Raw genomic sequence first — 110040 nt, 5'->3', positions numbered from 1 at the left:
TGCTTGCCCGTGCGGACGAAATCGTGGCCAGACCGAATGTCGGACGCGAGTCCGAGACTTACCTTCACCACATGAGAACGCGTGCGACGGACGATCGCTATTTCACCGTGTTTTCGCAAGGCGACCCGATTACCCATAGCCCAGATTTCATTGACATCTTGAGAAACTGGCGCAGATGGGATGATGTGCAGCCACTGTCGTGGCAGTGGCTGGCAGACCGGAATATCCCACCATCGGCACAACTCGACCGTTACAATGAATATTTCCCGCTGCATCTTCGCGTTCGGCCTGAGACATTTTCCCTTTTCGATTGGGTCGCACTCGAATTCACCGATGTCGGCGCCTGGAACATGGGCCTCGTCTACAAAACGATCCAGGGTATCTCACCCAACACCAGCAATATCGCCGCGCATGCCTTGCGCGCCTGGAAGCTGGATGCGCTGGCGGATGAAGCCGACCGTCACAGCGCCGGTGTCTTTTCCTACGGCGCCATCTTTGCCGTCCGCAACGCGCATGTTGCGGGACTGCCAGAGGTGTCCAAGGATGCGATGTACGACTTTTCGGTGGGAACAGCCGCATGCAACGGCTATATTCTCGAGCGCATGTGGCTGCACATTTTCGGTACCGGCTTTTACCGCCGCGTCCCGTTCATGGACCAGCATGCCAGCGCGCTGAATTTGCCCGGAGCCGATGACGAATCCCGCGCCGGGATCGCCAATCTCGTGCTGAACCTTGTGGACCACGGCATGTCCATGGGCGACGTTGCACACTTCGTGCAGGACGCCATGCGCGAGCGGCTGGAGACGCTGAAATCAGGTCATGACCAGAGCGTAGACTAAGTCGCGATCATCACGGTCAATGATTATTCACCATAATTGCTGTTGCAGGTTCATGCATCAGCGTTTGATTAAAATTTGATGACGTGAGTGCACTGATTTTTGGGGGGCGGTGATTTAGCTGAGTGGCCAATATCAATTTTGGCGCACTCCCATGTTAGAAGCACTCTTCCCACCCAGAACGACGCCGGCAACGGGCAGCACCGGCGGGCAATCGTCAGGCACGACAACGAGCAGCGGTTCGGCGTCCTCCGGCCCGGCGAGCCAGACCACGACCCAGCCTGCTGCCAGCACGCCCACCACGGCTGAAGACAAGGATACCGACGACGGCACCTATTCGCCGGCGCCGACGCAGCCAGCGACAAGCGAGAGTCAGCCTGTCGATGGTCAGCCGACAACGGACGAAACCGCGTCTGCGCAATCTCCATCAGCTTCCGCCGGGGACGCAGACGACCAACCCGTAGCATCAGCACCGATTGAAGACACCGGGCCTGAACCGACCAACGCACCCGAGAAGTCGCAACCCACTGATTCCGAGCCTGTTGCAGACGAGCCGACAGCAAGCAATGACAATGATGCTGAAGCTGGCAAATCCATGCCGGTTGAGAACGGCACCGCCGGTTCGTCCGCGCCCATTCAGGGCACCAATGGTTCTGTGCCTCAGACCGCCTCTCCGTCGACACCTGTTGCATCCGCACCCGTGGCGGTACGGCGGCCGGTATCGTCAGATGGTCCGGTTCGCACCGAGAGACCCTTTCAATTCGACGCTGTAGAGACCCGATCCTCGCTGCGCCGCCTCGCCGATGAAGAACAGGCCGCAGCAGACGCTGCCCGTAACCATGCTGCCGAGGTACAAAAGAACCGCATTCTGCGCGGACTGCTCGATGCCATCGCCAACACGGACCCGGCTGTTACCAAGAGCACGCTACTCGCCGACACCGACACACAAGAGCCCAAGCCAAGCCTGGTCGAGACGTATTACGCGCAGGCCTGATCGAAGCATCCGATTCGAATGGCAATCGAAACCTCTTCGGGATAAACTCCGGGGAGGTTTTTTCCTATCGAGGCACATCATGCAGATACTCCGGATTTCCCTGACCATAATCGGCGCGTTGGTGGCCCTGATCGGCCTCATCTGGATTGGGCAGGGCAGCGGCTACTTCCCCTACCCCGCCTCCAGCTTCATGATCAATCAAAGTCCATGGCTGTTGCGCGGCGCGCTGGTTCTCGTCGCGGGCATCGTGGTGATCTGGGCATCGCGACGCTTTATTCGCTGACGCTTACTTTACCAGTTTCGGCAGGTCAGCGATCAGCGCGTCACGCGTGGCAAAGCTGATCGGCTCCGCGCTTTTCCAGTCCTGTATGTTCAGCTTGGCAAAGACCACTTGCCTGTCGCCCTTCTGTGCCCAACCGACGAACCAACCGAGCCAGGAATCGCCATCATACCGGCCTGCCTTGGTGCGCATACGGCCGGAACCCGTCTTGCCCTGCACCTTCCAGCCATCGGCGGCGGTGAATGCAGGGATGATCGCCATGGTCTTTTCGGACGCAGCCCTGGAAACGGGCAGCTTGCCCAAGCGGAAACGGCGCAGGAAATTCACCTGCTGGTCGCCGGATATCGCCAGAGATGACATCAACCACGCCTCGGTCAACCCATCCGAGCGCCCCTTCACGCCGCGCACATCCGCATTGCCATAATCGAAGCGGCGGGCATAATCGGCGAATTTCTGCTCGCCCAAACGCCGGGTGATTTCCTGCGAGTACCAGACGATGGAATCACGTTCCCAAATGGTTGGATCGACGGACTTCTGCTGCCGCTTGGGCTTTTTCCACTCGGCCTTGTAATCCCAACGTGGTGTCGTCTCGTCCTTCAAAATACCCGCATCGTAGCCCATGATGGCCAAAGGCAGCTTGAAGGTGGATTGGGGCGCGAAAGCCCTGTCGCACGTGCCTTGCCGGTGTAGCGCCTCACCCGTCGTGACGTCCAGAATGACCGTGCATTGCACCGTCTCGGCGGCTCGGGCACTGAAGGAACCCAAACAACCGATTGTAAATACGGAATAAAAAATGAGGCCGATGTGCGGCTTTGTCGTCATGGATACTCTCCATTTGCTTGTGGTGCCGCTGTTTTAGTCCAGCCTGTCATGGCGCGACAAATGATGATATCTGGTTTCAGGCATGAATTTTAATTGGTCTTATCGATGGTCCGCCCGCATCTTCCCCTCAACGCACTGCGCGCTTTCGAAGCCGCAGCACGACATCTCAGCTTCACGCGCGCGGCGATTGAACTGTGCGTCACGCAAACTGCAATCAGCCACCAGGTCAAGCTTCTGGAACAGAAACTCGGCGTCGAACTGTTCCGGCGTTTGCCGCGCGGTTTGATGATTACCGAAGACGGGCTTGCGCTTTTGCCGACGCTGCGCGCTTCGTTCGACAGCATGGCCGATATGCTGCAACGCTTCGAGGAAGGCCATCTGCGCGATGTGCTGACGCTGGGTGCGGTCGGGACCTTCGCTGTCGGCTGGCTTTTGCCGCGCCTGGGTGGGTTTCAGACGCGCTATCCCTTCATCGAAATCAGGCTTTCCACCAACAACAATCGCGTCGATATCGCCGCGGAGGGCCTGGACTACGCCATTCGTTTCGGCAACGGCGCATGGCATGACACCGATGCCGACGAGCTGTTCGAAGCGCCGCATTCGATGCTGTGCATCCCCGCAATCGCGCAGCAGCTCGCCTCGCCGCATGATGTCGCAACCCAACCACTCCTGCGTTCCTACCGTGTGGACGAATGGCCGGACTGGTTTGAGGCGGCCGGTGTCTCCGCTCCGAAAATTCGTGGCATCGTGTTCGATTCGTCCGTGTCGATGATCGAAGCGGCCTTGCAGGGTGCGGGCGTTGCGCTTGCCCCGCCATTGATGTTCGGTCGACACCTGTCGTCAGGCGCGCTGGAGCAGCCGTTTCCGGTCTATGTCTCTAAAGGCTGCTACTGGCTGACGCGGCTGAAATCGCGGCCGGTGACACCTGCTATGGCCACGTTCTCGGCATGGCTGATGGAAGAATCCAAGCTTACCCGGGCAGCCCAAGCGTCAAAAAATTGACCTGTTCGGGTTGCCATGCGCCAGCCAGCATGCAATGACCCGCCCTTCTCAAACATCACCGATGCCATGGGCATCCTGACTGACGGGCATGAGCATGCCTCGGCCCATTTCGACCTGTCTAAAGAACCAAGGAATTTCGCCATGACACGGACACTCGGCCTCGATTTCGGCACGACCAACACGGTCATGGCACTTTCCGACAGCGGTAAAGACAGCCATTCGATGCGCTTTACCAGCAGCGCCGGAACCGCAGACAGCATGCGAACGGCCCTGTCCTTCATGAAGGACCGGACCATGGGGGCGGCTGCGCTTCACGTCGAGGCGGGTCATGCCGCCATTCAGCAGTTCATCGACAATCCGGGCGACTGTCGCTTTCTGCAATCCATCAAGACCTTTGCTGCATCCTCGCTGTTTCAGGGCACGCTGGTCTTTGCCAAGCGCCAGAGCTTCGAGGATTTGATGGAAGTCTTTCTGCGCAAGCTGAAGTCCTATGCGGGCGATGAGTGGCCCAGCGACATATCGAGCGTCATTGCCGGTCGGCCTGTGCGTTTTGCAGGTGCCAATCCCGATGAAGCGCTGGCGCTGGCCCGCTACAACGACGCGCTGACCCGCGCCGGTTTTCCGGAAATCCACTATGTCTATGAGCCCGTTGCTGCGGCCTATTATTTCGCTCAGAGCCTGAAGAAGGACGCCAATGTTCTCGTTGCCGATTTCGGCGGCGGCACCACCGACTATTCGCTTATCCGGTTCGAAACCCATGGCGGCAAGCTCTCCGCCACCCCTATCGGCCACTCGGGCGTCGGCGTCGCCGGAGACCACTTCGACTTCCGCATGATCGACAATCTGGTCTCGCCGGAAATCGGCAAGGGCAGCAAGTTCAAGAGTTTCGACAAGGTGCTGGACGTTCCGGGCGGCTACTATGTCAACTTCGGGCGCTGGAACCAGCTCTCCATCTTCAAGACCACCAAGGAGTTTGCCGACCTGAAATCTCTGGTCCGCTCCGCGCTGGAGCCGGAGAAGCTGGAAATGTTCGTGGAGCTTGTCGAACATGACGAAGGCTATCCACTCTATCAGGCCATTTCCGCCACCAAGATGGCGCTGTCGTCGCAGGAAGAAGCGGAGTTCAATTTCTCGCCGCTGGGCAAGGCGGGTCGCAAGACCGTCAAGCGCTCGGATTTCGACCACTGGATCAGCGACGATCTGGCCAAGATCGAAGGCGCGCTGGATGAGGTGCTGGAGAAAACACAAACCGCACCTGACGCCATCGACAAGGTGTTTTTGACCGGCGGTACCTCGTTTGTGCCTGCCGTGCGCCAGCTCTTCACGCGCCGTTTCGATGCCGACAAGATCGAAACAGGCGGCGAGTTGCTGTCGATTGCCCATGGTCTGGCGATGATTGGCGAAAGCGGCGACATTGAGCGCTGGACAGCGTGATGACGGGGTTTCGCCAGTCGGACAGATAGGGTAGCGTCAAGCCATGATCTCGGTGCAGGACCTTTCCACGGCAGAACTGGCGGCGCTTTTGCATTTTCATGCGGATGCGGGCGTGGAGTGGCTGTTGGAAGACGGCCCGCTGGATCGTTTCGCGGAGTTTGCGGCCAGCCGCCAGAACCGCCCCGCTCACCGTGAGACGCAGTCTCAGCCACAGCAGAATGAAGCACCGCCGCGCACCGCACCATCCAAACCGTCATCGCGTGCCGCTGCACCGCCACCTGCGCCCGCCATTCAAACCAATGTCGCCATGCCGGACGATCAGGCCATTGCCGCCGCTCGTTTCGCGGCTGAGGCAGCCCGCTCGTTACCGGAGCTCAAGACAGCGCTGGAAAGCTTCAACGGCTGCAATCTGAAAAACAGCGCCCGCAACACGATTTTCGCCGAGGGCGACCCGTCTTCCGGCATCATGGTCATCGGTCCCATGCCGGATGCGGATGACGACCGCGAGGGCCTGTTGTATGTCGGCAAGACCGGCTTGCTTCTCGACCGAATGCTTGCGGCCATCGGGCTTCATCGCGCCCAGCTTCTGCTGACCAACGTTGTTCCATGGCGCCCGCCGGGCAACCGCTCTCCCTCCCATGCCGAAATGGAGATCTGCCGCCCCTTCATCGAGAGACAGGTGGCATTGGCGGAGCCCAAAGTACTGTTGCTTTTGGGCAACTTCACCGCCCGTTTTTTCTTTGGCGGCGCGGGAACGATCCATACCTTGCGCGGACAGTGGCGTGATGTCGCATCCGGCCACGGTATCGTGCCTGCCATCGCAACTCTCCACCCTCAGGAACTTTTGAATGCACCCGCCAGTAAGCCATTGGCCTGGCAGGATTTATTGGCATTTCAGGCGCGTATTCGCGAGATGTGAACGCTTCCTTTTTGAGCAGTGTGAATCAATTATGAAGAAAGCCATGCAAATGGCGCATAACAGCGGCGCAGTTCCGTTTCTTGCCGAATCTCTACCGCACTGCAATAAGTCATCTTGTCTTGGGAGGAAAAGGTTTAAGGAACCAAGGCAATGACCACTCGCTTCCGTCCGGTTCACTCCGGCTTTGAAACACTCAGGCTCGCAGGCCTTGGCCCGCGCTCCAGCAATGGCTACCACCGCTTTGGTGGAACCAACGAACAGCTGACCGCTCGCGCATCGGCCCAGCAGGTTCGTACAACCCGTCCATCGGCTGTCTTCGCGGATTTCCGCGAGCGCTGAGACGACAGTCTCAGGGCTGGACCTCGTAGACTTTATGATCCGACGCTTCGCAGCGCCTTTCCGACGGAGAGGCGCTTTTGCGTTTTTGGCTGACCTTGTCCCGTGCCGCAGCACTCGCCTTGATTTTTCAACACCCGGCTTGTACTCAGCTCCGCTGATACGAGTTTTAAAACAGTGTTCCTTGTTGAAAGATGGCGCGCATGACATTCGACATGAGCCTGCATGAAAGCGGTCCGATCAAGAAGAAAAGACATTCTTGGTACTGGAGAGGCGTGATCTTCCACTCCGCCCTTCTTTCGTCCATTTCAAAAACGTTCAACAACGATGCTCTTGAACGATACAAAGCATCTATCGATCTCGATTTTCAACAGGACATCAGTGGTCAGGATGTCATTCTCGTGGCCTGTGACGAGGCTTATTTCTGGCGATATGCCGTCTCCTTTATTCAATCTCTGTCGATGATAAAGGACAGGTTTTACGTCCATCTTCATCTCATCCGACCCAACCGCGATGTGCTTGACCAGATCGAACGCCTGCGCAATGAGTTGCCGACCGTTATCTTGAGCGTCAGTGCAGATCCGCTGACGGGGCTGACTTTACCGAGACGGGTGAACATCTACTATAATAGTGCACGCTTTGTTGTTGCAGACCAACTGCTCGATCAAGGCGTGGCGCGATTGCTGATCCTGGATGTCGATACGATTGCAAAGACATCGCCCTGGCGGAAAATCGGAAACCTGAAAAGCGAAGGTGCCTTCAGCTTCCGGCCGCATACACGCAAGCCGTGGCACAAAATCCTCGCGAACGCGGTCTATTATGGAAATTCCGACGCTGTACGCCGGTTTTCCAGACGCTTTTCAACAACGCTTCTTGCGGTCCTCGCGAAAAATCCCTCCTACCACATCGATCAGATCATACCGCATTACCTTTTGAAGATCGGGGCTCGCCAGTTCGGACAGGTTTTTGGCGATATTCCGGCTGACCTCATAAGCCTCGATTACAATCCTAAGGCCAGTCTTTGGACAGCGAAGGGATCGGACAAGTCCTCATCCAAATTTCTGCATGAGAAGAGCAAAGTGGACGCAGCCTTTTCGTCTGACGTCACCTGAGGCCTCAACCAGAATGACAGAACCAAACTATTCGGGCAACATCACCGGCGACGCGTCGCGTGCGGCCAGAAACGCGTCGTTCACGTAGACGAACTTGATGGCCTGCCAGTTACAATATTCATCGAGGAATTCGCGTGAAAACCACATGCCGCTGCGCAGGCTGTCATCATGCCAGCCCATCGTGCCCTGCTCGGCAGCCTTGTTGAGCAGGCGCTGGAGATGGGTGCGCGACATCATGAACTCGCCCGCCATGGCGCGCGCGTCGACAAAGCCGATGTCAATGCGGTCGGTTTCGCGGTCGGCGTCTTCGATACGGCTGATGAATTCGTCCATCACCAGTGCGCCTGCTTCGGTCCAGAGGAACAGGCCAACACGCGCTGGTGGCTCTACCCAATCCTTGTGGAGTATGCAATTGCGCGCGGCCTGCGGCTGCGCCAGCGCCAGAAGTTCAGGCTGGGCCATCATCGTCGCGGCTCGGGTTCCGCCATCCATCCCATCCAGTGCCGCGAGGTTTGCGACATACCACATCAGCATGGTCTGCTCGCTAATCTGCGACGCCCTGTAGCGGCGAGGACGCACCGTTGCGGGGCCGACCTTTTCGACATAGCGATATATTTCAAGCTGATCGAGATAGTTCTGGACGGTGTTGCGGCTGGCAATCCCGTTCTCCGTCACCAGTTCGCGCAGTTGCGCCACCGTGAAACCGCGCGGCGTCGTCTCCAGACTGAGTGCCATGCCAGCTTGGGTCATCAACCATTTCTGGTGCGCAGACAAAAGCCGGGCGATCCTCGGATTGTCGTTGTAGGCAGCGCGAAGGTTGCGCGCGAGCCCTCGTATCGCCCCGAGCAATTTCGGATGCGCGACAAGTTCGGCGTGGGAATACCTCATGGCTCCCCCTGCGACAAAGCTGGTGTTACCTCATCAGACTGGCAAACAATCACCACTCTGTTGTCTTCCTGATCCGCGTATACGCCATTTCTGGCGGTCTGAAACGCGCAAACAGGCCTTCCGCGTTTTACCCCAAACACGATACGCCACCCCAAATTGACCCTTACCGAAACGCTGGATATCACATTCGCGCCCAAATTGAACAAAGGTTTAGTAAAAAACTAGCATTTCAGCATGTTGTCATAATAGGAAACACATTAATGCTCACGGCGCTCAACCCTGCGGTGTGGATGCCTTTTTCGCGGCCTTGCGGGCCAGACCCAATTGGTGCTCACGGAAAATGATGAAGATCCCTGCGCATACCACAATTGCGGTGCCGACCAACATGCTGGCAGTGGGAATGTCGCCGAACAGGATATATGACACAGCGATACCGAACAGGATCGAACTGTATTCGAACGGCGCTATGGTAGACACCTCCGCGTGGCGATAGCTTTCGGTAAGCAAAATCTGGGCAATACCGCCTGCGATGCCGCAGGAGATCAACAATATCGCCTGCTTCAGATCGAGCCCTTCCCAATCGAACGGCAGGCTGAGAGCCGACAGAAACGCGCCAGTGAGCGAGAAATAGAGCACGATGGTTGCTGTCTTTTCGGTCACGACCAGTTGGCGCACCTGCACCATGGCCAGTCCGCCGAGGACCGCACCCGCCAACACCGCCAAGGCACCGATCCCCTCACCTGCCGCAAAACCGCCCTGTTGCAACAGCGTCAGCTTCGGCCACAAAATGATGACCACGCCCGTCATCCCGATCACGACCGCAGACCAGCGATAGACACGCACCTGTTCTCCCAACAGCAGGGACGCAAAGACAACCGCCATAAGGGGCGAGGCATAGCCGATGGCGATGAACTCGGGCAAAGGTAGCAAGGTCAGCCCGTAAAAGCCGCATGCCATGGAGAGAACGCCAAGGCATCCGCGTTTGAAATGGCCGGATATATTCTTCGTGTAAAGTGCGCTTGAAAGACTGCGCAGCCAGGCGAGATAGATGACGATGGGAACGATGGCGAAGGCGGAGCGGAAAAAGCTGATCTGTCCCGCAGGGATATCCGGCCCGGCCGCCTTGATGCATGTCTGCATGACCAGAAAGAACGCAACGGAAATCAATTTGAAGCTTATGCCCCGGATGGGGTTATAGGCGGCGGCACTCATTGGAAACTGACACTCGTGGGCCCACGCGGGCGTGAGCCGGTTTCATCTCACAGGGCCACGAACTGACTCTGCACTGCAAGAACATGGCTATCAGATATTTCCGCCGATTCTGACAGAAACTCAAGATTGAGCATTTATTCCTTCGCTTTTCATCCGACCGGTTGCCCAAAAGCCAACAGGCGACATGAAAAATGCTTTAAATATATGCAAATGATGTATTGAGCAGCAGATAATAAACGGCCACCCCTCTACTTATGACAACTTGAAGAAACCGAATATTAACCAGACTATATTCTAAATGAGCACAATCGAGCCCGCAGTTTTCGATCCGGACGGTGAGAGAACGACACCCTGTCAACCTTCATGTAGAACAGACGATACGCTCATGAAACCAGCCTTGAAGACACTGGGAAAAGACGCGTTGCCACCAGCAACGCCCCGCAGCATGCGTATCGTGACAGATGGAATGTCGAACGATCTGCGGCAGTTCAGTACGGATAACACCCATATCGTCAAGCAGATCCGGCTACTGGCCATCAACGCTCTTATCGAAGCGGCACGGGCGGGTGAAGCGGGCAAAGGTTTCTCCGTGGTCGCAAATGAGGTGCAGCGTCTGGCACAGATCGCATCGGACATTTCCTCGACCTTCGAACAGAATGTCTTGAGCCGCATCGGCCTCAGCCGCGATATGGCTGAGGCGCTGGTGGAGGAAATGGAGGGCGTGCGCCTGATGGACATGGCCCAGACACTGGTCCAGCTCATCGTGCGCAACCTGTTTGAACGCACCGCCGACGTGCGATGGTGGGCAACCGATACGGCTCTCTGGCAGGCACTGCAGAGCACCGAAAAGGCAGATGCCGCCTTCGCATCAGAGCGCCTCGGCGTTATTTCGCGCTTCTATACGGTTTACATCGATCTGGTGATGACCGACCGTCGCGGCATGGTGATCGCGTCTGCCAATCCTCGCTACAAATCCGGCCTGATCGGCCGCAACATGACGCTGGAACCCTGGTTCATCGCCGCGTCGCAGTGCCGCAGCGGTGACGAATACATCGTTGATCAGGTCAAAAGCAGCCCTTTGCATGATGACCGGGATGTTCTCGTCTATGCCACCGGCATTCGAGAAGGCGGAAAGAATGATGGCGCCTTGCTTGGAACACTCGGCGTCTACTTCGACTGGCAGGAACAAGGTCGCGCCATTGTCGAAAAGGAGGCAAATCTGCCACCGCCGGTGGCCGCGCGCACCGTGGTCCTTTTGCTGGATGGTGATATGCGCGTCATTGCCAGCAGCGATCCCGCTCTGCGCTTTACCAGCTATCCCCTTAAAAACATCGGAAATGCCATGCGTGGAAGCTACTATGCGGGGGGTGCAATCGTCGCCTTTGCCAAGACCTTCGGCTACGAGGACTACGACGGTCTGGGCTGGTACGGTGTCGTCATCCAGCAAACGGAAAGCGAAGAGGCAATTCGCGCGAGCCTTGGACTAAAGACGTAAAAGCGTTTGGTCGCAGGATCAGAACGTCGACGGCGTAACGGAATTGCTAACCAATCGACGATTTTATCGTAATATAATTCTGAAGCGGCCATAATTTCAGTAATCGTTCAACATTTAATGGAATGATGTGCCAATGCGAGACACAGTCATCGGTGACAATCGAACCGTCCGTCTGGTAAAAAATACGCGGGACATCATGTTTTGCGAGTTGCACATGAACGTGACCGACTTCAATTCGACTTTCAGGTGGCATGCGGCATGAAACCTGAGATGTGGCAGACAAGGTTCATTCAGGAATAGTCATGCGAACAGACACGGGCCAGATCGTTCACCTGGCGGATTATCGCCCCACAGATTTCGTTCTCGAACGAGTTGACCTCACCTTCGAACTCGACCCTGAAAATACCAAGGTCGAAGCGCGACTGATTTTCCATCGGCGCGAAGGTGCCGACAAATCAGCACCGATCATCCTGGATGGCGATGAGTTGACACTCTCTGGCCTTTTGCTGGACCAGATCGATATTCCCGCTGCGCAATATGACGTGACGCCGGACAGTCTGACGATCCGCGATCTGCCGGAGGAAATTCCCTTCGAAATCTGCGTAACGAACTACATCAACCCGGAAACCAACACAAAGTTGATGGGGCTTTACCGTACAAACGGTGTCTATTGCACCCAGTGCGAAGCCGAAGGCTTCCGCCGGATTACCTATTTCCCTGATCGCCCCGACGTTCTGGCGCCCTACACGATCACCATCATCGCGGCCAAGGAAGGTAATACGTTCCTGCTGTCGAACGGCAATTTCCTCGGCGGCGGCAATTACGACGAAGGCCGCCATTTCGCTGCCTGGTTCGATCCGCACCCCAAACCCAGCTATCTGTTTGCGCTGGTCGCGGGCGATCTGGGTCTCATCGAAGACACCTTCACCACCATGTCCGGTCGTGACGTCGCGTTGAAAATCTATGTCGAACACGGCAAGGAGCCGCGCGCAGCCTATGCAATGGATGCGCTCAAGCGCTCCATGAAATGGGACGAAGAGCGCTTCGGTCGCGAATACGATCTGGATATCTTCATGATCGTCGCCGTCTCGGATTTCAACATGGGCGCGATGGAGAACAAAGGCCTCAACGTCTTCAACGACAAATATGTTCTGGCCGATCCCGACACCGCCACCGATGCCGATTATGCCAATATCGAGCGCATCATCGCACATGAATATTTTCACAACTGGACCGGCAATCGCATCACCTGCCGCGACTGGTTCCAGCTATGCCTCAAGGAAGGCCTGACGGTTTATCGCGATCAGGAGTTTTCCTCCGACATGCGTTCGCGCGCCGTCAAGCGCATTGCCGATGTGCGCCATCTGAAATCGGAACAGTTCCCGGAAGACGGCGGTCCGCTGGCGCATCCACCGCGCCCCGACAAGTACCGCGAAATCAACAACTTCTACACGACGACCGTCTATGAGAAGGGCGCCGAGATCACCGGCATGATCGCCACCATCTTGGGTGCCGACGATTTTCGCAAGGGCATGGACCTCTACTTCGAACGTCACGATGGCGATGCATCGACTGTCGAGGATTTCATCACGTGCTTCGAAGAGGCGAGCGGGCGCGATCTCAGCCAGTTCTTCCGTTGGTACATTCAGGCTGGTACACCGCTTGTCAGCGCTTCTACGGCCTATGACGTGGCGTCTTCGACCTTCACACTGTCGCTGGAGCAGACCGTTCCGGCAACACCCGGCCAGACCAACAAGCAAACCCTCCACATTCCATTGTCCATCGCGCTTATCCTCGACAATGGCCAGATTGCCGAACCATCGACGGTCGAAGGCGGCGAGTATCGGGATGGCGTCCTGCATTTGACCGAACGGAGCCAGACATTTACGTTCGCGGGCATTTCATCGCGCCCGGTGCTTTCGATCAATCGTGGATTCTCAGCACCCATCAACCTGCATCTCGAGCAGTCCACGGACGACATGGTGCAGATTGCCCGTCACGATACGGATATGTTCTCGCGCTGGCAGGCCCTGGCAACACTCGCCATGCCAAACCTCATCAAAGCGACACAGGCCGTTTTGAACGGCACCGAGCCGCAGTTCGACGACGCTTTCATCGCGGCCCTGATCGACATTGCTGGCGATGACAGTCTTGAACCGGCATTCCGCGCTCAGGCACTCGGGCTGCCAAGCGAGGCGGACGTCGCCCGTGAAATCGGTCGCAACAATGACCCAGACGCCATCCACACGGCGCGCAACGCCGCGATGGCGGCGATTTCCAGGGCCGGCATCGAGACCTTCAAGTCGTTGTTCACGGCTTTCGAGAACAAGGGGGCCTATTCTCCCGATGCCGAAAGCGCCGGTCGCCGGTCCCTTCGCAACATCGCCATGGGCTATCTGTCTTTTGCCGAGCCGACACCCGAGCGCGCCTCGACGGCATTCTCCGCAGCCACCAACATGACGGATCTTGCCCATGCGCTCAGCGTTTTGACGCAACGCTTCCCGGACACGACAGAGACCGCGCAGGCCCTTGCGACATTCGAAAGCCGCTTTGCCGACAACGCGCTGGTGCTCGACAAGTGGCTGTCCATTCAGGCGGCCATGCCGGGTGAAGGAGCGCTGGGCCGCATCCAGTCGCTAACGAGCTCGAGGCACTTCATCGCGACCAATCCGAACCGCGTCCGATCCCTCATCGGGACGTTTGCCTTCGGAAACCCGACCGGCTTCAACCGGGCCGATGGCGAAGCGTACAGGTTCCTTGCGCAACAGATCGTCAGCATCGACAAGCGCAACCCGCAGCTTGCCGCGCGCATCCTCACCTCCATGCGCTCATGGCGGTCTCTGGAGCCTGTAAGAGCCGACCACGCACGCGCGGCACTCACCACGATCGAACGCACGCCGGCGCTCTCTACGGACGTCCGCGATATCGTGGAACGCGTGCTAAAGGCTTGACATTGCGTCAGTCTGGCGACTTGCAGCGAGTCGCCAGATCCGTCCCGAAAAAATACGGAGTCGGTTCAAGGGGTTAAAATTCTTTTAACCACAAGCTCTGGACAAGCCGAATCAGCTTTGATTCACTGGTGTCAGATTCGAGCGGCGGCGCTTCGAATGACACGAGGGACATCAAGGCGGGACAATGACGAACGTGCGGCGGGCGACTGCGGGCGATGATAGCTCGTATGCCAGAATAAGCGATGTAGCTGCATGGGGAGAAAAGTTTTCTGGTCTTATGGTGGGAATTGCCACCTGGCCAAAGAGCGGACTTCAGTTGCCCCAACTGGAAATGCTGCTTAAGCGGCTGATACCTGTTCTCATTCTGGCGTTTCTGATCGTTGTGGCAGCTTCGCGCATGCTGGGCATCATGGCGGAATCAGAGCGTATGGAAGGCTCTGCGCGGCAAGCGACGGCGCTTTCGGCCCTCGCTGCGCGGGCATCGCTCATCAGCGACGCGACACTCTTTGCCACGCAGAATCGGGTTGCAACGGAAGCGCGGCTGAACAGGGCATTCCCGGCGGGCAGCCTGAGCCAGGAGACCCTAATTCTGGTCGCGGGCAACAATGGTATTATCTTCGCTGGCGCTGGTGGCAAGACCCAAGGTTATCTTGGAACATCGCTCACCGGCCTTTTGCCGGAAATCGCCATCGTGAGGCGCTTTTCAGATGCGCCCGGCACCGTCGAAACCGATATCGAGGGTACGCCGCATTATGCGACCATGCTGCCACTCGGCGGCGATGGCGGCATGATCATCGCAGCGCGTTCGCTGGAGCCAATCCGCTCCTTTTGGCGTAGCGAAGTGGCCATGAACGTGACGCTGTTCACCGGTATTTCTGCCATTCTGCTCGTCATTCTCTATGCCTATTACATGCAGGTTAAACGGGCACGCACAGCGGACGACATCTTTCTGGAGTCCAACCTGCGCGTCGAAACCGCGCTGTCACGCGGGCGTTGCGGCCTTTGGGATTTCGATCTCTCGACACGTCGCATGTTCTGGTCCACGTCTCTGTATGAAATTCTCGGACTTCCGGCCAGAACAGAACCGCTATCGTTCAGCGATGCGGCGCGCATGATGCACTCGGAAGAGGGTAATCTTTACGAACTGGCCCGTGCCGTCGGCTGCGGGGAATTGCGCCAGATCGATCAGATTTTCCGCATGCGCCATGCTCATGGACACTATGTCTGGCTGCGGGCTCGTGCCCAGGTCATTCATACGTCAGCAGGCCTTCGCGTCATCGGCATCGCCATGGACATCACCGAGCAACATCGTCTGGCCCAGCGTTACGCCGAGGCCGACCAGCGCTTGGCTGACGCGATCGAAAGCACATCGGAAGCTTTTGTGCTGTGGGACAAAAATGACCGACTGGTCATGTGCAATGCCCACTTCCAGCAAGCCTACGGCCTGCCGGACAGCGTCTTGGTTGCAGGCACGGAACGCTCCGTGGTCAACGCGGCCGCCTGCCGCCCCGTGGTGGAGCGCCGCGTCGCGGATCCGGATCAGTCCGGCCTGTCACGCACCACGGAAGTGCAGCTCGCCGATGCGCGCTGGCTGCAGATCAACGAACGCCGCACCCGCGATGGTGGCCTGGTATCTGTGGGTACCAACATCACCCTTCTCAAGCGCCACGAAGAGCGCCTGCGCGATTCCGAAAAACGCTTGATGGCAACGATTGGGGACCTCTCATCCTCGCGCCACAAGCTTGAGCGACAGAAAACCGAACTCTCCGACGCCAATGCGCTCTACCAGGCGGAAAAAGAACGCGCCGAGGCGGCCAATATCGCCAAGTCCGAATTCCTCGCCAATATGAGCCATGAGCTACGCACGCCGCTCAACGCCATTCTCGGCTTCTCCGAGATTCTGCTCAACGAAATGTTCGGCCCCGTAGGGTCGCCGAAATATTCGGAATATGCTCGTGATATTCACGATAGCGGCAAGCATCTGCTCCACGTTATCAACGACATCCTCGACATGTCGAAGATCGAAGCGGGTCATATGCAGATCAATTGCGAGAAGGTCGATCTTGCACCTTTGGTCGAAGAGACGCTTCGCCTCACAGCCATTCAGGCGGCGCAGAAGAATATCTCCATCCAGCAGCGCGTCTGTGAGGACATGCACATGGCTGTCGATCGTCGCGCCATGAAGCAGATCATGCTCAACCTTCTGTCCAACGCGGTGAAATTTACCGGCGAAGGCGGACGGGTGGAGCTTCGCACCCACGTGCATCGGAACGGCCTGATGCTGACCATCGCAGATACCGGCATCGGCATCCCCGGCACGGCCATTAACAAGATCGGTCAGCCTTTCGAACAGGTTCAGAGCCAGTACGCAAAGAGCCAGGGCGGCTCGGGCCTGGGTCTTGCCATTTCTCGCTCACTGGTCAAACTACATGGCGGCACAATGAAAATCCGCTCCTGTGTGGGCAAGGGCACCGTCGTCGCATTGATGATACCGCATGCCGAAACCGTACAGCCGCTCGCGCCCGCTGCCGCCGGCTGACAACAAAAAAGGCGGGTCTTATCCACAGAGGGAGGACCCGCCTTTTCCATCACGGATCACAGGAGCATCAGGGTGCGGGGCGAAGCGTAAAACGGGTCAGTTCCGATGGGACACCCAAACGCAGCGCGAAGCCGGGCCACAGCGCCGTCCCATTGTTGACGTAGAGTTGCATGCCATCCACCTGATAGAAACCAGACACGAACCCGTTGTTTGCCCGCGCAACGATGCTGTGGAGCCCAAACACCATGCCGCCATGCGTATGGCCGGAAAGCTGCAACGCCACACCCATTTTGGCGTTACGCGCCGCTTCTTTTGGCTGGTGATCGAGGAGAATGATCGGCGCATTCTCCGGCGCTCCGTAAAGCGCCGCGGCAAGATCGGGCACCGGGAATGCCGTTCTGGCGGATGACAGATCAGTCACGCCTGCAATCACGATTTTTTCGCCGTTCCGCTCGATCACCGTATGTCCGTTGGCGAGCGTCGTCATGTTGAGACCCGAATAGTATTTCATCCACGCATTGTAGTCGAAGAAATATTCATGGTTTCCCGGAATGGTGAAAACACCGTCGCGCGCTTTCAGATTTGCCAGTGGCGCAATATCGGCACTGCGGGATTGAACGCTGCCATCGATCAGATCGCCGGTGATGACAATGAGATCGGGGTTCAACGCATTCGTTTTCTCCACCACGGATTTTGTCCACTCGGTCGAGAACAGTCGGCTGATGTGGAGATCTGTCAGTTGCACCATCTGGTAGCCATCGAAGGCAGGTGGCAAACCGGGAATGGCAACCTCGATATCCTTCAGCGGTGGAACGCGAATGGCTTGGCTCACGGCAAACGCGGAAAGCCCGAGCGCAACCAGTCCCATCGCATAGCGCACGCCAGGCGGGATCGCCGGGAAGTGGCCTTTAAACGGTAGCAGGATGATCGAGATGATATCGAGCGCAATCTGCATGAAGGCCAGCAACAGCAGAACGCCCACGAGGAAGTTGAATGCGATGACAAGCGGCCGAAAAAATTCAGGAGAAAAGACCGATCCCGACGACAGACGATTGAACAAGAGGTATTGGGAGCCGATCAGAAGGATCAATGCAAGACTGGCTTTGACAGACCACAACCATGGCAGCGGCTGGAGAAATCTGACGACAACCAGCAGCCACGGAATTCCGAAAATCAGATGAAACATGAATATGCCTTTGTGTTTGGTCTTGTCTACGCATGACGGACGCAAACGGATCAATCCATGATAGGGACGGATTGATCCGTGCTCTCACGCCGAAATCTGAACCAAAGGTGGGGTGTGAAACGCGATACGCAACGCGTTCAGCCGTTCTTCCTCACGTCGTAGCAAACAAAAGCAATCTTGTTGCCATCAGGGTCACGCGCATAGGCCGCATAGAAGCCTTCGCCATAATCGGGGCGCAAGCCCGGCGCGCCCTCGTCCGTTCCGCCATTCGCCATGGCGAGGGCGTGCAACCGGTCGATCATGTCCGATCCCGTTGTCAGAAACGCCGTCATGGCGCCATTGCCAATGCCTGCCTTGCCGCCATCGAATGGATAGCCCGTCGCAAAACGTGGCGCGTTCACATCCGTCTTGTCGCCCCAGAATACTGTCTGGTCATCCCTGTAGCACTGCTTCATGCCCATCTCGGTAAACACCGGATCGTGAAACCGCACGGCGCGGTCGAGGTCCGTCGTGCCGACCATGGTGTATCCAATCATCTTCAAGTCTCCAGTGAAGTTGGCAGATCCTATAAGTTAGACCTTGCCCACCACAACTGCCGAAAATGCCTTCCGCACAATTTTCGAGAGGCGTTTCACTTCGCCCTCCAGCGTGCCAATGTCGGGGCAGTCACCCGCCCGGCAGACAAGGTCGATCAACCCGGCTGGCGCTTGTTTCGGCTCGAAATCGCTGTCGATGCACAGGCGAATGATCTGGGAGAGTTCCGTAAAGAGGCCGAGCGCCACCATGCAATCGTCGTAGACGTGAGGCTCCATCGCCCGTTCCGCCACCCGTTTCCAGACGTCCGCCGTGCTCTCGCCCGCCACATGCGCTGGCAGACCTTCTCGAGGCGCGACCAAAGTCAGGTATTGCGCAACGAACTCCAGATCGACCAGACCACCGGGAATAAGCTTGAAATCCCAGTTATTGGCCGGCGGCTTTTCCGCGCCGATCAGCTTGCGCATTTCAGTGACGTCGGCAGATATCTGCGCTATGTCGCGCTTGTGGGAAAGAATGGACGCGATGATCCGTTCGGCATCCGCAATCAAGGACTTGTCTCCGCAGATCAGCCGCGCTCGTGAGAGGGCCATATGCTCCCAAGTCCAGGCCTCTTCGCGCTGGTATTTCTCGAACGTAGATATACGTGTCGCCACCGGCCCCTTGTTACCGGAGGGACGCAGTCGCATGTCCACCTCGTACAGCACGCCTTCTGCAGTCGGTGCAGACAGCGCCGCGATCAGTCGTTGCGTTATACGGGTGAAATATCTGACGGCATCGAGCGGCTTTGCTCCGTCGGATTGGGACGCGGCACCGTTGTAATCGTAAAGCAGGATCAGATCGACATCGGAGCCCGCCGTCAGTTCGAACGAGCCAAGCTTGCCCATGCCGACAACCGCCACGCGGCCGCCAGGATACGACCCATGAGCGGCCTCTATTTCGACCATCACCGCCATCAACGCCGCCTCGATAACAAGGTTGGCAAGATCGGTAAAGGCACGGCCCGCGACCTCCCCCCTGATGGCGCCAGTCAACAGTCTGACACCGATCAAAAAGCGCTGTTCGGCGGCGAAGATGCGCAACCGGTCGAGAATATCCTCATAGTGCCGCGCAGGCGCCAGAAAGCCCTGCATGCGCTGCCCGAGATAGTCGCGGGTCGGAATGTCCGTCATCAACCCGGGGTCCAGCATGCCATCGAACACGTGCGGGCGTGCCGCAATGATTTCCGCCAGACGCGGTGCAGATGCCATAATCGTCACCAGCAGCGACAAAAGGGCCGGATTGTTGCCCAGAAGCGAGAAGAGCTGAATGCCGGCAGGCAGGCCCGAGAGAAAATTGTCGAACCGCGACAGCGCCTCGTCGGCCCGCTTGCTTTTGCCGAAGGCCTGCAACAATTCCGGTGTCAGTTCCGTCAGTCGCTCGCGTGCCTCGACCGATTGTGTCGCCCGGTAACGCCCATTGTGCCAGGTACGGATGACGCGCGACATATCCTGCGGCCGTTCGAAACCCAGCCGTGCCAGCGTCTTCAGCGTATCGGGGTCATCTCTTTGCCCGGTAAAAACCAGATTGCCGCTTTCCCCTGACAGCCTGGTTTCCTGCTCGAACAGGGCCGAATATTTCCGCTCGACGAGCCGCAAAACACCTTCCAGCTTGTCGGAGAAAGCCTTTGTATCGCCAAAGCCCAGCATGAAGGCGATACGCTTCAACTCCACTTCGGTGTCCGGCAAGATATGGGTCTGCTCGTCGCGCACCATCTGAATGCGGTGCTCCACCTCGCGTAAAAACCAATAGGCATCCGTCAGCTTGTCGCGTGTCCCCGCGTCGATCCACTTCGCCTCCGTCAGCGCCGAAAGGGCCTCCTGCGTCGAGCGCACCCGCAGCGGTGCCATCCGCCCGCCCGCGATCAGTTGCTGTGTCTGCGCAAAGAACTCGATCTCGCGAATACCGCCACGCCCGAGCTTGACGTTGTGACCCTTCACCGCAATCGCGCCGTGACCCTTGTGCGCATGAATTTGCCGTTTGATGGAGTGGATATCGGCAATCGCCGCATAGTCGAGATATTTCCGAAACACGAAGGGCGTCAGTTCCCGCATGAAACCCTCCCCAGCCTTGATGTCTCCCGCCACCGGCCGCGCCTTGATATAGGCCGCCCGCTCCCAGTTCTGGCCCCTGCCCTCGTAATAGGTCAGCGCCGCCTCGACCGGTATGGCAAGCGGTGTCGATCCGGGGTCCGGGCGCAGCCGTAGATCCGTGCGAAACACATAGCCGTCTGCCGTACGCTCCTGCATGATGCGGATCAGCCGACGCATCATCCGTCCAAAAATTTCCAGCGCATCCAGCGGATCCGGCACGATGCCAGCCGACGGTTCGAAGAACACGACAGCATCGATATCGGACGAATAGTTCAGCTCCTGCGAGCCCAGCTTTCCCATGCCCAACACGATGAGGCCAGACCCCTCGCTGGGTGCGTCGGCATTTTTAAGTTCCAATTTTCCGCTTTGGTGGTTGGAAAGCAGCAAATGGTCGATGGCTGCGGCTAGGCTCGCATCTGCCATGTCGCTCAGCCACCGCGTGGTGTCTTGTGCCACGAAGATGCGCCCCAAGTCGGCAAGTGCAGCGATGAAGGAAAGCCGTCGTTTGGCAACGCGCAGCCGTGTCATGACCTCCGCCTCACTGGGAACGACACCGTCACCATCCGGTCGCCAGCAAGCGCGGGCATCGTCAACCAGACGCGCGAGTGTCGTATCAAGCGGTCCTGATATCGCCAGCGTCAGCAATCCCTCGTCCGACACCGCCGCATCGCGTAGATAGGGCGACAGGGAAAGCGCCTGAGCCACGAAATCCTTGAGCGGCCTGTCGCTTGCCAGAAGCGCTGCAACGTCGGGTTCGCTCTTGCCGATATCCTTTAATGTGGAGAGAACGGACTTCAGCTCGGCCTGCGTATGCGCGCGAATGACGTCGGACTGCACATCGTCCAGCCGTTTTCCGTTGATTGCCATCTGAGACATGGTCTCTCTCCCTACCCGCTGAATACCAATCCTTTTTGGAATCGGCCGCTTTGTTTTTAGGGACGACCTTAAGGTGTAGAGACAGGAAAAACCATCGAAACAGTCAGGCCCGGGGCTTGGCCGTTGTCGGGATCGGTGTCTGAGAGCCGCAGTGAACCGCCATGCAGCTCCATCACGGCCTCGACCAGCGAAAGCCCAAGACCAGTGCCTGGCTTGGAGCGGCTTTCGTCCAGCCGCACGAAACGCTTGATGACTTCGTCGCGCTTGTCAGCGGGCACACCAGGTCCGTTATCGGCAACAGAGAGCACGATGTCATCATCCTGCCTCACCAGACGCACGGAAAGACCCTTTTTGCCGTCATGTCCACCAGCATATTTGATGGCGTTGTCGATGAGATTGGTCAGCGCCTGACCGATCAGTTCGCGGTTTCCCTGCACGATCAGTCCGGGCGTGATGTCAGCGGTGAGCGTCAAGCCTTCCTCGTCGGCTACCGGTTCGTAAAGCTCGGCGCTATCCTCGGCGATGGCTGATATGTCGACATCGCTCATTTCGGCGGCAATAGAGCCAGCTTCGACACGAGAAATCATCAGAAGCGCATTGAAGGTGCGGATCAACTGGTCGGATTCGGCAATGATGCCTTCCAGTGCCGCCCGGCGCTTTCCGTCATCGCGGTCCTCAAGTGCCTCAGTTGCCTTGTTGCGCAAACGTGTGAGCGGCGTTTTAAGGTCATGGGCGATGTTGTCGGAGACCTGCCGCAGGCCTTCGTTGAGCTTTTCAATGCGGCCCAGCATCGCGTTGAGCGAACCAGAGAGCCGGTCGAATTCGTCGCCGGAGCGTCCCTGCGGCAGGCGCTGCGAGAGATCGCCCGCCATGATCTTCTTCGTCGCAGCCGACATGCGGTTGATGCGTTTCAGCGCATTGCGCCCGATCGCAAACCAGATCAGAACCGCGCCGCCACCCATGATAGCCAGCGCCACCATCAGAGCGTTGCGCACCAGCAATCGGAATTTCGTCGGCTCACCCAGATCGCGACCCACCAGAATGCGCAGGCCGTTATCGAGGCGGAAGATATTGGCGGTGGCCAGATGCTTCACGGCACCGCCGCTTTCGGAATAGCGCTCGTAACCGAACGGAAACTCCGTCCAGCCTTCCTTGTCGAAAACACCGGGCTGTACCGACGCAACGTTGCCTGCCAGAATTTCACCGTTTGGCCCTGCAATCACGTAAAGGCTCGCACCCGGCTGGCGCGCACGCCGCTCCATCATCCGCAAGAGCGGGTTGATGCCACCGCGATTATAGACACGCTGGACGTCGTTGACTTCCTGCTGCACGGCGTCACGCGTCTGCTGGTTCAGCAACCCCTCGGACAGCGCCGTTACATAGAAAACAAGGAAGGCGGCACAAAGGGCAAAAAGCAGGATATAAAGCGCAGACAGGCGCACCGCCGTCGAGCTGAACAGAAGACGAAGACGGGCCATGAACGGGCGTTACCCCTCATCCTTCATCATATAGCCAGCGCCGCGAATGGTTTTCAGCAGCGGTTTGTCGAAGTCCTTCTCGATTTTCGAGCGAAGGCGCGACACATGCACGTCGATGACGTTCGTCTGCGGATCGAAGTGGTAGTCCCAGACATTTTCCAGAAGCATCGTGCGGGTCACCACTTGGCCAGCGTTTTTCATCAGATATTCCAGCAGACGAAATTCGCGCGGCTGCAGCAAGATTTCCTTGCCGCCCCGGCGCACGTCATGAGAGAGACGGTCCAGCTCCAGATCACCGACCCGGTAGACCATATCCTGCTCCGGTTTGCCCTTGCGACGACCCAACACCTCGATTCGCGCCAGAAGCTCACTGAACGCATAGGGTTTCGGAAGGTAGTCGTCGCCACCGGCGCGAAGGCCCGTCACACGGTCATCCACCTGCCCTAGAGCAGACAGGATCAGCACCGGCGTTTCGATCCCGCGACGACGCAACTCGCTGATGACGGAGAGCCCGTCCCGGCGTGGCAGCATGCGGTCGATAACCATCACGTCGTAGGCGTTCTCGACACCCATAAACAGGCCGCTCTCACCATCGCTGGCGTGATCGGCGACAATACCAGCTTCCCGAAAGGCCTTGGTCATATAGGCCGCAGCTTCCAGATCATCTTCGATAACGAGAATCTTCATGTGGGGGACAATAGCGTCCTCCGCCTTCCCCGCACAACCGGAAACAGAGGGCTTACGGTCGTCTTGAGCATGACTTTCCATATTCTGCGCTCCTGATCGATGGTGCGGCCCGTAAAATGAAAGGCGGAAAGGGAAAACCCTTCCCGCCGCGTGTGTTTATCAACCCTGGTCGATATCCAGCGCGATGAAGCGGCTGCCTTCATCGGTTTGTATCTGGAAGAGAGCCTTGGAACGGCCGTCCTTCTTGGCCTGCGACAGAATCTTCTCGACATCGCCAGCAGAAGCGACCTGCTGATTGTTGACCGAGGTGATCTTCTCGCCGCTCTTCAGGCCACGGGCCGCCGCGTCGGAGTCAGGATCGACATCGGTGATGGCAAGACCCGCTCCGTCATCGGACGGTGCAACCGTCAGACCAAGGCTGGACAGCGCCTTTTCGCTGGAAGGCTGGCCGCCTTTGTCGTCACTCTGGCTGGTCGGTGCCTTGGAGGCATCGTCGCTGGCAAGATCGCCCAGCGTCACGGTCACGGGCTGCGATTTACCGCTGCGCCACAGAGAGAGCTCCACCTTGGTGTTCGGCTCCATCGCACCGATGCGGCGTGAAAGATCGCGGGCGTCCTTCACCGTATCGCCATTGAGCGCGGTGATGATATCGCCCTGCTTGATCCCTGCCTTGTCACCCGGAGAACCCGCCTGCGGCGCAACCACAAGCGCACCGCTCGCCTCTGCAAGACCCAGCGATTCAGCGATATCCTTGCTCACGGGCTGAATTTGCACACCCAGCCAGCCGCGCGCGACCTTACCGTCCTTGATCAGGTCCTGAATGACGTCCCTGGCGACGGAGGCCGGAATAGCGAAGGCAATACCGACGTTGCCCCCCGACGGAGAGAAGATCGCGGTGTTGATACCGATGACTTCACCGTTGAGGTTGAAGGCAGGTCCACCGGAGTTGCCGCGGTTCACAGCTGCGTCGATCTGGAGGTAATCGTCATAGGGACCAGAACCGATATCGCGACCACGTGCCGAGATGATACCTGATGTCACCGTGCCGCCGAGACCGAACGGATTGCCCACGGCAACCACCCAGTCACCGACGCGAATTTTGCTGTCGTCGGCAAACTGCACATAGGTAAACTTGCGGTTCACGTCTACTTTCAGCACGGCCAGATCGGTGCGGCTATCGCGACCGACCAGTTTGGCGTCGAGTTCGGTGCCGTCATTCATAACGATCGTGTAGGCAGAACCATCATCGACAACGTGGTTGTTGGTAACGATATAGCCATCTTCAGAAATGAAGAAGCCAGATCCCTGTGCCGTCGGGCGCAAGGGGCCCTTACCGTCGCGCTGGCCTTTTGGACCACGGTCGGCGCGCTTGTCACCTTCACCGGCACCCGGTCCGCCGAACTCCTTGAAGAAACGCTTCAGCGGATGATCGTCGGGAAGCTGATCGAGGCCACGGCCGCCGAAATTGAACGAATAACCATTGCTGTCGTCGGATGCAGGCTGCACATTGGATTGAACGCGCACCGAGACAACTGCGGGAGAAACCGCGTCGACGACGTTTGCAAAGCTTGGCACCTGCGGCGCCGTCACTTCAACGGGTACTGCGAAAGAATGAGCGATTGGCCCGGCGACGCCGGTCGTCAGCATCAGAGCCGCCAGACCGCCGACAGCGGAAGACTTGAGAATCGTCTTCAATGAGGGACGTCCGTTTTTAGACTGCAACATGGAACTTACCTTCTTTCTTCATTCTGACTGGAGCCCCGGTGGATCGGGGAAGCGGTGGATGACAAAAGATATAGGTACCCGCACCTTACAGCGAAGTGTCTGGCGCGTGAAAAATTCGTAATGTTGGGAGGTTTGCGGAAGAGAGGGCTATGAGTGGATCACAAAACGTTGAAATATCATGTTTTTTATCTCTGTCGTCAGCCCCACAATATAGGGCGGTGCGCTCGGCTTATCCCCCTCTGCCCTCCAACAAATCGCTGATCCGAGCCTCTTCATCCACCGTCAGCTTCTGCCCCTCGGAAACAGCCGCACGACGCCGGGCAAAAACGAAAATCGAGGTTACGCCGACCAGGATCAGTGCAATGGGCGCACCCCAAAGGGCAATGGTACGGGCGCTGACGCGCGGCTTCAGCAGCACGAATTCGCCATATCGGGACACGACATAATCGATCACCGCCTCGTCGCTATCACCTTTCGTCAACCGCTCGCGCACCAGCACCCGCAGATCACGCGCCAGCTCGGCATTGCTGTCATCGATGGACTGGTTTTGGCACACCATGCAGCGCAGTTGAACGGTCAATGCCCGCGCCCGCGCCTCAAGCGCAGGGTCAGCCAGGACTTCGTCGGGATTGAAGGCGAAGGCCGGGAGTGCCGTCAGGAAAAGTGTGAGAAAAACGACGAACTTTGCAGAAAAAACTCTCATTCCGCCGCACCCAGCACGACATCGTTCACAGCAGCCTTCGCCTTGCGCCGGGGCGCACCGACACGCAACCGTCGGTCCGACAGTGAAACCAGCCCGCCGATCATCATGAAGATCGTACCGCCCCAGATGCACAGAATGAACGGCTTCCACCAGATACGCACCACCATGCCGCCATCGGCCATCGGGTCTCCCAGCGAAACGTAAAGCTGCGAAAGGCCAAAGGTCATGATGCCGGCTTCGGTCGTGGGCATACGCCGCGCCGTATAGAGCCGTTTGGAAGACCAGACATCCGCCGCTTCGATGCCGCCCTTGCGGGCCGTGAAATGGCCGCGATCCTCGGTGTAATTCGGGCCGACATGGCTGCGAATGCCGTCGAAGGTCAGACTGTAGCCACCCGCATCCACCGCCATGCCCTGTTTCATTTCGACGACGGTTTCCGTTTCGAACGTGGTCACGATCACGATACCGAGCACCGTCACGCCCAGACCCATATGCGCCAACGTCGTGCCGAATGTCGAACGCGGCAATCCTTTCAGACGTCGCAACGCGATGCCGAAATTGAGCTTGCCGAAATTGGCCCGGTACCACAGATCGGCCAGCGCCCCAAAGATCAGCCAGAAACCGGCGACCATGCCGAGCACGGCCATGATAGGCCCGCCATGTTCGATGTACCACATCGTCAGGCCTGCAACCCCGGCCAATGCCGCTGCCACATACAGCCGCTGGAATGCACCCAGCAGATCACCGCGTTTCCATGCCATCATCGGCCCGAACGGCGTCACGATCAGAATGGGGATCATCAACAGGCCGAATGTCAGGTTGAAGAATGGCGCACCGACGGAAATCTTGCTCCCGGTCAACGTTTCCAAAGCCAGCGGGTACAACGTGCCGATCAGCACAGTGGCAGTCGATACGGTCAGGATCAGGTTGTTGAGAACCAGCGCACCCTCACGCGAAACCGGCGCGAATAGCCCGCCTGCTTTCAGCACCGGTGCGCGCCAGGCAAACAGCGAAAACGCGCCGCCAATGAAGATCATCAGAATGCACAGAATGAAAATACCACGGCTGGGGTCGGTGGCGAAGGCATGCACCGATGTCAGCACGCCGGATCGCACGAGGAACGTGCCCAGCAGCGACAGCGAAAAGGTCATGATCGCCAGCAGCACGGTCCAGATTTTCAGCGCCTCGCGCTTTTCCATCACCAGCGCGGAATGCAGCAGAGCCGTTCCCGCCAGCCACGGCATGAAGGACGCATTTTCCACCGGGTCCCAGAACCACCAGCCACCCCAACCGAGTTCGTAATAGGCCCAGTAGGAGCCCATCGAAATACCCGCTGTCAGGAAGGTCCATGCCGCCAGCGTCCAGGGCCGCACCCATCGCGCCCAGGCGGCATCGATGCGCCCTTCCATCAGGGCCGCGACCGCGAAGGAAAAACACACGGAGAAGCCGACATAGCCGAGATAGAGCAAGGGCGGGTGGATCGCCAGACCGAAATCCTGAAGGACCGGATTGAGGTCCTGGCCCTCCGCAGGCACCGGCGAAAGTCGTGCGAACGGATTGGAGGTGAGCAGAATGAACAGCAGAAACGCTGTCGTCACCCATGCCTGCACCGCCAGCACATTGGCCCGCAGGGTATCGGGCAGATTGCGGCCATAGACGGCCACCATCGCGCTGAACAATACGAGGATCAAAAGCCACAACAGCATCGATCCCTCATGGTTGCCCCACACACCGGTCAGCTTGTAGAGCATCGGCATCAGCGAATGGGAATTCTCATAGACGTTTTTGAGGGAGAAATCCGACACCGCATAAGCGTGTGTCAGTGCCGCAAACGCAATGCCCACCAGCAGAAACAAAAGAACCGAACCAATGGGGGCAATGTCCATCAGCGCCTTGTCGTTGCGGCGCGCGCCAAACACCGGCAGCGTGGAGACGACAAGCGCCACACCCAGCGCCAGCACCAGAGCATAATGGCCGATTTCGGTGATCATCGCGTTGCTCCGGTTTTGGCGGTTCCGTCCGGTGCCTGCTGCCAGAGACCCTTGTCCTTCAGGCGGTCGGCGACTTCCTTGGGCATATAGTTTTCGTCATGCTTGGCCAGCACGCTGTCGGCTACGAACGCATGGCTGGCAGCGTCGAACGTGCCCTCTGTCACCACGCCCTGCCCCTCGCGAAACAGGTCCGGCAGAATGCCGGTATAGCTCACCGGCACGCTCGCCCCACCATCCGTCACTGCAAAGCTTACCGTGCGGCCCTTGCCACGCTTGACCGATCCTTCAGCCACCAGCCCGCCAAGTCGAATGCGCGTTCCCGGCCCGATGGTCGTCTTCTCCAGATCGCCAGGCATATAGAAATAGGCAATGGATTGCCCGAAAGCGAACATCACCAGAAACGCAGCAATCGTGATGAAGCTGACACCGCCGCCGATAATGGCAAGTCTTTTCTGTTTGCGGGTCATTGCGTCACTCCCTGCGCGTCCACGCCAAGCTGCTGCGCCAGTGCCAGCAACTGCCTGCCCTGATCCCCCGAGGGCGGAAAGACTTTCAGGCCTTCGGCCAGAGCCTGTTTCGCCTTCTCGTCGTTCTTCAACATGGCGTAGGAACGCACCAGCCGCATCCAGCCCTCGAAATTATCGGGGTTTTCCTTCAGCCGCGCGTCTAGGCTTTCCACCATGCCCGCCACCATCGCCTGCCGGCCTTCGCTCGACATGTTGCTGGCGGCAGCCACATCCTCGGCACTGGGACCACTTGGGCCACTGGGACCACCCGGCGCCTGGCGTGTCGGCGCCGCCGCCATGTCGGCACCGCCGGTGTTTTGCAGATGCGCCTGCACCAGCGGTATCCACGGCGCGCCTTCGGGCGAATCCTTCAACAACGTGACAAAGGCCTGCCTTGCCTCATCCGTCTTGCCCGCCTGCTCCAGCGAAAGCGCCAGATAGAAGCGTACACGCGGATTGCCGGGGCTCATCTTTTCCGCATCTTCCAGCGCGGTGCGTGCGTCATCAACGACCACCCCTTCGTTGGCGGCGATCAGCGTTTCGGCAAGCCCGGTCAGGCGTGACGCATTTTCACCCTGGAGACGGATCGCAGTGCGGTACGCCATTTCGGCATCGCCCAGACGCATCGTCTTGAAATAGATCGGAGCCAGCACGTCCCACCCGGCGCCATCGGCAGGGTTCTGCGCCAGATGCCGTTCGGCCCTGGCAATCATCAGGTTCATATCGTTACCAGGTTTTTCCAGCCGCGCGGCAAGCGGCATGTCCGGCATGTTGGGCGTGCCCATAAACAAGTAAAGACAGAGCCCCATCAGTGGCAACAGCACCGTGACAATGCTCGCCAGCGCATTGTGTCGGCGTGGCGAGATCGATGATGTCCCGTCGGTTTTAACGGGTGCAGCCGCAAGAAGGCGCCGCCCGATTTCGCCGCGGGCATATTCAGCTTCGGTCTCGCCGATCAGCCCGCTGTCACGCTCGCGCTGCAATTCGGCAAGTTGGTCGCGGTAAACCGCCACCTCGCCCTCACGGGCATTGTCGGCTGCGCCGTTGCTGCGCATCAGCGGATAGGTCAGAATGATGGCGACAGCCGCCGTCAACAGGGCGATGATAATCCAGAACATGCCGTTTCAATTACTCGAATGCGCGCTGCTTTGAAACAAGCCACAGCAGGATGACGTGAATTTGAGACACTATGCCGCCGGAACCGTTCTGACAAAAGATCGAAACCCGTCGACATGCACCAGCCTCTTCTAACGATCAGCCCTGTCCCTGCCTTGGCACGGGTCGACCAGCCGTCAGATCAACGGCGTCCAGGTGCCATCGGTGTTGCGACAGGCGGCACCGCGGACTTTTGCCTGTTTGCCATCAACCGTCAGATCATGGGTGTATTGTCGACAGTTCTGGTTTCCGACCTGATACGGCGCATTGGCAACAACCTCGCCGCGCGTATCACCGCTGCCCCACACCACGGCCTGGCCGCCAGGCGCTGTTTCCAGCGCACGATACTCCGCTTCCAGCGCCCTGTTGAAATCACCGCGATCCAGTTGAAGCCCACTTCTGCCGACAATGCCGCCCTGAAGGCTGGAAATGTAGGGCGTAGACGCTCCTCCACCGCGCCCCAGCAATCCGCCACCGGACGCGCGCGTATTGGACGTTGTGCACGAACTGAGAACGGACAGGCAGACCAGCGAAAGCACAGCAGGGCGTATGATATTGGAGTTTATCCCGGCAAATCCGGTTTTGCCCACCACGTCAACCAAGAATACACTCCTTATCAACGCGCCATTCTGGCGCGGTCCTGCGTCAAGAAATGTCTTGCCAGTTTTTGGCCATCATGCAAGCTCTTTCGAAAGCCCCGGGAGAAGCAACTCCGCTTTCAGTCCGCCCAGCGGGCCGCGCGACATGGCAAAGGTACCGTGGTACTCAGAAACCACCTCGCTGACGATGGATAGACCAAGCCCCGTCCCTGGCCGGCTTTCGTCCAGGCGTCTGCCGCGTTTCATGGCTTCGGTAATCTGCTCCGGCTCCAAACCCGGCCCATCGTCTTCCACCAGCAGCGTCACCCACGACCTGCGGGTCACGTCCGGGTCTGAAGACGGGGGCGAACCGCTGACGACCGTTATCACCACCTTGGTGGCAGCAAACCGCGCCGCGTTTTCCAGCAGGTTGCCAACCGCCTCTTCCAGATCCTGCTGCTCCATCGCCAGAATCACGTCCGGGTGCTGCATGTCCAGCTGGAATGTCTTGTCCGGGTTGAGGCGGCGCATCACGCGCATCAGCCGCTCCAGTGCCGGCTCTGCTTCCACCCGCGCCAGAATGGAGCCGCGTTGCGCGGCAATGCGGGCGCGGGAAAGATAGGACTGCACCTGCGCCTGCATCGCATCCACCTGCCCCCGCACCAGATCGCCATGATGGCTGTCCAGTGTCCGGGCCTCGTTCAACAGAACGGCAATCGGCGTTTTCAGCGAGTGCGCCAAATTGCCGACCTGCATGCGCGCCCGCTCCACAAGACGCCGGTTGCTTTCGATCAGCGCATTCACTTCTGTTGCCAAAGGCTGGATTTCACGCGGGAATTCGCCCTCCAGCCGCTCCGCCTCGCCGCCCCGGATCTTGCCCAGCGCAACACGTGCCTTGTCCAGCGGTCGCAAACTGTAGAGAATGGCAAGGCCGTTGACGACAAGGCTGCCAACACCGAAGACGGCCAGCGCCAGATAGAGGCTGTTGGAAAAGTCGCTGACATCGTCTTCCACGACGTTGAGGTTGCCGGTCACGCGAAAACGCGCTGCTCGTCCTTCGCCATCCAGAACCACCTCGGTTTCAGCCACTTGCACACGGTTTCCGGCTTCATCCGTAATGACGTAATAGCGCTCATAGCGATTGTCGAAGGGAACATCCAGAATGCCTGGAACCGGCAGCGTCGAAACGCCAAGCGAAGACGAGACAAGCGGGGCTGTCTGGAAATTACCCAACGGCTCCACCACCCAGTACCAGCCGGTATCAGGCTGCGAAAATCGCAGGTCACCCAGTTGCGGGCTGCCGGCCAGCGTATTTTCGTTGGAAACGGTAATGGAATTGATGACGTTGTAGAGTTGGGCGCGCAGCAAGTCGGTAAAGCTACGCTCCACGCCCTGCCGGTAGAGCGTGGAGATCACCACCGCGATCACCACCAGTGCCAGGGCAGACCATGCCGAGGCCAGCAGCAGAACGCGGGCGGTGAGTGAGTTACTTCGCATCTGCGGGCGCTTGCATCCGGTAGCCAAGACCACGGATGGTCTCGATCAGATCGACACCCAGTTTTTTACGCAGACGTCCGACGAAAACTTCGATCGTATTGGAATCCCTGTCGAAATCCTGATCGTACATATGCTCGACCAGCTCGGTGCGCGACACCACCTCACCCATGTGGTGCATGAGATAGGATAGAAGCCGAAACTCGTGAGACGTCAGTTTCAGTGTCACGCCATTGACGGTCGCCTTGGAGGATTTCGTATCGAGCCGCACCGGGCCGCAGGTAATCTCGGATGACGCATGTCCGGCTGCGCGGCGGATCAGCGCGCGCACGCGCGCCAGAATTTCTTCCACGTGGAAAGGCTTTGTCACATAGTCGTCGGCGCCGGCATCGATACCTGCGACCTTGTCGCTCCAGCGGTCACGCGCGGTGAGGATCAGGACCGGCATGGACTTGCCGCTTGCACGCCATTTCTCGACGACGGTAATGCCATCCATCTGCGGCAGGCCGATATCAAGAACGATCGCGTCATAGGGCTCGGTGTCACCAAGATAATGCCCCTCTTCGCCATCGAAGGCCTGATCAACGACATAACCCGCTTCTTTCAGCGCGTCGGTCAGCTGTCGATTGAGGTTTGTATCGTCCTCGACCACGAGAATGCGCATCATCAGTCCCTTTTCATTCCACACGTCACTTCTGCAGTGTGACGCTCATTCACATCATGTCTACATCAGAAATTTAAGGATTGCGACGGTCTACATCGGGACGCGCATCGTCACCTTGCGGGGGCGCTCGCCGTTGCCCTGCACCAGCACGGTCACGATGCAATTTTGGCCGTCATTGGACGGATAAACCGAAAGAAGCTGGCCACCGGTTTCACGTACCACCCGCGTTACGGCCGAGCTGCAGTCACTTGCAACCTGATAGACGCGTGCCGCCAATGGCGCACCTTGGACATCAGCTTGCGGCGCAGGAAATCCGGAAAGCCCGGCTGCAAGCGTCGCGATGATGAGAGGTGATGCCATTGCAAAAAACTTCCAAAGAAAACCGGGATGCACGGGAGACGAATTCTTGGTCAAATATGTATCGCAAAGCGTCTGAATGGCAAATGAATGTGGACTGTGGTGGATTTCAGCGTGATGTGGGCAATAGCGCGAGTGGCTCCCCCCCCCTGTCCTTCGTAATAAAGGGAGGAGCCACCCGCTCACCCTTGCACAATCCTACTTGATCGCACGCGTCGCAGCCAACCGCCCGTAGAGCGCAATCAAGCCACCCACGCCGCCTGCCACCGTCATCAGGCCCTCAGCAAGGTCGTTTTCAAAACCCGCCGGCAGGTTCAGGCCCGCAACATGCAGCAGCGGCGCCACCACCGCAATCAAAGCGCCCCAGACGGTTTTGGATTGGTACCAGGCTTTCATCTCGGTCATAGTCTACCCTTTCTCGGTTGACGTTATTGTGATTTTGAAATTCAAAGGCTCAAAGTCGTGCTGGCGGCAATGCCCAGCGGCACCGCACGGCCAAGCTGGCGCACCATGATCGAAAGCGTGGTCTGCGCTGCGCCGAAATCGGCCATCTCATCGTTGACGGCATAGAGGCAGCTCGTGGCGGCAACCTCCATCGTGCGGCGAACCACACCGTTGGCAAGCACCTGGATGCGGTATCGTTCGGACACTTCATCGAGCGGAATATCGGCTGCATCCCAGCCATCGGCCTCGACGCGTCCGCGCCGTACCCATGTCAGCAGCACGCCATCCGCGCCGCGCTGACCGCGCAGATGCACCGGCGCCAGCGGCATTTCGGCCCGCATTCCGCCCTCAAATTCAAATGGCCCGACAGCCGAGATTTGCGCGCCTGCGGCTTCGATGATCCAGTTCAGTCGCAGGCCCCTCTCGTCACCGCGCAGGCCCATCGGAACGACACCCGTATCCAGAATGACGACCTCAGCTCCGGTCACTGCGCCTGATGCCATCGCGTCCTCCGTCCCGAAAAGGCCGCGCAGAAGCCGGGTCAACCGCCATCGCTTTGCCGCGATCTCTTCGGCCTTTGCAAAAGCGGCAACCTCCCACGCGCCATCGGCACAGCGAATGGCAATGCGGTTGGCGCCGTTCAGCACGGCAAGGTCGGAGACTGACGCCAGATCGCCATAGGGCAGCGTCATCTCGATCGCGTCCGCACTGTTGAAGCGTCCGATGAAACCCCTTGGCACAGGCCCCGCCAGCGCACCGATTTTCGCGGGTTGGTCCAGCATGGCCCTCGCCTCGTAACCTTCGGTTCCGGCAGATGTCGACAGCACCATTCGCCGCCAGGGCTTGGCGAAGGCTGCAACCCGCGCGAAGCCCTGCGCATCGCCGGTTTCATATCGCGGCAGATCCATCAGCACGATATCGGGGTCGAACCCGCTCGAAGCGTCACCACCGCCATCGCGCGGCGCCTCGACTGCGCCAGACACCGTGCTGACGGCGATTGAAAACTCCCGCGCCTCAACGCGCCTGATATCGCCATCCTCGATCCGGCTGACCAGAAACCGCCCGCCCGGCCCGCCCTCCAGCTCCACGCAATTACCGGGGTCGAGCGCTATCTCGCTCGGCGAAATCGCAAAGCTGACTGTGCGACGACCCAACCGATTGTCGCGCAGCAGCGCCTCCACCGCATTTTGCGCCGTCTCCTGCGCCAGCACTGCGCCCAGATCGTAGCGCAGTACCCTGTTTCCGGCATTGTCTATGCGGCGGGACCGCACGCTCGCCTGTTCGTAATCCAGCGTCGGATTGAAAGCCGTCAGCACTGCTTCGGCTGCAAAATCGCTCTCATGCCCGCGCGCCTCCGACCAGAGGGCTGTGTCCTCCATATCCGCATAGGCGGAAATCACCTTCGTCTTGGTCGCAGCACGTCCGCGTGAGACGAAACGGAGCTTTGCGCCATCCTCGATCACATCAACCTGAAACGCCTCCAGCAAAGGTTCCAACAGGCTACGCGCCGCCGTCACATCGCCCTGCGCGTAACCGGCGACATCGCCTGTCACGGCAGAGACGTCGAAATCCGCAAAACCATGATCGTTCAACACTGCGGCGATGAGATCGGCCAGCGTGGTCGCCCCCAGCCTGCCATTCAGCCAGTGTCCGGTGCGCCAATTGCTGCCGTCGTTCCAGATCGAGGTGTCCTGTGGAAAGGCCGGATAGGGCCGCGCATCCCATGTCCAGACGAAAATCCTGGCGGGATCGACCATACCCTGAAGCGCCGAACCACCTGTCCAATGGTCATGATGCGCCTCCAGAAACCGCCTTTGCTGGCTGTCTGAGCGCATACGGCTGGAAAAATAGGGATAGGTGCTCTCGGATGATTTCGGATCGATGAAGGTGTTGGGCCGGTTGGCGCCCTTGTCGATGGCGGGGCAGCCAAGCTCGGTAAACCAAATTGGCTTCATGCCCGGAACCCAGGCGGTCGGTAATGTCTTTTCCGCACCGCCAACCCGGTCGTAATGCCGGTTGCGCCACCAGCCGACCAGATCCTTGTTGCGATAAACCCAGGGCTTGCCCTTCAATCCGTCGGAAATGGCGCTGCGCTTGCGGCTCGTCCGGTCAGCGTCGCTGGCGTAATACCAGGAAAATCCCTCGCCGCCTTCGATAGCACGGCCAAAGCCCGCCGCATCATCGCCACCCTCAAACCCATCCGGGTTCCCGGCCTGTACATCCTCGTCGCGCCAGTCCGACAGCGGCATGTAATTGTCGATGCCCACCGCATCGATCGAAGAGCTTGCCCACAGCGCATCGAGATTGAAGAACACATCGCCCGTTCCGTCTGCCGGATGATATCCGAAATATTCGCTCCAGTCGGCTGCATAGGTCAGCTTCGTCGAAGCCCCCACAACGACGCGCACATCCGCGGCCAAGCGCACCAGTTCGTCCACAAACGGAAAAGCATTTGCCTCATCGCGAACCCGCGTCAGCCCGCGCAGTTCCGACCCGATCAAAAACGCATCCACGCCGCCCGCCTGTTTCGCCAGCGCCGCGTAATGCAGCACCATCCGGCGATATCCGTCAGCACGATTGCAAAAAGTGGAGACTTGCGCGCGTCCCGCTGCCGTTCGGTCCACGCTCCCAGGCTGCCCCGCAGCCGGATGACAGGTAATCTTGCCACGCCAGCCATAGGCGTCCTGTTGCCTGTTGCCATAGGGGTCCGGCAACCCGTTGTCGACCGGCACGTCCATCATCACGAACGGGTAGAGACACACTTTCAGCCCACGCGCCTTCAGGTCGGCAATCGCCTGCAACACGCTTGCATCGCTCGGTGTGCCACCATAGGCCGGGCCGCCATTATGCCGGGTCACTCGCAAAGCCTGCCCGCGTCCCACCCCTGCGACAGACCATCGCATGCTCTCGCGGTTGCGGGAGACCACCTCCACGCCCGGCAAAACACGGCATTCCCCGGCGCGCATATCGGTCCCGAACCACGCCACCACCAGTGCCACGCTTTCAAGGTTGGGGCACAGCGCCTGCAGTTCGTCGAGGGAGGCGTGCCAGTCCGTTGCGGCCGTCAGTGTGTGGCGGTTCATCACCCGGCTTTCGCCCGCGCCCGTCCGCTCGGAGACAGCAACCGTCGCATAGCCATGCTCTGTCGCGCCCGGTATCACCGTCACGGCCCGTATCTGGCTTTCCAGCTTGCCGATGGGCCTCACCACCTCGAACTGCAGCAACGGAATGCGATTGCCGAAACTGTCGAGTGGCAACCGCTCGAACACGACGTAGGACAGGCCGCGATAGGCTGGTGCATTGCCCGCCCCTTGTTTCGCTTCAATCAACGGGTCGGGACGCTGTGTATCGCTTCCAGAGTAGAACCGCATCTCGATGCCGGTCAGGTCCAACTCCTGTCCGTCCGCCCATACACGCCTGACCATCGCGGTTTCGCCTTCGCACAGGCCAACCGCCAGGTTTGCAAAATAGCTGTAGGTTTCGACGGTGGTCGTGCCACTGCTGTTGCTTTTTCCACCCCGCCTTTCCCGCGTCATGTTTTCCTCAAAACGCGTTGCCCAGATCAACGTACCTCCGATGCGCACCGTGCCGTAAGCCCGCGCGATCGCAGCGCCTTCGTCTGCTCCGGGAATCCGGGCCGTGGAGAGCCGTGCACCCGTTACCGTTCGAGATGATGACAGCAGCGCGCTATCCAAGGCGCTCCCCGCCAACGCCCCCGCCGCCCTGCCGATGATCGTGCCCACCGGCCCGAAAATACTACCAAGAGCAGCGCCCGCCGCCTGTAAAACAAGGGTTGCCATCAATCACCTCTGGGGAAATCGGAATATGCCGGCGATACGTTTTCGCCATGAAGGCACAAGGGCCGAGCGCAGCACGCAGGCCCCTTCATAGGCATGAATGAAATGGTCGGCATCGGCCAGAATGCCCACATGTTTGGCCGCGAAATCCGGGCGCCAGCGAAACAGCAGCATGTCGCCCGGCAGCGCGTTCTCCATGCTGGCAACCGGGTGAAAGTGCCGGGATGCCGCCGCCATCAACCGGTCCTCGCCACCGCGCTCGGCCCAGTCGCGCGCGTAAGGCGGCGGCAATTCCGGCTCATCTGCGTAAAGCTCGCGCCAAAGGCCGCGCACCAGCCCCAGACAATCGCAGCCCACGCCTTTCAGGCAGGCCTGATGCCGGTACGGCGTGCCGATCCAGCTATCCGCCATCACCAGAACCCGTTCACCGATGTCGCTCATGAAAACAGTGCTCCACCATCGTGCTGGGTGCGGCTCGTCACATAGGAATAGGCGAAATCGGCCCCCGGCATATGCGGAAAGCCGCGAAAATTCAGGTGGTTGGCGAATTTCGCCTTGCAGGTTGCAAAGCTCTTGTCGCATCCCACCACCACGGTGAATCTGTCACCCGCCTGTGGTGAAACCTCCAGCGGTAGCCAGAAACTGAAGCTCGCCACCCCGTCCCGCAGGGTATGGTCATCGAGGTCGAAGCTGCGACCTGCGTTCCGGCCGCTCGAAAACGCCAGCCTGCCCTGCCTGAAAAACCCCTCTTCAAAACCCGCCAGCCCAGATACCGAAATCCGTCCGTTACCGTCGACGGAGACCACCGTGCCCGCCGCCTGAAACGCCGCGATATTGGCTCCACATCTGGCATCACCAAGCGCTGCATCACATCGCCTGCCATAGACGCGGCCCTGCGGCTGGCTCAGCCTGTGGGCAAAACTGCGCAATTCCGCCTTGAAGGCGCCGCCTGCCCGCGTCACCTCGCCAATCTCGCGCACCTTCAGCAACACGTGCTGCTGCGGCACCTGCCAGTTAACGCAGTAGAGCTCCACGCGGGCGCCGTCATAGCGACCCGCGGCCAGATCATCTTCGCTCACCGCCTCGTTTGAAAACCCGCCCGAAACCTCACCGCTGCTGGCCGCCAAGCCCGTCTCGCTGTCGTTTTCACCGGCCTGAAAACCGCTTGCGGCGAGATAGGTCACTCCATCAAACGTCAGTGCCTCATCATGTTCGGTGAAGCCCAACACAGCCCCGTCGCGAAGGCTGACCTTCCAGCAATGGCACGTTGTCGTCGCCTCGCCCTCCAGGTGTGCTGCAAAATCCTCTGGAACTCTCCTCACGGCAAAATCTCCACCAGTGGAATGGAAGGAATGCGTCCGGCCTCGAAGGCACTCAGGCTCACATCAATGCGATCGATATCGAACCTGACAGGCACATCGAACTCGAAACCCGCCCGCACAGCCGCACCCGCCGCAGGCACGTGGCCTGCCGCAAAGGTTACGATGCCGGTCACAAGGTCAGTGCTGAAATGTGCGGTCGAAACACCATTCACCGAAACCGTCACGGAGCCCTCAACGGGTTTGGTAATGGTCCGTGTCCAGCCTCCGCCCGCATCGGCATAGGTCTTCACCAGAGGAAAGGCTGCCGTCACGCCGTCGCCGGTCCCAATCCGCTGATCCATCGCGCTCGGCACAGTCAGTGGCGGGCAGGACCGGAAATCCACAGGGTCACGAAACCGGAACCCGTAAAGCTGCCCGCCCCGCGCCTCGAAAAACGCCAGCACGGCGTAGAGGTCACTGACAGAGCGAACGCCAGGCCCAGCATCATAGGCACGCCGCGAATTCCGCCACCTCTGGTTCCGGTTCTCCCGCCCATTGGAGAGGTTGACGATATCCGTCCGCCGCACCGGCCCGCCACTGGTTCCCAATGCCAGCCGCAACGGAAAGCGCACCTCATGAAATGCCGTCATGATATTGATTTTCCTAGATTTAAGTGAGTTTTTGAGTTCGCCCGCTATTTGTCTTTCGCCATTGAGCGACAGTGGGCGTCGCTCCCCCCCTCTGTCCTGCCGGACATCTCCCCCTCAGGTGGGGAGATCGACTCGTGGCAGCCACTCGACTATCTCTGATGTTGAGATTGAAGTGGGCGTTTGCGCCCAGCTGATCTCCCTCCTTGTGGGGGAGATGTCCGGCAGGACAGAGGGGGGGCCACATCCTCAACGCCAAACGCAAAAGCACATCGGCCAGAACTACAACCCCCGCTGCCCCCGCCCCACACTGCGCGCCAGCATCGCCGAAATCTGTCCCTCGCTGCGCCGAAAACTCGCCGCATCACTCGCCGTCACATTGAACACGATCTGCGTACCACCGCCGCCACCGGCAGAGGCAACGCCCAGCGAACCATCTGCCCCACGCTTCAATGGCAAAATCGCCTCACTCCCCGCCTCGCCCATCAGCCCCATGTCGCCACCCATCGGGAAAAACGTCGGGCTCGATACCACCCCACCATCCGCAAATGGCGTCACCCGTCCCGGCACGCCGCCATCTGCAAAGGCAAACAGCGATCCGGCCCCGGATGTGAGGCTGCTGACCGCCGATGACAGCATATTCTCCAGTGGCTTCAACCCTGCAGACAGCGCGATATTCGACAGCCGCATCCCCAGACCCTGCAAAACGCCGTCCAGCCCCTTGCCACCAATCGTGGCTGCCTGGAGCGCAGACGTCAGCGCCGACCCAAACCGCTGCGACCGCCGCTCCAGATCATCCATGACATCCGCCAGAGCCTGCGCCTCGTCACGCTGACCAGAAAAACTCGTCTCATCAACCATCGGCCTTGCCTTTCTGATTCAATTTGGGAAGCTAGGGGATTGGAATTCAAAGCCATTGCTGCATGACTTGAGCCGCATCGACATCATCACCCTCAATGTCATCACGCAGGGAGGCATGTCAGACCGGGATGTGCGACGGGCGGTAGACGTGATCGAAGAACACCGACAACTCTTCATCGATACCTGGAGAAAATATCATGGTTGAGATCAGCGATCAGGATCTTGCGCAGGCAAAAAAGCGCTGGCGCGAAGAGCGGGCAGAGCGTCCAGTGCCGAACGCCGTGCGCTTCGATCCCGCATCGGAACGGGTGATTGTGGATTTCACCAACGGTGCATCCTTTATGTTCCCGGCCCGCGCACTGGAGGGATTGGAATTGGCGACAACGGCCCAGCTTGCCGAGGTTGAGTTGCTGGGTGAAACCGGCCTGCATTGGGAAAGCCTAGACCTCGATTACACCGTCAGTGGCTTGATGAGCGGCATCTTCGGTAGCAAGACGTTCATGGAAGCGCAAAGCCGGGGCGGAAAAAGCAGATCCGTCGCCAAATCAGCAGCGAGCCGCGCAAATGGCGCAAAGGGCGGTCGTCCGAAGAAAGCCGCCAGGCCCTGATCACCCATCCGGAAAAGCCCGCATCAAACCCTCCAGCCGACCTCGATCCAAGCCATCACGCCGGGGCCGCATCCCACCGGTCATGGCAAAAAACTCGACCGGGGTCAGCGCCCAGAAAATATTGGGAGACAGCCGCAGCAGGCTCAGTCCGGCATGGATAACCTGGTCCCAGGGAAAGGGCTTGGCACCATGATCAGAGCTTGCGCCAGCTGCGGCACTCAGGGGGACGTTGTTGCCTGTCCCTCCGGCTGCGTCCCGGCAAATGTCGCGGTCAGCAGGTCGCCCACGATCGTCGCATAACCCGCAACACCACCTTCGATGCTCATCCCCGCCACGTCGTCGTCGGACAGCACGTTGCCCGCCCCGCGAAGCCCGGCACCGATGACGCGGATCATGTCGGCAGACTTCATTCGCCCGCTGGCAAAACGTGCCGCAAGGTCGGTCAGATCATCGGCGGCGAAGGCGGTTTCCAGTTCCGCCAGTGCGCCCAGCGTCAGGCACAGAATGCGCCTTTCGCCATCCAGCACCGCCTCCACCTCACCCCGCCTGCGGTTGGCGCGTCCAAAATTGGCCGCTCCCATCACAAGGCTCCAAAGGTAATGGCACCGGCCGATTCCAGCGCGATTTCGAACTGCACCTCGCCGTCGTGCCGCCCGGAATATTCCAGCGCGGTCACCTGAAACGGCCCCGCCACCGTGCCGAAATCCGGGATGACGATCTGCCAGCCGGGAATGCTACCGGCAAAAAACTGCCCCCGCACCAGCGCATCGCTCTGCTGGTCCTTGAAGATGCCCGATGCCGTCAACCCCGCACGCTGAATGCCCGTCCCCGCCAGCAATTCGCGCCAGCGCCCGGCACTTTCGGCATCCGTCACATCAACGCTTTCGGCGTTGAACGCCAGCCGCTTGGTGCGCAGCCCGGCAACGGTCACGAACGCCCCGCCATTCTCGATTTTCAGCAGCAGGTCCTTGCCCTTCTGCGCCACCATGGTGTGTCCTTTCAGTTTCACGATCTTTGAGGCAACACACAGCCCACCGAGTGGACGGTGCAGTTGGAATGAAATACGGTCTGCGTGGTTTTAAAGGAGCGCAACACGATGAAGGTCTTGGACAGTGAGCCTTGGGGTTGGGATCTGCTGGAAGACGGCGATATCCTTTATCTGCATGCCATCTGCAGCCACAGTGCCGTAGACTATTCGGTCATTATTGTGCTCAACGAAGCAGAGCGGGCGGCGTATGAAGCCAAGGGGCGAGCCTATCTCAACACCCTCGCCCACGATATTCACTATAGCGCTCCGGGTGTGATCGGCAGCCAATCACCTTTCAAACCACGCAATTTGAAGATTTCCGATAAGAACGTAGCGGAGAAGATATTCAACGCTCTTATGGCATCCGCCAAGGCGGCGTCATCCTCGCCGTGACGTCACTCTGTGACCGCCCGAAACCGGATCTCCGTTAAAAACTGCTTCGACTTTGCCTGTCGCACCGAGCGGCTGTTGCGAAAGAACAGACTGACCAGCGCGATGCCCCCACCCAGCGTCAGCGGCGCATCATCCAGCAGCGCCAGAATCCGTACCGCGATGTCCTGCGCCAGTTTCCGCCCGCCCTCTTCGCTCCAGACTTCAATGGTCAGAAAATGCTCTTCCGCCTGCTCGGACGCGGTCGAATAATCTCGGCTGTCGATTTCACCGAATACGACGCATGGCAGAACCGGGCGCGGCAGCAGCCGGTCGACGAGACCGCCGCGGCCCACCAGACCCACCAGCACCGCATCGCCGGAAAGCTGCGCATGCACGGCCTGCAACAGCGCGTTGGCTGCCCTCATCGGCTTTCCTCCTCGCAGCGGCAGACGATAAAGCGGCCTGTTTCATCCGGGTCCACAACGGATTGCACCACAAACACCCGCACCCCCTTGCGAAACCGCATGCCCGCCCGGATATCATCGCGAAATCCGGCCCAGATGCGGTGCGTGATCGCCACGCCATCGGCGGATGCCCGCTCGTAAGCGCCCTGCGAGACCGGCTCGATGGCCGCCCACAAAGACCGCAACACCCGCCATCCCGCTCTCACTCCGCCCTGTCCGTCCGGCAGATCGTCGGGCGTTTCAAGCTCCAGCCGCGCGGTCAGCTGGCCGGGGTCCAGAAAGGTCAGGTTCATCGCCCTACAGCCCTGTTCTGCAGAACGGCGCAATCAGCCGCTCATATCCGCGCGGCACACCGGCGGGCTGATCGGCTGGCGAAACCGCGCCGCGAAACGCATACATATGCGCAATGTGAACCAGCATCGCCCGCTTCAGCGTGTCCGGCACATCCGCACCGCTCTCGCCGAAACCCGCGGTAAAATCGATTTCGATGCCGTTCAGCGGTTGTCCAGGTGCGGGCGGCTGGCGCACCCACAGCCGTGCGGGGCGGCCCTCGCCATCCAGCAGCTTTTCGATCGCGGTCACATCGAAAGGATCGCCCGCATCATCGAAAACCAGAATCGTTTCGATGGCTTGCACCGGCCCTTTCGCAATCAGAATCACACTGTTGAGGGGCCAGTCGTCGAGGTAAAGCCGAAAACTCTGGCGCATCAGGCAAAGTCCCGTCTGGCGCTCCAGATAGTCGCGCGCGGTGGCGATCAATGATGTCAGCAGCGCGTCCTCATCGTCGCCATCCAGCCGCAAATGCGCCTTCACGTCGGCAAGCGTCAGCGCCTCCGCCTGCGGCGGAGTCAGTTGTGCATAGGTCATGGGGTCTCCGGGGAATTGGGTTGGTGTAGCAGCGACTATTGCCTGTCCTCACCTGTGGCTCACCCCAAAGGTGGGGAGATCGGCAAGAAGCAGGCGCGCCACTCTCTCCGTAATCTTTGAGAGGGGGCTGGACGTCGCAACGAGTCGATCTCCCCCCTTGTGGGGGAGATGTCCGGCAGGACAGAGGGGGATAAGCGACAGGCGATGGCGCTTATGTTTGTCCGCCACCATGCCGGGTCAGCCCCGGCATGGTGGAAGCACCAGCACCACTCAGCTCACGGCAAACTTCACCAGCTTCACCGCCTCGAAATTCTGCACCCCGCCACCCACACGCTTGGTGGTGTAGAACAGAACATAGGGCTTGGCGGAATACGGGTCGCGCAGAATGCGGATTCCGGTGCGGTCGACCACCAGATAACCGGAGCGGAAGTCACCGAAAGCAATCGACATGCTGTTGGCTGCCACATCCGGCATGTCCTCGGCCTCGGCCACCGGAAAGCCCATCAGCAGTGCCGCCTGGCCAGCGGAGGCTGGCGGTTGCCACATGTAGTTGCCGGTGGTGTCCTTGAAGCGACGCAACGTGGACTGGGTCTTGCGGTTCATCAGGAAGCTGCCATTCTGGCGATGTCCCGCTTTCAGCGAATAGACCGTGTCGATCAGCGTATCCAGCGGCCCGGCAGAGGCAAAGCCACCCGCCACACCCGTCGCCAGATAGCCGATCTTGCCCCAGCTCCAGTCACCGTTGGCCACCGTGTCATAGGCCAAAAGGCCCTTCGGCTTGTTCACGCCATCGCCGGAAATGAAGGCCGTCCCTTCCTGCTCGGCAAAGGCCACATCCACTTCGGATGCAATCCATGCCTCGATATCGACAGCGGAATCATCCAGCAGCCCCTGCGTGGCGGCAGGCATCGCGTATAGCTCCATGGTCGGAAATGTCAGCTCGGCAAGCTGCGGGGTGTTGGTCTGGGGCCGCGCCGCCGTTTCCGAAACCCACCCGGTCGCCATGCCGCTCGGTGCAAACGGCTTTTTCAGCACCGCACCGGAAACCTGCCGCACCGTTGCCAGCGCACGCATCGGTGACACCACCGCCATGCGCCTGCCGATATCGCTGTCGGTCTCGTTGGGCAGCAGGTAGCCGCCATCCGCACCGGCACTTCCGGCAAAGGCCTTGGCCTCCAAATCCCGTAGCGCACCCTCGTCACCCCGGCGAATATAGGCCTCGAAGGCTGCCTTGTGCTCTTCCGTTTCCGCAGAGGCCCCACCACGACGCCCCAGCACAGGCCGCGCCTTTTTGAGCGAAAGTTCGTCCATCACCTTTTTGTTGTCGTCCAGCGCCTTGTCGATCCGGTCGAGCTTTTCACGGGTCAGCACATCGCTGCCCATCTTGCGCTCGATGTCGCCGAGACGCTCGTCGTTGGTTTCACGAAACGCCTCGAAGGCTTCCATGAAATCATCGAACGCCGCCGTCATCGTGTCCGGCACGGCCTTGATCTGCGGTGCCACGGATTGTTCTGTCATCTTGTCGTCCTCTATTGATGTTTGTGTGGGAGCGGAAAAAGCGGGGTCTCACCGCCGGAAGCTGCGATCCGCCAGGCTCTTCGCCATCAGGCGCATGGCACGCACCAGCTCGGTCTCCCGGTCGCGAAAGAACCGGGCCTGTTTGACGTTGGAAACGCGCGCCGATGGCAGCATGGGAAAGGTCACGACGGAGATTTCCCACAGATCGGCTTCCAGAATGCGGCGGATGCCACCGCGCGCGGCCTTGCCCGCCCGCACCGTCTGGAAGCCGATGGAAAGCCCGTCCAGCGCACCCGTCTTCATCAGCGAATGCACCTCCTTTGCCCGCGCCACGCTTGGCGCCAGCACACCCTCCACAAACAGGCCCCGCTCATCCTCGCGAATGGTGCGCCACGCACCAATCGGCTGCGCGGGGTCGTGCTGGTACAGCATGCGAATGCCAGCGGCACCGCGCTCTTCGATGGAGCGCCTGAAGGCTCCAGGCTCGATCACGTCGCGGCCCAGATCCACCTCGCCAAACACGCTGGCATAGCCGGAAAACGAGCCGTCAAAGGCAATGCCGCGCAGTTCCAGATTGGCAAATTTGCGCGTGGCGGGCCGCGACCCGCGATAAGCGTGCATGAAATTCTCCTGAGATTTTGAGGAAATTTGTGCTGACGGATCAGCTCAGAGCGTTTCCTTGTTAAATTGAAACGTTCTGCCGGAGCAGATTTTCGTCAGGACAAAGGCGATTGGCGAAGGGCATACCCTAAGGTACGGTCGAGCCGATCGCCTTTGTCCTGGCGGAAAGATGCCCGGCCCTCCGGGTTGGTTGAAACGGGCCATCTGCCTGCCCGGACGGCTTGGCCGTATGCTAAGGCTACGCCACGCGCCATCCGGACAAGCAGTCGATCCCGTTTGAACCACCAGAACTGTTTCCATTTAACAAGGAAACGCTCTAAAGCTTTGGCCGCGCCGAGTAGCGCTCGGCAATCCGCACCATCACGCCCAGCCCCCACCACGCGCAAAGGCTGGCAGCGGCAGAACCGGTGAGCATGATCTCCTGGCTTGAAAGCGCTGTGGAAAGACCCAGCCGCTGGGCAATCCAGAGTCCCACCGGCCCGCCGAAGATCATGCCGCACGCAAGTCCGGTCAAGAACCGGCTGGCCGCCTCGCGGTGGGTCTGCGGCAACAGATAGATCAAAGACACTCCGGCACCCGCCACGGCCCCGGTCAAGCGGGCAGCCCAGATGCTGCCCTCGTTGGCAAATTCAGACATGGGTAACCATTCCCGGTTAGAGTAGGAAAAGTTGCGCAGCGGATGCCTTGCACCCGCAATAGAATTTTTTGCGCTTTTCTCGAGTCATCGGAGCCGGTTGAGGGGAAACCTTCACAAACGGATTCCGGTTGTTGAGAGAGTGGTTGAGCGCTGCGGCTGGGTTATCTCTCCCCTTGTGGGAGAGAAAGCGATTTCAACATCTTAAGCTTGCTTAAGTGTTAGAAATCGCAAGTGAGGGGTGTTCCGCACCCTCAGCAGACCCCTCACCTGAAAAATCTATGACTTAGCTTTCAGCTAAAACCATGATTTTTCTTCCTCTCCCACAAGGGGAGAGGTACCCAGCCCTCACCCTCAATACCCCACCGCCTCCCGCTTCTCCTCGTCGTTCAGGAACCCTGCCGCCGCTACCCGCGCCCAAAGCGCATCCCGCTCGCTGGACAAGCCCGCAATCCTGTCGAGATCCGGCTCCAGCCGCAACGCACCGTCGAACAGCGGTGCCAGCCAGCCGGAAAGGCTCGCCGCCGTGCGGTTGATCAATGGCAGAACCGTCAGCCGATAGAACGCCCGGTTCGCTTCCTGATAATTCGCATAGGTGTTGTCACCGGGAATACCCAGCAGCATGGGCGGCACGCCGAGCGCCAGCGCAATGTCCCGCGCCGCGCCATTCTTGGCCTCCATAAAATCCATGTCCTTGGGCGAAAGGCCCATGCTCTTCCAGTCCAGTCCGCCCTCCAGAAGCAGCGGACGACCGGCGTTGACCGCGCCTGCGTAACCCTCCTCCAGTTCGCGTTTCAGGCGCTCATACTGGTCGGTGGAGAGATTGCCGCCTTCCTTGGGCTGATAGACCAGCGCCCCGGACGGACGGGCGGAGTTTTCCAGCAGCCGTTTGTTCCAGATGCTGGCCGCATTGTGCAGATCGAGCGCCGCGCCCGCCGCTGCCAGCGGCGAAAACCCGGCGTGGTCATCAAGCGGGTTGAACAGTTTCAGCTGTAGCAACCCCAGCCCGTCACGATCCGCCGCGATGCGCCGGGCCGCCCGGCCCTCGGCGCGGTAATCGAAGGCCGCAGCCCATCCATCGCCCCCTTCGATGATGCTGACGCGGTCCGGCCGTAGCAAATGCAGCTCGCGCAGCCGCTCCCCCACCATCAGTGGCTCGATATAGGCATTCCCGGAGAGCAGCAGATGACCATAGAGCGCCTCGAAAAAATCCGGCCCACTCATCTGTCCATTGGGGCGCGACAGCAACCGCAGCAAAGCATGCTCGCCAATCTCGTCGTCGCCTTCATACAACAACCAGCTGACAGACGCCGCAGCCTCTGCCACCATTCTGGCTGCCCGGTGCGCCACGGGGTTCTTCATGAACCCTTCGCGTGACAGCGCGCCATAACCCCGGCCAGACCAATGCGCCCGTCCCGCCTCACCAGACAGCACCAGGAACCCGCCCGCCGCCTTTTCTTCGCGCACAACCGCGCGCTCCACCGGGCGCCGCCACGGCAGGGAACCAAAAAATCGCATGGATATTTTCCTTTGAGAGAAAACAAAAAGCCACCCGTGGAGGTGGCTCAGATGGTGGGGCTGAAAGCCGACTTATCGTATCGGCACCTTCACCGCCCGATCGCTGTCGAAATCAGCCGCTACCCGCGTGTCGCGCAACGGCTTCACCGTGTTCGTAGACACCTCATAGGCCGGATCGGCCTTGTAGGCGGCAAGCGCTGCCTCGTTTTCGAATTCGCCGTAGACGATGAAATCGACCTGATTGCCCCACTGGTCTTTCTTCACGTTCTCACCAATTTCCAGTTTGAGCGCGTGGGAAATGCCGGTCAGGCCGGAAAGGCCCTTGCGCACCGCCTCGCGGTTGGCTTCTGGCACAGTGAAGAAAACGATGTGGCGGATCATGGAAGCACCTGTCATGCAAAATCTCGGGTGGAAATCGCTATCATCCCACCGCTGGCTGTTCAATCAGGGTCGCCGTCAACGCCGCGTAAAACGCCCGGCCGTAACCGGCAATCAGCGCTGCCCGGTCGGTGCCGTTGACGATGGCTCTGGCACCGTCCCAATCGGAGCGTCGGGCATCGAAATATTGCGACAGACGCCTGCCGGTAAAACTTCCGCGCAACATGCCCTCGACCAGGATGGTTGCGGACACCTGCGGCTCCATCGCCCGCTCGGGGCGCTGCACCAGGTCGATGCCGGTTACCGCAGCCATCGCCTCATAATTGCGCCTATGCGTCAGTTGAACCAGCCCGCGCCCCAGCCAGCTCTTGCCCTCGGCGTCGCGCCGCCAATAGGGCGTGCGCACCTGCCCCAGCCGCCCATCCGCATACGCCCGGTCCAGAATGCGAATGGCGGCATCGTCACTGGCAGCCAGCGTCTCGCGCACCGGCTGCATCGTCGCTGCCGTTTCGTGAAAGGCCGTTGCCAACATATAGGCCAGGTAGCGAGCATCGCCATCGGGTGCTCTATCGGCGAAGACATCGACGATCAGTTCGGTGCCCTGCACCTGCGCTGCGGTCAATCTTCCGGGAAAAGGAGCCGTGCGAATCATCGCAAAGAAACGCTGGATATCCACCACCATCATCACATGTCTCCATCATCGGTCATTAAACCTGAGGTTTTGATTTTTAAATTGCCACACCTAAATCGATTTAAAAAAATCCTAATCGATTTTATTTTGTGCGAACCGTTTTAAGGAAAAAATTTACCTTGAATTGCGGAACCTCTGGCCGCCTACTCTGTTTGACCCCGCGCAATGAACAGCGCCAACCCGCCAAGGAGGAATGCCATGACCGCGACGATCCCTCAGACGATCTACGACCGTCTCGAAAATGAATGGCGTCAGATGCGCGAAGTCAGCGCACAGACAAAACCTTCGCAGGCTCCCAAGAAGTAATTGGGTCGGGGGCGTCAGTCGCCCCCGCACCGGAATTTAAAACCGCCCGTGATAGGCCGTTATCGACCTTCGCGGGCGTTTCCCGTTTTAGTGGCACGGCGCGGCCGCATTACCTCTCCCCTTGTGGGAGAGGAAGAAAAATCACAATCTTATCTGGAAGCTAAGTCATAGGTTTTTCAGGCGAGGGGTTCGGCTTGCGCCGAAGAAAAACCTCACTTGTGATTTCTCACACGTGAGCACTGCTCAAGATGTTGAAATCGCTTCGTCTCCCACAACGGAAGAGCTTGTCAGCCGCGCCCGCCGCACCCTCGCCGGACCCCTCACATTCCCCGCACGCGTGGCTCGGTCATCGTATCCATCGCGAGCGCCGTCAGCGCCCAGACCAGCGCATCCAGCCGGTCGGGAGATTTTTTGGAGGATAGACCATCAGGTCCGAAATCGGTCATCTGGTCCTCCAGCTTTTCAAAGCGGGCCGCATGGCGCACCCGCCCCTGCTCGTAAAGTGCGGCAACGGGTTCGGCACGGGTAAACTTGCCCCTGCTTGCCCGCACCATGGTCACGGGCAGGTTGGCGTCTATGCTTTTCAGCATGGCACTCACCATCTCGCCGCCCTGGTTGACTTCCGCCACCACCCGGTCAGCCTCGAAACGATGATGCGCGGCCACCACGGCGCGTGCCCAGCCTGCCGGTGTGGCACCCTCAGCGGAGCAGTCCGCGAGAACCCAGAACCGACCATCGATACCCATTCCCGCTACCACAATGCCGCAGCAGGATCCTTCTCCACTTCCCGCCGGTGGGTCAACCGCCACCACGATCCGCGCCAGGGAATCCGGCCTGTCATCGAAAATCGCTTCGATATCCGCCCGCTTCCACAGCGCATCGCCGCGCTGGGCAATCAACTCGCCGTCCAGTTCCTGCCGCCCCAGCCGCGTCCCGCCGTAACGTTTCATCATCGCATCGATGAAGCCGGGCGAAAGATTAGCCGCATTGTCGTGGGTGCGCATCCGCACGACGCGACTGCCAGGGTCGGCCATCAGCGCCTTCAACAGCGGTATCGGCCTCGGCGTCGTAGTAATCAGCTGCTGCGGCCGGTCACCCAGTCGCAGGCCGAACTGCAGCATGTCCCAGGTTTCCTGCGCATATCGCCATTTCCCCAGCTCATCGGCCCAGGCAAAATGAAACTGCGGTCCACGCAGGCTTTCCGGGTCCTCGGAAGAGAAGATTTGCGCCATCGCCCCGTTCGGCCATATCAGCCTGCGGCGAGACGCCTCGAAATCCGGCCTCTTTCGTCGGGCGATCCGGCAGATACCGGAGACGCCGTCGATCATCACCTCGCGGGCATCTCCCAACGTTTCCGCCACCAATGCAATCCGCAGATCGGACCGCTCGCCGGCAGACGCGATGAGATGCACCCATTCGGCCCCGGCCCGGGTTTTGCCAGAGCCGCGACCGCCAACCAGCAACCAGTTGCGCCAGTCACCGTCGGGCGGCTGCTGCACGAGGCTACCCACCATCCGCCAGTCATGTCTCAACCGGAACACATGGTTTCGCTGATGTCGTTCGGCCAGCAGAGTGTCCATACGCAACCGCATTTCCTCTCTGCGCACAGTCGGATCGCCCGCAATGTGGCCGGTCAGAACGGCCTTTGCCGCTTCATTTTGCGCTTTCAGCCGTTTGCCCGTTCGCAGAAACACCGGCTGCGATAAGTTTCGCCCGCACTTTTTGCTCGACGAGCTCATCGATCCGCCTCTGGAAAAAGGCGACCGCCTCTTCATAATCCTGATTTTCCGCATCGCTTTCGGCGGCAACCTCTCGGTCGCGCGCCAATTGCCGCTGCAGCGTGTCGATCTTTTCCAGCGTGCGAACGATCAGCGACATCGCATCCGTCGCAGCCTTCACATCGGCCCGCGCCAATTTGGCCAGAGCCTCGTCAGCCGCACCATCCAGCGCCGCCCCCGCCCCTTCGCGCAACTCGCGAAAGAACCGAAACTGCTCCCGCATCTCCGTCGTCATCTCATTCATCAGCCGCCACAACCCATCCGGCCCGTCAATGGTACCGGATGCGCCGTCAGGCGACTGAGATTTGGTTTCGAGCTTTGCGGTCAACCCGTACACAGGCTTTTGCAGCCACTCGCAGTAGAGCGAGAGGTCGTCGTCGATTGTCGATGTCATGTTTTGCCTGTTGGTAAGAACATCAAACGTAGATGCAAGATCGCCCCCTCTGCCCTGCCGAGCATCTCCCCCACAGGTGGGGAGATCGAAGTGTTGAAACCTGTCGCCCATCTTAAAGGATGCAGATAAAGCAAGGAGCAAGCGTCTAGCCGATCTCCCTCCTTGTGGGGGAGATGTCCGGCAGGACAGAGGGGGAAGCCACACCCAGCAACGCTACGATGAAATAGAGACCTCACCCGCTTCAGCAGCGTCCCCACCACTCACACTTCTCCGACTATACCTAAACACTACCAAACGACCGTCACGCAGTCAAGGACTATTTTCCTATTGACCTGAAATTTATTCCGCAACTTTTCTTCCACACACCGCCGCGCCATATTACAGTATCCCCGCCAACAACCGTGAAGGAAGCAAAAACGTGAGATGGATCAGTCGCTTGGTCATACCGCTTTCCAGCACGGGCATCGTCTTCGGCACGGTGTTGCTGTGCGCGTCGCTGACGCCATCGCTGCTTCCCCGCACCTATGTCATGCAGGGGGTGCTGTGCGGTTTTTCCTTTGCCATCGGCTATCTCATCGGCGTTTTTCTGAAGGACGTCGCCATCTATCTCGGCCTGCGGCAGCCCTCGCGGCATAACAAGCGCGGTGTTCTCTTTGTCGTCTCGCTGGCGGCCATCGTCGCCGCCGTGGGGTTTCTCTGGCAGGCGGCAACCTGGCAGAACTCCATTCGCGTGCTGATGGAGCTCGACCCGCTGGACAGTGCCCACCGGTTTAAAACCGGCGCCATCGCCATCGGCGTCTCCGCCCTCCTCATCGGTTTCGGACGGTTGTTCCAGATCGTGCGACGGCTGTTTGCCCTGCGAAGCCGCCGTTTCCTGCCGCGCCCACTGGCCAATGTCGTCGGTATTGCCGCAGCCGCCGTCATCGCCGTTCTGCTGCTCAACGGACTGGTGGTGGATGTCGGCCTGCGCTTTATGGACAGCTCTCTGAAACAGGTGGACAGCCTCATCGAACCGGATGTGCCGCGCCCCTCCGACCCCTCCAAGACGGGCAGCGAAGCCTCGCTCATGCCGTGGGAATCGCTTGGTCGCCGTGGCCGCGAATTTGTCGCCACGGGTCCACACAGCGCAGACATTTCCGCCTTCACCCAACGACCCGCCATGGAACCGATCCGCGTTTACGCCGGGCTGAATGCTGGTGCGACACCGGCAGAGCGCGCCAAGCTGGCGCTGGAAGAACTCAAGCGGACCGGCGGCTTCGAGCGTGGGACACTCCTCGTCGTCGTCCCCACCGGCACCGGTTGGATCGATCCGGAAGCGATTGATACGCTTGAATATTTGCACAATGGTGATGTCGCCAGCGTGGCCGTGCAATATTCCTACCTTTCCAGCTGGATCGCTCTTCTGACGGAGCCCGATTACGGGGTGGAGACCGCCCGCGCGCTGTTCGAAGCCATCTACGGCTACTGGACGACGCTGCCCAAGGAGACCCGCCCCAAACTCTACCTGCACGGCCTCAGTCTGGGTGCGCTCAACAGCCAGAAATCGTCCGATCTTTACGATGTGCTGGCAGATCCGTTCCAGGGCGCGCTGTGGAGCGGCCCGCCCTTCTCCAGCCCCACATGGCGCATGGCCACGACAGGTCGCAACGAGGGCTCACCTTACTGGCTGCCGACCTTCCGGGATTCCTCCGTCATCCGCTTTGCCGATCAATATACCAACGCCCACAGGCCGGATAAGCCCTGGGGGCCGATGCGCATCGTCTATCTGCAATATGCCAGCGACCCCATAACCTTTTTTGAGACCGCCGCGCTTTACCGCCGCCCGGAATGGATGCAGCAACCGCGCGGCCGTGATGTTTCCACCTCCTTCCGATGGTTCCCCGTCGTCACCGAGCTGCAACTGCTGCTGGACGTCGCCGCCGCAACCACCGCGCCCATGGGCTACGGCCACGTCTACGCGCCTGAACACTACATCGACGCCTGGCTGGAAGTCACCCAACCCCAAGGATGGACACCGGACAGCATCCAGCGGTTGAAGATGTTCTTCAAAGCGAAACGGGGCAGCACGGACCCGGTGTGATAAGACGTAAGCCACAAATACGCCATCTTGCAAAACTACCCTTAAAGGGTAATATCAGTTATGGAAAAACGGCGCGCGCACTACAATCTAAAAACCATTATCGCCATCGTAAAACATCAGCGAGCAGCTGTCTTCACCAAAACCGCCATTGATGGAGGGCGGCGGATGGATTTGACGGTCGGCGAGATGATCAATGTCATTTGCGAGCTCAATACCAAGTGCCTCTACAAGTCTATGACAACCTATAACGACAACACAGTCTGGCAAGACGTCTATCATGCAGATACCCCAGGTGGCAGAGCATATATCAAGCTGACGCTTCGGACCAACGGAGCATTGGTCATACAATTCAAGGAGTTGGAGTCATGAGCGACATCTGCATGTGCTGCGATTCTGGCACAGAAATGAGCGCCTTTTCAAATGAAACCCACCGTATAGAACATCGCGGCTTGGTTACCGATGTCGAAGGCCTTTCCGGCTTTCGCTGCCCTGCCTGTTGCGAGATCGAGTATGATGCTCAAAGCGCTGAACGCTACGCCACGGCAAGTGACACACTTGTGCTGGAAGCGCGCCGCACCACCGGCGACGAGCTGCGCCGCATCCGCAAAAAGCTTGGCATCAATCAGGCGGAAGCATCGAAGCTAACAGGCGGTGGGCACAATGCCTTTTCGCGCTACGAAACCGGCAAAGTCACACCCACGCCCGCCGTCATTAATCTTTTTCGCATGCTGGAAAAGCACCCGGAAGAAGTCGAAGAGCTCAAGCGGGCCTAGGTTAGGCCCGCCCACGTCACCGCGAAATCCGTGTCGATAAAATCACCGAAGACAGCGTCCGCTCCACCCCATCCAGCGCCCCGATCCCGTCGATCAGCCGGTCGAGGTCGGCAATCGAAGGTGCCGTCAGAATGGCGATCAAGTCGAAGCTGCCGCTGACGGAATGCAGCATCGTGACCTCCTTGATGGCTGCCAGCGCCGCCGTTACACCTGCCAGCGCCTTGGGTGCGATGGTAATCAGCACATGCGCCCGCACCAGCCCGGAAAGGTAGGCGTCTGACAGCTTGATGCCGTAACCCGCGATCACCCCGTCCGCCTCCAGTCGCTCGATACGCGCCTGCACGGTGGTGCGGGAAAGGCCAAGCGTGCGGGCCAGTTCCGCCACCGGCATCCGGGCATTGTCAGCCAGCAACGAAAGCAGCGCACGGTCTTTTTCGCTGATTGGCATTCTGTATAATCCTGTTGTCGATATGCATAAATTTAAACGTCTTTCCGCGCAATGTGAAGCTACGAATCGTCTTCTAAATGCGGCATTCTGTTACCTCAATTGCATTTCTCATGGGGGACATCATGAAACACATCGTCATCATCGGCGCAGGCAATATCGGCTCGGCCATCGCATGGATGCTGGCTGTAACGGGCGATTATCGCATCACCGTCGCAGACCGTTCCGCAGACCAGCTTGCCAATGTTCCCACCCATGAACGCGTCGATACCGAGATTGTCGATATCACCGACCGTCTTGGCCTGCAGGCGCTGTTGAAAGACAAGTTCGCGGTCCTCTCTGCCGCTCCATTCCACCTCACCGCAGGCATTGCTGAAGCCGCAGTCGCTGTCGGCACCCACTATCTCGACCTCACCGAAGACGTCGAATCCACCCGCAAGGTCAAGAGACTGGCCGAGACGTCCGAAAGCGCGCTTATTCCGCAATGCGGCCTTGCGCCCGGCTTCATCTCCATCGTGGCTGCCGATCTCGCCTCGCGTTTCGACAAGCTGGACAGCGTGCGCATGCGCGTCGGCGCCCTGCCGCAATATCCGTCCAACGCCTTGAATTATAACCTCACCTGGAGCACGGACGGGCTTATCAACGAGTATATCGAGCCCTGCGAAGCCATCGTCGAGGGGCGTCTGACTGCCGTGCCTGCACTCGAAGAACGCGAGGAATTCTCGCTTGATGGCATGACCTACGAGGCCTTCAACACCTCCGGTGGTCTTGGCACGCTGGCTGCCACGCTTGAAGGCAGGGTGCGCACCATGAACTACCGCACCATCCGCTACCCCGGCCACGCCGCCATCATGAAAGCGCTGCTCAACGATCTCAACCTGCGCAACCGTCGTGATGTGCTGAAAGACCTGTTTGAAAACGCCCTGCCCGCCACCATGCAGGATGTCGTCATCGTCTTCGTCACCGTCTGCGGCACGAAAAACGGCCGCTTCATGCAGGAAACCTACGCCCACAAAGTCTATGCCGGCCCCGTCTCCGGCCGCATGATGAGCGCCATCCAGATCACCACCGCCGCCGGTATCACCACGGTTCTTGACCTGCTGAAAGACGGCAAGCTGCCGCAAAAAGGCTTCGTCAAACAGGAGGATATCGCGCTGCCAGATTTTCTGGCCAACCGGTTCGGGCAATATTACGCACCGCGTGAGGGCTTGGCGAAGGTGGGGTGAGAGCGCGAGGCTTGCTCTGTACCTCTCCCCTTGTGGGAGAGGAAGAAAAATCATGATCTTAGCTGAAGGCTAAGTCATAGATTTTTCAGGTGAGGGGTTTGCTGTAGCGCGCAAAATCGAATGGCGCAAAGCGCAAGATCGATTGGCAACAATTTTCTCTTTCTTCCAGCCAACCTTTAACCCTTCTGACATCGAACAATTGCGTCCTCAGTAGCAACGTGGTTTTTATGGCCACGTTGTCATCTGAGGAAACATAATGCCCTGGATTAAATCCGCCTATGTAGTCGCTCTTGTAGTCCCCCTGGGTTCTCCTGTGACGTCTCTTGCTGCATCACCACAAGAGAACCGTCTATCTGCTGCGCTCGTCGAGTGGTCCGTCGCCAACTGCGACACGAAGAAAATTTCAGGCTTGGTTTTCAGCTTGACGTCAATGACCGTGAACGGATCAAGCGTAAACGACATGAACGTTGCACGAGAGGCAGTTCGCAAGGGCGTCGCAGATAACTACACCTCCACTGAAGCCGCATGCGCCGATATCCTTCCCGGATTGCAAGCTGGTACTCAGTAGGGCGTTATAATCACCTCTTTCACCGTCTTACTCTTGCCCTGTCCCTGTATCGAGTAGGTGCAGTCCACTTCCTCGATCTGAAATGCCTTGAAGGTTTCGAAGACACTTTGAACGGCGTTTAAGGACATAATAAACCGGCCTTTGAGGGCCTTTAAAACGTCGGCCATTTCCGCGAAATCTTCTCGGCTGAACACTCCTGCACCATAGTCGCTCTCGTTGCCCCAATATGGTGGATCGAGATAGAAGAGCGTTCCGGGTCGATCGTAGCGCTCGATGAACTTCCGCCACTGAAGCTGCTCGATGACGACGCCTGCCATCCGTTCGTGGATGGCTTCGAGCTGCGGGGCAAGTTTCAACAAATTGAACCGAGCGCCTTGCATCGTGACGCCGAAAGTCTGACCGTCCACCTTGCCACCGAATGCGGTGCGCTGGAGGTAGAGAAAGCGCGCTGCGCGTTCGAGGTCGGTCAAGGTCGTTGGATCGACGCTTGCAAGCCGATCGAACTCTTTCCGGCTCGTGACCTGAAACCGCAGGGTATCGAGAAACTGCGGATAGTGGCGCTGAAGGATGCGGAAGAAGTTGGCCACGTCGCCGTTGATGTCGTTGACAGCTTCCATGCGCGGCTGAAGGCCACGACGAAGAAAGACGCCGCCCATTCCGACGAAGGCCTCGGCGTAGGCGTCATGGGGCGTGGCGTTGATCTTAGCGATGATGGTTTTGGACAGAATACGTTTTCCACCGATATAAGGCGCGGCAGGCATGGCCGGAGCCACCGGCATCAGATTCACCATTTCAAATATCTCTCGACTCAGTCACAGCAAACCCGCCCTGCAGGGTACGGGTGTGACAGTTATCGATTTGCGCTGTCGGATGGGTTTGGTCGCCAAACTAAGGCCCATCGCTAGGGTGTTTCGGCACCCTGGCCACCCGGTCAGAACCGGGTAGAAAGTCTTTACGTGGGCCAGTCGATCGCGTTGACGGCCGCAACCGTCTTGGCCGCTTCGACTTGAGCGTTCAGCGTTGCTAGCGTTGTCTGGCATGTGACGACGTGGGCCTTGCCATCGCTGCCCGCTCGCTGAATTTGGCTAGCGTTGTGCATCCTCCAACCCCAAGCACCAGCTTTATTCGCGCACCAAAAAGGGGTTTCCCATCCGGCCGCCAAATCGGGAAGTAGAGAACCGGTGACCGAGCCCATCATGTTGATCTGGTCGGTCACGCCGCTGGGATAGGTGTGGAGCGTACCGAGTGCTTCCGATACATAACCGCCGACAATCGCCGCTGCACAATCCCTTGTGAGGGCAGCGACCCGATCGGCTTTCAACTGATCGAGATCAATCGCATCTTCGTGCGGTGGGAACCACTCGCCATCTTTGAAGAGCCAATCGACTGAAACGTCATCCGGGCACTGAAGAAACAGCACTGCGATATCGGGATGGAAGGCGTCTGCCAACGTGACGTTGTCTGGCAGTTCGATGACTTCCACGACGGCCCCGTCCTGAATGCGCGCATAAAGCATAGTGACCTCTCAATATTGAATGATGACGCAACCGGGTGCACCTGGTGCGCCTGCTGACGAGCCCGTAGGGGAAGCAGCGCCGGAACCACCGGAGCCAAAACCAAAACCAGCGATCGCGCCACCACTAAAGGATGGAAGAATGATCGATTGTTGGTATGCAGGCGCGCCCGGACCGCCGTATGGCAGCGAGGTGTTGCCGAAGATGTAGCCACCTGAGTAACCGCCACCCCCGCTAAGATTCATCGACCCCCCTGTCGCGGTTCCACCGGTTCCACCCGCCGCGCTGCCGTTCGACCCTCCTACGCCACCGGTTGCGCTACAGAAACTGCCGAACGAAGATGTTCCGCCCGTCCCGGCAAACCCCGAATTGGACGCCGGGCCCTGCGCACCCCTCACAGCCACCACAATGATGATAACCTGACCGGGCACAACGTCGAACCAGCCCTCGCTGTAGCCCCCACCGCCACCGCCACCGCCAGCATTACTGGTGCCCGCAATACCGCCGCCACCGCCACCGCCGCCCCAAACCCGAGCAAAGACCTTGTAGATACCAACCGGAACAGTCCACGTGTACGTTCCGGGGTTGGAATAGGTCAGAATATTTTTCGGGGGAATGCGGGACAGCGCAAAGCCCATCAGGACCCACTTCGCGCCATTCCAGCCGAACGATGCCAGCTGACCGGGATAAACAGAGTTTGGCGGGATTGGCGCGCCGTCCTCGCCGACCACGGCAACGGCACCGAGGCCGTTGAGGTTGAGCGTCATGGCGTCTGTGTTGATCGCCTGTATTTTCAGGGTCGCTCTGAAGCCTGGTACGATGCTCGATGGAGTGGGGGTGAGGCTTGCAGTCAACGCGTTTGCCGTGCCGCCTGCCTCCGCATAATGCCATTTGCCCGATTGGACATCGAGCGCCAATTTCTCGATGTATGTTCCACCGATGCGCTCGAACACTCGGCCATCCGGTAAGCTTATCCCATGACCGTTAGACGGTGTGAAATAGGACCAGATCGCACCTATCCACTCTGCGATCTTACCGGCATTCCCAGCCCAAGCGCCTGTCGCATCGGCAGGGACAAGATAAGTATCGCCAAGGGCAGGAGCGGCAGGCGTGGCCGTGAGGGTCATTGAATTGATAGCGGTCCAGCGTCGGCTTTTGGCACCGGCTGACAAGCCATGAATTCTGAGGGCCTGCCAGAGCTGCGACCAGTCGGCCGCGTCGGGCACAAGACCGGCCTCTGTAACGACTCTGATAATTTCCTCTTGGACACTGTTGAGGAAAAGGTCAGTGACCTCTGTGCCAGAGACGCCGGCCACAAGGTTCTCTGATCGAAAGCCGCGTTTCCCGCCGCCAATATCGATCGTGTCAGCGCCGTTGATGCGATCCATCAGGCAACTCCATAGTTAAAGACGACATGGGTGTGCGCGGGTTTGATGCGCCGCAGCTCGCACTCGATTGAACTGATCTCGAAAGTGCCGAGGCGATGACCGGCGCGGCTGACACCGGCCCGGAACTTCACAACGCTGACGAGGCCCGGCACGTTGATGCGCCAGACGAACTGACAGCCCTGCGGTCGCAGGCGCTGACCAGCACGCAAGACACCGGCCTTGCTTGGCCAGAACTCCTCGACCGTCACCGTCGCGCCAAGTTTGGCGGCCGTCTCGATCATGTATGGGATCGATTGCCCGCCATAGGCCGTCCAGCGCTGGTGGGCGAGTTTCTGGCGCTGTTCGACCGTCAGGCCGTCAAGATCACGCCCGCAAGGATCGGGACCAAGGCAGCGCTCGAAATCAGGCAAGAGTAGATTTGCCCGACGCGGATCGGTTTCCCGCATCAGGTTTTCAGCGCCTTGCTCCACGTCGGCGATCAAGACAGCCACGGCTTCCAGGACGGCATCGAGGACGCCACCGCGCAGGCCGAGTGCCCAGCCATTTGGGAGCTTTGAAACGAGGCTTTGAAGGATGGTTGAAACGCTGCGTGCCATCTCAATCCACAAACACGATGGCGGCAGCAACCGGGTATTCGGTGCGCTCTAAGGTAAAAGGTGCTGCAGGCACGATCAGGTCATGAGCGTATTCACCCGAAGCGGACGAGATCGCCTCGGAGATCCGCGAGGGCTCGATGCGCGCTCCGATCGGGCTCTCATTCTGATCATCGTCCTCGTCGCCGATCGTGGCGATGAAGCGCTGGTAGGCGTCTGTTACGGCGGCGCGCACGATGGCGGTGTCCGGACGCAGACGGACTGCCAAAGGTATTGTGCGCAAGGTTCCGGCGACAACGATGGCGCGGGCTGTGACAGGCCGGACGCCGGTCTGGCTGGATTGCGGTCCAAGGTGGGTCTGTATCGTCTCAATCTCGGCAAGCGTCGGCTGGCGGGGATCGTTATCCTCGTCATTCATGACGACGACGACACCCAGCGAGCCAAAGCCTATCCAGTCCGGCACGATCGCGACTGCCTTGGCATCAGCCACTTGCCTCACCCACACAGGATAATCGAAGCCAGCGCCGCCGTGGGGAGCTTGGCGAATGCGGGTCAGATAGGCGGCTTTGAGTTCATCGAGCGTCTGTTCGTCAGCGCCACCGGCAAAGGAGGTGGCAACCGTAATCCGGCTGATAGCCGAGAAGGATGTGACGGTTGCAAGCCGGACACCGGTCTCAAGATTGCCGGTCACGCCCGCTTCGGAAGCGATGGCGGCCACGGTCAAAGTCCCGCCAGCCGCAATGGTCCCGCCCGCCGTGGTCAGATAAAGCGCGCCAGCGCCCGACGACAATTCGATGCCAGAAGGCAAGACGGTTCCGGCAGCACCTTCGATGAGAACGGTACCGACTGCCTTCAGCGCGCCACGCTGGGGAACTCCCCAGATGGAGGAATGCGACAGGATGGCCTCTTCAGCGTCGGCGCTGTCGGGCATGTATTGCCGTCCCCAATAGGCCTGATGGTCTTGAACCTCGCGGATTTCCGGGGCAATCGCTCGCAGGATTTGAGAGAACATTCCTCGTGCTGAATAGACAGCGCGGGAAAGGTCAATGGGATCGATGTCTGATCGGATGCGGAGGACTGCGGTTTCCAGCCTCGCGCCCATCCGCAGGAAAATTGTTTTTGCCGTGTCGATTGGCCAAACCATCAATCGACCCTCTTGCTGAGCGACACGGCGCTATCCGCAATAAGGACGCGGTAGCCGAGAACACTGGGCGCAAGCCACTGGACCTCAATCTCGGCAGGCGTGCCGGTATCGGTTTCCGCCCAGGCCAAGGCCTCGCGCAACCAGTATTCGGCCATCAGCCGGGTCGTTTCGGTTTCCTTGGCGCGATCCAGCAGCCACATTTTGGAGCCGGTCAGATCGCCGAACGGGTCGATGCCATCGCCAATCGCACCACGACGTTCGGAAAAGCTCGATGGCGTCAGGAACTGCGAGCGGGCTTCCGGTAGCGGATCATCTTCACCGGCACGACGGTCGAGGCCGACAGACAGAATGATTGGGGTGATCGGCGTCTCATCAATGGCAAGATCGCCGTTATCTGCGAGTGTGAGATCGCAGCGGCGCTTGGTGTTGTCATATGTGAGGGCGAGATCGAACATGGGCGCGAAACTATCGCGCGCGCGCAAGGCGCATCATGCCCGCGACGGCGGGCATGAGCAGCCCAGGCTGGGTAAGTATTAGGTATTATTGAGAGGTAGAGATTTCGACCACTCCAGCGGGAGCACCTTGGGGCAGCAGAATGACTATTAACTTAGGCGTCTGGAGCGCAGGCTGCCAACTCAGTCGCTCGTCGTTAGGGGAAGAAACCGAAAGCTGACGATAATCGACCGCGTGTTCAAACTGAACCACGATGGTCCGAGAAGTCGCAACCGACAATGTTTGCTGAGGACCGAACCCTAAGCTGGCACCGTTACTCCATGTGACACACCAGTATTCCACATTGTCGCTGTAAATTGCCGTAGGCATTGAAGCGTGAGCTGGAAAGCGAAGGCGCAGTAAAGCTCTTTTGGAAATTGGTTCAGGTGGCTGAGAATCAGCTTTCTTCCTGTCAAACCTGATTGCGAGCCAATGAGACCAGGCACCGCAAAACAGGCCAAAAAAGAACGCAACCAAAGGCCAGTAAAAAGCTGATTGAGTGACCGCTGTCATGGCCTGTGTCAACTTTCCATTCGGATCGTTATACAAACCATTCTGCTCGCCGAGTTTGACGGCAAATTCGCCAACCACCGGCAGAAGCAGTATCGTAAATAGCCAGGATAGGATCCTGCGTAAGTTCTTCGACATATGAAATTTGTAGCTGACGCCCAAGGCATTTGGCGAGTCCTTTCTCTACTTCTCGGTGTAGCTCAGCCGCTTACTGGTGGATTAGTTTTGGCACCACCACGCGTGACACCGTCATGGACATGCGTCTTGTCGATCGGCACCCCATCGTGCCAGATGCTACCGCCGTCGAAGTGGAACCCTGCGGCGTCGATGGTAAGGGAAATACCGCCTACCTTCAGAGCAACGGAATTGGCGGCAGTGACTTCGATGCCACCACCAGCTCGGACAACAACTCTATCTCCGAACTGATTATAAAGTGCCGCATCGCCAGCATCTAGACCGCTGAGACGAGACGACGGGTTGCCGATCGGCAAGACAATCATGTCGCCTTCGTCGCCACCCACCGCGATGGCGATGGCTAATCCGCCATCCTCGGGTGCCGAGCTGGTCATACCATATTGCTGCGCCACCTCGACATTGTCGCGCCAGATGCCATCGGCAACCTCGATCGAGGCGGTTTGCGCCTCGCCATCATCGCGGATGTTTTTGATGGAAACGCGCCGGACCAGGCCGCGCACTTTCGATAGCAGTTCGCGATTGCTCATAAGGCCTCCGCCGATCCGTCCAGAGACGTGGATGCCTTGCTGGATGTCTTGCTTTTCTGGTTCTTGCGTCGGTTGCCCACCGGTCCCTTGTCGAAAGCTTCAGGGCTGACGACACTGAGTTCAGTTATTCGACCAGCACTGTCTTCGGCAAAGCGTGTGCGGGAAATCAGCATGTCGCGCTCGACATCCTGAAACGCATCAGAGACGTAAGTGAGCTGGTTGACCGTCCAGAGCTGCCCGTTGGCGATAAAGCCCTTGACCGTATACGTCATTTCCTCGCTCTCGGCCCGTGCCGTGCGGCTTCGCCAGTCGGCCTCGTCCTGGGCAGACGTGGTGTCGGCCTTGGACCGTGCCAGATGAACGATCGGACGATAGCGGGTAATCTCATCATCCTTGGCGCGGCCGGTCGCGGCGGTTCCCTTGCGTTCCTGCTCTGTCGCCGACCCACTGCCCGGATTGCGCCCGCCGGTTCCGATCGGTTCGGCCGTCACATCCAGCTTGCCCTTACCGCGCTCCTTGCCTGCCTTCTCGCCCTGGCCTCGCACCGTTGTTTCCGAGAATCGGTTCTCGTGGCTGTACTCGGCGCCGGAGGATAAGACGTTGCCTGGAAGAACCAGATGCGCGGGCGCGCGTGTCGCACCGGTGCGCGTGATCACGACGCCGCCTATGCCATCGGACAAGACAAGGGCATGGCGACTTCTGGCACCCTTTTCGATGGCGCTGAAAGCGGTCTCGGCAAGATCGACTGAATAGCGGCCAAAGGGCTCGCCCGTGTCGATCTCCGAGCGGACGGACATGCCGAAGGGTTCAGCGATGCGCTTGGCGGCATCTTCCAGCTTGACGTTGTTGAACTCGGCCACGTCCTTCATGGCGGCGCAATCGATCAGATCGCCGCTTTTGTCGCGGCCGGAGATCGTGACGCTGATCTGCCGATCGCTGATGTCAGGCCGCACCTTCTCCAGCCAGCCCTTCAGCACCGTGCGGCCATCGATACGAATGACGACTTCCGGTCCCGGCCGCAGCTTGTAGGGCGCGCCCGCCGAGGCGTAACGGAGCGCTTGCTTCGAGCGAACACGGTCGCGGAAGGTGAAGGAAAAGGAACCGGCGAAGTCCTTTAGATCGCGGGTGACTTCGCCGGAAAGCCACTGGTCATATTGGACGCCGTCGATGAAGAGCGTGATGCCTTTTGTTTTCACAGGCCTAACTCCTCAAGAAAGGAATCGAGACCGGCAGGCTTTTCCGCGTTCATGACGCGCACCTTGATCTCGGCGTCCCAATGGGCGATCAGGCGATCGCTCCATGTCCGACCAATATTGCGCATGCGGATAAGTTTCAGCTCATCCGATGTCTTGGTGATACGGCGCTCCCATTTGCGGATCTGCTTCCAAAAGAAGCGATGGCTATCCTTGACTGCCTGCGGTAGCGCCTTGAAGCACTTCCCACAAATCATCTCGCCTGGGTATTTATCGGCCGGTGCAGTTCTTTTGCAGCAAGGGTTGATGCAACGCGTACGGTTTGCCAGCATCAGCGGATATCCAGCAGTTCAACCGCGCCCGCCTCGATCGAGGCCGGATGTCGCGGATCGTTGCGCGAAACGATGTCCCGATAGACCGCTTCCATGCGGGCCGGATCGTCGCCTGCGACGTGGAGCGCAAGCGCCCATGCGTCGATGTTTCGCTCCGGCCGGAAGGTCAAAACGTCTGGCAGACGACCAATCACCTCGTTGATGTCGATAACGATGGCGACGCTGAGTTCCCGCGCACGTCTCACCAGGACAGATGTCTCTGCCTGGAACATCGTGGTGCCGAAGGTTTCGAGCTGCTCGATAACGTCGTCCAGGGCGGACGTCACCCGCGCCCGAAATGCCAGCGCTTCGCGCCGTGAGGCATAAGCCGCATAGGATGATTGCGCGCAGGCGGCAGCTATGAAGCGCACGGCCGCTGAGATCAGCAAGGCCCGATCGATGTCGGAAGGTGCCGCTACCGACGAGGCGGTGGTGGCAACCGCCACATCTAGGCCGATGGTCATCAGGCTTTGCGATGTTGCAGGCACTTCGGCCTGTGCAGCGGCTGCGGGTGCAACTGCTGGCACCTCGCTGATTGTTTCGATGACCTTGGCAGCACTTTCCACCCAAGCGGTGAATGCCACGGGCGTGCCGGGCGTGCTGGCAGATAGTGCCGTGACGATCTGCGGGACAGCTCTTGCCGATCCCGAGGCGGGCGTGGTGGACGATACAGCCGCTGTGACGATCCGGGTCGATCGGGTGACGGCTGCTGTGCGAGCCGACGAAATGACACGGGTTCCGACTGCCCCCGACAGGATCGATGCCGCCGACATGATGGTGGCGATCGCAGAGGTGAGGTTGGAAGCAAGCGACGACAGGCCCCCGGCAGAGCCTGTCGGTATGCGCTTGAACGATGCGTTGATCCTGACCACGCGCAGCTCGCGGGCGGAAAAGCTGATCTCGGCAGGCTCTTCGAGCATGACCTGCATGGGGCCAAGCCATGGATGCACGAGCATTCCCGGTCCCGGCTTTTCAAACGCGGCCTTGAACACCAGAGCCCGCGCCAGATAATCGTCGGAAATGACCAGGGCATCAATGGTGACGACAGACGGCAGAAGGCCGAAGTCATCGTAGGCAGGGGCATCGACGCCGGGAAACAGATATTCGAGAACGCGGCGTCCGTTTTCCGTGCTCGTGTCGGCCACAAACAGCGAGAGCCCGCGATACATGCAGGGCAACAGGCCGGGCAGTTTGTCGAGGCTGTCGTAGAACATCACTCACGCCCCGTAACGCGACCGGTGTTGGCCTTGAGCGGCACATTCGGATTGTCGCTCTGTGCGCCAGTAACGGTCGCACCATTCGATCCTGTCACCGAGATCGAGCCGTTGACCTCCACCTGTGTCTTTCCGCCTGGCTGCGCAGGCAGCGCATTATTGTTGGCTGGCTGATCGCCGCCGTCAGGACCTCCCCCACCAAAAAGATTTGGCATCCAGGACGGTTTTTTGATCACGGATGATAGATCGATATTTCCGATCGCTGCCAGAATAGCATCCGGTAGCCCCTTGAACCACGCAATCAGCTCATCAAATTTGCTGATGATACCGTTGATCATCTGCTGCCCAGCCTGAACACCGGCACTGTAGAAATCACCCGGCAACGCCTTCACCGATGCCACGAACTTGCCGATGCCGTCCGATGCGTCTTTCCATGCCTGGGAAACACCTTTGGGAACGAGGCTTTCCCAACTGATCTTTCCCTCGGCCAGATCGGCCATCGTCTTTACCAACTGGGCGATCGCCTCCGCGACATTCTTGATGGTGAACGTCACGACATCAAGGCCACCGCCAGCAAAGCTGCCGAGCCATTCGAAGACGCTATTGGCCTTGCCCGTATCGACGCCAGTCAATGCGCCGAGCGCCCTGCCGAGCCGCCATAGACCGCTCGCAATGTCCGTGATCGCTTTGACCGTTCCGCCAACGTTCTCGCCGATCGACGGCAGCGAAATCGCGAAACCCGTTCCAAAAGATTTCAGGCGATCCCATGCGCCGGAAAGACTGGTCAAGACCAATTCCAAAGACTTGATCGCGGCAAGCTTTGCACCGTCTATGTCGACACCGGAGAGATCGAACTGGAGACCCTTCGAGAAGCCTTCAAAGAGGCCTCGAAGATTGTTTAAGCCACCTTTGATGTCTCCCATGGCACGACTAAGACCGGCACGCACAGTCGGGCCGTACCGATCCGCCATCTCGCGCCCGGCAGCAACAATCCGGGTACCTTTCTCGCGGACGGTATCGGCCAGTTGGGAAAATCCGGTTTTCGCCCGATCCCAAAGCCGCATCAGTCGTGGTCCGTAGCTGCCCCAATTTTTGTAGATATGCGCTGCGCCTAACCCCAGCGCCGCGATCGTCAAGCCGACTGGACCGAGCAATGCCGCCAGCATGCCTAGCCCGGCCGCGATCACCGGCAGGATGACGCCAAGCGCACCGATGCCAGCAGCGACGAGGATGGCAACACCGGCAAAAGCGATACCCTGCTTGACCATGCCGCCCGTGCTGGCGTCCAGCTCGCGCATCCATTTGAGGCCATCCATCAGGTAGCCGTTGATCATCGGCATCCATGTGCCGAAGGCGAGACCAACCTCACGGCTGGCCTGCTGGCCGATTTCCCCGAACGTGATCAGTTGCCGATTGAGCCCCTGCATCTGGGTTTCGAAATCGCCATCGATGACGCCACCGGTTGCCTTTGCGACCTCGTCCTTGATCCGCTTGAATTCATCGACGTTGGTCAGAAACGGGATAAGGAAGTCCATCACCTGCATGTCGGAGAACAGCCCGCCGAGCGCACCAGCGCCGTGGATTTGTTCGAGCTGCTCGCGAACGAAGCCGAGCGCGTCGGCACCTTCCAGACCCGACGCCTTGGCCTTCTGCATCAGTTTGTCGATCTCGGTACCGGAGACACCCGTCAGTTTGACGATCTTCTGCATGACGGCTTCGATCGGGTTGATGCCCTTCGTCGCGGCATCCTTCATGACCGCCTCGATGTTCACGCCCGCCTCGGCAAAGCTCTTGATCGTCGCAGGTGCGAGGATTTTGGACAGAAAGTTTTTAAGGTTGTTGGCAGCTTCTGCGGGATCGGCCGTGCCTTTGCGGGCAATCTGGAGGGCAGCACCAAGGAAGTTGACGGCTTCGCGGCCGGTCACGCCAAACTTCGCCATCTGCGATGTCAGTGTCGGGAAATACCGCGCCATGTCCTTCAGCTCGAACGCGCCTTCCTTACCTGCAACGACAAGCGCACCAAGTGAGTTCTCCAGCTGGTCGGCAGGAACCTTCAGTGTCTGAAGCAGCGACGTGGCGACCGCCGACATATCGCTGAACTCGGCGTTGGCTGCGGTCGCGGCCTTGCCGATGATTCCGATGGAAGCATCGATTAACGATCGGTCCACACCGGCCGCGATCATCTGGCCAGCGCCAGACGCGATGATGTCAGAGGTTTGCCCGACGATCAGCGCCAGCTCTTCGTACTGAGCCTTCGCTTGGTCTACGAAATTAAAGGCAGCTTGATTGGTGAGATTAGCCGTTCCCGCTATGTCGAGGAGTTGCTGCTGGAAGGCAGCAGCTTCTTTCATCGGCCCCATGAAGGAGATGGCCGCGACAGCCGCGCCAACAATGCCGATTTTCCGGGCGAAGCTTGAGATGCCTTCTAGGGCGCTACGAATACGACGCAAAGGACCGGAAAGCATGTCGCGCATGCGCACGATCACATCAAGGTTCATGTTCCGATTGGCCACAGCGCGCCCCGCTCAAATTAGGGGCCAAACTATCGCGCACGCGCAAGCCTGATCATGCCCGCCAGCGCAGGCGGGCATGACTTAAGGTTTCGACATTTCACTGACGTGGTTTCGGTATGCCATGATGCAGTTCCACCAGAACCGCAACTCATCTATCGTCATGGCGTCAATTTCGGCAGCGCTGAAGCCGGAGCCATCAGCGACACCGCCTGTCATTATCGGCCACTCTTTGGGCCATTGTTCAAAAAATGGTTGAGTACCTTCGCACTGTCATTGATGTCCTTTGCGTCCATCCTGTCGAATAACGCGTTCATCACGACTTGAGTGATTTTTGTCGAACGTGAGAAAGCGACCACTGACATGGACTCTTCCGACGCTGCGGAAACGGCTCGGGTGTCAGCGCCGTTCAGACGATGAAACGTCAAGCTGTCATAGGTGGTTTCTTTGATCTTCCCACCTTTTTGCGTGCGCAAAGTCTTGGGGTAGGCAAGCGGCAAGGTTACGGTGCCATCTTTGTTAAGGACGGCATGCGGTGGCAGCTTGTCCAGTGGGTGCTCGTCCTCATTGATGATGTCGGGGTCCAAGGCAGGATCAATGATGCCCACTGTGTCCTCATCGATGACACTGGTACCGTCATTATCGGCGTTCACCAAGCCTGCCGCCTGACCCTCGTCAAGATCGATATCAACACTGTTTGTAATCTTCGTTCCCATTATAGAATTTCCTCTGGCGAAGACGCCGCCCACTTGAGTTCGATCTTGCCGCCTTCGCCGCCAGTGACTTCCGACCTGTCGTCGACGAGGAAGGCGTCGTTAAAGACGAGAGTCTGGCCGGTGTCGCACACGACCTGCAATTCGCCCTCACCGGGATCGAGCAGGTTGCCAAGCCGCTGACCGGCTTCCAGATGCGTGGTGGCCGAGATTTCGGAGCCTTGATACTCCTGCGCCCGGCCGACCTTGCGGCCATAGGTAACGGCATTGTTCTTGATGCCGCCCATCCTGAATTTTGCGCCTTTCTCAACTGGCAGGTTACGTCCCCGCCAGATGATATCGACGATGCCCAATACCTGTGTCATCGTTTAAAAATCCCCGTTAAACCTGAAATTCCAGAGCGCCAGCAAACACCATCAGATTGCCGACGATGCGGACCTGCTGGACGCTATCAAGGCGGTTGCGGTCATCGCCGTTACGTTCGAACCGGCTCTCGCGCAAAGTCTTTTGAACGTCTTCGATCCAGACCTTTTCGCCGTAGAGCTTGCACCGTGCCGCCCACGATCCGGCCATGCGCTTCGGTGTGACGACCGATGTGCCTGCATCCTCATCGTCATCAATGCGGGACGCGAAGGCACCGGCACTGTCGTCATCGGCCAGCTTGGAACGCGGATACATGAGGCCGACATAGGCCGACCAGTCGTAGCGAATGCGGCTCATGGTCATCGGCACCATGATGTCCAGCCAGGCGCGATCGGCAATGCCGAGGTTGGTCTGTTTGTAAGTCGTGATCATGCGCGAAATGGTCACGCTGCCATCGGACAAATGATCGAAAGTCGAGATACCGTTGCGCAGCAGCAGATCGTTTTCTTCGTCCAGGAACTGATCAGCCTCGTCGGGAGCCTCCACGCCGGGCAACACCAGGGAGCGCAACTGGCGAGCCGGATCGGCCGTCAGATAGAACGAAGCGACACCAAGCGCCGAGGCCGCGATTGCCCAGGCTGGCGTTGGGCTTTTCTTCAGACCACCTGTCGTCAGGAAAGCACTGTTCGTCAGATTGCCGAAGGTGGTGAGCTGGCCATATGTCCCGGCCTTGAACACGAAGGCGTGGCAATCCAGCTTCGATGTCGCAAGGTAGCGCTGGCGCAGCCACTCGACTGTCTTGGTGACGTTGGTGGTGTCGGACCATGGGTGCGTGATCTTGGTGAACCATGTCGTCGTCAGAGCATCGAGCACTGCCTGAATATCAGGATTGCCGGAGCCTCCCGCCATCGGCACGACGGTAACGGTCAGTCCCTGCGGTAAGGGCTGAGCCTTGGTATCGACGCGCAGATCGATCTCATTGCCAACTTCACCGGCGTGACGAGAGGTCACGGTGACGACGCCAGCAGCCGAGGCGGCGGTTGCCACCATGTCGCTATCGGCGTTGATCGCGGCGGCAAGCTTTGCCGCCAGTGCGGCGATGTTGTCCGTGGCGATCGCGGTCATGCGAACCTGCCGTCCACCGATCTTGAAGCGAAGCACCAGGGCGCTTGCGACGTTGCCCGCAAAGGTGAACGATCCCGTCGCCTTCACGCCGTCAGCATCGTCGGCAAGCGCGGTGACGAATAGCGGCGTATTGCGGTTGGCCTTCTTGAAAAAGGCGACCTGCTCCGCGCCGATCGAGCCACGGCCGAACAGGGAAATACCCTCGTCGGCGCGGGTGATTTCGCGAATGACGCCGGGTGCCAGCGTTCCCGAGGCAAGTCGCTGGCCAATGATGCAGACCTTTTCAGGCCAAGGCAGAACGCCGACATTGCGGTAGTTTGCCCGGATTTCCAGCAGGACGGCCGGTTCAAGTCTATCGACCGGGATTTCGTTGAAATCCATTACTTGGTCTCCTCGGTTTTCTTCGCGACTTCACGCGGCTTTACGATCAAATCGCCGTCCGCAATGCGACGGCGGGTGAAGTGGGTTTGCGGGTCTTCCATGCCCTCGGCTGGCCACAGCGAGCCGTCGGGTTGATGGACAGTGCGGCCCTCGGCCGCGACGAGTGTTTTGGTGGCCATGGCCGTTGTTACTCCTGCGGTGTTTCGATGGTGTCGGTGAAATCGTCGCCAGCGCCTGGCATCGCCCAGGTGATGCCAAGCCCCTTGAAGTCTTCAGGCGTCATCTTGCCGGTTGCAGCTGCTCGGCACGCAAAGCTGAAGGTGAAGTCGAGCTGACTGATTGCGATGTTGTCATCGCTCCAGCCATCGGCAATCACACTGTTGGCCAGCGTGACGTTCGTCGTTCCTTGCCCCTGAAAGCTCACGCCCTGGAGAAGGACGGCGGCGACATCGACCATGGCATCCATGCCGATATCTCTGCGGTCGCCCTTAAAGCGGGCTTCATGGCCGCTCGAAACCTTGTTTACGAGGATAAGCCGCCACAGCATGTTGCCTTTGAGCATTCGCCCGTTGTCGCCATCCGCCTTCATGCCGGTCCACGCGAGACCGAGGAAGGGCGTAAGTTTGGCAATGCGCTGAAACTCGGTCAGGCTCATCGTCTGCGGCACGCGCTCGATCGTGAAAGTCTTTGTCGGGAACGCAATCCGAAGTCGCTCGACAATGAGCGGTTCCTGATTGCGGATCGGCATCAATGGAAAGCTATCCATCAAAACCCCCGCAATGTGTCTGAGGTGACGATGCGTTGGCGGTCAGAAATGCGTGGCCCAGAACCGACGCTGTCGCCGCCTGTCACGGTGGCAAGCGGAATGTCGAGATGCACGATTTCCTTGGCGATGTTCTCCAGCCATTTAATGACTTCGGCTTTGCCCTTGGTCATTTCATCTGACGGACTGGACCGCTCCGTGTCTGCCAGATCGTGGCGGGCGATCACGCAGGCGGCGCGCACGATGTCTTTGGGCGGGGCCGCGATCGGAACGAGGTAGCGCCCGCGAATATAGCTGTTGATCAGCGCGGTGGCATCTTCCAAGGCCGTGTTGACCTTCGCCTCGTCTGGCACCGAGGTCTCACGATCCTCCGGATTGGACAGGCGCACGATCTGCACCTCTCCAAAGCGGGCGATCATATCGGTGACAGTGGCGTACATGGAATGCTCCTGGTGAAGTGCGGCGGGGCCGGATCGCCCCGCCGCCGTGCGGTCGCTCGGGGGTTATTTCTTTGGCGCTGTCTTTGCTTTTTCAGGTTCAGCGACGGGTTCGGTGCCGGACGCATCGCTGACAGGCGCGGTCGTTGGGGCCGGTGCTGGAGCCGCCTTCAGGATCAGAATTTCAGCCTCGGCCGCTTCAAGCTTCTTGCCGAGAGCATCGAGCGCGTTGTCGTGGTCGGCCTGAAGGTTCGCCACTCGCTCGGTCGCGGCTTCGGCGACCTTGGCGTTGAATGATGTCTGAAGGGCTGACGTGATGCCCTCAACCTGCTTTTGCACTTCAGCCGCAACCGCGGTGTCGAAATCAACGCCGGTGAGCTTGACGCCACCCGACCCAACTTCCTGCACGATGAAAGCAGGATCGGCTTTGAACGCCTGGAGCTGCTCTGGAGTCCAGCGGTCGGCAGGATAGATGGCCGATGCAGGGTTCTCGATACCGTTACGGCGAATGCCTGGCTTCGAGCAGATGATCTGAATTTGAGACATTGCGGGTTCCTTGGTTCTCGACGGGTTTCAGGAAAGCGGCGATCGCGCCGTTTTCCGAAAACCCGCCAGCAATCCGGGAGGTAGAGGAGGAGATTGCTAGCGGGAGCGGCAGAGCCATGTGGTGCTCGGCCGATCGGGTTATGCGAGATGCGGGATGACGACGACGGTCGCGGTCTTTGCCCAGACGTTTGTGTCGCCGCCATTGATCAAAGCCGCCTCGACGATCTTGCGGGCTGTCGATTCCAAGTTCGGCGGGACGAGCAGCTTGGTCGGACGGATCGCGTTGATCTGGCCGTCGCGCTTGCGGATCGACTGCATCGTGGTGCGGGCGGCGTCGTAGTTTGCCTGTGTCAGCTCCAGCTTGGACTTGTAGGCCAGCTGCCAGAGACCGAAACCGGCGTTACCGCGTGTGTCGGCACCCCAGACATATTCGTCGCGCCAGAACACGTTCGGGTCGGTTTCCGCAAACATCTGCGTCAGCTTGATCGCTTTGCGGTTCTGCCAGATCATCGGTTTGATGACCTGTGTGTCATCCACGAGGTACCAAGCGGGCTGGCCACCGGCCGAATAGTTCGAAACCGAAATCTGGTTGCCCTGCTCGTTATAGCCGGGATGATCGGTGTCGAAATAATACTGCCCGTCATAGCAGGGTGTGGTCTCACCCTTCTTGAAGAGAGGCCACACCAGCGTATCTGGGAATGCCGCACCGTCCTGACCGTATTGCGCTGCGATCGGCGTGAAGATGCCGACTTGATCGTCTTCAATCTGACGGCGCTTGATCGCAATGGTCTTTTCGAATGAACGGTTGGTGATCGAATAGAGCGATGCACCAACGTCATGGGCAACGCGATCGCCGATCCATTCGCGGAAGCCGGGCAGATCGTCCAGGCGCGGGTACTCGTTGGCAAAAGTGGTTGAGCCAACCGTCATCGCGATTGTGTTGTAGAAAGTAGGCGTTGCGGCAAGCGCCTGATTGAACAGGGTCGAAAGGCCCGTGTAGATGCCGCGCAGATTGGTGACGTTAATGTCCATTTCGGCCCCTTAATTCGTCTTGAGCCAGACGCCGTCCGCGTCGATGGCGTCGATGGTGCCAGCCTTGAGCAAAGCGCCCGCAGCCAACGTGAAAGTGTCGTCGGCCGAGGCGTAGACAGCCGAGCCGATATTGGCTGGCGTGGCACCGGCAAGCGGAATGTTGGTGACACCCTTGCGGGCGTTGATCAGGCGGTCGCCGGTTGCGCCCGCGCTGTTATCGACGGCCTCCTCGGCAAAGCCGATGAGCGCCACGCAGTTGGGGTGCGCGGCAGGCACGGCTGCAAGAGCGGCTGTGACGCCGATCATGGTGCCACCGAAGATGCGCACGCCGCCGAGAACCGGATAACCGTAAGCGTCACCGGCGCGCCACTTGCGGCGAATGTCAGATGTTGCCGCCATGTTAGGCTCCCTTTGCGTGCAGCGTCGCGTGCTGCTTCTTGAAGGCCTCGGGATCAACGCCCATCATGGACGCGACCTTGAGTTCTTCTTCGGTTGCAGTTTCACCGGTCACGGGTGGCTGACGATTGCCAAGCCCACCGGCGTTGATCGATGGCGCGAGCTTCAGCTCGGTCTCGACCTCTGTCGGGTTCTTGGAATGGCGGGCAATCATATGGTCGCGAAGGGCGGGAACGACCTTGCCTGCCGCGATCGCCGCGTCGATGGTTGTCGTTGCCTTCTCCATCGCGTGGGTCGTGACAAGCGTCTCGACGCGAGAGTTGAGGGACGTAACCTGTGCCTTAAGCTCGGAGTTTTCGGCCTCGACCGTGGTGACGGGCTTCAGCTTTGCATTCAGCGCCGTCACGAGGGCTTCGCCGTCAGCCGTTGCATCGACGCCGACAGCCTGGGCAACGCGGCTCATAAGCGCTGCCTGACTGGTGCTGGCGGAGTGAGACGCAGTGATGGCCGCAAGGACTGCGGTCTCATCTGCGGTTTCCGGCAGGCCAAGAGCCTTCCGGAGCGCTACGATGTCCATAGAGTTCTCCTGAGAGTTGGAATGTAGGGATGTAAGAGTGAGGTTCGGATCGTTGGTCAGAGCCACACGCAAAAGCCGGGCAATGTTGTAAGGTGGCTTTGGCGGATGCTGTAGAACCGGCGACACGTAGCCGTAGGCCTTGCCCTGCATCAGGGACAAACCTTCAGGCGTCCATTCGACCTTGGCCCAGATACCGTCTTCACGCGATTGCAGATCGACAATCCAGCCGCGTGCGGGAGCAGCGAAGCCCTTCTTGCCTGCCAGATCGGTGGAGTGATTTTCGTCGATCGGAAGTTTACGTCCTTCGGATGCGAAGTTCGCAACGACTGCCGCAGCGTCGTTGAGAAAATATGGCCCGCGCCCATCGACGCCGGTGAAGCGACCGGCCGGGATGACGTGCATCCATTCCGGTGCGCCAGCGGTTGCCGACTGAAGAGCGATAATGAGGGTCGAGATCGTGTTGTGCATGACCGGGATATGCCACGGGCGCAAAACGCAAATCATGCCCGCCAATGCAGGCGGGAGAAATCAGGCGGGGATTTTAACGGGAGGAGTAGCGTTCCACGAAACCAAAGACGGTTTCGGCGATCATCGCTTCGTCGTCGGATGATATACCGAGGAAGGGGCGTGCGGGCAAGGTAACACTGTCAGCTTTGATAAGGTTCCCGCCCATGCGAAAACGAAGGTATGGAGCAGACACCGGCTTGATGACAGCGCCGAACTGGTGAGGTGCCGCATAGATCAGGTTGGAGCCGACCAGAACTTCGTCATTGCTCGCCCTGGCATTGATGCTGTTTCGCAGGCGGCCGCTTTCGGTCAGGATGCGAGCGTTGCGTTTGCCTTCCGCATATAGCGGGTTCAACGCGGCCCAGGCATTGCCATCGGGATCGGTCTGAGTGACGAACCGCATATGGGTTGAGCCCACGAGGCCGACGCCGATCGCACGCATCACCGGCGTCGTGTCGCGCATCACGCCTTCGAGCTGGCGAAAACCGCGACGGACTTCCGAATCGAGAACCTGCATGGTGATCGAGATCGCCGCGCCACTCATAGACCGCCCTCGCGCAGTGTCCTGACATAGAGACGCTGACGATCATCGTCTTCGGCCAGGGCGACATCGAGCGACCAATCGCGCCCCTGATGTTCGCCCGACACGGTATAGATGCCGTTTCCACGCGAGGTGACTTTCCCGGCCCGTGCGAGACGGCGCGGGACGGTCGCATAGGACGCCGCGTCGGTTCTGCTGATATCGAGGTCTCGGACGGTTTCTGCCAGCAGCCGGAATTCGGTACCGGCCTTCACGCCGAGATCCGCAGCAATCGCCTCGCTGGTCACGCCAGCAGGTGTCCAGCTGCCATCAGGCCACTTGCCCCGTGCCGCTGATAGAATGAAGCTGTTAACCTGCACTTCGTTCGCGCTGACTGGCGTTGCACCAGGTGCGGTCTGTTCCAGCCATGCTTTGCCGGGATTGTAGGCAAAAGATGGATCGACGCCAAGCGGCTGATCCGTGCCGAGCTGGTCGAGGTTAGGTGCTTCGTCAGGCTTCGACTTGCCGAGGCGCTTGAGACCAGGGCGAGACACCGGCGTCACGAAGCAACCGCACTTGTATCCGTTCGGCGGATAGTTGGTGTTCCAGAATGGATCGTCAGCGGCAAAGACCATTCCGTCCCAGGCCTTGTGATTGAGGCGTGGGTGCAGCGCGCCGGAATGATTGTACTGCCAGAACGGGAATGCTTCGAGCGTGTCTGGCTCGCTCATCTGGGCATAGCGACCGGCAGCATAGGCAGATGCGAGGTTGGTTTCGAAGATGAGACGAGAGCGCCAGCCCCGCGCTCCCTTGTACTGCCAGCCGTGACGCTTCACGATATCGTCGAAGTCGGCCCGGAAATCTTCGAGCGTCAGACCTTGTTCAGCCGCCTTCACGATGGCATTCTGAAAGTCATCGACGAGCGCCTGGCTGTTGGCACCGGCCACCATGAACATCTTGGAATGGGCAGCATCCCAGACATCGCGATAGCTCTTGGTCGGCACTGCCGTTTTCTGGCGAAGAAAATCGATCGCTTCATCAAATGGCAGACTGAGGGCATCGATCGCGCTTGCCATCAGAGTAATGATGGACGATCCGAAAATTGAAGCCGAATTGAAGGCCGTGGAGGCGTTTTGAGAGCTTCCAGCGGGGATTGCCGCAAACAACCCCTTGAAGCGCGTCAGGGGGCTTCCTGTCATGTGCGCCCCGCAAGGTCATCAACGAGGGCAGCTTGTCCCGCGAGATGCGCCAAGGTCATTGTTCTCGCCATGGCCTCGGCAAGCTCGTCGGCCGACAGACCGAGTGTAGCCACCCGCCTACCAGCATCGGCCAGATCGGTCGCCTGCATCAAAACATTTCGGACCTTCTCGATCATGCCATTCATTGCTTCTGACGCTTCTTGCTCAAGCCGATCGGTGAGAGCGTCCATGATGTTTGGCTGTGTTCGGCTGTGCGCAGACGCAAAGACGCGATCGAGCGCGTGCTTTGTTGGTTGGGTCTTTTCCTCTTTGACCGGAGCCGGGGCAACTGGACGGCCGCCAACGATCTCAGCGTCGGTCTTTGGTGCGGGGATGCCGAGGCGGTCACGCATCCATCCCGCGTCGGCCGTCAGACCGAGAGGACCGAGCTTCTCGAATGCAGATGAGAAAACGTCGATCGGTACTTCGTCTGGACGGCCGATAGCGAGCGTCGGATAATGATCCTGCGGCCCAAAATTGAATGCCACCATATTTGGAATGAGCTGGGCGTTGAAAGTGCCAGACGTTTCGAGCGCGTCGGAACGCTCGATGTCCTCCTGGACGAGGCGATGTTCCTTGGCAACCGCATGACCGCCTGAGACCGCGTCTGTCGTAGTCGTCTGGCCAAGGACCAGCTTGGACACTTCGCGGTTATGCCAGTCGGTGCGGCGCTCATACATATCCGTCGAGCTGCTCTTCGATCCGACCTCGTGAAACTCGACAAGCATCTCGCGTGGCATGATGGCTGCGCAGTCACCAGCAATGCCGGACACAGCCCGCCACAAAACATCCTTTTCAGCTTCCGTTGCACCTCGGCCATATTTGCCGATGCGGATCGGCTGGCCATAGTTCTGGCAGAAGATCGCCCAATCCTTCACCGTGAAGCTCTTGAACATCCAATACCAGACCGCCACACGGGCGATGCCAGAGCGGATCGTCAGGCCGGATTTGACCTTGGAACGATGGACGATGAACTTGTGTGGCGCAAACGGCTTGTCGCCGCCCACGTCCCGCAGCAGCGGCGTGTCGCCGTCCATCTTGTCGAAGGTGAACCAACGCTGTGTTTGCCAAGTGAGCTTTGCCGGGCAGAGATGACCGTGACGAACCTGCCAGTCGATTTCCATGAACGAAATGGCCTTGCCGATCGCATCGAGCATGTCGAACAGGCTGGAGCGCAAAATGCCCTGGTCAACCCATGCCCTCACGAATGCGGCGTGCTGTTCATGCTCGGCGCTGTCACTGGCCGCTTTGACCGTGATCGGCAACTGCGCGACAGACCGTTTACGCGTGGCGAGCTGCGCGACGTAATGCGGGTCGAGTTCCTCGATCTGTTCCGCCAGTTCGAAGAACGCCTCCGGGTCGCCATTGTCGGCCGCACGCAGGATCGAGGCGAGCTTGACCGGCGTCATGCCGATGGTCTGCTGATTCGACGTGTGCTGCCTGACACCGCCGATCTGTGCGCCTGCATGTTCGTCACTCAGATCGCGGCCAGCAATGACGTTGCCAAGCCAATCGCGAAAACTACCCATTACAATGATCCTCTCAGGTAAACGTCCACGGTGCGGCCGCGCCGGTCATCATCCATCGGCGGTCCACCATTGTGACCACGCATGGATGTGCCGGCACTCTTGCGGCCGGTCTCGTATTCGTAGGCGATGGCCTCCTGGTTGGAGGCAAAGAACGCAAGCGCACCCGCAATCGAGGTGTCGCCGTGCCGGTCGTAACCATCGACACCTTTGGTCGAATGACCATCCGGCACCTTGATGATGCCGTTGACGTAGGCCAGCCCCTGGTGATCGGCGATGACATCGATGTCGTATGGGAACAGCACGGACTTTTCGCCAAAGGCTTCGATGTAACCCGGCATGTTGGCGGCGTACCATTTGGGCGACAGCATGATTTCGTGGATGCACTCACCCCAGCGCTGGCGGGCTTTTTCGGCAAGGTACTGGCCGTTGCCTCGCGCATCGAGGGCGCCGCCGACCATGCGGGGCAAGCCGTCTCCAATGTAGAAAAGGATGTCGCGCTGCTGATCGAACGGAATGTTCTTGAGTTCGACGACGAGGCGTGCGCGACGGACAGCGTCGGGACCGATCTCGAAGACAACGACGGCGGTCTTGTCGCCAGAACGCGCAAAGTCTTCGCCGAAGCAATGTTCACGCTCCTTGTCGAGCTGGTTTAAAAGCGGCTTTAAGACCCCTTCACAGAACTGTTCCGTCTGTTCTTCGCGCTCGTAGTCCTCAAGGTTTTTGAAGTCGTCAGGCCGATCCCATCGTGCGACGGCTGGCAGATCGCGGCTCATGCAGCGCTCGATGATGACGCGGGTCAGCGCCGATCCTTCGGCCTCGGCCGGGATCGCGTCCAGTTCCTGTTTCATCTTGGCGGTGCGCGTGCCGTAGGCCGAACGGATTTTCCGCTCCCACTCTTCTTCTTTCTCAAGCGTCCACTCTTCACCTTTGATCAGGCAGACGCGCTTGAAAAGACCGTTCTTGACAGCATCGCCGAAGGTGAATGTGTGGAAGTTGAAGCCGTTCTTTCCGGCCTCGGCTTCCTTGATCAGTTCGTTGAACGGGTTGCTGACGCCGTTGTGCGACGAAATGATACGGACCTTGCCGCCCCAGATGAGAAGGGCTGCAACCGAATCGATAACTTCGCGAACATCACGGTGAAACGCGGCTTCGTCGATGCAGACGGTGCCCTGCAAACCACGAATGTTTTCCGGGCGCGATGACAGTGCCTCAATGCGGAAGCCCGATTTGAAACGGATGATGTAGCTGGAGATCGCGTTCGTAGTGCCGTCTGCCCGTTGATCGAAGAAGATGCCATCCTCGATCGTCAATAGTTCTTTGGCCACCGACTTCGCGAAGTGTGCCGCATAGCCGATGAACTCCCGGCCCTTCGGCTTGGTGTCGGGGATATAAAAATAGTTCTGCCCACCAGCCGATCGCTGCGCAGCTGCAATCAGTGTTGCGTCCAACGCTTCGGCAAAAGTAATACCGGTTCGTCGTCCTTTGGCGCAGCCTTTCAGCAGGCTGTCATCCGCGAGCCATTCGGCTTGGTGTTCCATAAGGACACCATCGGCCAAGGGATCGAAGTCGTCGGGAATATCACCGCCACGAGGCAATTCGACCGGCAACTGAGCCGGATCGGTAGGTAGCACAGGCGGGTCGATCCAATTGCCTTGCGGCAAGCCGGGCAGCGGTTCAGCCACGGCTCACCTCCATGCAGGAGAGGCCAGTCCCCTTGCACGGGCGGCAATCGTTCTTCAGATCATAGACGACGCTGGAAACTGTGCCGTCCCGCCTGCGGTTGATGCGTTTGATGGCGCGGCCGATACCGTCGCATTTCGTGCAGGCCAGTTCCGAATACGGAATGAAGGTCGCTTTGATCACTGGCCACCATCCTTCTCTTCAGTAACCTTGGAAACTTCAGGTACAGATTTCGCCTTTGGTCGCACTCCGAGGAATTCGCGCCGGGCGCGGGCGATGGCTTCTTTCGTGATGCCGGGCTCGTTGGACAGGATATCGAAAGCCTTCTCCGCCTTGTCATTCATGTCCGCGATCGCCTTGCGGGCCTTTTCTTCGGCTTCGAGTTTCATGCGTCGGTTCGATGAAGCGACCTGCGCAGACGATGCAGCGCGCAGCGCGTTCGCCAGTTCCATCGCACCCTTTGGCGAAAGGCCTGCATCACCGGAGGACTGGAGGATTTCGAAGATCAGTGTCTTGATCGCCTCGGCGGCAATCAGTGTGAGATCATCCGATCCGGCCGCATCCATTCGCTCGGATATCGTCGCGGCGATTTCGCGGGTTTGCTCCAGGCGGCGTGTCATCTGTGACAGGCGGATCGCATGGCGGTTGAATGCCGAGAACGATGGGATATCAAAACCAAGGCCGGTCTCGCCCTGGAGAGCGATCAGCTTGGTTTTCCACTCACCGTAGATTTCGACTTGTGTCCGGTCGCGGTTCGCCAGTTCCTGCGAAGCCCACGAAATAATATCGGAGCATTCATCAGGAAGCCGGTCGATAGCAGAGAGGTGACCGCGTGCTTTGGCCATGTCACGCGCTCACGCGTGATGGACGTTTCACGCCCTCGATGGCGGTATGTCGATCGACATGGCGACGACCCATATCTGTCAGCGACGCGATTTTTACGCTGCCAGCGTCAAGCACAAGGACCGCCCCCATGACCTGCAGATAGTCGATCTGCTGGTGGACCCAAGCCCGTTCCTGATGAATGCCGAAATTGGCAAGAACGGGTTCGAGCATGGAGCTGCTCAAACTCTCGTTTACCTGCTCTGCCAGGGCGCGCAGAATGATCAGTCGCGCTTCTTCACGCATGATCCTCATGTAATCAAAGCCGATGCTCATTTGTTACCTGCCGTTTCAACCAGAAGCTGGTTCATTCTTTCATTGGTGGCCATGATCGGTTTGAGCGTCTCGTTCAGGGTGTCGAGACGGCCATTGACCTTTTCAAGCGCAAGCTCCAATCGGTGCTGGCTTTCCCTGTCGGGCAAATGGCGCAGTTCGCCTTCGATCGCCTGGATGCGCCGGTCGTGCTCGATAAGCTTGCGCTTGTGCTCCTCGGCCTCTGCCTTGCGAGCAGCGACATCGGCAGCATGATCGGTCTTGATTCCTGCTACCTCTTTCAACAGCTCTTTTTCGCCGGAGTTCATCCATCCTTTGATGTGACCGAAAATGGCGATAACGCCTAAGGCGAGGCTGATGTACAGGGCGATCTCTGCGGTGGTCATCGGTGCCGTTTCTCCATTTCGTGAAACTCTTGGCACTCAATGCAGCGCCGGGCGAAAGGTGCCGCAGCACGTCGTTCATCGGAAATCTTGGATGGACAGTCCTGGCATATGAGAGCGCCCCGGACCGAGACTGCGGCAGATGCTGCAGCTATGCTTGTTTCGCGCTCTTGCTCGGCACGCAGTTCCGCCTGATCGAGAGCGGCATTACCACCAAAATTCATGGTGCACGCTTCCACGTTCGAACAGCTTCGATCGCCTGCTTGCCCATTTCCTTGACGGTATGCCCCCCCATGTAGAGGCCGATAAACCAGCCGGTCAGGGTCATGAGGGTCGCAAGGTCCATCGCTTCAACCGTTGAACCAAAGGCGCGAAGGATGGGAAATACCAGCAACGCGCATACCCAGAAGAATGCGAGCAGATACATCCAGCCCCAACGCCAGGCGGACGGCCAGAAGCCCTCGGCCTGTTCGGCCTGGAGCAACTCAAACTGCCCCTTCAGGCCCTGCTGGTAGAGCGCGATGACCTCCGGCATGGAGTAATCGACATCCTTGACCGCGTTATCGAGTTCAGCCGGGTCCACAGTCGGGATGGCTTCCGGCTCGACGCCTAGGCGCTCGGCGACCTGATCAACGACAGTGCCAGCGAGCGTGCCGGTCAAACCGCCGACATGCTTTTCAAGAACGCTTTTGATGATGGGTGCGCCGACTTTCGCGGCGGCACCAAGGATAATGGAGATGATGGCTGCGCTCATATCAGAAACTCCGCAGCCAGGACGCCAGACGGGGAGCCTTGTCGGCAACCCGCACAGCGATGATGTCGCGATACTGGTATGCCTGCCACGCAAGGTAGATCACAGCGACGACGGCGAGACCGCCACCGATCCACGACACGACATGATCCGGAACGGCAGAGGATGGATCGACCGGCGCTGGAGCTGATACGGTCGTAACAACCTGATCGCCACCCGCAACGCCGATGCCGCCAGCCGTTGTGGCAACACCCTTTGTCGTCTTGGCACGGGCGTCCACTTCGCGCTGAAGCGTAGAGAGCGTTGCCCGGCCGATCTTGCCGTCCACCGTCAAAGCGTAAGCTTTCTGGAAATCTTCGACGGCGGCACGGCGAACCTTGCCGATGACATATCCCGCGTCGTAGCCAATCTTCATCAGCCCACTGCGGACCTCGTCCATCTCGGCGGGCGTAGCGGAAATCACGAACGTCGCAAAGCGCATATCTTCCGCAACGGGGGCCACGTCGATGTCGCCAGGGTACTTGCCAAGCAGCAGGATGTCGGCCTCTTCGGCACGACGGCGTGTCAGGCCGCGATAGACCTTGCCGCCTGCCTTGTTCCAGAGACCGAGGCGCTTGCGGACTTCGGCCGCATTGTAATTGTAATCGAGCCAAGACTTGACCCACGAAGCCTTGTTGATCGCGCCGGTGTTCCAGTCGAAGGACACACCCGCATCAATCGTGGATGGGAGTTCACGATCGCCAAGAGCTTTGACGACACGTGGCAGGTAGTTTTTGGCGACAGCCAAATCGAAGAGACGGTCGCACTCCTCGGAGGTGATCGTCATACCTGCCTTTGGCTTGACCACACCGGATGCGGCGGTCAGACCGGGACCGATGGTCCAGACGCCGACCACATCGCGATATGCCTTTTTGACAACGCCTTCGTGCCCGTAGATGAATTTGCGCCCTTTAGGGCTGACTTGCGGCATGGTGACCCCCAGAAAAAGTGACCGGCCAATCAGCCGATGATCTGGGGTGAAACTAAACTGGAGCGCGAAATGAAATCAGGCCCACCTTTGCGGGCGGGCCTGTCAAAACATGTCTATCTGGCGGGGGTCTTTCTTCCGCCTGGACGTGAGCGGTTCTCGTTTTCGAGCCCTTTTTAAAAGCCGTTCAACACCGCTTTCTGTCAGGCCGAGCCTGCGGGCTATATCCCGGTTGCTCATTTTCTCGTCAACGTAGCGCCGGGCTCGAAACTCTCTGGCCAGAGGCACCCTTATATAACCGCCCGGATACGCTTTGGCTAGACGGTGTGCAGCATCAACGCCAATCGTGGCCGGAAGTTCACTTCTGGCGGGATCGGCAGCGATATAAAGTCGGACACCGGCGTGCGCTTCCACCAAGGTGAAAAAGCCGTCATCGCCCAATGTTGCCAACAATTCCAGACTGAGATCATCTGCCACGGGAAATCCTATTCGAAAGTGTCAATTGCTCTTGGGTCAATGTTTTGAGCCGCACTTCCAGTTCGAGACGCTTGTGTGAGAAACGCGGAAGCTTGGCAGCGCGTTGCGCCAGTTGGTCGCGTTTGGATTGCAGGGCGTCGAGTTCCCGCTGCTCCGGCCAGCCGAAGAGCGGCATGACAGCAGTGGAAACGACGCCCTGTTTCATGGCGATCCGGCCTCCGCCTGCCACTTGATCAGGACGCCAGAAAACTTCGTCACGCCGGGATGAGTGGCGACCCAGAACCGGCCCATGGTCTCGCGGGCAGTCCGGCCGCGAAGCTTGGTCGGAAAACCTTCGCCGAGTAGCTCGGGCGCGAAACCGTCTTGGCGCGCAAATGCTTCGACCTGGTCGCGTTTGAGATGGACACCATCCACAATGATGCTGGCAACCAGTTCGTCGATCAGGTCACTAATTGCGATCTCGATTGGCAGCACCATCGTGCAGAGAGTGTCCGGAACGATCTTGCGGCAATACTTCGTGCGCATGCCTTGGTAGATTTGCACGCGCTCACCCGGCCGGGCATGGCGCGGGCGGTGGCCGCGCACCGTCTGGCACTTCGAGCCGCTTTCGATCTGCCCGCTGAAAAAGGGTTTGAAGCCATAGGCGACCATCAGCTGACCACCGTTTTCTTGGTTGCAGGTTTGCGGGCGCGGACCAGCTTTCCGAAATGGTTCATCACCAAAACCCACTCAGCGTCGGTAACGCCGCGATAGGTGATTCCGCGATCGAGGATCGCCGTCACACAGGGCCAGAAGCCTTCGCAAAGGCTGGCCTTCAGAAATGCATGCTGTGCCAGGGCGATCTTGTAGCCGTAGCGGGTTTCATAAGGCTGGCATGGTTTAAGATCGGCCCACTCCACACCACCTTCACGGCTGATCCATGCCTTAAGCGCCTCAACCACCTTGGTGGCATCACCGGCGTTGTTGACCCACTGGGCGCTGTCGATGCCGGTCTGACGCTTTACGAAGGCGGTCAGCGCCGCATCGTCACGATTGTCCACGATGCCGAGATTGTAAGCCGCAATCCAGAGCGACTGCATCTTCGGCGCAAACCGTCCGTCGAGCTTGCGCCGTCCGTTCGGGCGGGCCATTGCGACGGGTTTGTAGCCGAGGCGGCGCAATTCGACCAGGACGGCATCCTGTTGCGGAGCCGTCATGAGGGATAGGCGGGATTGACCGGTAACGCGGGCGTAGATAGCGCGCTGCGCGTCCTCGTCTGTGATATCCAGCTGGCGGAAACCGCCAAAGATTGCGCGTTGTATGCTCATGCTGCTTCTCCAAATTTTCCAGTTTCGTCACCCCATGCAGTCCAGCCAGCGCGATCGGTGCGACTGAACAGGTCGAGGCGGTTTGCCTTCGGCATCAGACGCTCGGCCTCGCGATAGGCTTCGTCAGGCTTTCTGGAATGCTCCCGCGCCAGTCCGTGGATCACCGATCGGACTGATTTCGTGGTCTTGGGGTTCCCGCGCCGGGCGATCAGGAAAGGCTCATGCGAGCCGCGCAGGACATAGCCGGTGCCAAAGGCGATCTTGTTATGCCGGGTCGTTTTCACCCAAACGCCTTCGGTGCAGTATTCGAACCCCCAAGCGCGGATTGTCGTGAAATGCTGTGGAAGCATCGGCGCTGTGCCCCAATACCAAAGCAGCGAGTCGGGTGCGGCAAGGTCCATGACAGGCAATGCATTGATATCGGCAAGCGACATCGTGCCGTAATGAGCCTGGGCAGACTTCGCCTCTCCCTTCGCTGAACGCAGTTCAAAGCGGTGCGGGCAATCGGCCATGATGAAATCAAAGCTGTGCGGCTGAAGATCGCCAAATGGCCAGAGATCAGGGAACAGTCTCATTGCATCGACCCTCTGCTATAGGGCTCGTCACCGTTCGCAAGGGCGTATGCCACCGTGGTCATGAGGGTATTCGCCCAATACTGGGCTTGAACCTCCGCATCGGCGGACTGACCGAGCGTATGGCTCATGATCGAGATCATCGCGGCCATAACGTCTTCAGCCGGATGGACCTGGACAAGGTCTATGATCCTCAGTGCGATCGCGATCTGCTGATCGGAAAGCTGGCGGTTTTCGATGGTCATTCGCAAGCCTCGCTGAGTTCAGAGGTGGTGTAGGTGGATTTGAAAACGGGAACGAAGAATCGGACGTAGACGTGACGCACGGTCCAGCCCTTGGCCTCTGCGTCTGCCCAGAGCTTTTCGCGCGACTTGAGCACCCGGAACTTGGCAGCGATCGCGTCGCCTCTCTCTTTGCGAAACGTGGAAGGCTGAAGCGTTCCGGACGGACTGCAAAGCACCCAGCCCTTTGTGAATGCCGATGGTATCTGGCGGTGTTTCGTCACTGGCGAATCCCTCCGAGAACCACGGTTTCAACATGAACCAAGGGCTGTGCCAGATTGTTGGCGAGGCTCCGCGTCACAGCCTTGTCCAGCTGCTCGCGAAACATCTTGCGCATGCGACGGTCGCTGATCGAGGCCAAGATTTGGGCCATGTTGGTCGCCAGTGCGCCACCAACCGCATTCAAGATGGGCGCGTCGAACTGCTCACCGGTTTCGATGATGGCCTTGTGAATAGCATCGGTGAGGATTTGCACTTGGCGAGCTTCCTCGGCGCGATAAGCATCATTGCTCATGATCGCCTCCATGAAACTCGATCTGCTTCAGGGGAGCCGGAAGGGCCAGCTGCGGGCTGGAAGTTTTCGTAGCGACAGGCGACTTGCGAGGCTTGCGAGCTTCCTTCTGCTCGGCGTCGATTGCGTCCAGCTGGCGCAACATGTGCGCCAGCTCGAAATGATCGGAAGTCTCGATTTCGATCTTGATGGAGGACTTTCCGCCCTTGCTCGATGCCGAGAAGGATTTCAGTCGGGCGTCGTCGAAGTAGATGCCGGTCATGCAGCGCCGCCAATCAGGCGTGGGCCGCGATCCGATCCGTCTACGCCGTGAGATAGGTTGACGTTTCCACCAGCCTTCCAACCTGCATTTACAGCATCGTCAAAGCGGGCCTTGTGCGCCTTAGTGTTGACCGTCTTGGTGTTAGGAACAAGGCGATCCATGTAAGCCTCGGCCTCTGCCATCGCGGTCTGTGACCGGGTCTGGGCAAACAGGCTGCGCAAGCGAGACGCAAGGCGCTGGACGAGACCGAACGTAAAATCTTCGACTGCCTTACGTTTCGTTTTTGCGGTGCGGCGACGGACATAGAAGTCGCCGGAGCGAAACTTTGCCAATTCATGCTTGATGGCATTTTCGCAGACGTCAAAAAGATAGGTTGCGATTTCTGGTCCTGGCTCACGACCATAGAATGTCACCTCCCGTCCACCGTTGAAATTCTCTGCAACGACCGCTTTGCAGTTGGTGCAACTGGAGACAACATTCCACAGCAAGGCTTTCGGAGAACGCACTGGCGTCTTTGTCGCAACGGTTGCTTCTGTCATCACCAAATCAGAGACGGCGATTCCGTGATCGCGCATAAGCTGGGCAGCTTTTGCCGCAGCCTCCACAGCCTCCGCTTCAGTGCAGCCACGTGAGGTGGTGCGCTCACGCAGAATTTTGATACGACGTTTAATTGAATCGTTCGTCATTTGTCCGCCTCACGCCTTCGCAAGATCGATGGTGATGGCCTGCCATCCCGCTTCCTTGTCCGCACGCTTGTAGAAGCGGACATATTCCTTGGAGCCGGTGACGCGGATGGCATCGCGGATCGCCTCCATAGCCATCTTCCAACGGTCGTCAGCAATTTCCAGCTTGAGCAGCATGTAGATATCGGCGCGGTTGACCTGACCTTCCTTGTCAGTATTAAAGGCGCTGCTGACCAAGGACTGGATTTCAGGGCGGCTATCGGCGCTCCATTCAATGAGGCACTGGTCGATAAGCGTTTTCGCGATCTGAAGCTCCGGGCCGAACGTGATCTGATCGGACACCTGAACCTGAATTTTCATCAGGCCATCATAGGTCTGATAGGTGCGGTTGCCCTTCTTGCCACCGATCTTCGCACCGTACTTTTCAGCTAGAATTGCATCGAGCGAACCGAGATCGGCTGCGGTGTGACCGCGAAAGCGGGATAGCTGCGCATTCAGATTTTCTGCAAACTCAATGCATTTGCGCACCGTCTGATCTTCTAGCTTGTACTGTTCCTTCACATTTCCGATCGGATCGAGACCGCCTTTGGCGTTGTTCATGAACTCGCGACCATTCAGAATGGTGATTCCGGGTGCGGCGTTTTCTTCCAGGATGACTGACTGCATAGTGATTTCCTCAATTTTCAACGGTCGTTGAAGGGCGCTGAAACGTCCTTCAATGGGCTTTTAAGCGTGTGGTTTTCCGGGAAACGGCACGACGTTGGTGGTACCGGGCCGCATCATCTGCAGAATGGTCGCGCCGTGCGGCTGCACCATTTGTCTGATCTCGTTCGGGTCGACCGGGCAGAGCGATGCGAGCGCAGTTTCCATGGCCTCTGCAGCCGCGATGTAGCAATGAAGGTGCTGCACGAAATCTTCCACTTCCTCGCTGGACATGGAGACCCCGCCGTGTCGGAAATCGGCAAACTTGTTGCGCTCTTTGCGCAGGTTTTCAGACAAGATGCGGTCGATACGGCTCATTGGTCATTTCCTCCGATAAGGCTGAAGGGGCAATTGCGGCGGCATGCCTGATACATGCGGACGCGATGGCTGTTGGTTGTTGCAAAGGGCTTGCGCTGCCATGCGAGGCACTCGTTGCGCGGCAGATCGCCCATGACAGGGCATTGGACCGTCTCGGCCAACAACCCGCCGCGCACGGCTAGTTCCACTCGGGCGATGTCGCCGTTCTGGTAGGAGTTAGACAGCACCTGGCTGACGGCCGAGGCCGAGTAGCCAATCTTGCGGGCAATCGCCGACTGGCTCTGCTGATTGCAGGCCTCGGCCAGAACGGTGACCCAATCCGGCAGGGACTCGCCCCAGGCAGTCCGGGCCTTGTCCACATTGTCGTGCTTTACGGCTTTCACGGAAGCGGTCATTACAGCAGCTCCTCTGCAGGAGCGCCGCCGACAACCTCATTGCGGTTCTGATCGAATACGATCTTGGCGCGCAGGATCATGGGCGTCAGCGGGCCGGTATTCTTGGACGGGTCAAGCTTCCACATCGCTTCACCGCCCGCCATTCCGTCAGTCATCAAAGGAATGAGATAACCGGACTTATTGAGGTGATCGATGTAGGCGGCAGCAAACCGCGTCGTGATCCTCGTGTCATCAGTCGATGCCCACCGGACCAGATCGGCAACCGTGAAGCCGGTGCGAAATGTGTTGCGGATGGCGTTCCACATGCACTGTGTCGCGGTGACCGTCTCGATAACGGTACCGTCGCGGCGAACACGCGGCGTTGCTGCCTGCACTTTGGCGACGCTGAAGGTCTCGGCTTTGTTCGGGAGAGTCCCCGCTTTGGCAAGGAAACCCGCTTTAACGAGGCGCTTGATGAACTCCCTGATGGTGTCCATGTTGGCGTTCGACTGCTCGAAGATGTCGCGAGCGGTGAACGCTGTCCCGGTGCGGGACTTTTCCAGCATGACGGACCAGTAGTGATCTTCGCCACGGACAGGGCGTTGGCCTTTTTTCATGGTGAGCTGAAGGAGAAGCATCGACATTATGCTGCCTCCCGCCGTGTCGGCAGCTTGCCTGTCGAGAAACGTCCGTCGTAGTCAGCCAGGGCGACCGTCTCAAGACCACGCACATTTGAAAACTCGGCAATCGAATGCAGGGTGTTGCCGATGCGGCGGACGCGGCCATCACCGCGATCGCGGGCCATGTCTAGAAGATCGTCAGCGATCATCAGGTGCGGATAGAAGGTTTGCGCGAGCTTGCGTGTATCGTCGAGGTCGCAAGGCTGCGCATATCCCATGACCAACACCAGATCGCGGAAACGATCGACGCCTTCCAGTTTCTTCGGAAATAGCTCCTCGCCGATCAGCAACACCGGTGCGTTGCTCTTCTTGGCAATCATGCGCACAAGCTCGATCATGCGTTTGTCCACCAGCTTGTCGGACTCGTCGATGATGAGCGGCCGGTTCGGATCGCGGGCAAGCGTGCCAATGATCTCGTCTTCCATGTCGGACAGCGTGCCTTTGGGCTGGTTGTTGCCGAGTTCCAGCAGGATGGCCTTCAGCAGCTTGGCGCGGGTCCACGTGTCGGAAACCTCGACATACGCGGCTCCCGTCTTGTTCTGCGAATAGAGCGCGGCGACCGATTTCCCGTAGCCGGAGAAGCCTGCAAACACGCCGAGGTTCGGCTGTAGCGGGTGCCGGTTTTGCAGGCTGCGCACGAGCGAAAGGCATGCCGCGACGTTCTTGATCGGGGCGGTGTCACCGCTGGTATTGACAATTTTCGGTTTCATATTCATTTTCGTCCTCGTTAGGTTTCATGCGAAGGCCCGTTGGCGCGGGCCTTTTTTCTCGGCTCAGAACATGCGCAACGTGTTTTCCATGCCGAAATCTTTCAGGCAGTCTTTCATCGACTGATATGCGGCGGTCCCTTGGAACCGCACCAAACGGCCAGCAGTGGCGTCATCCAGCTCAACACCGCCTGCAATCGCTTCCTCCATTGCCATCGCCCATTTGAAGTGTCGGGCCGTCTCGGAAAGACCGGCGTCAGGATCGAGATGGATGACCTTGGCTGTCGTCTTGGCCTCGGCCTCACGAACGATTGCCTCATGCAGCTGTGCTGCGGCTTCGTTCAGCGACTTAGGCAGCGCCACACGCGGTTGCGTGATGCTGTCGAGCGCAGCCGTGAGGGCTGGCGTGACGAGCTGCTCTTCGCGCTTTGGCAACTGGATGACGTTGGCGCTGGCGGCATCGCGCTCTGCGGCCTTCTTCTTGGCGAGACGGATGGTGCGCTCGATGCCGGATGGGCCTTTCTTGAGCTCGCGGATATCGGCCTTGATCTCGCGTTCTTTTTCGCGGATCAGATCGGCCGCAATCTGCTTTTGGGCCTTCACGTAAGCCTGCGGGTTTACGTCAGCCAATTCGGGGCAGATCGCCACATCAAGGAAGCGACCATCATTGGCGTCGAAAACGTACATGCGGCCCATGTCGAGCGGGTCGAGGCGGCAGAACACTTCGGTGCCGACCATGATGGAGCCGGAGAGGTAATGCAGGCCGTTCTTGATGCCCTGCTTGGTCATCTTGCGGTAGCCGTTCTTGCCAGCGACCGGCATCAACAACGCGTCCAGGGCGCGCTCATCAACACGGGTGATCTTGGCGGTGGATGCTGCAGCTACGCTGTTAGGCGTGCGATCCTTCAGGCCACCATGATTGCGCTCGTGATAACGGTATTCGAGCCAGTCATCGATATGGCGCTGCAGCTGCTCGGCTGTCAGTTCGACTTCAAACAATTCCTTGTCGTCGGCACCTAGGCGCTGCGAGAAGCTCTTGCGACCCTCGATCGCTTTCCGATCGGCGACGTTATGACCGATGTAGCCGGGCAACTGCGGGCAAACTTCATGCTGGAATGTTCTAATGACGCGCTCGACGTGACCCTTTTGCTCCGGCGTATAAGCGTCGGAAATATCCGGTGTGACATTCAGATCGGCGAATAGGCGCTTGATTGAAACGGCAACGAAATCCGAACCGTTGTCCGTCTTGATGACCTTGGCCGCACCCCATTTCAGAATGGCTTTGCGCATCATCAAACTAACAGCGGACGCCCGTGGTGTTTTCGACAGAGTAATGACCAAGCGACGGGTCGCAATGTCGATGCAGGCATAGAGCGAATGGCGACCATCAGTGCAGAGCGCATCGACCGGAGAGGCGTCGATCATCCAGAGCGCGTTAGGTTCGTCGATGTGGCGATAGGTGCCGGTACCGGAAAGCTTCATCGTCGAGCGATAGCTGTCGGGATTGGTGATCTTGGTGAGAACGACCTTTTCCGACGCCTTCAAGGCGGCAATGAAATGCTGGAACGTACGCGGCGGCGGGAGTGCCTTGAGGACGCCATTCCGGTCAACCAGTTCAGAACCGAACATATCTTCGCAGTACCCGCGAATGATATCTGCAGAGAGTGCCGGGTTTCTGGCGATCCAAGCCAGGATGAACGATTTGACCTCGCCGCCATTGGCAGTATCGAGCAGGCCTGTACCTTTGCGCGCCTCTGAACGATCGACTGCGAGCGTATCTTTTGCGCCCGACTTCTTGGCCGCAATCCAGCGGAACACGGACCGCTGTGAAATCTGCGGCAGAAGCTTTTTCACCCATTCATCCGCCTGGATCATGTTCATGTTCCAACGGTCCACGAAGATGAACATCCGCGCCTGCATCGCCATGTTGGTCAGACCTTTCGCAAAGGTCTCAAATGCCGCGATGACGGCAAGGCGAGCGTCACGCTCCTGACGAGCGCGATCGGTAAGATTGGATGACGGAAGGGCAGAAGCCGGAGCCGGTTCGAGCGCTGGAGCCTCGCCACCTACAACCATATAGCGTTGGACATACGTGACCTGCGCAAGCGTCGGAAAAAGGCGATAGCTATACTCAAGCCCGCCACCAGCGCCATTCCGCGACCGGCACATTGATGGGACGCTTTGCCAGTTCTCCCGGCGCGCATACCGAATGACTGCGCTTTCGGAAGTCGGCATGCCCGGCAGTGCTTCAGCGGCGATCTCTCTCGCTGTAAGCCACTCTTTCAGGCTGCTTTTTGATTGAGGGAAAGCGACTATGCTCAATGGATTTCCCTCACCATCAGGACAAGCGCGGTCGCGACTTGAGAGAAATAAATCATCCCGAGGATGAAGGTGGAGACTGCCCATAGTGCCGAAACGTCGCGCACGATCTGGCTTCGAATGAAGCGCGTGACGGACTTCTTGAACAATGGCGCGATGCTGATCATTTTATTCACCGGCGTGCTCTCTTCCTTGCGGCGCGTGATGCTCTCAGCGCCTCCATTTCTTTGATGTGATCGTCGATGAGTTGGTCCTCGACCATCTCGGCATATTCTTCCTCGATGACGGTCAGGCCGAACTCACCCGGCACGAAGCCGAGCAGCTCTTTCGCGCCAGTCGCAAAAACCAGTGCGATAAATGCATCGAGCGGAATGCGATGTTCTCCGCTCGCTTCGGATGCCCACTTGTCGAGCATGCCAGCGGAGATCGAGCGGCCAAGATAACGGCTCATGGCCTCGACGATTTCCACGCGGCTCTTGCCATCGTCGCGGGCGTCACGAAGGGCGCGGGCGATGAGCCGTGAAATGCGGTTGTCCAGCGGGCCGCGACCTGTCACGCCTTCTTCGTAGCGGATCGCCACCTGTGGCGGCGTCCACTCGAAAAGGTCTTTCGTGAGAGGGTCGCGGCGCTTGGTCATCAGCGAGCGGCCTTAGCTGCGCGGCGTTCCGCAACCCAGCGCATGACAGCGGACTCGTTGATGTTGAAGAACGCATCCTGTTCGGTTGGCTTCAAGCGGCTGAAACGGTCGTTGACGCGTTCCCATGCTGCAGGTGGATTGCTGCGCGGCAATTGGTCGATAATCTCGACGGCCTGGGCAAAGCTCTCGGCCTCGCCAGAGAGCAGCAACTCGATGATGCGCGCTGCGCGCTCGTAGGGCTGCGCGGCGATGTCGAGCAACGCTTGCTGATTGTCGGCGAGCGCCTCATGTACAGCGATGCGATCACGCAGATCGGCTGCGATATTCGCAATCTTGAGCGCCCGGAACACGGCAACCCGCGAGATTTTCAGGAAGTGCTGCGCAGCCTCGGAAAAGCTCATGGCGAAGCGATTGCTCATCTCCATCTGCTCGTCATCGGAATTCGGTATCAAGTTGATACTCAATTCGTCCGATGCGGATTTCCTCGGCTTCGGTCCCGGTTTCATAACTGGTTGAGCCGCACGATGGATCGCGCACCAGTCGGCGATGTCGATGCTTCGATCGAGCACTGACAGATCGCGGCGATAGAAATTCTCGGAGATGGTCGTCAGCCGAATATCGGCTTCATCGCGAAAAGCGTCGGGCTGCTTAACGATGGCAGATACATCGCGTTTTAGAGCGGTTGCGGCACCGAGGCGCGTGGCACCGAAGACGAGACGATATCGCTCACCAATCTGGATGACCTCAATAGGCTGGCGCTGGCCAAGTTTGGTAATGCTTTCCGCCAACGCCTGGACGGCGTCGGGATGGACTTTGCGATGATCTGACGGAATGTCGATCAACAATGGGGACAGAAATTCAATCTGCATGTGGCACTCTGGCTTGTCAGGGGAAGGGTTGCGGGCTGACGAAATCGTCAGGCAGCATTCTGTGTGCCGTCAGTCTTCGACGACTTTTTTGCACTGGTGTTGCAACTCTTGTTGCTGCTAGTGTCAGGGCGGTTGTGACGACCGAGCGTATAGATGTCGGGGAACATCTCGCGGAAAGGCACGCCCAGCGCTTTGGCAACCGCCTCGGCACCTGGACGGCTGGCACCGATGACCCCGGCGCGGCATGCGCTGTCGTATAGGCCAGCATCGCGGGCTATTCCGGTCAGGGTCTTATTCTGCCGTAACAGTTCGTCTTTGATGGCGGCACGAGTCCACGTTTTGGTGGTCGTCATAATTGCTTCCTGTTCAATTTGACCTCTGCAAAAGGTCGGTTGGCATGAGGGTCAGTGTTCAAACTTTGTTGCAACTAATATTCGCTCAATAACGTGATAAAGTCAACGTAATTACGCAAATGCTTACGGTCAGACTTAAGTTATCCACGTTATTACGCGATTTATCGCCTAGGATGATGATTTTGTTGGGTAAAATCGGCAAGAAACCGCTTAATACTGAGACTGACGCACAGTCAGAGTTCACGCAATGACGGGAACAACATTCGCAGAAAGACTGAATTTGGCGATTGGGGAGAACGTTCACGCTTTTGCGCGAAAGGCAAACCTCAGTGATTCGACGCTGCGGCAGTATTTGAAAGGTTCGATGCCAGGATTGGATAAACTAATTGCTATCTCTGAGGCGTCCGGCGTCACGCTCGACTGGTTGGCGGCCGATCGAGGCCCGATGCGGCTATCACCAGAATCCCACGTCGCTGATATTGCTGTACATCACGCCGACGGTACAACCACTCTATACGAGATGAAAAACGGAGAGGCGGGCAAGAAAGCCGAGCTAACCTTGGTTCCAAGGTTCGATATCAGCGCTTCTGCAGGCGGCGGGCAAATCGCTTATCAGGAACAAGCCGTTGAATTAATTGCATTTCAATCCGCGTGGCTTCGTTCGATCGGTGTCAGCCCCGACTTCGCACGGATCATCACCGCTAGAGGCGATAGTATGGAGCCGACTATCCGAGACGGTGATCAGATATTGATTGACACCTCTGTCGAAGAAGTCAGGGACAACGGCATTTACTGCGTGGTCTATGGCAACATGTTGCTCGTGAAGCGGGTTCATCCCAGAATGAATGGATCGCTTCAACTGATCAGCGACAATGATGTTTACCCACCCGAGGAAGTTTCCGCCGGTGATGTTGCAAGCCTGTCGATTGCAGGCCGAGTTCGGTGGTTTGGGAGAAATCTTTAATCGTCTCGCGATTTCCGTTTCAGCCACTCGTCCTGCCATTCGATCTTGCGTAGCGGTTTTTGACGGTGGCTATTAAAGCGGCCTTCAAGGCTATAGTAAAAGCCCGCAGAATAACGGTTCTGTTCACTTATTCCCGGCTCTTCCCAGATAATCCCGGATTAAGTCGTCTACTGCCATATGTTATTGCGGGTTACATTTGCCGCTCGCGCCGAGAAACAACCCCTCACTTACGATTTCTAACGCTTAGCCTGTGGCTAAGACGTTGAAATCGCTTTCTCTCCCACAGGGGGATAGAGAGGCCCCCACCCCTCACGTCCCGCAAAACGTCCTGAACACCCGTTCATGCCCCATCGGCGCCTGCATATACACGCCAAACTCCGGCACCTCCTCATAGGGCCGCGCCGTCGCCTGAACCATCGCGTGAAACGGCTCCAGATCGCCATCCTCGACAGCAGCAGCAATCACCTCTTCGATGCGGTGGTTGCGCGGAATGATCGCCGGGTTCACCGCCCGCATCGCCTTGGCGCGGCCACTTTCCGTCGCACTTTCCCTCCACGCCCGCTGGCGCCAGCGGGCCAGCCATTCGTCGGCACCTGCAAGATCGGTGAACATGCCACGAAACGCTTCCGCGCTGCCATCCGCAGCATCGCAAAGCCTGCGGAACGTCAAGGTGAAATCGACCTCATTACGCTGCATCAGCGCCAGCAAATCCTGCACCAGTTGCTCGTCCGCATCGTCCTGCGTGCTCAGGCCCAGCTTCTCGCGCATGCCGGAAAGCCAGCGCTTGGGGAATGCCGCAGCAAATTCCGCCAGCACGCCATTGGCCAGTTCCACCGCCTTGCCGGCATCCTCGTCCAGCAGCGGCAACAGGCATTCCGCCAACCGCGCAATGTTCCACTGGGCGATGCCGGGTTGGCTGTTATAGGCATACCGCCCCTGCGCATCGATGGAGGAAAAGACCTTGTTAGGATTATATTCATCCAGAAAGGCGCAGGGCCCGAAATCGATCGTTTCGCCAGAGATCGCAACATTATCGGTGTTCATCACACCGTGGATGAAACCGACCATCAGCCAACGGCACACCAACTCGCGCTGACGCTCGGCAATCGCCTGCAGCAAGGCAAAATACGGCTTCTCCGCTTGCCTTGCGTCGGGATAATGCCGCTCGATCACATAATCGGCGAGTGTCCTGATCGCCTCGTTGTCCTCGCGTGCGGCGAAATACTGAAATGTACCCACCCTGATATGGCTTGCCGCAACCCGTGTCACCACGCCGCCGGGCAAACCGGTTTCCCGCTGCACCCGCTCGCCCGTGGCGACCGCCGCCAGCGCTCTCGTGGCCGGAATGCCGAGCGCAAACATGGCTTCGGACATGATATATTCGCGCAGGACCGGACCCAGCGCCGCCCGTCCGTCACCCCGGCGTGAAAACGTCGTCGGCCCGGCACCCTTGAGCTGGATGTCCCGTCGTTTTTCATTGATATCAATGACTTCACCAAGAAGAATGGCACGCCCGTCACCCAGCTTCGGCACGAAGTTGCCGAACTGATGCCCCGCATAGGCCATCGCCAGCGGCTCCGCTCCCTGCGGCACGGCATTGCCGGAAAACACTGCCGCCAGCCGCGCGTCATCAACGCCGTCGAGCTCAAGCCCAAGCTCTTGCGCCAATGGCCTGTTGAACGCGATCAACAACGGCGCGGCAACCGGCGTCGGCAAGGCCGCAGCCGTAAAATGCTCCGGCAGCCGCGCATAGGAATTATCAAAATGGATCACGGGTTTTCTCCCTGTTTCAGGGCTTATATGGGCGGGCTTAACCTAATATTCCAGCCGCTAATCCCGATACCATCATTTCGCTTCGCTACTCTTCAGATCGATAATGCACAGCCCTTTATGTCTCACAAAGGGGGCAGACGGTTTGAGGCTCGCGCCAATACGGCGTAATCCCTCGGCATAATCGCCAGCAGATGGGAAGCCCCGCCGCGGCAGGATTAAAGCCTCGCGTTTAGACAAGGCCAGAAACAGATGCGTTTTGGTCTCGATCGCCTTGACGATACCACCCCAGGAAATGTCGCTGTTAATATCCGCAGAACGAGCCGTCACGCCATCCTTAGATAGCGTCACAACGATTTCCTGATTGGCCGCCGCCCTTGTTTTGAAAACCGTTGCTGCCATCAAACCAGCGAGATGACCGCTGAAGACGGTCAACAAAAGCGGCAGAAACCAGAAGGGCCAGTAGCGGAAATATATTTCGGCAAACCATGTCGGCATACCGTCTTTGACCGGCCACAACCACGTAATGGCGACGACATTTCCAGCGGCGATCACAAACAAGACGAGTTTCAAAGCCGTCTGCCAAAAGGGTCTGCGGATCAGTGCTCGGGTGACCGCGATGAAGTCAGACCGCGTACAAGTATAGCGTATCTCGATAACTCGCTCTTTGGGGTCCACTGCTAAATTCCCTCTTCACCCAGAGCCTGCCATTGCCCGTGAACGATGCGGCTTGCATAGGGCGGTGAGGCCTCTCCACCGCTGACGTAGACATAAAGAAACAGCTCCATCACCCTGTCGAAAAAAGTTTTTGGCGTCATGAGTTTAGGCTCTTCATCCTTAATTTCTGTCTTCTCCCTATCCGCTTCGATCAGGAGATTGATCGCAGCCTGGGCTTGTCTTTCAGGCACAAAAACACCCGCGCCGCCAATGGCGCTCGTATAGTGTGGGAAATTATTAATAAGGTGAACCGGCGCTGCTACAACGACGATGCCGTAGGCTTCCAGATATGACGTTGTAACCGCAAAATCAGAAGCGGTGAAAACAGTTGCCACGCGGGTAATGCGGTCAGCAAACTCGGCCATTGGCTACCCTTCTAAACAAAAACCCATGCGCAGATCAGGGTGAGAAAACACGGTACAAGTTCAATAATTACAACCAAAGGTCAATATCACGATGAAACACGACAGACCGGCTGTCACCAAAAGCGGCATTGACTGGCAAGGGCGGGATTCCGCCGCGCCTCTCGAAACCCAAATCGCGTCATCGACAGCGATGAACTTTAACCTGCCACTTTCGTTGCTATTCTGTGGAGCGACAAGAAGTGAAAGGACAGTGGAATGAATGAGGTAGCCGTGCCCGCAGAAGTCGCAAACGCTGAGCAAATGGAAAGCACCATTCGCACCATTCAGACAGATCTTCCGGTCAACGCCACATTCCACGTCTGGCTGAAAGCCAAGAAAACCGGAGAGCCCGGGGCGCTTTCCTTTTCCAACAGCAACGGCAAATTTGCCGAGGTCTCCTCAGGCAATGTCGATGAATATAATTTCCGCATCTACCAGGTGTTCGGCGGCGGGCGGGTCGAGCTGAGCTACGATACGGTGACCACTGCGGTCTCCGTCATTTACTGGTTCATCGCCTCCGATGTGCTGGAAACCGGTATCACCGTTGTTCACACCAAGCCGGATAATGCCGCACCCGATCTGCCGGATAGCTACCACTTTCGCCCGCCCTTTGGCTGGATGAACGATCCCAACGGTTTTGGCCGTTTCGAGGGCCGTCCGCATCTGTTTTATCAGCATTATTCCCACGGACTGCGCTGGAACACCATGCATTGGGGCCATGCGGTGTCCTCCGATTATCTGCGCTGGCGGCACTTGCCGATCTTTCTCTTCCCATCCGAGGATCTGACGACACGGCCCGACAAGCGCGGCGGGGCCTATTCCGGCTCCACCATTCCGCTGGTGGAAGGCACGGGCATCCGCGTGTTCTTCACCGAGCAGGTGCAGGACCGCGTGCCGGAACAGCAGATCCAGCTCACCGCCACCTCGTCGGATCTCATCATGGCCGGTCAGGCGGACGTCATTCTCGGCCATCGCCCGGACGGTCAGGGACTGACGACCGATTTTCGCGACCCTTACGTTTTCCGAGGACCGGATGGTCTGTGGAAAATGCTGCTGGGGAGCCAGAGCGATGGCGGCGGTGTGATCCTTCTCTATGAAACACAGGACCCGACAGCCGCATCCGGCTGGACCTATGTGGGCAAGTTGTGGGTGGAAACGCGCTACAAGACGACGGCGGTGGAATGCCCCTGCCTGCTGCCACTGGACGGACCGGCCAATGCCCGCTCCACCCGCTGGGTGCTGGTCTACGGCCTCATGCATTCGGAAGATGCAGCAACCGGGCGCAAGAACCTTGCCATGGCCGATGTCGGCTGGTTTGACGGCAAGACCTTCGTCAAGGAGTTCGGACAGGAGCTGGATTTCGGCACGGACAACTATGCCTTCCAGGCGTTTCTGGATGGCGATACCATTGTCGGTATCGGCTGGCTTGCCAACTGGGCGGATGCGACGCCGGAAATCGATTTCCCCACCGCGATGACGCTGCCCCGCCGCATAATCTTTTCCAACGGCGCTCTTCTCACGCCACCCATCGGTGCCGCAGAGAGCCTGCGCCACCGCATCTTGGACCGGACCCGTCTTGCCACAGGCGAAACGGTGGAGTTTCCCAACGGTGCGGTCGAAATCCTGTTTGAGCTGGAAAAACCCGGCCTGCCCTTCGAGCTTGAACTCGCGCACCCGACCGTGAAACTGGGCGTGGTCTGCGACGAAACCGGCCTGTGGATACGCTATGAAGACGGCCGGGACGGTCCGTCCCCGCGCTACATTTCGGAAGGCGCACGCCCGTTCCGCCTGCGCATCTTCATTGATTACGGCTCCATCGAAGTGTTTGCCGACCATGGCCGCTATGTCGGCACGAAACGCATCGACAGCTTCGAGCCGGTGCGCTCCGCACAGCTGAAAAGCACCAGTGGCGCGGTCTCCCACGCCACGACGTGGATGCTTAAACAGTAGGAGCTTGGGACCATTTGCGTCGCTTCCCGGCCGTCTTTTCGGACAATACCGAGAAAGCGGCCGGAGATGGCAACATCATCGCGTCAACCCCGTCATAACGGCGAATGTGCAGCGCGCCTGGTCACGCGGCGTCCAAACCATATGGCAGCGATGGAGACGATGGTCGCCATTCCATAGATCGCAGATAGCGAGGGCTGCAAGTCGCCGCGCTCAAGAGCGGGTACCAGCGCGGTGGCGGCGGCAATCGTCCCGCTCGCCCCCGCGCCAGCCGCCGCGCCCAAAGTGGCGACTGTCGGCAACAACGCGCCCGTCATTTTCCGTTCGTGCTCGGGGGCCGCCTCCATGGCGTTCTGGTTGATCCCAGCCCATGACATGCCGAAGGTGGCGCCGATCAGCGCTTGGCCTGCCAGCATTTCCGGCCAGCGTCCCATCAAAAGCCCATGACCCAACAGAAGGCATCCGGGCGCCATCAGCCACGGCCCATAATGCATGCACGCATCCCGCAGCCGCGCAGACCGCAGACTGCCGACGATGACCGCAACCGTGCTCCACGACAAGGGCATGGCGACGACGATAAACCCTGCAAATGTCGGCTCATATCCCCACCGCTCGACGGACACCAGCGCCAGATAGACGCTGGTCAGCGCCTGCGCATAGGACATCAAGAACAGCATCCAGAAACCGTTTCCCACCACCGTGCCCGGTCGAAATGCGTCTTTGGGGAACAATCCGGCTTCTGCTCGTGTGCCCATGTTCAGCGACATCAGCAGCAACACCAGCCCCACCAAGAGGCTCGCCATGCGCATACCCAAGCCCTCGAAGGCGGCAGGCGCGGAAAAGGCGAGCGCTCCCATCAGGCACAGAACCAGCGGCCATGTGACCCTACGCGACGATGGGCCGGGCTTTTCCGGCGAAACGGACATCCATGTATAGATGACCAGCAACAGGACCAACGGTACCGGCAACAGATAGGTCATACGCCATGACAGGTGCTCGGTTGCAAATCCGCCCAGAAGCGGGCCTGCGACAGAGGCCGCCGCCCACACGCCTGCTTCCACCGCAAAAACCTTGGGCAGCAGATCGGAGCGGAACCCTGCCGGAATGAGGCTGTAGCACACGGCAACAATCAGGCCATCGGCGATACCCTGCAAGCCGCGTCCGACAATCATCACCGGGAAGCTTCCGGCACCAGCGCAGATCAGCATGCCGAGCGAAAAAAACAGCGCCGATACCACCAGCGCGGCCCGTGCGCCCATCCGCTCACGCAGAAGAATGGCTGTCACACCACCTGCCACCGAACCGACGAAATAGATGCTGTAGGCCCAGCTGTAGATGAGTGCACCGCCGATATCCGCGACTGCGACCGGCAGGGCCGCGACGATGGCGAACTGGTTGAACGCATGCAGCCCTATGCCTGCGGAAATCGCCATCAGCAGCGCCAGGTTTTTCCCGCGCAACAGCTCTCCCCAGCTGCCTTTCTCCGCTCCATTCATCACTACCGTCTCCATCCTGTTTTGAGGGTCGGCGCGACAGATACGACCTCAACCAAGGTTGAGGTCAAGGGCCGCAGGAGGTTTTGTTTTGGTTGTTGGCCGGAACCCCGCGCTTGCCGGCCCGTTTACCTGCACATCAAACAAAGCACCCAGGGAGGCCCTCGTGGACCCGCGAACACCACTGACGGAAAACGAAGACGCACTCGATCAGGACATTGTGGATCTCGAGGTAGACGATCTCCCCGAGGGCGGCGACCTCTCGCAGCAGATCGAACAGGAACTGCGCGAAGAAGAAGCGGAAACCGACGATGATCCCTATCAGGAGAGCGACGAGGCATTGCCCGACGACGATGAGGAAAAGGTTCTGGACCGCAATCCATCGCTTGAGGGTGGAGCTTTCGACGACGTGTGACCGTCACAGGGTGATCCTAGGATCACCCTTTTCATTTTGCCCATGTCCCAGGAGACGTCTTAACATATGCCTTTGGTGGTCTTGAGCACCAAAAAATACGGCAAGGAGCCTGATCTGCCGGGCATCCTCAAAAACTTTGAAATAAAAGACGGCGTGGTGTTTCGTGACACTTCTCAGCGCAGGCAGAATATGCGGCATCAGGGTGCCTTGATAGGGAGTGTGACCCAGCGCCTCTATATCATTTTCGATCAACTTCAGTCTGGCATCGGCCCGTTTGAAGGCCTCAACGAATTCCTCCCGAAAGCCCAGATAGGACTCCACGAGATGATCGAAGATGAGTTCCAGATCGCGTTCGACATCTTTCGAGCGAAGGATCTCATAGACCATAAGCGTTTTTTTTCGCTGCAATCATCGCCGCAGTGCGCCTCTTTCCCTCCTCGTTCGAGACAAACGCACCGTTGCTGCGCTCATCCAGCAAGATTTTGAGAGCCCCCACTTTGGCTTCATGCAACTCGGTTTCCCGACGCAGGAGTTCGATCCCATGCTGGACGACAGCGCTCAGACTCGAAAACCGTCCGTCTTCGACCAGTTTTCGGGCAAAGCTGTCCTGTTGATCGGAAATAGAAACCGATGCTTTGACTGACATGACTCATCTCCAGCGGAATCGACTAATACTACTCAGTAGCATATTCGCACATTCTTTTCCAACCCTTCACTCTGCTCTTTCAGGGTTATACCCAGCTTCGCGCATCGCAGCCTGTGCCACTGCGGCATCTCCCGCGACCGTTACGCTTTTCCTGGATAGGTCGATAGCGACGGCCGCACCCGGCAGAACCTCTGCCAGCGCGCCGCGAATGGTTTTCTCGCAGTGGCCGCAAGTCATGTCGGGTACGGTGAATATCGTGGCTTCCATGGTGATGTCCTCAAGGTTTCTTTGCAGTGATCGTCGCTCGACTGAAGCTTATACTCCCGCAAGATCGTCCAGAATGGGGCAATCCGGCCGATGGTCGCCTCCACAGCAATGGGCAAGATGCGAGAGCGTTTTGACCATGCTTTTCATCTCGGCAATCTTGCGCTCGAGATCGGCGATATGCGCAGTGGCGATGTCCTTGACCGCAGAACTTTCGCGTGTCTTGTCCTGCCAGAGCTTTAGCAACGTTTCTGTTTCTTCCAGCGAAAAACCCAGCGTTCGGGACCGCTTTATGAAGCGCAGATTGTGCACATCCTGTTCGGCATAAACCCGATAATTGTTGTCCGTGCGGGCGGCGGGCGTGACGAGACCGATCTGCTCGTAATAGCGGATCATCTTGGCCGAGACGCCTGAGGCTTCCGATGCCTGACCGATGTTCATGTCGTTACCTTCGCTGTTTTCAATCTTAACGCGTTGCCCAGCACAAAGACGGAGGAGAGCGCCATGGCCCCGGCTCCGACCACGGGCGACAGCATGATGCCGAAGGCCGGGTAAAGCGCGCCTGCGGCCACGGGTATCAGTGCGACATTGTATCCGAAGGCCCAGAACAGGTTCTGGCGGATGTTGCGCATGGTGGCGCGGCTCATGCCTATGGCGTGGACGACGCCCGCGAGATCGCCGCCCACCAAGACGACATCGGCGCTTTCAATGGCAACATCCGTGCCGGTGCCGACAGCGATGCCGATATCGGCCTCAGCCAGCGCAGGCGCGTCATTGATGCCGTCGCCGACGAAAGCCAGCACCTTGCCGCCTTGGCGCAAATCATGGATGGCTTTCACCTTGCCTTGCGGCAAAACCTCAGCCACCACCTTTTCTATGCCCACCTGAAGGGCGATGGCCTTGGCCGTCCGGGTATTGTCTCCCGTCACCATGACAACCTCGATACCCATGGATTTCAAGGCTTTGATGGCATCGATGCTGGATGGTTTCAACGGATCGGCCACCGCGATGATCGCGGCCAGTTGACCATCGATGGCTGCGTAGAGCGGCGTCTTGCCCTCGTCGCCCAACCTTCGTGCCGTGTCTGCAAACGGTGCGGTGGACAGGCCGAGCTTTTCCATAAAGCGGTCGGCGCCGACGTCGATCTTGCAGCCCTCGACCATGGCGGAGATACCGTAGCCGGTAATGCTTTGGAAATTGCCGATTGTGGGCTGTTTGAGTCCTGCAGGGGTCGTAACGTCTTGCGCCTTCGCCGCCCGCACGATCGCCTCTGCAATCGGGTGCTCCGACATGCTCTCAACCGCCGCAACAAGCCTCAACACCTCACGTCGCTCGAACCCATCCGCCACCAGCAGATCCGTCAGCTCAGGCTTACCCTTGGTCACCGTGCCGGTCTTGTCCACCACCACGATGTGCGCGGAACGCAACGCCTGCAGAGCCTCTCCTTTTCGAAACAGCACGCCGAGTTCCGCTGCTCTTCCCGTGCCGACCATGATCGAAGTCGGCGTTGCCAGACCCATGGCGCAGGGGCAGGCGATGATGAGGACGGCGACGGCATTGATCAGCGCGTAGGTATAGGCAGGCTGCGGCCCGAAGATCGCCCAGACGATGAAGGTCAGCACGGCAACAGCGATCACCACCGGCACGAACAGCCCGGTAACCCGATCCACCAGAAGCTGGATGGGCAGCTTTGATCCTTGAGCCTGCTCCACCAAAGCGATGATCTGCGCCAGCATCGTGTCTGCGCCGACCTTGGTGGCGCGGAATTTCAGCGCTCCGTTCCCGTTGATGGTACCGCCTGTGACAGGGCTGCCAGCCCCCTTTTCCACCGGCACCGGCTCGCCTGATATCATTGATTCATCGACATAGGATGCACCCTCCACCACCTCGCCATCCACGGGCAAACGCTCTCCCGGGCGGATAACGATGATGTCGCCCACCACCACGTCGTCCGTGGCGATATCGCGCGTCATGCCGTCGCGCTCCACCCGCGCCGTCTTGGCCTGGAGGCCAGCCAGCTTGCGGATCGCATCGCCGGTTTTGCCGCTGGCGCGGGCCTCCAGAAGCCGTCCGATCAAAATCAGCGTCACGATGACGGTTGCCGCTTCATAATAGACATGCCGGGCATTGTCCGGCAGCAGGCCGGGCGCAAACGTGGTGACCAGCGAATAGAGATAGGCAGCACTGACCCCGAGCGCCACCAGCGAATTCATCTCTGGCGCACCATGGGCCAGTGCCGGAAAACCGGACTTCAAAAACCGCCATCCCGGCCCGAAAATCACCACCGTCGCCAGTGCGAAATAGACATAATAAAGCGTCTGCGTCTCCATGGCACCCATGAGCCAATGGTGCATCGGCGCATAGAGATGCCCTCCCATTTCCAGCACGAAGAGTGGAGTGGTGAAGATGGCTGCGAGGATGACGTCTCGTTCGAGCTTCCTCTCGTCACCGGTGTGATGGGTGTGGTCGTGCCCCTGCCTCGCGTGATCATGGGCCGCTCCAGTCGGACTTTTGAGCGTAAAACCAGCCAGCCTCGCGGTTTCGATCAGCATCTCGCGCTGACGCCCGCCGCCGACGGTCTCGATGGTCACGACGCCGCTTTGCGCGTCCACCTCTGCGCTGACTGTCGTGGCCACGGCCTCCAGAACGGTCTTCAACCGGTCAGCATCAACGCCCCCCTTATGCCTCTGGAGCGTCAATTCGATCGTCTTTGGGGCAACCTCGTATCCAATCTTCTTGACTGCAGCGACCAAGGTCTTTGCCGAAAACCCCTCGGCCGGTTCGACCGTCAGCCGCTTCGTCGCGAAATTGACAGAACTTGCCGCCACCCCCGGCACCTTGCCCGCCGCCATCTCCACGCGCCGCACACAGGACGCACAGGTCATACCCTCGACAGATACGGAAATCGGCTCTGGCGCGCTCAAAGTCTTGATGATCTCGTTCATGGGATTTCCCCTTTCGAGACCACATGTAATGCTTCCCATGATGGGAAGGTCAAGGGTTCACAGCGACCTTTGTCACGGGTCGAAGTTGATGCTCATTTGGGCTACATTATCGTAAACCGGAGGATGATCATGACAGCGAATGCTTATATCAGGGCTCGCATCGACCAAGACTTGAAGGACGATGCAACCGCAGTGCTGGACAGCCTCGGGTTGACCGTCTCGGACGTGATGCGCATGATGTTGACCCACATAGCCCGGGAAAAGGCACTCCCCATAGAGTTGACACGTCCCAACGCAGAAACGATAGCCGCCATAGAGGAAGCGCGGGAAATCGCAGGCGAAAAGCGCGCCCGCTTCAAATCACGCGAAGAACTCTTCAGAGCACTGGATGGCGATAAGCCGTGAAAGGCCCAAAAGCTGTATCAAAGCGAACGACTTTGCCGCGAATGTGCGATTTTACGAAGCAGTTTATGAAAGACTGGAAACGGCTGAATGATTCCGGGAGTGGCGCGATCATCGGGAATGCCACATCGGTGGAGACTTTCTGCTGATCTACAGGCTCGACGAGGCCGATGATCTTGTCGTCTTCACACGCGCTGGAACCCATTCCGATCTGTTTAGATAACCCTCACCGGCGCACGGAAACCCGCGCGATATCCCGCAGAAACTCCTCGCGCACCACCTCCCCCATGGGGCGTTCAGACGCTTTGTCGTTGACCCGCAGCCGTGCGAAGACAATGTGCTGGCCTTCGCGTTCGGCCCAGCCCACGAACCAGCCGAAGGGGCGGGTCGTGTCGGGTTTGCCGTCATCGCCCTTCAGGTTGCCCGTGCCCGCGGTGCCGTGCACGCTCCACGCCTCAGCCGCATCGAAAACGGGCATGATGGCGCGGGTCTTGGTTTGTGCGTCGCGCGTAAAGGGCAGATTGTTGGCCATCAGGCGACGCAGAAAACCCACCTGCTCGACGGGCGATATCTGCACAGCGTTGGCAAGCCAGTCGCTCATGCCCTTTGGCGTCGTTCCCGGGGCGGATGCCGAACCGGTATTGCCGAAACCCAGCCGCTTGACATAGCTGGAGAATTTTTCAGGCCCCAGGCGATTGGCGATGTCGACACCATACCAGCGCACATCGTTCTTTTGCCATGCGGTAGGATCCACCCGCCTTCGATCCGGTGCGGCGTTGTCCATGCCCTCCTGCCAGTCCCAGACCGGGTTGAATTCGTCCAGCAACAGGCCGGAATCAAAACCGATCAGTGCCAGCGGAATGTTGAAGGTCGCGCCCGGCGATGCACGCTTGTCGCAAGCGCCCTGTTGGGTGATGACAGCGCCGGTTTCCACCGATGTCACGAAGGTGCATTCGAAAGGCTGTTCGGCCCGGGCAAGAATGGGATACAGACCCACAACGGCGAAACTGACGGCTGAAAGGACGGCGAACCGGGGCAGCATGCATTTTCCTTGTATGTCCGGCCATCATCACGGCCAGCAACCAACGGAGAGATAAGGTGATGTCGGTTCTTAAAAGACAGTTGGGGCAGGAATAGGACGGACGGGCGCACACCCTATCGACGCTGCGCCTTCGGCTGCTCGCCTACCGTCAGCGGCCAGTCCACCACGTAGTTTTCGAAGTCGTCCACCTCGACCTGCTTTTCGTTGATGGTGCGCCCGCGTGCGGAAATACCCGCCATATGCACGGTTTCGGCATCCCCCGAAACGAGGTGGTGCCACCAGTAGAGGTCCTCGCCATCGCGCACCAGAGCGTAGGCGCAGGTCGGCGGCAGCCAGCCGATTTCGTTGACGAGCTTGAGGTTAAGCTGAATGCAATCCGGCACCGTATCAAACCGGTTGGGGTAATCGGAACAGGCGCAGCTATCTCCATCCAGCAACTGGCAGGAGACGGATGTGAACACCACCTCGCCGGTGTCCCAATCTTCCAGCTTGTTGAGACAGCACAGGCCGCAGCCGTCACACAGGCTTTCCCACTCGGTGTTACTCATTTGCGCCAGTGATTTCGTTTTCCAGAAGGGCGCGTCACTCATCGTTAACATTTCCGTTCCATTTTGCAGCATCGGGCGGCAACGTGATCCCCGTATGCCATATCGCAATCTACCGGATTATGAGATAATCGCGAAATCCGGCAGAGGTGTGTGATGGTGGAATGACCCGCGCAAGGTCGCTGCGTCAAGCAAATGCTGGCGAGATCGAACAGGAATACGTTTCAGGTGCAGGAAGACAACAACAAGAAACCGGCGCGACGGAAACGCCATCTTCTGCTGCGCATCGATTCATGGATCGATTCCGGCCTGTGGACATCTGCGTCGCGCGTCTTCGACTTCTGGGAAGAGGTGACCATCGCATCGCGCAAGCTGCATGTGCGCGGCTGGAAAAAATTTCTCATCAACATTGCCGACGACGCCCTGACGGTTGGCACTGCGGGCACCGTTCTGATGCTGGCGCTGGCGCTGCCCGCCTTTGAGGAGACCAAGAAGGACTGGCGCTATCGCGGTGATTTCGCCGTCACCTTCCTCGATCGTTACGGCAACACCATCGGCCATCGCGGCATCATCCACGAAGATTCCGTGCCGATCGACCAGATGCCGGACCATTTCATCAAGGCCGTTCTTGCCACCGAAGACCGGCGCTTCTTCGAGCATTTCGGCATCGATTTCATCGGCCTTGCCCGCGCCATGAGCGAAAACGCCCGCGCCGGCGGCGTCGTGCAGGGCGGCTCCACGCTGACGCAGCAACTGGCCAAGAACCTGTTTCTGACCAATGAGCGCTCGCTGGAACGCAAGGTCAAGGAGGCTTTTCTGGCATTGTGGCTGGAAGCCAACATGTCCAAGAAGGAAATCTTGAGCCTTTATCTCGACCGCGCCTATATGGGCGGCGGCACGTTCGGCGCAGCAGCGGCGGCTCAGTTTTATTTCGGCAAGAACCTGACCGATGTGACGCTGGCGGAATCCGCCATTCTCGCCGGTCTGTTCAAGGCACCGGCGAAATACGCACCACACGTCAACCTTCCCGCAGCGCGTGCGCGCGCCAACACGGTTCTCTCCAACCTCGTGCAGGGCGGGTTGATGACCGAGGGACAGGTTGTCGGCGCACGCCGCAACCCGGCAACCGTCATCGACCGCGAAGAGGTGCAGGCGCCCGACTATTTCCTCGACTGGGCCTTTGACGAGGTGCAGAAGCTGGCCAAGGAAGGCAAGATCAAGGATCATACCGTGGTGGTTCGCACCACCATCGATACTGGCCTTCAGCAGGCGGCCGAACAGGCGATGGAAGGCAGCCTTCGCGAATTCGGCGAAGGCTACAAGGTCAAGCAGGGCGCGATGGTGATGATCGAAAATGGCGGCGGCATCCGCGCCATGGTCGGCGGTCGTGACTATGGCGAAAGCCAGTTCAACCGCGCAACGGCGGCGCTGCGCCAGCCGGGCTCATCCTTCAAGGTCTACACCTACTCCGCCGCCATGGAAAAGGGCTACAAGCCGGAAACGCTGATTTCCGACGCGCCCGTAACATGGCGCGGCTGGTCGCCGCAGAACTATGGCCGGTCCTACGCAGGCAAGGTGACGTTGCAGACCGCCCTTGCCAAATCCTATAACACCGTGCCGGTGCGCCTTGCCAAGGATGTGCTGGGCACGCAGATCATTGTCGATACGGCCAAAGCCATGGGGGTCGCGACGCCGCTTCGCAGCGACAAGACCATTCCGCTCGGTACATCGGAAGTGACCGTGCTGGACCAGGCCACCGGCTACGCCGTCTTCCCGGCAGACGGCATGCAATCACGCCGCCACGGCATTGCGCAGGTGCTGGATTACGAGGGCAAGGTTCTCTACGATTTCGACCGCGACGAACCACCTGCGCAGCGCGTGCTTTCGGAAGAGGCCAATTCCAAGATGAACCGCATGCTGGTGACCATTCCCGTCGAGGGCACGGCAAAGCGAGGCGCTCTCGATAACGGCATCGTTTCCGGCGGCAAGACCGGCACGTCGCAATCCTATCGCGATGCCTGGTATGTCGGCTTCACCGGTAATTACACGACCGCGGTGTGGTTCGGAAACGACGACTTCACCTCCATGAACAACATGACCGGTGGGGCGTTGCCCGCCATGACGTTCAAGCGCCTGATGGACTACGCCCATCAGGGCATGGAACTGCGCGCCATCCCTGGCATTCAGAACCCGCTGCCGAATGGCACGCATCCAAAACCCGCCAACGGCGCAGCCATCGCCTCGGCAGACGCCAACGCCATGCCAGCCCTCACCCGCCCCCGCTCGCTTTCCGCCGAAGCCACCCGCGTCATCCGCTCCATCGGCAAGAAGCTGAAAGAAGCGTCGGCGCCGTCGTTGACGGTGCAAAAGTTGGCGGATGTCGGGAGCGATGGGGTGAAGCGGTAGTCGAAACCCGTCTTTGTGGACGTCAGAATAGGCAATGCGCGCGTCTGCGCTGGGGCTGGCAATCACTGCCCGCCTTCGAAAAGCCACATATATTGCAAAAATTATCCATT

At 59.0% G+C, this 110040-nt stretch carries 127 protein-coding genes (1 of these 127 running past the window's edge); 24 read left to right on the top strand and 103 right to left on the bottom strand.

The genetic code is table 11. The features are described 5' to 3' along the window. The 3 genes from EKM04_RS07775 to EKM04_RS07765 all read left to right on the top strand — a co-directional run. Positions 1–839, top strand: the 3' portion of a protein-coding gene (locus EKM04_RS07775) for a hypothetical protein (RefSeq protein ID WP_183897020.1). Its footprint begins 115 nt before the window's first position; the window shows 839 of its 954 coding nt (coding positions 116–954); its start codon lies beyond the left edge, outside the window; the stop codon is at positions 837–839. 151 nt (positions 840–990) lie between these two features. Continuing rightward, the gene (locus EKM04_RS07770; protein WP_183897021.1) at positions 991–1830 is read left to right on the top strand and encodes a hypothetical protein; all 840 of its coding nucleotides are present in this window, start codon (positions 991–993) and stop codon (positions 1828–1830) included. A 79-nt stretch (positions 1831–1909) separates the two neighbouring features. Beyond that, the gene (locus tag EKM04_RS07765; RefSeq protein WP_183897022.1) at positions 1910–2113 is read left to right on the top strand and encodes a hypothetical protein; all 204 of its coding nucleotides are present in this window, start codon (positions 1910–1912) and stop codon (positions 2111–2113) included. 3 nt (positions 2114–2116) lie between these two features. Here the strand turns inward: EKM04_RS07765 and blaOXA are convergent, their stop codons facing one another. Then, on the bottom strand, positions 2117–2932 hold the full coding sequence (blaOXA, locus tag EKM04_RS07760; protein ID WP_183897023.1) for a class D beta-lactamase: 816 nt from the start codon (positions 2930–2932) through the stop codon (positions 2117–2119). A gap of 105 nt (positions 2933–3037) precedes the next feature. On the opposite strand from blaOXA, the gene EKM04_RS07755 reads away from it, so the two are divergent. The 5 genes from EKM04_RS07755 to EKM04_RS07735 all read left to right on the top strand — a co-directional run bounded on the left by EKM04_RS07755 (position 3038) and on the right by EKM04_RS07735 (position 7735). Continuing rightward, a complete protein-coding gene (locus tag EKM04_RS07755) occupies positions 3038–3934 on the top strand; it encodes a LysR family transcriptional regulator (RefSeq protein WP_174152486.1) in 897 nt (298 codons plus the stop codon). A 141-nt stretch (positions 3935–4075) separates the two neighbouring features. Further along, positions 4076–5368: an Hsp70 family protein gene (locus tag EKM04_RS07750; protein ID WP_174152485.1), complete on the top strand. Its 1293-nt coding sequence runs from the start codon at positions 4076–4078 to the stop codon at positions 5366–5368. A gap of 43 nt (positions 5369–5411) precedes the next feature. Beyond that, positions 5412–6287 (top strand): uracil-DNA glycosylase, encoded by an 876-nt coding sequence (locus tag EKM04_RS07745; protein WP_183897024.1) that lies wholly within the window; start codon positions 5412–5414, stop codon positions 6285–6287. 150 nt (positions 6288–6437) lie between these two features. Beyond that, positions 6438–6626, top strand: a complete 189-nt coding sequence (locus tag EKM04_RS07740) for a hypothetical protein (protein WP_174152483.1) — start codon at positions 6438–6440, stop codon at positions 6624–6626. 200 nt (positions 6627–6826) lie between these two features. After that, on the top strand, positions 6827–7735 hold the full coding sequence (locus EKM04_RS07735) for a hypothetical protein (protein ID WP_183897025.1): 909 nt from the start codon (positions 6827–6829) through the stop codon (positions 7733–7735). Between the two features lie 27 nt (positions 7736–7762). Here EKM04_RS07735 and EKM04_RS07730 read toward each other — a convergent pair whose 3' ends face one another. Both EKM04_RS07730 and EKM04_RS07725 read right to left on the bottom strand, forming a co-directional pair. Continuing rightward, positions 7763–8623: a hypothetical protein gene (locus EKM04_RS07730; protein WP_183897026.1), complete on the bottom strand. Its 861-nt coding sequence runs from the start codon at positions 8621–8623 to the stop codon at positions 7763–7765. 273 nt (positions 8624–8896) lie between these two features. After that, positions 8897–9835 (bottom strand): DMT family transporter, encoded by a 939-nt coding sequence (locus EKM04_RS07725; protein ID WP_183897027.1) that lies wholly within the window; start codon positions 9833–9835, stop codon positions 8897–8899. A 385-nt stretch (positions 9836–10220) separates the two neighbouring features. Between EKM04_RS07725 and EKM04_RS07720 the strand changes: the two genes are divergently transcribed. The 3 genes from EKM04_RS07720 (at position 10221) to EKM04_RS07710 (ending at position 16820) form a co-directional block, all read left to right on the top strand. Continuing rightward, on the top strand, positions 10221–11330 hold the full coding sequence (locus EKM04_RS07720) for a methyl-accepting chemotaxis protein (RefSeq protein ID WP_183897028.1): 1110 nt from the start codon (positions 10221–10223) through the stop codon (positions 11328–11330). Between the two features lie 302 nt (positions 11331–11632). Continuing rightward, positions 11633–14281, top strand: coding sequence for an aminopeptidase N (gene pepN, locus EKM04_RS07715; protein ID WP_183897029.1), 2649 nt, complete (start codon positions 11633–11635; stop codon positions 14279–14281). 184 nt (positions 14282–14465) lie between these two features. Continuing rightward, positions 14466–16820 carry a PAS domain-containing sensor histidine kinase gene (locus EKM04_RS07710; RefSeq protein WP_183897030.1) on the top strand — a complete coding sequence of 785 codons (2355 nt, stop codon included), beginning with the start codon at positions 14466–14468 and terminating at the stop codon, positions 16818–16820. A gap of 67 nt (positions 16821–16887) precedes the next feature. Here the strand turns inward: EKM04_RS07710 and EKM04_RS07705 are convergent, their stop codons facing one another. The 20 genes from EKM04_RS07705 to EKM04_RS07610 all read right to left on the bottom strand — a co-directional run bounded on the left by EKM04_RS07705 (position 16888) and on the right by EKM04_RS07610 (position 39936). Continuing rightward, a complete protein-coding gene (locus EKM04_RS07705) occupies positions 16888–18006 on the bottom strand; it encodes a metallophosphoesterase (protein WP_174152476.1) in 1119 nt (372 codons plus the stop codon). A 137-nt stretch (positions 18007–18143) separates the two neighbouring features. After that, positions 18144–18542, bottom strand: a complete 399-nt coding sequence (locus EKM04_RS07700) for a VOC family protein (RefSeq protein ID WP_183897031.1) — start codon at positions 18540–18542, stop codon at positions 18144–18146. 36 nt (positions 18543–18578) lie between these two features. After that, the gene (locus EKM04_RS07695; RefSeq protein WP_412762985.1) at positions 18579–21539 is read right to left on the bottom strand and encodes a bifunctional [glutamine synthetase] adenylyltransferase/[glutamine synthetase]-adenylyl-L-tyrosine phosphorylase; all 2961 of its coding nucleotides are present in this window, start codon (positions 21537–21539) and stop codon (positions 18579–18581) included. A gap of 77 nt (positions 21540–21616) precedes the next feature. After that, complete coding sequence (locus EKM04_RS07690; RefSeq protein ID WP_183897033.1) at positions 21617–23026, bottom strand: sensor histidine kinase; 1410 nt, start codon at positions 23024–23026, stop codon at positions 21617–21619. 9 nt (positions 23027–23035) lie between these two features. Continuing rightward, positions 23036–23794: a response regulator transcription factor gene (locus tag EKM04_RS07685; protein WP_174152473.1), complete on the bottom strand. Its 759-nt coding sequence runs from the start codon at positions 23792–23794 to the stop codon at positions 23036–23038. A 78-nt stretch (positions 23795–23872) separates the two neighbouring features. Further along, the gene (locus EKM04_RS07680) at positions 23873–25438 is read right to left on the bottom strand and encodes a Do family serine endopeptidase (RefSeq protein WP_183897034.1); all 1566 of its coding nucleotides are present in this window, start codon (positions 25436–25438) and stop codon (positions 23873–23875) included. A 229-nt stretch (positions 25439–25667) separates the two neighbouring features. After that, the gene (locus EKM04_RS07675) at positions 25668–26141 is read right to left on the bottom strand and encodes a cytochrome c-type biogenesis protein (RefSeq protein WP_174152471.1); all 474 of its coding nucleotides are present in this window, start codon (positions 26139–26141) and stop codon (positions 25668–25670) included. Next, complete coding sequence (locus tag EKM04_RS07670) at positions 26138–28132, bottom strand: heme lyase CcmF/NrfE family subunit (protein ID WP_183897035.1); 1995 nt, start codon at positions 28130–28132, stop codon at positions 26138–26140. Before EKM04_RS07670 ends, EKM04_RS07675 begins: the two co-directional genes overlap by 4 nt. Then, positions 28129–28599, bottom strand: a complete 471-nt coding sequence (ccmE, locus tag EKM04_RS07665) for a cytochrome c maturation protein CcmE (protein ID WP_183897036.1) — start codon at positions 28597–28599, stop codon at positions 28129–28131. Before ccmE ends, EKM04_RS07670 begins: the two co-directional genes overlap by 4 nt. Then, positions 28596–29756 (bottom strand): c-type cytochrome biogenesis protein CcmI, encoded by a 1161-nt coding sequence (gene ccmI / locus EKM04_RS07660; RefSeq protein WP_183897037.1) that lies wholly within the window; start codon positions 29754–29756, stop codon positions 28596–28598. The genes ccmE and ccmI overlap by 4 nt, the downstream gene beginning before the upstream one ends. Positions 29757–29930: 174 nt before the next feature. Continuing rightward, a complete protein-coding gene (locus tag EKM04_RS07655; RefSeq protein ID WP_210290144.1) occupies positions 29931–30395 on the bottom strand; it encodes an RT0821/Lpp0805 family surface protein in 465 nt (154 codons plus the stop codon). Between the two features lie 72 nt (positions 30396–30467). Further along, the gene (locus tag EKM04_RS07650; RefSeq protein ID WP_183897038.1) at positions 30468–31868 is read right to left on the bottom strand and encodes an ATP-binding protein; all 1401 of its coding nucleotides are present in this window, start codon (positions 31866–31868) and stop codon (positions 30468–30470) included. After that, complete coding sequence (locus tag EKM04_RS07645; RefSeq protein WP_174152779.1) at positions 31858–32529, bottom strand: response regulator transcription factor; 672 nt, start codon at positions 32527–32529, stop codon at positions 31858–31860. The genes EKM04_RS07650 and EKM04_RS07645 overlap by 11 nt, the downstream gene beginning before the upstream one ends. 90 nt (positions 32530–32619) lie before the next feature. Next, positions 32620–32889, bottom strand: a complete 270-nt coding sequence (locus EKM04_RS07640) for a hypothetical protein (RefSeq protein ID WP_183897039.1) — start codon at positions 32887–32889, stop codon at positions 32620–32622. 195 nt (positions 32890–33084) lie between these two features. After that, on the bottom strand, positions 33085–33291 hold the full coding sequence (locus EKM04_RS07635) for a hypothetical protein (protein ID WP_183897040.1): 207 nt from the start codon (positions 33289–33291) through the stop codon (positions 33085–33087). A gap of 41 nt (positions 33292–33332) precedes the next feature. Continuing rightward, entirely contained in the window at positions 33333–37130 is a 3798-nt protein-coding gene (locus EKM04_RS07630; protein WP_183897041.1) for a baseplate multidomain protein megatron, read from the bottom strand. Positions 37131–37133: 3 nt separating this feature from the next. After that, a complete protein-coding gene (locus tag EKM04_RS07625) occupies positions 37134–37568 on the bottom strand; it encodes an NlpC/P60 family protein (protein WP_183897042.1) in 435 nt (144 codons plus the stop codon). Then, complete coding sequence (locus EKM04_RS07620) at positions 37565–38449, bottom strand: phage/gene transfer agent baseplate hub protein (RefSeq protein ID WP_183897043.1); 885 nt, start codon at positions 38447–38449, stop codon at positions 37565–37567. The genes EKM04_RS07625 and EKM04_RS07620 overlap by 4 nt, the downstream gene beginning before the upstream one ends. Then, positions 38446–39078, bottom strand: coding sequence for a DUF2460 domain-containing protein (locus EKM04_RS07615; RefSeq protein ID WP_183897044.1), 633 nt, complete (start codon positions 39076–39078; stop codon positions 38446–38448). The genes EKM04_RS07620 and EKM04_RS07615 overlap by 4 nt, the downstream gene beginning before the upstream one ends. A 279-nt stretch (positions 39079–39357) precedes the next feature. Then, positions 39358–39936 carry a phage tail tape measure protein gene (locus EKM04_RS07610; RefSeq protein WP_183897045.1) on the bottom strand — a complete coding sequence of 193 codons (579 nt, stop codon included), beginning with the start codon at positions 39934–39936 and terminating at the stop codon, positions 39358–39360. Between the two features lie 55 nt (positions 39937–39991). Between EKM04_RS07610 and EKM04_RS07605 the strand changes: the two genes are divergently transcribed. Both EKM04_RS07605 and EKM04_RS07600 read left to right on the top strand, forming a co-directional pair. Further along, on the top strand, positions 39992–40141 hold the full coding sequence (locus tag EKM04_RS07605) for a hypothetical protein (protein ID WP_234910986.1): 150 nt from the start codon (positions 39992–39994) through the stop codon (positions 40139–40141). Beyond that, positions 40134–40544: a DUF2442 domain-containing protein gene (locus EKM04_RS07600; RefSeq protein ID WP_174152458.1), complete on the top strand. Its 411-nt coding sequence runs from the start codon at positions 40134–40136 to the stop codon at positions 40542–40544. The genes EKM04_RS07605 and EKM04_RS07600 overlap by 8 nt, the downstream gene beginning before the upstream one ends. Here the strand turns inward: EKM04_RS07600 and EKM04_RS07595 are convergent, their stop codons facing one another. Genes EKM04_RS07595 through EKM04_RS07585 form a run of 3 tightly spaced genes read right to left on the bottom strand, consistent with a single transcriptional unit; the run spans position 40545 to position 41532 of the window. Further along, entirely contained in the window at positions 40545–40766 is a 222-nt protein-coding gene (locus EKM04_RS07595) for a rcc01693 family protein (RefSeq protein WP_183897169.1), read from the bottom strand. Next, positions 40763–41125: a gene transfer agent family protein gene (locus tag EKM04_RS07590; RefSeq protein WP_183897046.1), complete on the bottom strand. Its 363-nt coding sequence runs from the start codon at positions 41123–41125 to the stop codon at positions 40763–40765. The genes EKM04_RS07595 and EKM04_RS07590 overlap by 4 nt, the downstream gene beginning before the upstream one ends. Further along, on the bottom strand, positions 41125–41532 hold the full coding sequence (locus tag EKM04_RS07585; protein WP_174152456.1) for a phage major tail protein, TP901-1 family: 408 nt from the start codon (positions 41530–41532) through the stop codon (positions 41125–41127). Before EKM04_RS07585 ends, EKM04_RS07590 begins: the two co-directional genes overlap by 1 nt. 108 nt (positions 41533–41640) lie before the next feature. Here EKM04_RS07585 and EKM04_RS07580 point away from each other — a divergent pair, with 108 nt between their 5' ends. Further along, the gene (locus EKM04_RS07580) at positions 41641–41964 is read left to right on the top strand and encodes a hypothetical protein (RefSeq protein ID WP_183897047.1); all 324 of its coding nucleotides are present in this window, start codon (positions 41641–41643) and stop codon (positions 41962–41964) included. Between the two features lie 2 nt (positions 41965–41966). Here EKM04_RS07580 and EKM04_RS07575 read toward each other — a convergent pair whose 3' ends face one another. The 11 genes from EKM04_RS07575 to EKM04_RS07525 form a co-directional block, all read right to left on the bottom strand. Further along, positions 41967–42368 carry a DUF3168 domain-containing protein gene (locus tag EKM04_RS07575; protein WP_183897048.1) on the bottom strand — a complete coding sequence of 134 codons (402 nt, stop codon included), beginning with the start codon at positions 42366–42368 and terminating at the stop codon, positions 41967–41969. Continuing rightward, complete coding sequence (locus EKM04_RS07570) at positions 42365–42700, bottom strand: phage head closure protein (protein ID WP_183897049.1); 336 nt, start codon at positions 42698–42700, stop codon at positions 42365–42367. Before EKM04_RS07570 ends, EKM04_RS07575 begins: the two co-directional genes overlap by 4 nt. Positions 42701–42704: 4 nt before the next feature. Continuing rightward, positions 42705–43274 (bottom strand): head-tail connector protein, encoded by a 570-nt coding sequence (locus tag EKM04_RS07565; protein ID WP_183897050.1) that lies wholly within the window; start codon positions 43272–43274, stop codon positions 42705–42707. Positions 43275–43544: 270 nt separating this feature from the next. Continuing rightward, complete coding sequence (locus tag EKM04_RS07560) at positions 43545–44792, bottom strand: phage major capsid protein (RefSeq protein ID WP_183897051.1); 1248 nt, start codon at positions 44790–44792, stop codon at positions 43545–43547. A 48-nt stretch (positions 44793–44840) separates the two neighbouring features. Then, positions 44841–45413, bottom strand: a complete 573-nt coding sequence (locus EKM04_RS07555; RefSeq protein WP_183897052.1) for an HK97 family phage prohead protease — start codon at positions 45411–45413, stop codon at positions 44841–44843. A 316-nt stretch (positions 45414–45729) separates the two neighbouring features. Next, the gene (locus tag EKM04_RS07550; protein ID WP_183897053.1) at positions 45730–46050 is read right to left on the bottom strand and encodes a DUF6107 family protein; all 321 of its coding nucleotides are present in this window, start codon (positions 46048–46050) and stop codon (positions 45730–45732) included. Between the two features lie 351 nt (positions 46051–46401). After that, positions 46402–47565 (bottom strand): phage portal protein, encoded by a 1164-nt coding sequence (locus EKM04_RS07545; protein ID WP_183897054.1) that lies wholly within the window; start codon positions 47563–47565, stop codon positions 46402–46404. 72 nt (positions 47566–47637) lie between these two features. Next, positions 47638–47946: a Dabb family protein gene (locus tag EKM04_RS07540; RefSeq protein ID WP_174152777.1), complete on the bottom strand. Its 309-nt coding sequence runs from the start codon at positions 47944–47946 to the stop codon at positions 47638–47640. A 40-nt stretch (positions 47947–47986) separates the two neighbouring features. Then, positions 47987–48625, bottom strand: a complete 639-nt coding sequence (locus EKM04_RS07535) for a hypothetical protein (protein WP_183897170.1) — start codon at positions 48623–48625, stop codon at positions 47987–47989. A 635-nt stretch (positions 48626–49260) separates the two neighbouring features. Then, positions 49261–50520 (bottom strand): DNA-packaging protein, encoded by a 1260-nt coding sequence (locus EKM04_RS07530; protein ID WP_183897171.1) that lies wholly within the window; start codon positions 50518–50520, stop codon positions 49261–49263. A 73-nt stretch (positions 50521–50593) separates the two neighbouring features. Beyond that, positions 50594–51112: a hypothetical protein gene (locus EKM04_RS07525; protein WP_183897055.1), complete on the bottom strand. Its 519-nt coding sequence runs from the start codon at positions 51110–51112 to the stop codon at positions 50594–50596. A 418-nt stretch (positions 51113–51530) separates the two neighbouring features. Here EKM04_RS07525 and EKM04_RS07520 point away from each other — a divergent pair, with 418 nt between their 5' ends. The 3 genes from EKM04_RS07520 to EKM04_RS07510 are packed head-to-tail and all read left to right on the top strand — an operon-like array spanning position 51531 to position 53965. Continuing rightward, entirely contained in the window at positions 51531–53192 is a 1662-nt protein-coding gene (locus EKM04_RS07520) for an alpha/beta hydrolase (protein WP_412762982.1), read from the top strand. 60 nt (positions 53193–53252) lie between these two features. Continuing rightward, positions 53253–53561: a type II toxin-antitoxin system MqsR family toxin gene (locus EKM04_RS07515; protein ID WP_183897056.1), complete on the top strand. Its 309-nt coding sequence runs from the start codon at positions 53253–53255 to the stop codon at positions 53559–53561. Then, positions 53558–53965 carry a type II toxin-antitoxin system MqsA family antitoxin gene (locus EKM04_RS07510; RefSeq protein WP_183897057.1) on the top strand — a complete coding sequence of 136 codons (408 nt, stop codon included), beginning with the start codon at positions 53558–53560 and terminating at the stop codon, positions 53963–53965. Before EKM04_RS07515 ends, EKM04_RS07510 begins: the two co-directional genes overlap by 4 nt. A gap of 16 nt (positions 53966–53981) precedes the next feature. Here the strand turns inward: EKM04_RS07510 and EKM04_RS07505 are convergent, their stop codons facing one another. Next, on the bottom strand, positions 53982–54413 hold the full coding sequence (locus EKM04_RS07505) for an Lrp/AsnC family transcriptional regulator (RefSeq protein ID WP_183897058.1): 432 nt from the start codon (positions 54411–54413) through the stop codon (positions 53982–53984). Positions 54414–54535: 122 nt separating this feature from the next. On the opposite strand from EKM04_RS07505, the gene EKM04_RS07500 reads away from it, so the two are divergent. Next, on the top strand, positions 54536–55636 hold the full coding sequence (locus EKM04_RS07500; RefSeq protein WP_183897059.1) for a saccharopine dehydrogenase family protein: 1101 nt from the start codon (positions 54536–54538) through the stop codon (positions 55634–55636). 561 nt (positions 55637–56197) lie between these two features. Here the strand turns inward: EKM04_RS07500 and EKM04_RS07495 are convergent. The 54 genes from EKM04_RS07495 to EKM04_RS07235 all read right to left on the bottom strand — a co-directional run bounded on the left by EKM04_RS07495 (position 56198) and on the right by EKM04_RS07235 (position 93970). After that, the gene (locus EKM04_RS07495) at positions 56198–56995 is read right to left on the bottom strand and encodes a DNA adenine methylase (RefSeq protein ID WP_183897060.1); all 798 of its coding nucleotides are present in this window, start codon (positions 56993–56995) and stop codon (positions 56198–56200) included. Positions 56996–57156: 161 nt separating this feature from the next. Continuing rightward, on the bottom strand, positions 57157–57720 hold the full coding sequence (locus EKM04_RS07490; protein ID WP_183897061.1) for a DUF4376 domain-containing protein: 564 nt from the start codon (positions 57718–57720) through the stop codon (positions 57157–57159). A 9-nt stretch (positions 57721–57729) separates the two neighbouring features. After that, positions 57730–59106, bottom strand: coding sequence for a DUF2793 domain-containing protein (locus EKM04_RS07485; protein ID WP_183897062.1), 1377 nt, complete (start codon positions 59104–59106; stop codon positions 57730–57732). Next, positions 59106–59702, bottom strand: a complete 597-nt coding sequence (locus tag EKM04_RS07480; protein WP_183897063.1) for a YmfQ family protein — start codon at positions 59700–59702, stop codon at positions 59106–59108. Before EKM04_RS07480 ends, EKM04_RS07485 begins: the two co-directional genes overlap by 1 nt. 1 nt (position 59703) lies before the next feature. Then, a complete protein-coding gene (locus EKM04_RS07475; protein WP_183897064.1) occupies positions 59704–60843 on the bottom strand; it encodes a baseplate J/gp47 family protein in 1140 nt (379 codons plus the stop codon). Continuing rightward, positions 60843–61325 (bottom strand): phage GP46 family protein, encoded by a 483-nt coding sequence (locus EKM04_RS07470; protein WP_234910987.1) that lies wholly within the window; start codon positions 61323–61325, stop codon positions 60843–60845. Before EKM04_RS07470 ends, EKM04_RS07475 begins: the two co-directional genes overlap by 1 nt. 58 nt (positions 61326–61383) lie before the next feature. Beyond that, positions 61384–62007: a hypothetical protein gene (locus EKM04_RS07465; RefSeq protein ID WP_183897065.1), complete on the bottom strand. Its 624-nt coding sequence runs from the start codon at positions 62005–62007 to the stop codon at positions 61384–61386. A 38-nt stretch (positions 62008–62045) separates the two neighbouring features. Then, positions 62046–62567, bottom strand: coding sequence for a phage baseplate assembly protein (locus EKM04_RS07460; RefSeq protein WP_183897066.1), 522 nt, complete (start codon positions 62565–62567; stop codon positions 62046–62048). Further along, complete coding sequence (locus tag EKM04_RS07455; RefSeq protein WP_183897067.1) at positions 62564–63763, bottom strand: phage baseplate assembly protein; 1200 nt, start codon at positions 63761–63763, stop codon at positions 62564–62566. The genes EKM04_RS07460 and EKM04_RS07455 overlap by 4 nt, the downstream gene beginning before the upstream one ends. Next, positions 63760–64092, bottom strand: coding sequence for a hypothetical protein (locus EKM04_RS07450; RefSeq protein WP_183897068.1), 333 nt, complete (start codon positions 64090–64092; stop codon positions 63760–63762). The genes EKM04_RS07455 and EKM04_RS07450 overlap by 4 nt, the downstream gene beginning before the upstream one ends. Next, positions 64092–65345 carry a DNA circularization N-terminal domain-containing protein gene (locus EKM04_RS07445; RefSeq protein WP_183897069.1) on the bottom strand — a complete coding sequence of 418 codons (1254 nt, stop codon included), beginning with the start codon at positions 65343–65345 and terminating at the stop codon, positions 64092–64094. The genes EKM04_RS07450 and EKM04_RS07445 overlap by 1 nt, the downstream gene beginning before the upstream one ends. Then, a complete protein-coding gene (locus EKM04_RS07440; protein WP_183897070.1) occupies positions 65345–67858 on the bottom strand; it encodes a phage tail tape measure protein in 2514 nt (837 codons plus the stop codon). The genes EKM04_RS07445 and EKM04_RS07440 overlap by 1 nt, the downstream gene beginning before the upstream one ends. An 81-nt stretch (positions 67859–67939) precedes the next feature. Continuing rightward, positions 67940–68074: a hypothetical protein gene (locus EKM04_RS22905; RefSeq protein WP_268842313.1), complete on the bottom strand. Its 135-nt coding sequence runs from the start codon at positions 68072–68074 to the stop codon at positions 67940–67942. Then, the gene (locus EKM04_RS07435; RefSeq protein WP_183897071.1) at positions 68074–68571 is read right to left on the bottom strand and encodes a phage tail assembly protein; all 498 of its coding nucleotides are present in this window, start codon (positions 68569–68571) and stop codon (positions 68074–68076) included. Before EKM04_RS07435 ends, EKM04_RS22905 begins: the two co-directional genes overlap by 1 nt. Then, positions 68571–68933: a phage tail tube protein gene (locus EKM04_RS07430; RefSeq protein ID WP_183897072.1), complete on the bottom strand. Its 363-nt coding sequence runs from the start codon at positions 68931–68933 to the stop codon at positions 68571–68573. Before EKM04_RS07430 ends, EKM04_RS07435 begins: the two co-directional genes overlap by 1 nt. Before the next feature lie 16 nt (positions 68934–68949). Then, the gene (locus EKM04_RS07425) at positions 68950–70437 is read right to left on the bottom strand and encodes a phage tail sheath subtilisin-like domain-containing protein (RefSeq protein WP_183897073.1); all 1488 of its coding nucleotides are present in this window, start codon (positions 70435–70437) and stop codon (positions 68950–68952) included. After that, positions 70437–70616 (bottom strand): DUF2635 domain-containing protein, encoded by a 180-nt coding sequence (locus EKM04_RS07420; protein WP_183897074.1) that lies wholly within the window; start codon positions 70614–70616, stop codon positions 70437–70439. The genes EKM04_RS07425 and EKM04_RS07420 overlap by 1 nt, the downstream gene beginning before the upstream one ends. Before the next feature lie 8 nt (positions 70617–70624). After that, a complete protein-coding gene (locus EKM04_RS07415; protein ID WP_183897075.1) occupies positions 70625–71203 on the bottom strand; it encodes a hypothetical protein in 579 nt (192 codons plus the stop codon). Further along, entirely contained in the window at positions 71203–71640 is a 438-nt protein-coding gene (locus EKM04_RS07410) for a gp436 family protein (protein WP_183897076.1), read from the bottom strand. The genes EKM04_RS07415 and EKM04_RS07410 overlap by 1 nt, the downstream gene beginning before the upstream one ends. Before the next feature lie 63 nt (positions 71641–71703). Then, complete coding sequence (locus EKM04_RS07405; RefSeq protein WP_183897077.1) at positions 71704–72183, bottom strand: HI1506-related protein; 480 nt, start codon at positions 72181–72183, stop codon at positions 71704–71706. A 138-nt stretch (positions 72184–72321) separates the two neighbouring features. Further along, positions 72322–73215: a Mu-like prophage major head subunit gpT family protein gene (locus tag EKM04_RS07400; RefSeq protein ID WP_183897078.1), complete on the bottom strand. Its 894-nt coding sequence runs from the start codon at positions 73213–73215 to the stop codon at positions 72322–72324. A gap of 9 nt (positions 73216–73224) precedes the next feature. Next, positions 73225–73614, bottom strand: coding sequence for a hypothetical protein (locus tag EKM04_RS07395; protein ID WP_183897079.1), 390 nt, complete (start codon positions 73612–73614; stop codon positions 73225–73227). A 1-nt stretch (position 73615) separates the two neighbouring features. Next, entirely contained in the window at positions 73616–74656 is a 1041-nt protein-coding gene (locus EKM04_RS07390; RefSeq protein ID WP_183897080.1) for a phage protease, read from the bottom strand. Between the two features lie 73 nt (positions 74657–74729). Further along, on the bottom strand, positions 74730–75239 hold the full coding sequence (locus tag EKM04_RS07385) for a phage virion morphogenesis protein (RefSeq protein ID WP_183897081.1): 510 nt from the start codon (positions 75237–75239) through the stop codon (positions 74730–74732). Continuing rightward, positions 75236–76414: a phage head morphogenesis protein gene (locus EKM04_RS07380; protein WP_234910988.1), complete on the bottom strand. Its 1179-nt coding sequence runs from the start codon at positions 76412–76414 to the stop codon at positions 75236–75238. Before EKM04_RS07380 ends, EKM04_RS07385 begins: the two co-directional genes overlap by 4 nt. Further along, positions 76411–77982 carry a DUF935 domain-containing protein gene (locus tag EKM04_RS07375; protein WP_183897082.1) on the bottom strand — a complete coding sequence of 524 codons (1572 nt, stop codon included), beginning with the start codon at positions 77980–77982 and terminating at the stop codon, positions 76411–76413. Before EKM04_RS07375 ends, EKM04_RS07380 begins: the two co-directional genes overlap by 4 nt. Further along, the gene (locus EKM04_RS07370; RefSeq protein ID WP_234910992.1) at positions 77982–79520 is read right to left on the bottom strand and encodes a hypothetical protein; all 1539 of its coding nucleotides are present in this window, start codon (positions 79518–79520) and stop codon (positions 77982–77984) included. The genes EKM04_RS07375 and EKM04_RS07370 overlap by 1 nt, the downstream gene beginning before the upstream one ends. A gap of 136 nt (positions 79521–79656) precedes the next feature. Continuing rightward, positions 79657–79845 carry a hypothetical protein gene (locus tag EKM04_RS07365; RefSeq protein ID WP_183897084.1) on the bottom strand — a complete coding sequence of 63 codons (189 nt, stop codon included), beginning with the start codon at positions 79843–79845 and terminating at the stop codon, positions 79657–79659. Next, positions 79842–80507, bottom strand: coding sequence for a phage protein Gp27 family protein (locus EKM04_RS07360; protein ID WP_183897085.1), 666 nt, complete (start codon positions 80505–80507; stop codon positions 79842–79844). Before EKM04_RS07360 ends, EKM04_RS07365 begins: the two co-directional genes overlap by 4 nt. A 1-nt stretch (position 80508) precedes the next feature. Continuing rightward, a complete protein-coding gene (locus tag EKM04_RS07355; RefSeq protein ID WP_183897086.1) occupies positions 80509–80820 on the bottom strand; it encodes a VpaChn25_0724 family phage protein in 312 nt (103 codons plus the stop codon). Continuing rightward, entirely contained in the window at positions 80817–81203 is a 387-nt protein-coding gene (locus EKM04_RS07350; protein ID WP_183897087.1) for a DUF2730 family protein, read from the bottom strand. Before EKM04_RS07350 ends, EKM04_RS07355 begins: the two co-directional genes overlap by 4 nt. Continuing rightward, complete coding sequence (locus tag EKM04_RS07345) at positions 81200–81424, bottom strand: TraR/DksA C4-type zinc finger protein (RefSeq protein ID WP_183897088.1); 225 nt, start codon at positions 81422–81424, stop codon at positions 81200–81202. Before EKM04_RS07345 ends, EKM04_RS07350 begins: the two co-directional genes overlap by 4 nt. Then, positions 81421–81954 (bottom strand): hypothetical protein, encoded by a 534-nt coding sequence (locus tag EKM04_RS07340; RefSeq protein ID WP_183897089.1) that lies wholly within the window; start codon positions 81952–81954, stop codon positions 81421–81423. The genes EKM04_RS07345 and EKM04_RS07340 overlap by 4 nt, the downstream gene beginning before the upstream one ends. Before the next feature lies 1 nt (position 81955). Beyond that, complete coding sequence (locus EKM04_RS07335) at positions 81956–82921, bottom strand: glycoside hydrolase family protein (RefSeq protein WP_183897090.1); 966 nt, start codon at positions 82919–82921, stop codon at positions 81956–81958. A 102-nt stretch (positions 82922–83023) separates the two neighbouring features. Continuing rightward, positions 83024–83395, bottom strand: coding sequence for a sigma factor-like helix-turn-helix DNA-binding protein (locus tag EKM04_RS07330; RefSeq protein WP_183897091.1), 372 nt, complete (start codon positions 83393–83395; stop codon positions 83024–83026). Next, positions 83385–83600, bottom strand: coding sequence for a hypothetical protein (locus EKM04_RS07325; protein ID WP_183897092.1), 216 nt, complete (start codon positions 83598–83600; stop codon positions 83385–83387). The genes EKM04_RS07330 and EKM04_RS07325 overlap by 11 nt, the downstream gene beginning before the upstream one ends. Continuing rightward, a complete protein-coding gene (locus EKM04_RS07320; protein WP_183897093.1) occupies positions 83597–84046 on the bottom strand; it encodes an ASCH domain-containing protein in 450 nt (149 codons plus the stop codon). Before EKM04_RS07320 ends, EKM04_RS07325 begins: the two co-directional genes overlap by 4 nt. Then, on the bottom strand, positions 84046–84702 hold the full coding sequence (locus EKM04_RS07315; RefSeq protein WP_183897094.1) for a regulatory protein GemA: 657 nt from the start codon (positions 84700–84702) through the stop codon (positions 84046–84048). Before EKM04_RS07315 ends, EKM04_RS07320 begins: the two co-directional genes overlap by 1 nt. After that, positions 84699–85277 (bottom strand): MT-A70 family methyltransferase, encoded by a 579-nt coding sequence (locus EKM04_RS07310; protein ID WP_183897095.1) that lies wholly within the window; start codon positions 85275–85277, stop codon positions 84699–84701. Before EKM04_RS07310 ends, EKM04_RS07315 begins: the two co-directional genes overlap by 4 nt. Then, positions 85274–85519 (bottom strand): hypothetical protein, encoded by a 246-nt coding sequence (locus EKM04_RS07305; RefSeq protein WP_183897096.1) that lies wholly within the window; start codon positions 85517–85519, stop codon positions 85274–85276. The genes EKM04_RS07310 and EKM04_RS07305 overlap by 4 nt, the downstream gene beginning before the upstream one ends. Continuing rightward, on the bottom strand, positions 85516–85779 hold the full coding sequence (locus tag EKM04_RS07300; protein WP_183897097.1) for a hypothetical protein: 264 nt from the start codon (positions 85777–85779) through the stop codon (positions 85516–85518). The genes EKM04_RS07305 and EKM04_RS07300 overlap by 4 nt, the downstream gene beginning before the upstream one ends. Beyond that, a complete protein-coding gene (locus EKM04_RS07295; protein ID WP_234910989.1) occupies positions 85776–86069 on the bottom strand; it encodes a hypothetical protein in 294 nt (97 codons plus the stop codon). Before EKM04_RS07295 ends, EKM04_RS07300 begins: the two co-directional genes overlap by 4 nt. Further along, positions 86059–86328: a hypothetical protein gene (locus tag EKM04_RS07290; RefSeq protein WP_183897099.1), complete on the bottom strand. Its 270-nt coding sequence runs from the start codon at positions 86326–86328 to the stop codon at positions 86059–86061. Before EKM04_RS07290 ends, EKM04_RS07295 begins: the two co-directional genes overlap by 11 nt. Continuing rightward, positions 86325–87014 carry a DUF7168 domain-containing protein gene (locus EKM04_RS07285; protein ID WP_183897100.1) on the bottom strand — a complete coding sequence of 230 codons (690 nt, stop codon included), beginning with the start codon at positions 87012–87014 and terminating at the stop codon, positions 86325–86327. Before EKM04_RS07285 ends, EKM04_RS07290 begins: the two co-directional genes overlap by 4 nt. Positions 87015–87023: 9 nt before the next feature. After that, positions 87024–87677, bottom strand: a complete 654-nt coding sequence (locus EKM04_RS07280) for a DUF3164 family protein (RefSeq protein ID WP_183897101.1) — start codon at positions 87675–87677, stop codon at positions 87024–87026. Between the two features lie 60 nt (positions 87678–87737). Next, positions 87738–88031: a hypothetical protein gene (locus tag EKM04_RS07275; protein WP_183897102.1), complete on the bottom strand. Its 294-nt coding sequence runs from the start codon at positions 88029–88031 to the stop codon at positions 87738–87740. Then, positions 88028–88426 carry a transcriptional regulator gene (locus tag EKM04_RS07270; RefSeq protein ID WP_183897103.1) on the bottom strand — a complete coding sequence of 133 codons (399 nt, stop codon included), beginning with the start codon at positions 88424–88426 and terminating at the stop codon, positions 88028–88030. Before EKM04_RS07270 ends, EKM04_RS07275 begins: the two co-directional genes overlap by 4 nt. Next, positions 88426–89049 carry a hypothetical protein gene (locus EKM04_RS07265; RefSeq protein ID WP_183897104.1) on the bottom strand — a complete coding sequence of 208 codons (624 nt, stop codon included), beginning with the start codon at positions 89047–89049 and terminating at the stop codon, positions 88426–88428. The genes EKM04_RS07270 and EKM04_RS07265 overlap by 1 nt, the downstream gene beginning before the upstream one ends. Further along, positions 89049–89795, bottom strand: a complete 747-nt coding sequence (locus EKM04_RS07260) for an AAA family ATPase (RefSeq protein ID WP_183897105.1) — start codon at positions 89793–89795, stop codon at positions 89049–89051. Before EKM04_RS07260 ends, EKM04_RS07265 begins: the two co-directional genes overlap by 1 nt. A gap of 63 nt (positions 89796–89858) precedes the next feature. After that, complete coding sequence (locus tag EKM04_RS07255; protein WP_183897106.1) at positions 89859–92114, bottom strand: TnsB C-terminal domain-containing protein; 2256 nt, start codon at positions 92112–92114, stop codon at positions 89859–89861. Then, entirely contained in the window at positions 92111–92278 is a 168-nt protein-coding gene (locus EKM04_RS07250; protein ID WP_183897107.1) for a hypothetical protein, read from the bottom strand. Before EKM04_RS07250 ends, EKM04_RS07255 begins: the two co-directional genes overlap by 4 nt. Before the next feature lie 5 nt (positions 92279–92283). Further along, positions 92284–92748, bottom strand: a complete 465-nt coding sequence (locus EKM04_RS07245) for a hypothetical protein (protein ID WP_210290146.1) — start codon at positions 92746–92748, stop codon at positions 92284–92286. Further along, positions 92748–93617 carry a ParB N-terminal domain-containing protein gene (locus tag EKM04_RS07240; RefSeq protein WP_183897108.1) on the bottom strand — a complete coding sequence of 290 codons (870 nt, stop codon included), beginning with the start codon at positions 93615–93617 and terminating at the stop codon, positions 92748–92750. Before EKM04_RS07240 ends, EKM04_RS07245 begins: the two co-directional genes overlap by 1 nt. Before the next feature lie 47 nt (positions 93618–93664). Further along, positions 93665–93970, bottom strand: coding sequence for a helix-turn-helix domain-containing protein (locus EKM04_RS07235; RefSeq protein ID WP_183897109.1), 306 nt, complete (start codon positions 93968–93970; stop codon positions 93665–93667). Positions 93971–94217: 247 nt separating this feature from the next. Between EKM04_RS07235 and EKM04_RS07230 the strand changes: the two genes are divergently transcribed. Then, positions 94218–94934 (top strand): LexA family transcriptional regulator, encoded by a 717-nt coding sequence (locus tag EKM04_RS07230; RefSeq protein WP_183897110.1) that lies wholly within the window; start codon positions 94218–94220, stop codon positions 94932–94934. A 309-nt stretch (positions 94935–95243) separates the two neighbouring features. Here EKM04_RS07230 and EKM04_RS07225 read toward each other — a convergent pair whose 3' ends face one another. From EKM04_RS07225 to EKM04_RS07215, 3 genes are all read right to left on the bottom strand, one after another. Continuing rightward, on the bottom strand, positions 95244–96704 hold the full coding sequence (locus EKM04_RS07225) for a protein adenylyltransferase SelO (RefSeq protein WP_183897176.1): 1461 nt from the start codon (positions 96702–96704) through the stop codon (positions 95244–95246). A 75-nt stretch (positions 96705–96779) separates the two neighbouring features. Beyond that, on the bottom strand, positions 96780–97277 hold the full coding sequence (locus tag EKM04_RS07220; protein ID WP_210258455.1) for a YcxB family protein: 498 nt from the start codon (positions 97275–97277) through the stop codon (positions 96780–96782). Positions 97278–97384: 107 nt separating this feature from the next. Further along, positions 97385–97786: a glycosyltransferase family protein gene (locus EKM04_RS07215; protein WP_183897111.1), complete on the bottom strand. Its 402-nt coding sequence runs from the start codon at positions 97784–97786 to the stop codon at positions 97385–97387. Positions 97787–98041: 255 nt separating this feature from the next. On the opposite strand from EKM04_RS07215, the gene EKM04_RS07210 reads away from it, so the two are divergent. Beyond that, positions 98042–99775 carry a GH32 C-terminal domain-containing protein gene (locus EKM04_RS07210; protein WP_183897112.1) on the top strand — a complete coding sequence of 578 codons (1734 nt, stop codon included), beginning with the start codon at positions 98042–98044 and terminating at the stop codon, positions 99773–99775. 92 nt (positions 99776–99867) lie between these two features. Here the strand turns inward: EKM04_RS07210 and EKM04_RS07205 are convergent, their stop codons facing one another. Continuing rightward, a complete protein-coding gene (locus EKM04_RS07205) occupies positions 99868–101268 on the bottom strand; it encodes an MFS transporter (protein WP_183897113.1) in 1401 nt (466 codons plus the stop codon). A 163-nt stretch (positions 101269–101431) separates the two neighbouring features. Here EKM04_RS07205 and EKM04_RS07200 point away from each other — a divergent pair, with 163 nt between their 5' ends. Beyond that, positions 101432–101680: a hypothetical protein gene (locus EKM04_RS07200; protein ID WP_174152438.1), complete on the top strand. Its 249-nt coding sequence runs from the start codon at positions 101432–101434 to the stop codon at positions 101678–101680. Between the two features lie 3 nt (positions 101681–101683). On the opposite strand, the gene EKM04_RS07195 is transcribed toward EKM04_RS07200, so the two are convergent. The 5 genes from EKM04_RS07195 to EKM04_RS07175 all read right to left on the bottom strand — a co-directional run bounded on the left by EKM04_RS07195 (position 101684) and on the right by EKM04_RS07175 (position 105535). Then, entirely contained in the window at positions 101684–102067 is a 384-nt protein-coding gene (locus EKM04_RS07195) for a type II toxin-antitoxin system RelE/ParE family toxin (RefSeq protein ID WP_183897114.1), read from the bottom strand. After that, the gene (locus EKM04_RS07190; protein ID WP_174152436.1) at positions 102057–102326 is read right to left on the bottom strand and encodes a ribbon-helix-helix domain-containing protein; all 270 of its coding nucleotides are present in this window, start codon (positions 102324–102326) and stop codon (positions 102057–102059) included. Before EKM04_RS07190 ends, EKM04_RS07195 begins: the two co-directional genes overlap by 11 nt. Positions 102327–102392: 66 nt before the next feature. Next, positions 102393–102593, bottom strand: coding sequence for a heavy-metal-associated domain-containing protein (locus EKM04_RS07185; protein ID WP_183897115.1), 201 nt, complete (start codon positions 102591–102593; stop codon positions 102393–102395). Between the two features lie 48 nt (positions 102594–102641). After that, positions 102642–103031: a Cu(I)-responsive transcriptional regulator gene (gene cueR / locus EKM04_RS07180; RefSeq protein WP_174152434.1), complete on the bottom strand. Its 390-nt coding sequence runs from the start codon at positions 103029–103031 to the stop codon at positions 102642–102644. After that, the gene (locus tag EKM04_RS07175) at positions 103028–105535 is read right to left on the bottom strand and encodes a heavy metal translocating P-type ATPase (protein WP_234910990.1); all 2508 of its coding nucleotides are present in this window, start codon (positions 105533–105535) and stop codon (positions 103028–103030) included. The genes cueR and EKM04_RS07175 overlap by 4 nt, the downstream gene beginning before the upstream one ends. 129 nt (positions 105536–105664) lie before the next feature. Here EKM04_RS07175 and EKM04_RS07170 point away from each other — a divergent pair, with 129 nt between their 5' ends. After that, entirely contained in the window at positions 105665–105940 is a 276-nt protein-coding gene (locus EKM04_RS07170) for a type II toxin-antitoxin system RelB/DinJ family antitoxin (protein WP_183897116.1), read from the top strand. 124 nt (positions 105941–106064) lie between these two features. After that, positions 106065–106160, top strand: coding sequence for a type II toxin-antitoxin system RelE/ParE family toxin (locus tag EKM04_RS07165; RefSeq protein ID WP_350310107.1), 96 nt, complete (start codon positions 106065–106067; stop codon positions 106158–106160). Positions 106161–106163: 3 nt separating this feature from the next. Here the strand turns inward: EKM04_RS07165 and EKM04_RS07160 are convergent, their stop codons facing one another. Both EKM04_RS07160 and EKM04_RS07155 read right to left on the bottom strand, forming a co-directional pair. Continuing rightward, positions 106164–106979: a class D beta-lactamase gene (locus EKM04_RS07160; protein ID WP_183897117.1), complete on the bottom strand. Its 816-nt coding sequence runs from the start codon at positions 106977–106979 to the stop codon at positions 106164–106166. Between the two features lie 113 nt (positions 106980–107092). Further along, entirely contained in the window at positions 107093–107569 is a 477-nt protein-coding gene (locus EKM04_RS07155) for a YcgN family cysteine cluster protein (protein WP_174152429.1), read from the bottom strand. 183 nt (positions 107570–107752) lie between these two features. Here EKM04_RS07155 and EKM04_RS07150 point away from each other — a divergent pair, with 183 nt between their 5' ends. Then, positions 107753–109930, top strand: a complete 2178-nt coding sequence (locus EKM04_RS07150) for a transglycosylase domain-containing protein (protein ID WP_183897118.1) — start codon at positions 107753–107755, stop codon at positions 109928–109930. Positions 109931–110040 lie beyond the last annotated feature (110 nt).

The organism is Rhizobium skierniewicense Ch11 (assembly GCF_023757665.1).
GTDB lineage: Bacteria > Pseudomonadota > Alphaproteobacteria > Rhizobiales > Rhizobiaceae > Agrobacterium > Agrobacterium skierniewicense.
Note: the sequence above shows the minus strand (reverse complement) of the source record. Positions and strands in the feature narration are given on the sequence as shown.

What these genes read in the sequence shown, in the direction of transcription:
- EKM04_RS07770 (WP_183897021.1), top strand. Translation starts at nt 991, where the DNA reads ATGTTAGAAGCACTCTTCCCACCCAGAACGACGCCGGCAACGGGCAGC.
- EKM04_RS07765 (WP_183897022.1), top strand. Translation starts at nt 1,910, where the DNA reads ATGCAGATACTCCGGATTTCCCTGACCATAATCGGCGCGTTGGTGGCC.
- blaOXA (WP_183897023.1), bottom strand. Translation starts at nt 2,932, where the DNA reads ATGACGACAAAGCCGCACATCGGCCTCATTTTTTATTCCGTATTTACA.
- EKM04_RS07755 (WP_174152486.1), top strand. Translation starts at nt 3,038, where the DNA reads ATGGTCCGCCCGCATCTTCCCCTCAACGCACTGCGCGCTTTCGAAGCC.
- EKM04_RS07750 (WP_174152485.1), top strand. Translation starts at nt 4,076, where the DNA reads ATGACACGGACACTCGGCCTCGATTTCGGCACGACCAACACGGTCATG.
- EKM04_RS07745 (WP_183897024.1), top strand. Translation starts at nt 5,412, where the DNA reads ATGATCTCGGTGCAGGACCTTTCCACGGCAGAACTGGCGGCGCTTTTG.
- EKM04_RS07740 (WP_174152483.1), top strand. Translation starts at nt 6,438, where the DNA reads ATGACCACTCGCTTCCGTCCGGTTCACTCCGGCTTTGAAACACTCAGG.
- EKM04_RS07735 (WP_183897025.1), top strand. Translation starts at nt 6,827, where the DNA reads ATGACATTCGACATGAGCCTGCATGAAAGCGGTCCGATCAAGAAGAAA.
- EKM04_RS07730 (WP_183897026.1), bottom strand. Translation starts at nt 8,623, where the DNA reads ATGAGGTATTCCCACGCCGAACTTGTCGCGCATCCGAAATTGCTCGGG.
- EKM04_RS07725 (WP_183897027.1), bottom strand. Translation starts at nt 9,835, where the DNA reads ATGAGTGCCGCCGCCTATAACCCCATCCGGGGCATAAGCTTCAAATTG.
- EKM04_RS07720 (WP_183897028.1), top strand. Translation starts at nt 10,221, where the DNA reads ATGAAACCAGCCTTGAAGACACTGGGAAAAGACGCGTTGCCACCAGCA.
- pepN (WP_183897029.1), top strand. Translation starts at nt 11,633, where the DNA reads ATGCGAACAGACACGGGCCAGATCGTTCACCTGGCGGATTATCGCCCC.
- EKM04_RS07710 (WP_183897030.1), top strand. Translation starts at nt 14,466, where the DNA reads ATGACGAACGTGCGGCGGGCGACTGCGGGCGATGATAGCTCGTATGCC.
- EKM04_RS07705 (WP_174152476.1), bottom strand. Translation starts at nt 18,006, where the DNA reads ATGTTTCATCTGATTTTCGGAATTCCGTGGCTGCTGGTTGTCGTCAGA.
- EKM04_RS07700 (WP_183897031.1), bottom strand. Translation starts at nt 18,542, where the DNA reads ATGATTGGATACACCATGGTCGGCACGACGGACCTCGACCGCGCCGTG.
- EKM04_RS07695 (WP_412762985.1), bottom strand. Translation starts at nt 21,539, where the DNA reads ATGGCAATCAACGGAAAACGGCTGGACGATGTGCAGTCCGACGTCATT.
- EKM04_RS07690 (WP_183897033.1), bottom strand. Translation starts at nt 23,026, where the DNA reads ATGGCCCGTCTTCGTCTTCTGTTCAGCTCGACGGCGGTGCGCCTGTCT.
- EKM04_RS07685 (WP_174152473.1), bottom strand. Translation starts at nt 23,794, where the DNA reads ATGGAAAGTCATGCTCAAGACGACCGTAAGCCCTCTGTTTCCGGTTGT.
- EKM04_RS07680 (WP_183897034.1), bottom strand. Translation starts at nt 25,438, where the DNA reads ATGTTGCAGTCTAAAAACGGACGTCCCTCATTGAAGACGATTCTCAAG.
- EKM04_RS07675 (WP_174152471.1), bottom strand. Translation starts at nt 26,141, where the DNA reads ATGAGAGTTTTTTCTGCAAAGTTCGTCGTTTTTCTCACACTTTTCCTG.
- EKM04_RS07670 (WP_183897035.1), bottom strand. Translation starts at nt 28,132, where the DNA reads ATGATCACCGAAATCGGCCATTATGCTCTGGTGCTGGCGCTGGGTGTG.
- ccmE (WP_183897036.1), bottom strand. Translation starts at nt 28,599, where the DNA reads ATGACCCGCAAACAGAAAAGACTTGCCATTATCGGCGGCGGTGTCAGC.
- ccmI (WP_183897037.1), bottom strand. Translation starts at nt 29,756, where the DNA reads ATGTTCTGGATTATCATCGCCCTGTTGACGGCGGCTGTCGCCATCATT.
- EKM04_RS07650 (WP_183897038.1), bottom strand. Translation starts at nt 31,868, where the DNA reads ATGCGAAGTAACTCACTCACCGCCCGCGTTCTGCTGCTGGCCTCGGCA.
- EKM04_RS07645 (WP_174152779.1), bottom strand. Translation starts at nt 32,529, where the DNA reads ATGCGCATTCTCGTGGTCGAGGACGATACAAACCTCAATCGACAGCTG.
- EKM04_RS07640 (WP_183897039.1), bottom strand. Translation starts at nt 32,889, where the DNA reads ATGGCATCACCTCTCATCATCGCGACGCTTGCAGCCGGGCTTTCCGGA.
- EKM04_RS07635 (WP_183897040.1), bottom strand. Translation starts at nt 33,291, where the DNA reads ATGACCGAGATGAAAGCCTGGTACCAATCCAAAACCGTCTGGGGCGCT.
- EKM04_RS07630 (WP_183897041.1), bottom strand. Translation starts at nt 37,130, where the DNA reads ATGGCAACCCTTGTTTTACAGGCGGCGGGCGCTGCTCTTGGTAGTATT.
- EKM04_RS07625 (WP_183897042.1), bottom strand. Translation starts at nt 37,568, where the DNA reads ATGAGCGACATCGGTGAACGGGTTCTGGTGATGGCGGATAGCTGGATC.
- EKM04_RS07615 (WP_183897044.1), bottom strand. Translation starts at nt 39,078, where the DNA reads ATGACGGCATTTCATGAGGTGCGCTTTCCGTTGCGGCTGGCATTGGGA.
- EKM04_RS07610 (WP_183897045.1), bottom strand. Translation starts at nt 39,936, where the DNA reads ATGGTTGATGAGACGAGTTTTTCTGGTCAGCGTGACGAGGCGCAGGCT.
- EKM04_RS07600 (WP_174152458.1), top strand. Translation starts at nt 40,134, where the DNA reads ATGGTTGAGATCAGCGATCAGGATCTTGCGCAGGCAAAAAAGCGCTGG.
- EKM04_RS07590 (WP_183897046.1), bottom strand. Translation starts at nt 41,125, where the DNA reads ATGGGAGCGGCCAATTTTGGACGCGCCAACCGCAGGCGGGGTGAGGTG.
- EKM04_RS07585 (WP_174152456.1), bottom strand. Translation starts at nt 41,532, where the DNA reads ATGGTGGCGCAGAAGGGCAAGGACCTGCTGCTGAAAATCGAGAATGGC.
- EKM04_RS07580 (WP_183897047.1), top strand. Translation starts at nt 41,641, where the DNA reads ATGAAGGTCTTGGACAGTGAGCCTTGGGGTTGGGATCTGCTGGAAGAC.
- EKM04_RS07575 (WP_183897048.1), bottom strand. Translation starts at nt 42,368, where the DNA reads ATGAGGGCAGCCAACGCGCTGTTGCAGGCCGTGCATGCGCAGCTTTCC.
- EKM04_RS07570 (WP_183897049.1), bottom strand. Translation starts at nt 42,700, where the DNA reads ATGAACCTGACCTTTCTGGACCCCGGCCAGCTGACCGCGCGGCTGGAG.
- EKM04_RS07565 (WP_183897050.1), bottom strand. Translation starts at nt 43,274, where the DNA reads ATGACCTATGCACAACTGACTCCGCCGCAGGCGGAGGCGCTGACGCTT.
- EKM04_RS07560 (WP_183897051.1), bottom strand. Translation starts at nt 44,792, where the DNA reads ATGACAGAACAATCCGTGGCACCGCAGATCAAGGCCGTGCCGGACACG.
- EKM04_RS07555 (WP_183897052.1), bottom strand. Translation starts at nt 45,413, where the DNA reads ATGCACGCTTATCGCGGGTCGCGGCCCGCCACGCGCAAATTTGCCAAT.
- EKM04_RS07550 (WP_183897053.1), bottom strand. Translation starts at nt 46,050, where the DNA reads ATGTCTGAATTTGCCAACGAGGGCAGCATCTGGGCTGCCCGCTTGACC.
- EKM04_RS07545 (WP_183897054.1), bottom strand. Translation starts at nt 47,565, where the DNA reads ATGCGATTTTTTGGTTCCCTGCCGTGGCGGCGCCCGGTGGAGCGCGCG.
- EKM04_RS07540 (WP_174152777.1), bottom strand. Translation starts at nt 47,946, where the DNA reads ATGATCCGCCACATCGTTTTCTTCACTGTGCCAGAAGCCAACCGCGAG.
- EKM04_RS07535 (WP_183897170.1), bottom strand. Translation starts at nt 48,625, where the DNA reads ATGGTGGTGGATATCCAGCGTTTCTTTGCGATGATTCGCACGGCTCCT.
- EKM04_RS07530 (WP_183897171.1), bottom strand. Translation starts at nt 50,520, where the DNA reads ATGGACACTCTGCTGGCCGAACGACATCAGCGAAACCATGTGTTCCGG.
- EKM04_RS07525 (WP_183897055.1), bottom strand. Translation starts at nt 51,112, where the DNA reads ATGACATCGACAATCGACGACGACCTCTCGCTCTACTGCGAGTGGCTG.
- EKM04_RS07515 (WP_183897056.1), top strand. Translation starts at nt 53,253, where the DNA reads ATGGAAAAACGGCGCGCGCACTACAATCTAAAAACCATTATCGCCATC.
- EKM04_RS07510 (WP_183897057.1), top strand. Translation starts at nt 53,558, where the DNA reads ATGAGCGACATCTGCATGTGCTGCGATTCTGGCACAGAAATGAGCGCC.
- EKM04_RS07505 (WP_183897058.1), bottom strand. Translation starts at nt 54,413, where the DNA reads ATGCCAATCAGCGAAAAAGACCGTGCGCTGCTTTCGTTGCTGGCTGAC.
- EKM04_RS07500 (WP_183897059.1), top strand. Translation starts at nt 54,536, where the DNA reads ATGAAACACATCGTCATCATCGGCGCAGGCAATATCGGCTCGGCCATC.
- EKM04_RS07495 (WP_183897060.1), bottom strand. Translation starts at nt 56,995, where the DNA reads ATGGTGAATCTGATGCCGGTGGCTCCGGCCATGCCTGCCGCGCCTTAT.
- EKM04_RS07490 (WP_183897061.1), bottom strand. Translation starts at nt 57,720, where the DNA reads ATGCTTTATGCGCGCATTCAGGACGGGGCCGTCGTGGAAGTCATCGAA.
- EKM04_RS07485 (WP_183897062.1), bottom strand. Translation starts at nt 59,106, where the DNA reads ATGGATCGCATCAACGGCGCTGACACGATCGATATTGGCGGCGGGAAA.
- EKM04_RS07480 (WP_183897063.1), bottom strand. Translation starts at nt 59,702, where the DNA reads ATGGCACGCAGCGTTTCAACCATCCTTCAAAGCCTCGTTTCAAAGCTC.
- EKM04_RS07475 (WP_183897064.1), bottom strand. Translation starts at nt 60,843, where the DNA reads ATGGTTTGGCCAATCGACACGGCAAAAACAATTTTCCTGCGGATGGGC.
- EKM04_RS07460 (WP_183897066.1), bottom strand. Translation starts at nt 62,567, where the DNA reads ATGAGCAATCGCGAACTGCTATCGAAAGTGCGCGGCCTGGTCCGGCGC.
- EKM04_RS07450 (WP_183897068.1), bottom strand. Translation starts at nt 64,092, where the DNA reads ATGCTGGCAAACCGTACGCGTTGCATCAACCCTTGCTGCAAAAGAACT.
- EKM04_RS07445 (WP_183897069.1), bottom strand. Translation starts at nt 65,345, where the DNA reads ATGTTCTACGACAGCCTCGACAAACTGCCCGGCCTGTTGCCCTGCATG.
- EKM04_RS22905 (WP_268842313.1), bottom strand. Translation starts at nt 68,074, where the DNA reads ATGACAGGCGGTGTCGCTGATGGCTCCGGCTTCAGCGCTGCCGAAATT.
- EKM04_RS07435 (WP_183897071.1), bottom strand. Translation starts at nt 68,571, where the DNA reads ATGGGAACGAAGATTACAAACAGTGTTGATATCGATCTTGACGAGGGT.
- EKM04_RS07430 (WP_183897072.1), bottom strand. Translation starts at nt 68,933, where the DNA reads ATGACACAGGTATTGGGCATCGTCGATATCATCTGGCGGGGACGTAAC.
- EKM04_RS07425 (WP_183897073.1), bottom strand. Translation starts at nt 70,437, where the DNA reads ATGGATTTCAACGAAATCCCGGTCGATAGACTTGAACCGGCCGTCCTG.
- EKM04_RS07420 (WP_183897074.1), bottom strand. Translation starts at nt 70,616, where the DNA reads ATGGCCACCAAAACACTCGTCGCGGCCGAGGGCCGCACTGTCCATCAA.
- EKM04_RS07415 (WP_183897075.1), bottom strand. Translation starts at nt 71,203, where the DNA reads ATGGATAGCTTTCCATTGATGCCGATCCGCAATCAGGAACCGCTCATT.
- EKM04_RS07410 (WP_183897076.1), bottom strand. Translation starts at nt 71,640, where the DNA reads ATGTACGCCACTGTCACCGATATGATCGCCCGCTTTGGAGAGGTGCAG.
- EKM04_RS07405 (WP_183897077.1), bottom strand. Translation starts at nt 72,183, where the DNA reads ATGTCTCAAATTCAGATCATCTGCTCGAAGCCAGGCATTCGCCGTAAC.
- EKM04_RS07400 (WP_183897078.1), bottom strand. Translation starts at nt 73,215, where the DNA reads ATGGACATTAACGTCACCAATCTGCGCGGCATCTACACGGGCCTTTCG.
- EKM04_RS07395 (WP_183897079.1), bottom strand. Translation starts at nt 73,614, where the DNA reads ATGGCGGCAACATCTGACATTCGCCGCAAGTGGCGCGCCGGTGACGCT.
- EKM04_RS07390 (WP_183897080.1), bottom strand. Translation starts at nt 74,656, where the DNA reads ATGCACAACACGATCTCGACCCTCATTATCGCTCTTCAGTCGGCAACC.
- EKM04_RS07385 (WP_183897081.1), bottom strand. Translation starts at nt 75,239, where the DNA reads ATGAGTGGCGCGGCGATCTCGATCACCATGCAGGTTCTCGATTCGGAA.
- EKM04_RS07380 (WP_234910988.1), bottom strand. Translation starts at nt 76,414, where the DNA reads ATGACAGGAAGCCCCCTGACGCGCTTCAAGGGGTTGTTTGCGGCAATC.
- EKM04_RS07375 (WP_183897082.1), bottom strand. Translation starts at nt 77,982, where the DNA reads ATGGGTAGTTTTCGCGATTGGCTTGGCAACGTCATTGCTGGCCGCGAT.
- EKM04_RS07370 (WP_234910992.1), bottom strand. Translation starts at nt 79,520, where the DNA reads ATGGAACACCAAGCCGAATGGCTCGCGGATGACAGCCTGCTGAAAGGC.
- EKM04_RS07360 (WP_183897085.1), bottom strand. Translation starts at nt 80,507, where the DNA reads ATGGCCAAAGCACGCGGTCACCTCTCTGCTATCGACCGGCTTCCTGAT.
- EKM04_RS07355 (WP_183897086.1), bottom strand. Translation starts at nt 80,820, where the DNA reads ATGAGCATCGGCTTTGATTACATGAGGATCATGCGTGAAGAAGCGCGA.
- EKM04_RS07350 (WP_183897087.1), bottom strand. Translation starts at nt 81,203, where the DNA reads ATGACCACCGCAGAGATCGCCCTGTACATCAGCCTCGCCTTAGGCGTT.
- EKM04_RS07345 (WP_183897088.1), bottom strand. Translation starts at nt 81,424, where the DNA reads ATGAATTTTGGTGGTAATGCCGCTCTCGATCAGGCGGAACTGCGTGCC.
- EKM04_RS07340 (WP_183897089.1), bottom strand. Translation starts at nt 81,954, where the DNA reads ATGAGCGCAGCCATCATCTCCATTATCCTTGGTGCCGCCGCGAAAGTC.
- EKM04_RS07335 (WP_183897090.1), bottom strand. Translation starts at nt 82,921, where the DNA reads ATGCCGCAAGTCAGCCCTAAAGGGCGCAAATTCATCTACGGGCACGAA.
- EKM04_RS07325 (WP_183897092.1), bottom strand. Translation starts at nt 83,600, where the DNA reads ATGAAACAGGGCGTCGTTTCCACTGCTGTCATGCCGCTCTTCGGCTGG.
- EKM04_RS07320 (WP_183897093.1), bottom strand. Translation starts at nt 84,046, where the DNA reads ATGGTCGCCTATGGCTTCAAACCCTTTTTCAGCGGGCAGATCGAAAGC.
- EKM04_RS07315 (WP_183897094.1), bottom strand. Translation starts at nt 84,702, where the DNA reads ATGAGCATACAACGCGCAATCTTTGGCGGTTTCCGCCAGCTGGATATC.
- EKM04_RS07310 (WP_183897095.1), bottom strand. Translation starts at nt 85,277, where the DNA reads ATGAGACTGTTCCCTGATCTCTGGCCATTTGGCGATCTTCAGCCGCAC.
- EKM04_RS07305 (WP_183897096.1), bottom strand. Translation starts at nt 85,519, where the DNA reads ATGACCATCGAAAACCGCCAGCTTTCCGATCAGCAGATCGCGATCGCA.
- EKM04_RS07295 (WP_234910989.1), bottom strand. Translation starts at nt 86,069, where the DNA reads ATGAGCAATGATGCTTATCGCGCCGAGGAAGCTCGCCAAGTGCAAATC.
- EKM04_RS07290 (WP_183897099.1), bottom strand. Translation starts at nt 86,328, where the DNA reads ATGACCGGCATCTACTTCGACGACGCCCGACTGAAATCCTTCTCGGCA.
- EKM04_RS07285 (WP_183897100.1), bottom strand. Translation starts at nt 87,014, where the DNA reads ATGACGAACGATTCAATTAAACGTCGTATCAAAATTCTGCGTGAGCGC.
- EKM04_RS07280 (WP_183897101.1), bottom strand. Translation starts at nt 87,677, where the DNA reads ATGCAGTCAGTCATCCTGGAAGAAAACGCCGCACCCGGAATCACCATT.
- EKM04_RS07275 (WP_183897102.1), bottom strand. Translation starts at nt 88,031, where the DNA reads ATGAGCCGTATCGACCGCATCTTGTCTGAAAACCTGCGCAAAGAGCGC.
- EKM04_RS07270 (WP_183897103.1), bottom strand. Translation starts at nt 88,426, where the DNA reads ATGACCGCTTCCGTGAAAGCCGTAAAGCACGACAATGTGGACAAGGCC.
- EKM04_RS07265 (WP_183897104.1), bottom strand. Translation starts at nt 89,049, where the DNA reads ATGTCGATGCTTCTCCTTCAGCTCACCATGAAAAAAGGCCAACGCCCT.
- EKM04_RS07260 (WP_183897105.1), bottom strand. Translation starts at nt 89,795, where the DNA reads ATGAAACCGAAAATTGTCAATACCAGCGGTGACACCGCCCCGATCAAG.
- EKM04_RS07250 (WP_183897107.1), bottom strand. Translation starts at nt 92,278, where the DNA reads ATGATCAGCATCGCGCCATTGTTCAAGAAGTCCGTCACGCGCTTCATT.
- EKM04_RS07245 (WP_210290146.1), bottom strand. Translation starts at nt 92,748, where the DNA reads ATGACCAAGCGCCGCGACCCTCTCACGAAAGACCTTTTCGAGTGGACG.
- EKM04_RS07240 (WP_183897108.1), bottom strand. Translation starts at nt 93,617, where the DNA reads ATGCAGATTGAATTTCTGTCCCCATTGTTGATCGACATTCCGTCAGAT.
- EKM04_RS07235 (WP_183897109.1), bottom strand. Translation starts at nt 93,970, where the DNA reads ATGACGACCACCAAAACGTGGACTCGTGCCGCCATCAAAGACGAACTG.
- EKM04_RS07230 (WP_183897110.1), top strand. Translation starts at nt 94,218, where the DNA reads ATGACGGGAACAACATTCGCAGAAAGACTGAATTTGGCGATTGGGGAG.
- EKM04_RS07215 (WP_183897111.1), bottom strand. Translation starts at nt 97,786, where the DNA reads ATGGCCGAGTTTGCTGACCGCATTACCCGCGTGGCAACTGTTTTCACC.
- EKM04_RS07210 (WP_183897112.1), top strand. Translation starts at nt 98,042, where the DNA reads ATGAATGAGGTAGCCGTGCCCGCAGAAGTCGCAAACGCTGAGCAAATG.
- EKM04_RS07205 (WP_183897113.1), bottom strand. Translation starts at nt 101,268, where the DNA reads ATGAATGGAGCGGAGAAAGGCAGCTGGGGAGAGCTGTTGCGCGGGAAA.
- EKM04_RS07195 (WP_183897114.1), bottom strand. Translation starts at nt 102,067, where the DNA reads ATGGTCTATGAGATCCTTCGCTCGAAAGATGTCGAACGCGATCTGGAA.
- EKM04_RS07190 (WP_174152436.1), bottom strand. Translation starts at nt 102,326, where the DNA reads ATGTCAGTCAAAGCATCGGTTTCTATTTCCGATCAACAGGACAGCTTT.
- EKM04_RS07185 (WP_183897115.1), bottom strand. Translation starts at nt 102,593, where the DNA reads ATGGAAGCCACGATATTCACCGTACCCGACATGACTTGCGGCCACTGC.
- cueR (WP_174152434.1), bottom strand. Translation starts at nt 103,031, where the DNA reads ATGAACATCGGTCAGGCATCGGAAGCCTCAGGCGTCTCGGCCAAGATG.
- EKM04_RS07175 (WP_234910990.1), bottom strand. Translation starts at nt 105,535, where the DNA reads ATGAACGAGATCATCAAGACTTTGAGCGCGCCAGAGCCGATTTCCGTA.
- EKM04_RS07170 (WP_183897116.1), top strand. Translation starts at nt 105,665, where the DNA reads ATGACAGCGAATGCTTATATCAGGGCTCGCATCGACCAAGACTTGAAG.
- EKM04_RS07160 (WP_183897117.1), bottom strand. Translation starts at nt 106,979, where the DNA reads ATGCTGCCCCGGTTCGCCGTCCTTTCAGCCGTCAGTTTCGCCGTTGTG.
- EKM04_RS07155 (WP_174152429.1), bottom strand. Translation starts at nt 107,569, where the DNA reads ATGAGTGACGCGCCCTTCTGGAAAACGAAATCACTGGCGCAAATGAGT.